76 protein-coding genes and 1 pseudogene are annotated in these 86465 nt (G+C 43.2%); 30 read left to right on the top strand and 47 right to left on the bottom strand.

Annotated features, from left to right (window positions below):
* Positions 1–18: 18 nt before the first annotated feature.
* Positions 19–294: a hypothetical protein gene (locus CXF83_RS00975; protein ID WP_101089516.1), complete on the top strand. Its 276-nt coding sequence runs from the start codon at positions 19–21 to the stop codon at positions 292–294.
* Positions 295–372: 78 nt separating this feature from the next.
* Here CXF83_RS00975 and glmS read toward each other — a convergent pair whose 3' ends face one another.
* From glmS to CXF83_RS01090, 21 genes are all read right to left on the bottom strand, one after another.
* Positions 373–2202: a glutamine--fructose-6-phosphate transaminase (isomerizing) gene (gene glmS, locus CXF83_RS00980; protein ID WP_101089517.1), complete on the bottom strand. Its 1830-nt coding sequence runs from the start codon at positions 2200–2202 to the stop codon at positions 373–375.
* An 80-nt stretch (positions 2203–2282) separates the two neighbouring features.
* Positions 2283–3053 (bottom strand): DeoR/GlpR family DNA-binding transcription regulator, encoded by a 771-nt coding sequence (locus tag CXF83_RS00985; protein ID WP_101089518.1) that lies wholly within the window; start codon positions 3051–3053, stop codon positions 2283–2285.
* Between the two features lie 150 nt (positions 3054–3203).
* On the bottom strand, positions 3204–5354 hold the full coding sequence (locus tag CXF83_RS00990; RefSeq protein ID WP_198553499.1) for a TonB-dependent siderophore receptor: 2151 nt from the start codon (positions 5352–5354) through the stop codon (positions 3204–3206).
* Positions 5355–5651: 297 nt separating this feature from the next.
* Positions 5652–7019, bottom strand: a complete 1368-nt coding sequence (gene glmU / locus CXF83_RS00995) for a bifunctional UDP-N-acetylglucosamine diphosphorylase/glucosamine-1-phosphate N-acetyltransferase GlmU (protein WP_101089520.1) — start codon at positions 7017–7019, stop codon at positions 5652–5654.
* 115 nt (positions 7020–7134) lie between these two features.
* Positions 7135–7491: a DsrE/DsrF/TusD sulfur relay family protein gene (locus CXF83_RS01000; RefSeq protein ID WP_101089521.1), complete on the bottom strand. Its 357-nt coding sequence runs from the start codon at positions 7489–7491 to the stop codon at positions 7135–7137.
* Between the two features lie 335 nt (positions 7492–7826).
* Positions 7827–8255, bottom strand: a complete 429-nt coding sequence (locus tag CXF83_RS01005; RefSeq protein WP_101089522.1) for a F0F1 ATP synthase subunit epsilon — start codon at positions 8253–8255, stop codon at positions 7827–7829.
* A 59-nt stretch (positions 8256–8314) separates the two neighbouring features.
* The gene (atpD, locus tag CXF83_RS01010) at positions 8315–9691 is read right to left on the bottom strand and encodes a F0F1 ATP synthase subunit beta (protein WP_101089523.1); all 1377 of its coding nucleotides are present in this window, start codon (positions 9689–9691) and stop codon (positions 8315–8317) included.
* Positions 9692–9726: 35 nt separating this feature from the next.
* Entirely contained in the window at positions 9727–10587 is an 861-nt protein-coding gene (gene atpG / locus CXF83_RS01015; protein ID WP_101089524.1) for a F0F1 ATP synthase subunit gamma, read from the bottom strand.
* Positions 10588–10635: 48 nt separating this feature from the next.
* Complete coding sequence (gene atpA / locus CXF83_RS01020; protein ID WP_101089525.1) at positions 10636–12177, bottom strand: F0F1 ATP synthase subunit alpha; 1542 nt, start codon at positions 12175–12177, stop codon at positions 10636–10638.
* A 14-nt stretch (positions 12178–12191) separates the two neighbouring features.
* Positions 12192–12725 (bottom strand): F0F1 ATP synthase subunit delta, encoded by a 534-nt coding sequence (gene atpH / locus CXF83_RS01025; protein ID WP_101089526.1) that lies wholly within the window; start codon positions 12723–12725, stop codon positions 12192–12194.
* 16 nt (positions 12726–12741) lie between these two features.
* The gene (gene atpF / locus CXF83_RS01030) at positions 12742–13212 is read right to left on the bottom strand and encodes a F0F1 ATP synthase subunit B (RefSeq protein WP_101089527.1); all 471 of its coding nucleotides are present in this window, start codon (positions 13210–13212) and stop codon (positions 12742–12744) included.
* 37 nt (positions 13213–13249) lie between these two features.
* Positions 13250–13501, bottom strand: coding sequence for a F0F1 ATP synthase subunit C (atpE, locus tag CXF83_RS01035; protein WP_011639455.1), 252 nt, complete (start codon positions 13499–13501; stop codon positions 13250–13252).
* A 63-nt stretch (positions 13502–13564) separates the two neighbouring features.
* A complete protein-coding gene (atpB, locus tag CXF83_RS01040) occupies positions 13565–14359 on the bottom strand; it encodes a F0F1 ATP synthase subunit A (protein WP_101089528.1) in 795 nt (264 codons plus the stop codon).
* Positions 14360–14371: 12 nt separating this feature from the next.
* The gene (locus CXF83_RS01045) at positions 14372–14755 is read right to left on the bottom strand and encodes an ATP synthase subunit I (RefSeq protein ID WP_101089529.1); all 384 of its coding nucleotides are present in this window, start codon (positions 14753–14755) and stop codon (positions 14372–14374) included.
* A 223-nt stretch (positions 14756–14978) separates the two neighbouring features.
* Positions 14979–15866 (bottom strand): ParB/RepB/Spo0J family partition protein, encoded by an 888-nt coding sequence (locus CXF83_RS01050; RefSeq protein WP_101089530.1) that lies wholly within the window; start codon positions 15864–15866, stop codon positions 14979–14981.
* 9 nt (positions 15867–15875) lie between these two features.
* A complete protein-coding gene (locus tag CXF83_RS01055) occupies positions 15876–16664 on the bottom strand; it encodes a ParA family protein (RefSeq protein WP_101089531.1) in 789 nt (262 codons plus the stop codon).
* Positions 16665–16891: 227 nt separating this feature from the next.
* Positions 16892–17515, bottom strand: coding sequence for a 16S rRNA (guanine(527)-N(7))-methyltransferase RsmG (gene rsmG, locus CXF83_RS01060; RefSeq protein ID WP_101089532.1), 624 nt, complete (start codon positions 17513–17515; stop codon positions 16892–16894).
* 109 nt (positions 17516–17624) lie between these two features.
* Positions 17625–19514, bottom strand: coding sequence for a tRNA uridine-5-carboxymethylaminomethyl(34) synthesis enzyme MnmG (gene mnmG / locus CXF83_RS01065; RefSeq protein WP_101089533.1), 1890 nt, complete (start codon positions 19512–19514; stop codon positions 17625–17627).
* A gap of 460 nt (positions 19515–19974) precedes the next feature.
* A complete protein-coding gene (mioC, locus tag CXF83_RS01070; protein WP_101089534.1) occupies positions 19975–20415 on the bottom strand; it encodes an FMN-binding protein MioC in 441 nt (146 codons plus the stop codon).
* Positions 20416–21377: 962 nt separating this feature from the next.
* Positions 21378–22781 carry a methyl-accepting chemotaxis protein gene (locus CXF83_RS01080; protein ID WP_101089535.1) on the bottom strand — a complete coding sequence of 468 codons (1404 nt, stop codon included), beginning with the start codon at positions 22779–22781 and terminating at the stop codon, positions 21378–21380.
* Between the two features lie 658 nt (positions 22782–23439).
* Complete coding sequence (locus CXF83_RS01090) at positions 23440–24084, bottom strand: LysE family translocator (RefSeq protein WP_101089537.1); 645 nt, start codon at positions 24082–24084, stop codon at positions 23440–23442.
* 296 nt (positions 24085–24380) lie between these two features.
* On the opposite strand from CXF83_RS01090, the gene CXF83_RS22925 reads away from it, so the two are divergent.
* A complete protein-coding gene (locus CXF83_RS22925) occupies positions 24381–24890 on the top strand; it encodes a type II secretion system protein (protein ID WP_269801694.1) in 510 nt (169 codons plus the stop codon).
* 316 nt (positions 24891–25206) lie between these two features.
* Positions 25207–26136 carry a DUF1186 domain-containing protein gene (locus tag CXF83_RS01100; RefSeq protein ID WP_101089539.1) on the top strand — a complete coding sequence of 310 codons (930 nt, stop codon included), beginning with the start codon at positions 25207–25209 and terminating at the stop codon, positions 26134–26136.
* A gap of 395 nt (positions 26137–26531) precedes the next feature.
* On the opposite strand, the gene CXF83_RS01105 is transcribed toward CXF83_RS01100, so the two are convergent.
* A complete protein-coding gene (locus CXF83_RS01105; protein ID WP_101089540.1) occupies positions 26532–28118 on the bottom strand; it encodes a DNA cytosine methyltransferase in 1587 nt (528 codons plus the stop codon).
* 282 nt (positions 28119–28400) lie between these two features.
* Here CXF83_RS01105 and CXF83_RS01110 point away from each other — a divergent pair, with 282 nt between their 5' ends.
* The 3 genes from CXF83_RS01110 (at position 28401) to CXF83_RS01125 (ending at position 34105) form a co-directional block, all read left to right on the top strand.
* Entirely contained in the window at positions 28401–29876 is a 1476-nt protein-coding gene (locus CXF83_RS01110) for an MvaI/BcnI family restriction endonuclease (RefSeq protein WP_101089541.1), read from the top strand.
* Positions 29877–30011: 135 nt separating this feature from the next.
* The gene (locus CXF83_RS01115) at positions 30012–30392 is read left to right on the top strand and encodes a hypothetical protein (protein WP_101089160.1); all 381 of its coding nucleotides are present in this window, start codon (positions 30012–30014) and stop codon (positions 30390–30392) included.
* A 1133-nt stretch (positions 30393–31525) separates the two neighbouring features.
* The gene (locus CXF83_RS01125) at positions 31526–34105 is read left to right on the top strand and encodes a helicase-related protein (protein WP_101089161.1); all 2580 of its coding nucleotides are present in this window, start codon (positions 31526–31528) and stop codon (positions 34103–34105) included.
* A 457-nt stretch (positions 34106–34562) separates the two neighbouring features.
* Here CXF83_RS01125 and mnmE read toward each other — a convergent pair whose 3' ends face one another.
* From mnmE to rpmH, 5 genes are all read right to left on the bottom strand, one after another.
* Entirely contained in the window at positions 34563–35924 is a 1362-nt protein-coding gene (mnmE, locus tag CXF83_RS01130; RefSeq protein ID WP_101089162.1) for a tRNA uridine-5-carboxymethylaminomethyl(34) synthesis GTPase MnmE, read from the bottom strand.
* A 115-nt stretch (positions 35925–36039) separates the two neighbouring features.
* Positions 36040–37674 (bottom strand): membrane protein insertase YidC, encoded by a 1635-nt coding sequence (gene yidC / locus CXF83_RS01135; protein WP_101089163.1) that lies wholly within the window; start codon positions 37672–37674, stop codon positions 36040–36042.
* A gap of 3 nt (positions 37675–37677) precedes the next feature.
* Positions 37678–37932, bottom strand: coding sequence for a membrane protein insertion efficiency factor YidD (gene yidD, locus CXF83_RS01140; protein WP_101089164.1), 255 nt, complete (start codon positions 37930–37932; stop codon positions 37678–37680).
* Entirely contained in the window at positions 37899–38255 is a 357-nt protein-coding gene (gene rnpA / locus CXF83_RS01145) for a ribonuclease P protein component (protein ID WP_101089174.1), read from the bottom strand. Before rnpA ends, yidD begins: the two co-directional genes overlap by 34 nt.
* A 12-nt stretch (positions 38256–38267) precedes the next feature.
* Positions 38268–38405, bottom strand: a complete 138-nt coding sequence (rpmH, locus tag CXF83_RS01150) for a 50S ribosomal protein L34 (RefSeq protein ID WP_101089165.1) — start codon at positions 38403–38405, stop codon at positions 38268–38270.
* A 445-nt stretch (positions 38406–38850) separates the two neighbouring features.
* On the opposite strand from rpmH, the gene dnaA reads away from it, so the two are divergent.
* The 5 genes from dnaA (at position 38851) to CXF83_RS01175 (ending at position 46175) form a co-directional block, all read left to right on the top strand.
* On the top strand, positions 38851–40248 hold the full coding sequence (gene dnaA, locus CXF83_RS01155) for a chromosomal replication initiator protein DnaA (RefSeq protein ID WP_101089166.1): 1398 nt from the start codon (positions 38851–38853) through the stop codon (positions 40246–40248).
* 19 nt (positions 40249–40267) lie between these two features.
* On the top strand, positions 40268–41368 hold the full coding sequence (dnaN, locus tag CXF83_RS01160; RefSeq protein WP_101089167.1) for a DNA polymerase III subunit beta: 1101 nt from the start codon (positions 40268–40270) through the stop codon (positions 41366–41368).
* 116 nt (positions 41369–41484) lie between these two features.
* Positions 41485–42567: a DNA replication/repair protein RecF gene (recF, locus tag CXF83_RS01165; protein WP_101089168.1), complete on the top strand. Its 1083-nt coding sequence runs from the start codon at positions 41485–41487 to the stop codon at positions 42565–42567.
* Positions 42568–42583: 16 nt separating this feature from the next.
* Positions 42584–45001 carry a DNA topoisomerase (ATP-hydrolyzing) subunit B gene (gene gyrB / locus CXF83_RS01170; protein ID WP_101089169.1) on the top strand — a complete coding sequence of 806 codons (2418 nt, stop codon included), beginning with the start codon at positions 42584–42586 and terminating at the stop codon, positions 44999–45001.
* Positions 45002–45134: 133 nt separating this feature from the next.
* On the top strand, positions 45135–46175 hold the full coding sequence (locus CXF83_RS01175) for an HDOD domain-containing protein (protein ID WP_101089175.1): 1041 nt from the start codon (positions 45135–45137) through the stop codon (positions 46173–46175).
* Between the two features lie 81 nt (positions 46176–46256).
* On the opposite strand, the gene glyS is transcribed toward CXF83_RS01175, so the two are convergent.
* A complete protein-coding gene (gene glyS / locus CXF83_RS01180) occupies positions 46257–48326 on the bottom strand; it encodes a glycine--tRNA ligase subunit beta (protein ID WP_101089170.1) in 2070 nt (689 codons plus the stop codon).
* Positions 48327–48337: 11 nt separating this feature from the next.
* The gene (glyQ, locus tag CXF83_RS01185; protein WP_101089171.1) at positions 48338–49243 is read right to left on the bottom strand and encodes a glycine--tRNA ligase subunit alpha; all 906 of its coding nucleotides are present in this window, start codon (positions 49241–49243) and stop codon (positions 48338–48340) included.
* Between the two features lie 117 nt (positions 49244–49360).
* On the opposite strand from glyQ, the gene CXF83_RS01190 reads away from it, so the two are divergent.
* On the top strand, positions 49361–49921 hold the full coding sequence (locus CXF83_RS01190; protein WP_101089172.1) for a DNA-3-methyladenine glycosylase I: 561 nt from the start codon (positions 49361–49363) through the stop codon (positions 49919–49921).
* A 7-nt stretch (positions 49922–49928) separates the two neighbouring features.
* Here the strand turns inward: CXF83_RS01190 and CXF83_RS01195 are convergent, their stop codons facing one another.
* The 6 genes from CXF83_RS01195 to CXF83_RS01220 form a co-directional block, all read right to left on the bottom strand.
* Positions 49929–50579: a hypothetical protein gene (locus tag CXF83_RS01195; protein ID WP_101089173.1), complete on the bottom strand. Its 651-nt coding sequence runs from the start codon at positions 50577–50579 to the stop codon at positions 49929–49931.
* Positions 50580–50805: 226 nt separating this feature from the next.
* The gene (locus CXF83_RS01200) at positions 50806–54006 is read right to left on the bottom strand and encodes an amidohydrolase family protein (RefSeq protein WP_101089006.1); all 3201 of its coding nucleotides are present in this window, start codon (positions 54004–54006) and stop codon (positions 50806–50808) included.
* Between the two features lie 280 nt (positions 54007–54286).
* Complete coding sequence (locus CXF83_RS01205; RefSeq protein WP_101089007.1) at positions 54287–54730, bottom strand: MOSC domain-containing protein; 444 nt, start codon at positions 54728–54730, stop codon at positions 54287–54289.
* Between the two features lie 36 nt (positions 54731–54766).
* Positions 54767–55012: a sulfurtransferase TusA gene (gene tusA / locus CXF83_RS01210; RefSeq protein WP_101089008.1), complete on the bottom strand. Its 246-nt coding sequence runs from the start codon at positions 55010–55012 to the stop codon at positions 54767–54769.
* Positions 55013–55163: 151 nt separating this feature from the next.
* Positions 55164–55631 (bottom strand): Cys-tRNA(Pro) deacylase, encoded by a 468-nt coding sequence (ybaK, locus tag CXF83_RS01215; RefSeq protein ID WP_101089009.1) that lies wholly within the window; start codon positions 55629–55631, stop codon positions 55164–55166.
* Positions 55632–55661: 30 nt separating this feature from the next.
* A complete protein-coding gene (locus CXF83_RS01220; protein ID WP_101089010.1) occupies positions 55662–56123 on the bottom strand; it encodes a GNAT family N-acetyltransferase in 462 nt (153 codons plus the stop codon).
* Positions 56124–56412: 289 nt separating this feature from the next.
* Here CXF83_RS01220 and CXF83_RS01225 point away from each other — a divergent pair, with 289 nt between their 5' ends.
* The 5 genes from CXF83_RS01225 to CXF83_RS01245 all read left to right on the top strand — a co-directional run bounded on the left by CXF83_RS01225 (position 56413) and on the right by CXF83_RS01245 (position 61247).
* On the top strand, positions 56413–57162 hold the full coding sequence (locus tag CXF83_RS01225; protein ID WP_101089011.1) for an ETEC_3214 domain-containing protein: 750 nt from the start codon (positions 56413–56415) through the stop codon (positions 57160–57162).
* A 15-nt stretch (positions 57163–57177) separates the two neighbouring features.
* On the top strand, positions 57178–58146 hold the full coding sequence (locus CXF83_RS01230) for an LPP20 family lipoprotein (protein ID WP_101089012.1): 969 nt from the start codon (positions 57178–57180) through the stop codon (positions 58144–58146).
* 32 nt (positions 58147–58178) lie between these two features.
* The gene (locus CXF83_RS01235; RefSeq protein WP_101089013.1) at positions 58179–59219 is read left to right on the top strand and encodes a hypothetical protein; all 1041 of its coding nucleotides are present in this window, start codon (positions 58179–58181) and stop codon (positions 59217–59219) included.
* A 9-nt stretch (positions 59220–59228) separates the two neighbouring features.
* On the top strand, positions 59229–59825 hold the full coding sequence (locus CXF83_RS01240; protein ID WP_101089014.1) for an LPP20 family lipoprotein: 597 nt from the start codon (positions 59229–59231) through the stop codon (positions 59823–59825).
* Between the two features lie 90 nt (positions 59826–59915).
* Entirely contained in the window at positions 59916–61247 is a 1332-nt protein-coding gene (locus tag CXF83_RS01245) for a transglycosylase SLT domain-containing protein (protein ID WP_101089015.1), read from the top strand.
* 73 nt (positions 61248–61320) lie between these two features.
* Here CXF83_RS01245 and fadA read toward each other — a convergent pair whose 3' ends face one another.
* Positions 61321–62484 (bottom strand): acetyl-CoA C-acyltransferase FadA, encoded by a 1164-nt coding sequence (fadA, locus tag CXF83_RS01250; RefSeq protein ID WP_101089016.1) that lies wholly within the window; start codon positions 62482–62484, stop codon positions 61321–61323.
* Between the two features lie 18 nt (positions 62485–62502).
* Positions 62503–64656 (bottom strand): fatty acid oxidation complex subunit alpha FadB, encoded by a 2154-nt coding sequence (gene fadB, locus CXF83_RS01255; RefSeq protein ID WP_101089017.1) that lies wholly within the window; start codon positions 64654–64656, stop codon positions 62503–62505.
* An 895-nt stretch (positions 64657–65551) separates the two neighbouring features.
* Here fadB and pepQ point away from each other — a divergent pair.
* The 4 genes from pepQ (at position 65552) to hemG (CXF83_RS01275) (ending at position 69739) form a co-directional block, all read left to right on the top strand.
* Positions 65552–66874: a Xaa-Pro dipeptidase gene (gene pepQ, locus CXF83_RS01260; protein ID WP_101089018.1), complete on the top strand. Its 1323-nt coding sequence runs from the start codon at positions 65552–65554 to the stop codon at positions 66872–66874.
* 57 nt (positions 66875–66931) lie between these two features.
* A complete protein-coding gene (locus tag CXF83_RS01265) occupies positions 66932–67552 on the top strand; it encodes a YigZ family protein (protein ID WP_101089019.1) in 621 nt (206 codons plus the stop codon).
* A gap of 92 nt (positions 67553–67644) precedes the next feature.
* Positions 67645–69102: a TrkH family potassium uptake protein gene (locus CXF83_RS01270; protein ID WP_101089020.1), complete on the top strand. Its 1458-nt coding sequence runs from the start codon at positions 67645–67647 to the stop codon at positions 69100–69102.
* 109 nt (positions 69103–69211) lie between these two features.
* Entirely contained in the window at positions 69212–69739 is a 528-nt protein-coding gene (hemG, locus tag CXF83_RS01275; RefSeq protein WP_101089021.1) for a menaquinone-dependent protoporphyrinogen IX dehydrogenase, read from the top strand.
* A gap of 76 nt (positions 69740–69815) precedes the next feature.
* On the opposite strand, the gene CXF83_RS01280 is transcribed toward hemG (CXF83_RS01275), so the two are convergent.
* Entirely contained in the window at positions 69816–70121 is a 306-nt protein-coding gene (locus CXF83_RS01280) for an ArsR/SmtB family transcription factor (protein WP_101089022.1), read from the bottom strand.
* A 199-nt stretch (positions 70122–70320) separates the two neighbouring features.
* On the opposite strand from CXF83_RS01280, the gene hemG (CXF83_RS01285) reads away from it, so the two are divergent.
* A complete protein-coding gene (hemG, locus tag CXF83_RS01285; protein WP_101089023.1) occupies positions 70321–70863 on the top strand; it encodes a menaquinone-dependent protoporphyrinogen IX dehydrogenase in 543 nt (180 codons plus the stop codon).
* Between the two features lie 85 nt (positions 70864–70948).
* Here hemG (CXF83_RS01285) and CXF83_RS01290 read toward each other — a convergent pair whose 3' ends face one another.
* The 5 genes from CXF83_RS01290 to def are packed head-to-tail and all read right to left on the bottom strand — an operon-like array spanning position 70949 to position 76605.
* On the bottom strand, positions 70949–72391 hold the full coding sequence (locus tag CXF83_RS01290; RefSeq protein WP_101089024.1) for a TrkH family potassium uptake protein: 1443 nt from the start codon (positions 72389–72391) through the stop codon (positions 70949–70951).
* 28 nt (positions 72392–72419) lie between these two features.
* A complete protein-coding gene (gene trkA / locus CXF83_RS01295; protein ID WP_101089025.1) occupies positions 72420–73829 on the bottom strand; it encodes a Trk system potassium transporter TrkA in 1410 nt (469 codons plus the stop codon).
* Between the two features lie 7 nt (positions 73830–73836).
* Positions 73837–75117 carry a 16S rRNA (cytosine(967)-C(5))-methyltransferase RsmB gene (gene rsmB / locus CXF83_RS01300; RefSeq protein ID WP_101089037.1) on the bottom strand — a complete coding sequence of 427 codons (1281 nt, stop codon included), beginning with the start codon at positions 75115–75117 and terminating at the stop codon, positions 73837–73839.
* A 5-nt stretch (positions 75118–75122) separates the two neighbouring features.
* A complete protein-coding gene (gene fmt / locus CXF83_RS01305; protein WP_101089038.1) occupies positions 75123–76088 on the bottom strand; it encodes a methionyl-tRNA formyltransferase in 966 nt (321 codons plus the stop codon).
* 4 nt (positions 76089–76092) lie between these two features.
* A complete protein-coding gene (gene def, locus CXF83_RS01310) occupies positions 76093–76605 on the bottom strand; it encodes a peptide deformylase (RefSeq protein ID WP_101089026.1) in 513 nt (170 codons plus the stop codon).
* A 135-nt stretch (positions 76606–76740) separates the two neighbouring features.
* On the opposite strand from def, the gene CXF83_RS01315 reads away from it, so the two are divergent.
* The 3 genes from CXF83_RS01315 to CXF83_RS01325 all read left to right on the top strand — a co-directional run bounded on the left by CXF83_RS01315 (position 76741) and on the right by CXF83_RS01325 (position 79482).
* Positions 76741–77841: a LysM peptidoglycan-binding domain-containing protein gene (locus tag CXF83_RS01315; RefSeq protein WP_101089027.1), complete on the top strand. Its 1101-nt coding sequence runs from the start codon at positions 76741–76743 to the stop codon at positions 77839–77841.
* Between the two features lie 145 nt (positions 77842–77986).
* Positions 77987–79006 carry a DNA-processing protein DprA gene (gene dprA, locus CXF83_RS01320; protein ID WP_101089028.1) on the top strand — a complete coding sequence of 340 codons (1020 nt, stop codon included), beginning with the start codon at positions 77987–77989 and terminating at the stop codon, positions 79004–79006.
* A 2-nt stretch (positions 79007–79008) separates the two neighbouring features.
* Positions 79009–79482, top strand: coding sequence for a DUF494 family protein (locus CXF83_RS01325; RefSeq protein ID WP_101089029.1), 474 nt, complete (start codon positions 79009–79011; stop codon positions 79480–79482).
* Between the two features lie 68 nt (positions 79483–79550).
* On the opposite strand, the gene CXF83_RS01330 is transcribed toward CXF83_RS01325, so the two are convergent.
* Positions 79551–81323: a collagenase gene (locus CXF83_RS01330; RefSeq protein ID WP_101089030.1), complete on the bottom strand. Its 1773-nt coding sequence runs from the start codon at positions 81321–81323 to the stop codon at positions 79551–79553.
* A 123-nt stretch (positions 81324–81446) separates the two neighbouring features.
* Between CXF83_RS01330 and CXF83_RS01335 the strand changes: the two genes are divergently transcribed.
* The 3 genes from CXF83_RS01335 to hemF all read left to right on the top strand — a co-directional run bounded on the left by CXF83_RS01335 (position 81447) and on the right by hemF (position 83593).
* Complete coding sequence (locus tag CXF83_RS01335) at positions 81447–82010, top strand: DNA topoisomerase family protein (RefSeq protein ID WP_101089031.1); 564 nt, start codon at positions 81447–81449, stop codon at positions 82008–82010.
* 92 nt (positions 82011–82102) lie between these two features.
* Entirely contained in the window at positions 82103–82666 is a 564-nt protein-coding gene (locus CXF83_RS01340; RefSeq protein ID WP_101089032.1) for an L-threonylcarbamoyladenylate synthase, read from the top strand.
* A gap of 12 nt (positions 82667–82678) precedes the next feature.
* Positions 82679–83593 (top strand): oxygen-dependent coproporphyrinogen oxidase, encoded by a 915-nt coding sequence (hemF, locus tag CXF83_RS01345; RefSeq protein WP_101089033.1) that lies wholly within the window; start codon positions 82679–82681, stop codon positions 83591–83593.
* 52 nt (positions 83594–83645) lie between these two features.
* On the opposite strand, the pseudogene CXF83_RS01350 reads toward hemF, so the two are convergent.
* A pseudogene (locus tag CXF83_RS01350) lies at positions 83646–83897 on the bottom strand (globin domain-containing protein); the annotation flags it as partial.
* Positions 83898–84109: 212 nt separating this feature from the next.
* On the bottom strand, positions 84110–84346 hold the full coding sequence (locus CXF83_RS01355; protein WP_101089034.1) for a globin domain-containing protein: 237 nt from the start codon (positions 84344–84346) through the stop codon (positions 84110–84112).
* 140 nt (positions 84347–84486) lie between these two features.
* On the opposite strand from CXF83_RS01355, the gene aroE reads away from it, so the two are divergent.
* Both aroE and CXF83_RS01365 read left to right on the top strand, forming a co-directional pair.
* A complete protein-coding gene (aroE, locus tag CXF83_RS01360) occupies positions 84487–85302 on the top strand; it encodes a shikimate dehydrogenase (RefSeq protein ID WP_101089039.1) in 816 nt (271 codons plus the stop codon).
* An 11-nt stretch (positions 85303–85313) separates the two neighbouring features.
* A complete protein-coding gene (locus CXF83_RS01365; protein WP_101089035.1) occupies positions 85314–85592 on the top strand; it encodes a DUF1488 domain-containing protein in 279 nt (92 codons plus the stop codon).
* Positions 85593–85601: 9 nt separating this feature from the next.
* On the opposite strand, the gene CXF83_RS01370 is transcribed toward CXF83_RS01365, so the two are convergent.
* Positions 85602–86159, bottom strand: coding sequence for a gamma carbonic anhydrase family protein (locus CXF83_RS01370; protein WP_101089036.1), 558 nt, complete (start codon positions 86157–86159; stop codon positions 85602–85604).
* Positions 86160–86465: the final 306 nt, after the last annotated feature.

Genomic DNA, 86465 nt, shown 5'->3' on the forward strand with positions numbered 1-86465 from the left:
ACAGGGGTTAGAACTTATATGGAAAGAATCAGAGAAGCTCAAGAACACTTAAAAAGTGAGTTCGAAATCTATAATAATGCGGCAGCTAAAAAGCTCCCTCCTCTCGATATTGATTGCCCGGAAAAACTCGAAACCATGCTTGAGTTTGTCACTCGACGAGAGTCATTAAAACAAGCTAAAAAACTCAGCTCGCCACCCGCAGGAAAACTCAAAGCAGCAATCGCTGATACCTTGTTACTGCTGGATAATTTCGATATAAAAATAGCAAAAGAGAAAGGAGCTGCTGAGAAGTAGTTCAAAGCGTTTTTATCTGCATTAAAAAAGCCTCCTAAATTTAGGAGGCTTTTTTTGTTTATGAGTATTTAATCGGGCTTACTCTACGGTGACGGACTTAGCCAAGTTACGCGGCTGGTCAACGTCAGTCCCTTTGATCAATGCCACATGATATGACAATAACTGCAAAGGAATAGTGTAGATAAGCGGTGCCATAAACTCATCACAATGAGGCACAGGGATCACCTTCATAGTATCGTCTGACTCAAACTCAGCGTCTTTATCGGCAAAGACATACATTAAACCGCCACGAGCACGGACCTCTTCAACGTTAGACTTTAGCTTTTCAAGTAGCTCGTTGTTAGGTGCAACGACGATAACGGGCATATCAGCATCAATCAGCGCAAGAGGACCATGTTTAAGTTCACCCGATGCATACGCTTCAGCGTGAATATAAGAGATCTCTTTCAGCTTTAGCGCACCTTCCATCGCAATCGGGTATTGATCGCCGCGACCTAAGAATAGTGCATGGTGCTTATCTGCAAAATCTTCAGCCAGTTCCGCAATCGCATCATCTAAACTTAATGCTTGTTCGACTTTAGCCGGCATCGATTGCAAGCTTTGCGTAATATTAGCTTCCATCTCTGCTGACATACCATTATGGCGGCCAATCACGGTGGTTAGCATTAACAATCCTGCGAGCTGCACCGTAAACGCTTTAGTGGATGCAACACCAATTTCAACGCCCGCTTTCATCATGTAAGCCATATCGGACTCACGTACTAACGATGAACCGGCTGCATTACAGATAGTCAGTGTGGCTTTGTAGCCCATCTCTTTGGCTAAACGCATTGCCGCTAATGTGTCAGCGGTTTCACCAGACTGTGAAATAGTCACTAATAAACTATTCGGGAACAAATGCGATTTACGGTAACGGAATTCAGAAGCAATTTCGACGTTACAAGAAACGCCCGCCCAATCTTCTAACCAATAACGCGCCGCCATACCCGCATGGTAGCTGGTACCACAGGCGATGATCTGTACGTGCTTAATATCTTTTAAGAATTCAGCGGCATTTTCACCAAATGCTGAATCTAGAACTTTACCACCTGCAATGCGGCCTTCAAGCGTATGGGCAATTGCTGTTGGCTGCTCATAGATCTCTTTTAGCATGTAATGACGATATTCACCTTTATCACCCGCATCATGGGTAACTTCAGACTCTTTCATTTCACGCTCAACGGCGTTGCCATCAACATCAAAGATATTAACTTCACGACGAGTCACCTCAGCAACATCACCCTCTTCAAGGAACGCAAACGAGCGAGTAACAGGCAGTAACGCTAGCTGATCAGAAGCGACAAAGTTTTCGCCTAAGCCATAACCAATAACCAATGGGCTGCCACTGCGTGCCACAACCATGCGCTGGCTGTCACGGCGGTCGATAACCACTGTACCGTAAGCGCCTTCTAACTGTTTAACTGTTACTTGAACCGCAGCAAGTAAAGTGTCATGAGTTTTAAGTTCATGATGAACCAAGTGACAAATAACTTCGGTGTCGGTGTCAGATGCAAAGGTATAACCTAAGCCTTTAAGCATGACGCGCAGTTTATTGTGATTTTCGATAATACCGTTATGGACCACGGCAATATCACCTTCTGACTCATGTGGATGCGCATTACGTTCACTCGGCTCACCATGAGTAGCCCAGCGCGTATGAGCAATACCAGTACCGCCAGTCAACGGCTGCTCTTCAAGTGCTGATGATAATTCCTGCACTTTACCTACTCGACGAGTACGGCTTAATTCACCATTATGAAGTACAGCAACACCTGCTGAGTCATAACCGCGGTATTCAAGTCGTCTTAATCCTTCAACTAGAATTTCTGCAACATCCCTTTGCGCTACTGCGCCAACTATTCCACACATTTTGATTACCTAGACTCTCTAACGAAGAGTTAATTTGAGATTAAAAACTAAAAATTGAATTTAAAAATGGATAACCTCAGTTACCCCACATACGGCGCAAGAATGACTCGCACCCCATGCTTTGAAATACTCTCAACCGCCTCAGTAGGTAGCTTGTCATCAGATACAAGCACACTAATATTGCTCCAAGGCAGTTCTAAATTTGGGATACGTCGACCCAGTTTTTCAGATTCGAGCATCACGATCACTTCGCGTGAGACTTCAGCCATCACCTTACTCAGGCCGGTTAACTCATTGAAAGTGGTTGTGCCACGTTCAAGGTCAATACCATCGGCTCCAATGAACAGTTGGTCAAAATTATAGGAGCGTAAAACCTGTTCCGCTATTTGGCCTTGAAATGATTCCGAATGCGGATCCCAAGTCCCGCCAGTCATTAATAGCGTAGGCTCATTCTCGAGATCATGTATCGCATTGGCCAGAGTGAGAGAGTTAGTCATGACTAACAATCCACGCTTAGCATTTAACTGCGCAATTAAGCCTGAAGTTGTACTGCCGCTATCGATGATAATGCGGTTATGATCTCTTATCAGTTCAGCTGCAACCCTAGCGATAGATAGCTTATTCGGTGCGATTTTGGCACTAAATTGCTGAGTCACTTCATCAGGTACGGCTACCGCGCCGCCATAACGCCGAAGCAAGAGGCCTGTCTTTTCTAACGTGCCGAGATCTTTACGAATGGTGACTTCAGAAGTTTCAAAACGTAAGGATAACTCTTCAACACTCACCTCGCCTTGCTCATTAAGCAGGCTAATAATGCTGTGACGTCGTTGTTGAGTGTTACGTTTATTCATAATTTAGTATTTAAGTTTCGTTTCGAAAGGTGGATTATAGACAAACGAAACTTAAAAGCCAGTTTTGAAACTTATAAAACCTATATAAGCTGAATTTTAGTCAAAAAAAAGCCCCTATCTTTCGATAGGAGCTTTTTGTTATAAAAGAGCTTAGAACTTAGCTTCTAATGCCAAGCTAAAGTTACGACCTTCACCCACTGTGACATCAGTGTTAGTACCACCCGCTAGATAATCAACATCGAATAGATTTTTCACGTTCATACGAACACTGACATCGCTACCCATTATATCCATGGTATATGCCGCGCCCATATCGAAACGAACATAACCGTCTTTACTGATGGTATTGCTGGTATTAGCAAAACGCTCACCCACATAGATAGCACCAAAGTTAAGTGCTAGTGCTTCTGTCATCTCATAACGCGTCCATACGTTGGCAGACCACTCTGGTGCATCAACAGGTGTCAAACCATCTAAGCTATCTCGATCATTTGCGCTAGTTATATATTCAGCATCAAGATACATCATTGAGCCGGTCATAAACCACTTCTCACTCACTTGACCTTGAGCACCCATTTCAAAACCTTTATGGCGTTGCTCACCTTGTTGAGTCGTTTTGTAGATATTGCCATCTTCATCTGGCGTTTCTAGCTCTTGCTGCACGGTAACGTTTGAAACGGTAATATCAAATATGGCACCGGTTAATAGCAAGCTGCCATCAAACAGTTCCCACTTGGTGCCGATCTCGTATTGCTCGCCATACTCTGGGTCAAGGTTCATACGATTGTTAACATCATCTTCATTGTTCACAATCCCTTGTGGAGTGAAGCTCTTAGAGTAGTTTACATAGATACTGCCATTTTCAGCGGGTGAATAGATAACACCAAACTTTGGTGAAACGGCGTAACTGTTACCACCGTCGCCATCTTTCTTTTGTTCGTCATAACGCACACCAGCAAGGGCTTGCCATTCATCGTTAATCGTCACGAGATCTTGAACATAGAAACCATAATGCTTATAGCTACTCTCGTATAACGTTTCATCGCGATTATAATCAAGATCAGGCTTAGGTAACGGCTGACCCGGCACTACAGGGATCATATTTTTATCTTTTGGATCCGCTGATACGTAGCTTTCTTTTAACTGACCATAATAGTAATCAAGCATGTTGGCACCAATAAGTAATTGATGCTCAACATCACCAGTGTATAAATTACCAGTGAAATCGATATAACCCGTTTTATGCTGCCAATCATCATAGCGATCGAATGGCTTAATATTGTATCCGTCAGTCATTGCTGTTTCAGAATACTGAGGTGAAGAATCTAAACGCTGACGATTAAACTGTTGATCGTTAAAGCCCGCTTTAACTTGCCACTCATCACTTAGATGGTAAGTTAAGTCAGCCCCCATATTAGAGATGGTATTATCGGTGAACGCCCACGGCTGATCCCAAATAATGTCACTGCCACCAATCAAATCCCCGCTGCTATCTAACCAACCACCACGGTCGATGCCAGTCTTGTCTTGAGTATGGTCATACTTAACTGACAGTAGTAAATCATCAGTGATATCAAACTCAAGGTTTAGATAGCCTAACCAACGATCACGTTCCTGATTAGTGCCATCTTGGTATTCACGCCAGTATTGCGTGTCTTGCTTAACAAGCACGGTGCGATAGCGAATCGTTTCTGATTCATTCAAGCTACCACCGGCATCAAGCTGAAAACGGGTAGAACCATGTTCATCAGTATCAAAACCAATATCTAGCATAGTGTCATATGTCGGCTTTTTGCTAACCATATTGATCAAACCACCAGGGCCAGATTGACCATAGAGCATACTTGAAGGGCCTTTCAACACTTCAACTTGTTGCAAGGTTTCAATAGGCTGTACGTAGTGAGACCATTGCTGTTGACCGTTGATCAAATAACCTGAACCTGACGACAACTCAAAACCACGGATGCTAAATACTTGGCGATTCCATTTTTCACTGCCTCCCGTCACACTAGAATCGTTAACCAGTACTTCACCTAGGTTCGTCGCTAACTGCTCATCGGTAACAAAATCTGGAATAACGGTTACCGATTGCGGAGTGTCAAGAATATCGATATCACCACGCATTGCACCTGAAGATGAGCCCACTTTATAGTCGTTAAAACTACGTCCAGTAACCGTAATACGCTCGATGTTGCTCTCTACAACAACGTTAGATTCTGCTGTAACTTCTTCAGCAAAAGTCGTTGATGATGCTAAAGCAGCAACAACGGCAAGACCGATACGAGAAAACTTAAAAGACATAGCCAACCCCAAAAATGAAACCTAAATGTAATAATTGGGCGTAATATAAATGAGAATTGTTTTTATTTAAGTTTCTTTACACTCCTTTACAAAGGTAAGTGACACTCATCAAGCAAAGGTCAAAAAACAAGCAAAGGCAAACAAAGTGCACAACATAAGTAACCAAGCGTTACAGTGGTTTAAACCAATGACTAGGTGGAGAGACCTATAGCGTTTAACGAAGTAAAGAGGATTTTAGGATGCAGATGCTAAGTAAAAAGCGACCATGAAGGTCGCTTTTTGGCAGGAGATGTTTAGTTACTTCTTCGAGCGTTTTACCGGTCGTGCCCAACCCGATATATGACGCTGCTTAACACGGGTGATAACAAGCTCATCAGCAGCAACATCTTTGGTAATGGTAGAACCAGCACCCAGTGTTGCGCCTTTACCAATCGTCACCGGTGCAATAAGTTGGGTATCGCTGCCAACAAAGACGTTATCTTCGATAACCGTTAAGAACTTATTAGCGCCATCATAATTACAAGTAATGGTACCTGCACCAATATTGACACCACTGCCTATCTGCGCATCACCGATATAAGCTAAGTGACCCGCTTTAGACCCTTTACCTAATACGGCTTTCTTGATCTCCACGAAATTACCTACATGGGCATCTTCTTTTAGTTCAGCACCTGGGCGTAAACGAGCAAAAGGCCCCGCACTAGCACTAACACCTACTTTGGCATTCTCGATAATAGAATAAGGTTTAATAACCGCATTATCACTAATTTCACAATCAATAAGAATGGCACCAGCACCAATAGTGACGTTATTCCCAATAGTCACTTTGCCTTCGATAATCACGTTGATATCAATCATCACATCCATACCAACAGTAACATCACCACGGATATCAATGCGGGCAGGATCACGCAGGTTAGCGCCTTCAAGCATGAGTTTTTCAGCAGCACGTACTTGGTAAGCACGTTCTAGTTGTGCCAACTGCACGCGGTTATTAGCACCTTCAACTTCTACCGCAGATTCAGGCTGAGCGGTCGTAATTGCCACGCCGTCTTTATGTGCCATAGCAACAATATCAGTGAGATAGTATTCACCCTGTGCATTGTCTGATGACAATTGACTCAACCAAGATTTAAGTTGCTTACCGGGAGCAGCCATAATGCCGGTATTGATCTCATTGATAGCTAACTGTTCTGTAGTAGCATCTTTCTGCTCAATAATGCCAACCACTTTATCTGCTTCGCGTACGATGCGACCATATCCCATTGGATTGGGTAGGTTAACGGTCAGAATAGCTAGACCACCGTCTTCTCGCGCTGCGAGCAAGGAATCAAGCGTAGCGGCTTGTATTAATGGCACGTCACCGTAAAGGATTAACACAGTGTCATCATCAGCTATATTGTCATTGGCCTGTGCAACAGCGTGACCAGTACCCAATTGCTCAGCTTGTAAAATCCAATTAAGTTGTTGTTCGCCAAGCTTAGCTTGTAGCTTATCCGCACCATAGCCATAAACAAGCTGAATAGCGTCACTGCCAACGTCATGAGCGGTATCAATCACATGTTGAACCATACTCTTATGAGCAATTGGGTGAAGAACTTTGGGAAGATCTGAGCGCATGCGGGTTCCCTTGCCTGCGGCCAAAATCACTACGTTCAGTGCCATGTAAAAATCCTTGAGATAATACCTAACGGTAAGAAGTAAAGAAGAGGTCTATTTTATGGGCTGATTTTAAGCTATTAGGGCATTAAAAGCGACTCTACCGTAAAGACTGCAACGATTAAAAGGTCAGCGTTTTATCAGCCATTAACACCCACTGAGCAAGATCATCCATAGTCGCCACTTCACAGCCATCAATCACCGTTAACTCAGTTAATCCACGAGCATGCATACATGAACCACAAAACTTAACTTCCGTTTTTTGTGCAATGATAATCTCAAGCATTTGCTGAATGTTATAACCTTCGGCTGGATTCTGTTTTGGCAGTACTGCTGTAATAGCATCTGATAACAAAAACAGACTCACCTTCGCAGTTGGACTCTCTTGCTCATTGAGTTGTATCGCCAAACGCAGTGCGTTAAAAAGCTTCTCTGAACCATAAGGGGCATCATTGACGATGATTAGAACGTGTTGCATAGATAGATTCTCTAGCATTAATAATAATCACCAGAGGGTAGCATTCAAACAGGAGAGAGGGTTTTACTTAGATCACGTTCTAATATTATCAGATATGAGACGGCATAAATGCCGACCTACAACGAAGGTTCTAGCCTTCGTTTCGATTTTTTATTTTTTTATATGCTCTGATCTTTTCGTTTTTTCCGAGAGTGAGCTTGCGAGCGTTCCGTTATCCGTCAGCGAAGCGTTCGCCTTTCCTAGGACCTTTATTAGCTTTTCCTAGAACCTGCTTTTAACCTTTTTTAAAAACAAAAAAGGCGCCCTTAGGCGCCTTTTTTCATCAAACAATAACCTTATCTGGCAATGTTTTTCTTGATGGTTTCAACAACGCGCAATTGAGCCATAGCCTGAGCTAGTTCAATCGCAGCGGCTGCATAGTTGAAGTCAGCGCCAGCATCTGCCATAGCAGATTCTGCACGACGCTTGGCTTCTTCAGCAGCCTTTTCGTCAATTTCATCGGCACGCAATACCACGTCAGCCAATACTGAAACAGAAAAAGGTTGAACTTCCAGGATACCACCCGAAAGATAAAACACCTCTTCTTTCCCATCTTGCTTGACGATGCGTGCCATGCCAGGTTTGATATGTGTCAGTAGTGGCGCGTGACCAGGCATAACGCCTAGATCACCTTCTGAACCAGTCACTTGTAGATGTGCTACAAGGCCAGAATAGATGCTACTTTCTGCACTTACTATATCAAGTTGTACTGTCATGGCTGCCATCAGTTCTCCTTAAACTAGTGTTCTGCACCAATGTTTTCACATCAGTACAGAATACTCAGTTATTTTTTGTTAGCTTTCTCAACGGCTTCGTCGATTGAACCAACCATGTAGAACGCTTGCTCTGGAAGGCTGTCAAACTCACCCGCTAGAATGCCCTTAAAGCCACGAATAGTGTCTTTAAGAGAAACGTACTTACCTGGAGAACCAGTGAATACTTCAGCTACGAAGAAAGGCTGAGAAAGATATTTTTCAATCTTACGAGCACGAGATACGGTTGTCTTATCTTCATCAGATAATTCATCCATACCAAGAATCGCAATAATATCTTTCAGCTCTTTATAGCGCTGAAGTACAGTCTGCACACCGTTAGCAACATCATAATGCTCTTGACCAACAACCAAAGGATCTAATTGACGTGAAGTCGAGTCCAATGGGTCAACCGCTGGGTAAATACCCATAGAAGCGATATTACGTGACAATACAACAGTCGCATCTAAGTGAGCGAAGGTTGTTGCTGGTGATGGATCCGTTAAATCATCCGCAGGTACGTAAACGGCTTGAACAGAGGTAATAGACCCTGTTTTAGTCGATGTAATACGCTCCTGAAGTACACCCATCTCTTCAGCCAATGTTGGCTGGTAACCTACTGCTGATGGCATACGGCCTAGCAGTGCAGATACTTCAGTACCTGCCAAGGTGTAACGATAGATGTTATCAACAAAGAAAAGAACATCTTTTCCTTCGTCACGGAATCTTTCGGCCATAGTCAGACCAGTAAGTGCCACACGTAGACGGTTTCCTGGAGGCTCGTTCATCTGACCATAAACCATGGCCACTTTGTCGAGAACACCAGAATCTTTCATCTCGTAGTAGAAATCGTTACCCTCACGAGTACGCTCACCTACACCAGCGAAAACTGATAAACCTGAGTGTGCTTTAGCGATGTTGTTAATAAGTTCCATCATGTTGACGGTCTTACCTACACCAGCACCACCAAACAAGCCAACTTTACCACCTTTAGCAAACGGACAAACAAGGTCAATAACCTTGATACCCGTCTCTAAAAGTTCAGTAGAGCTTGATTGATCTTCGTATGAAGGAGCTTCACGGTGGATCACATAGCGATCTTCTTCACCGATTTCACCACATTCATCAATAGGCTCGCCCAATACATTCATAATACGGCCAAGGGTTTTATCCCCAACCGGAACAGAAATTGGTGAACCAGAGTTTACGACCTCAAGACCACGACGCAGACCATCTGAAGTACCCATAGCGATGGTACGAACTACACCACCACCAAGTTGTTGCTGAACTTCCAGCACCAAGCCTTCACTTTCGATCTTTAGAGCGTCATATATCTGAGGTACGGCATCTTGTGGAAACTCAACGTCCACAACCGCGCCAATGACTTGGACAACAGTACCTGTGCTCATGATAAATCCTCTAAAACTTGTATTCGTTACCTAGCCTAAACGGCTGCAGCGCCAGCAACAATTTCCGACAGCTCTTGCGTAATCGCAGCCTGACGAGCCTTGTTGTAAACTAACTGCAAGTCACTAATAAGATCACCAGCATTGTCGGTTGCAGACTTCATAGCAACCATACGGGCTGCTTGTTCAGACGCAATATTCTCAACAACACCTTGGTAAACTTGCGACTCCACATAACGAACCAATAAAGTATCCAAAAGTTCTTTTGGATCTGGCTCGTATAGGTAGTCCCAATGATGAGAAATCTCATCCTCTTCTGACTTTGGCAAAGGTAGCAGCTGCTCGATCACCGGCGTTTGGGACATAGTATTAACGAATTTGTTAAACACTACATACAAACGGTCCAGCTTGCCTTCGTTGTATTCTTCTAGCATCACACGTACTGTTCCGATCAGGTCAGCGAGCTTTGGAGCGTCGCCTAAACCAGATGCATGAGCAGGTACTATTCCGCCAAAATTAGTGAAGAACTGTACGCTACGAGCGCCGATTGGGCAGAATTCAACTTCTACACCAGCTGCACGTTGCTTCTTCACGTCTGCGACAACCTTTTTGAAAAGGTTAACGTTCAGACCACCACAAAGACCACGGTCGGTTGACACCACAATGTAACCAACACGCTTAGCCTCTCTCACCTCTAGATAGGGGTGTTTATACTCGAGAGAACCTTGCGCTACGTGACCGATCACCTTACGCATATTTTCTGCATATGGACGGCTTGCGGCCATGCGTTCCTGCGCTCTGCGCATTTTGCTGGCGGCAACCATTTCCATAGCAGACGTGATCTTCTGAGTGTTTTGAACACTCGCGATCTTGGTTTTAATCTCTTTAGCGTTGGCCATCTTAACTCTCCAATCTGGACCTGAGGTGCCTTACGACACCTCTTTCGATTACCAGGTTTGGGTTTCGACGAACTTGTCCAAGCTAGCCTTTAACTCACCTTCAATATCGGCATTATAGTTGCCAGTATCGTTAATGGTCTTCATAAGGTCAGCATGTTCGCTGTTCATGAAAGAGAGCAAAGACGCTTCGAAATCACCAATCTTATTAAGCTCAACGCTCTTTAAGTAACCTTTTTCAGCTGCGAAAATAGACACAGACTGATCAGCGATACTCATAGGGGCATATTGCTTTTGCTTCATAAGTTCAGTAACACGCTCACCATGCTCAAGCTGAGCACGTGTTGCATCATCTAAGTCAGATGCAAACTGTGAGAACGCTGCAAGCTCTCGATACTGTGCAAGTGCGCTACGAATACCGCCTGACAGTTTCTTGATGATCTTAGTCTGAGCCGCACCACCTACACGAGAAACAGAAATACCAGGGTTAACAGCAGGACGTAGTCCAGAGTTAAATAGGTCTGTTTCAAGGAAGATCTGACCATCAGTAATCGAAATTACGTTAGTCGGTACGAATGCAGATACGTCACCCGCTTGAGTTTCGATAATCGGCAATGCTGTCAAAGAACCAGTTTGGCCTTTAACTTCGCCTTTAGTGAACTTCTCAACATACTCAGCGTTAACACGTGAAGCACGTTCTAACAGACGAGAGTGAAGATAGAATACATCACCTGGGTATGCTTCACGTCCTGGTGGACGCTTAAGTAGCAATGAGATCTGACGGTAAGCAACTGCTTGCTTAGAAAGATCATCATAGACAATAAGTGCATCTTCACCGCGGTCGCGGAAATACTCACCCATTGAACAACCAGAGTATGGAGCCAAATATTGTAGAGCAGCAGCTTCAGAAGCTGTAGCAACAACAACAATGGTGTTCGCCAAAGCGCCATGTTCTTCTAGCTTGCGTACCACGTTAGCAATTGTAGAAGCCTTTTGGCCTACAGCTACGTATACACACTTAATGCCAGTATTTTTTTGATTAATAATTGAATCGATCGCTAGAGCGGTTTTACCGATCTGACGGTCACCAATAATTAATTCACGTTGTCCACGACCGATTGGGATCATAGAGTCAACGGCTTTATAACCAGTTTGCACTGGTTGGTCTACTGACTGACGTTCAATAACACCTGGTGCGATAACTTCAACAGGAGAGAAACCATCGTTGTCGATAGGTCCTTTTCCGTCGATTGGCTCACCCAATGTGTTGACTACGCGGCCTAATAGACCACGGCCAACTGGGACTTCCAAAATGCGACCAGTTGTTTTAACTTTATCGCCTTCTGCCAAAGTGGCATAAGGACCCATTACTACGGCACCGACAGAATCGCGTTCTAAGTTCAACGCGATTGCGAAACGGTTACCAGGCAGCTCGATCATTTCACCTTGCATCACATCGGCTAGGCCGTGGATGCGGATGATGCCGTCACTTACTGCAACGATTGTACCTTCGTTGCGAGCTTCACTAACGACTTCGAACTGCTCGATCCGCTGTTTAATCAGATCGCTGATTTCAGTGGAATTCAGTTGCATGCTCAAACTCCCAATTACGACTGCAGCGTATCAGACAGACGCGAAATTTTTCCGCGGACCGAGCCATCAATGACTAAGTCTCCTGCCGTGATAATTACGCCAGCAATAAGGCTGGCATCTATGCTGCAATTCAGCTTAACTTTGCGTGCTAGACGTTTCTCTAAAGAAGCGCTCATGGCCTGTTGTTGCTCAGAGGTTAGCTCTGTAGCTGAAACGACGAACGCTTCAACTTCTTTCGCATGCTCATGTTGCATCTCAACAAATAGTTGAGCAACAGCTGGTAGCACTACTAAACGACCGTTTTCAGCCATTACCTTTAACAGATTATGAGCTTGCTCATTGACCTGCTCACCACAAACTCCAATAAAGAGTTCTGCAAGCTGGTTACTGGCTAAAGAGCCAGCCAATAGAGTCTGCATAGTTTCGTTTTCACTAACTTGTGCGGCAAAATTAAGCATTTCTGCCCAATTCTCTATTGCATCTTTTTCAAGAGCAAATTCAAAAGCTGCCTTTGCGTAAGGACGAGCGATGGTGGTTTGTTCAGCCATAACTCCAACTCCTTATTTAAAGTTCAGCAACAAGTTTATTAACTATGTCACTGTGGGCGGCTTCATCAATCGAACGTTCAAGAATTTTTTCAGCGCCGGCAATAGCCAGTACAGCGACTTGCTTACGCAGGTCTTCTTTTACGCGATTACGTTCAGCTTCAATTTCTGCATAACCTTGCGCGATAATCTTAGCGCGCTCAGTATCAGCTTCGGCTTTAGCTTCATCAACGATTTGAGCTTTACGCTTATTAGCTTGCTCAATAATTTCGTTAGCAGTCGCTTTTGCATCTTTGAGTTGATCAGTGGCTTTCGCCTGTGCCAACTCAAGGTCTTTCACGGCACGGTCAGCATCAGCTAAACCGTCGGCAATCCTTTTTTGACGTTCTTCGATGGCATTCATCAAAGGAGGCCAAACAAACTTCATGCAAAACCACACGAAGAGTAAAAAGGCAACCGTCTGACCGAGTAGGGTAGCGTTGATATTCACAACAGCCTCCTATTAAGTTTAAAGACAGAAGCGTTTATTAAAGCATTGCACCAAGAGGGTTAGTAAAGAGCATAAATAATGCAATACCAACACCGATCATAGTTACGGCGTCTAAAAGACCCGCTACGATGAACATTTTAACTTGTAGCATAGGAGCCATTTCTGGTTGACGCGCAGCGCCTTCCAAGAACTTACCACCTAGTAGGCCGAAACCGATAGCAGTACCTAATGCACCCATACCAATCAACAGAGCAACAGCAATAGCTGTCATGCCTAATACAGTTTCCATCTCTATCTCCAATATTCTAAATCGTTGTTATTAATGATTTAGTTTAAAAATTTACAGCTTTCCTTAATGATCTTCATGCGCCATGCTTAAGTAAACAACGGTCAACATCATGAAGATAAACGCCTGTAAAGTGATAACCATAATATGGAAAATTAACCAACCTAGCTGTAATGTTACACCTAGAGTAGATAATGCCCAGTTAGCACCGTACATCAACGCAATAAGGATGAAAATCAACTCACCCGCATACAAGTTACCAAACAAACGCAGTGCCAATGAAATTGGCTTAGCGATCAAAGTAACTGTTTCTAGCAGAAAGTTGACGGGTATCATTGCCCAATGGTTAAAAGGCTGCATGGTCAGTTCTTTAACAAACCCTGAAATACCCTTGACCTTAATGCTGTAATAAATAATCAGCACAAACACACCTAAAGCCATACTAAAGGTAATGTTTAAGTCAGTCGTTGGTACAACTTTCATGTAAGGGATACCAGCAGCAAGTGCTAGTGATGGGATCCAGTCAACTGGAACCATATCCATGAAGTTCATCATGAATACCCATACAAAAATCGTTAATGCCAACGGAGCAATAACAGGATTGCGGCCATGGAAGGTTTCCTTAACGCTACTGTCAACGAACTCAACTATCATCTCGACAAAACACTGAAGTTTGCCGGGAACACCGGTAGTTGCTTTCTTGCCAACGCTACGGAATAGCCACAAGAACAAAACACCAAGCCCAACCGAAAAGAACAATGAATCAATGTGCCATGTCCAGAAGCCTTCGCCAACACTTAGGTTGGTAAGGTGGTGCTGGATATAGCCCTGCGGTGTTAACGCTTCACCAGTTGCAGCCATGATTCATCCCACTTAACTTTGCTTGAAATATAAAGGAGCTGTCCAATGCATCACTAACGCCAGGGTGTAACATACAAAAAGAGGCATAAAACCAATTTCTATATTGATAAACACAAACGAAAACATTGCTATGGTTAACAGCATCTTTACCGCTTCCCCCCAGTAAAAAGTCTTAACAACTTTAGCTGCGGAGCTTGCTCCCGTATGGGAAAAAGCGAGGGTTGCGAATACAAAATTAGGGAGTACAGCAATAGCACCACCTGCTAATGCAGATATACCATACTGAGCTCCCCACATGGCGAAAAAGAAAACAGAAACACTTCCAGCCACCGCCGCCTGTATCAAAACTAATTTATAGGCTGACCAACGGCCACGACGTGCTAAAACCTTGCTCAATTTATCTTCTCCGCATTATAACTTCCTGTTTCGATGACCGGACGACATATATCCGTATAAACCCGAGGTACAAAAAGCTTGCGAAAGTATACCGTTTCAGTGTTTCAAAGCAAGTTTAACCGTTAGAAAAAGGAGACTTTTAGCGTGATCTACGCCAAAAGTCTAAAAGTGGAGGATTAACAGATGTCACAAAATTACATAATATTGTCGTAACGTCGGTTTTTTAGCGGATTTTACTGATAATACCCTCTAATTCAGCCAAATTTTGATAGTTAATTACCATTTTCCCTTTACCTTTCTTATTATGGGTAAGAGAAACCTTGGCACCTAGTCTTTCAATTAATTGGCTCTCTAGACGGACTACATCGTGATCTTTAGGTGCTTTTTCGACGATTTCAGTTTGATTTAAGGTTTGGTTAACTAATCGTTCGGTTTCGCGAACAGTCAATTCTTTAGAAACGACTAATCGAGCCAAATTTGTCTGCTCGTCACCTTCAATAGCCAACAAAGCACGACCATGGCCCATATCAATATCGCCATACTCCAACATACGCTTAACATGCTCATTGAGACCGTTTAAACGCAGTAAATTGGATACTGTGGCACGTGACTTTCCTACAGCATCAGCAATTTGTTGATGTGTAAGATTGAACTCTTCAATCAAACGATTTAATGCAATAGCTTCTTCCATCGCATTCAAATCTTCACGTTGAATATTTTCAATCAAGGCTATCGCGACTGCAGCTTCGTCAGCGACTTGTTTAACAATACAGGGTATCTTTGCCAGCCCAGCAAGCTGCGAAGCGCGCCAGCGACGTTCACCCGCTATAATTTCAAAGTTTTCAACAGAGACTTTGCGTACCACAATCGGTTGGATAATCCCTTGAGCACGAATTGACTCAGCAAGTTCTTCAAGCGCTTCGGCCGACATGTCTTTTCGAGGCTGATACTTGCCAGGTTGAAGCCTATCAATGTCTAAGGTGATCAGATCATTATTTTTAATATCTTGCTCACCTTCAAACGTTTTAGGTTCAAGTCGCTTGCTGGCGGCATGGCTAGTACTCAATAAAGCATCAAGCCCTTTGCCTAAACCTCTTTTCTTCACTGTCATTTCTCTTCCTTAATCCTGCTCAGCCAGTTCCAATTGCTCTGCTCGGCGAATAATTTCACCAGCCAATGCGAGATAGGCTTTTGCTCCTGCGCTCGATTTATCGTAATACATTGCTGGGGCACCAAAACTAGGCGCTTCAGCAAGACGCACATTTCTTGGGATCACAGTGCGATAAACTTTATCACCAAAATGCTGTTTTAGTTGATCGGATACATCGTTAGACAAACGGTTACGAGGATCGTACATGGTCCGTAAAATCCCTTCGATGTGCAATCCATTGTTTACCATAGAGCCTAACTTAGTGATGGTATCCATCAACGCGGTTAAGCCTTCTAATGCGTAATACTCACACTGCATAGGGACCAATACAGAATCAGCCGCAGACATGGCATTAACGGTCAGCATGTTGAGTGAAGGCGGGCAGTCGATAAAGATATAATCGTAATCATCTTTAATCGGCGCAATAGCATTACGCAAGCGAACTTCTCTGGCGAAAAACTCCATCAGCTTAATTTCAGCGGCAGTGACATCGCCATTGCCTGCAATAAGATCATATTTTCCGCTAGTGTTTCGGCAAACAACTTCTTCGAATGACTTCTCTTCAACCAATAATTCATAGGCGGTGTTTTCGACGGTATATTTATCGATACCACTGCCCATGGTTGCGTTACCTTGCGGATCGAGATCGATCAGCAGCACACGACGTTTAGTTGCAGCTAGAGAAGCCGCTAAATTAACACAAGTTGTTGTCTTTCCGACGCCACCTTTTTGGTTGGCTACGGCAATCACTTTACCCACAATATCACCCTGTAAGTCACTGTTATTGTATTCCGGCCCTCTCTCATTGGCTGTCTAAAAAAAATGAGGGGGAATTAATGCGCATATTTTATATAATTGCTTGAAGCGCTGAAAGATTGCAACCGTTCAGTACGTTTTATCGCTAATGGTTCAAAAAACCATCGTTAAAGATGGTCTAAACCACGACATCAAGCGAGTATATTTCCAGTTTGGAGATGTAGCTTAGATTAACTAACCTTCACTACACGCAGCAAATGACGCTGCTCATCAAGCTTAGGAACAACAAGTTCGATGGTCTCAGCAACAGCAAATCCTGCTGGCAAGTTTGCCAACTCATCCTTACTTAGCTGGCCCTTTAACGCATAAAAACAGCCGTCAGCTTTTGGCAAATGGTGGCACCATTGCAACATGTCTTGAATCGAGGCAAATGCACGGCTCAATACACCATCAAATAACTCTTCAGGTTGATACGCTTCTACCCGACTCTCAATCGATGAAATATTGTTGATCCCAAGTTCAAATTGAACCTGCTTTTGAAAACGAATGCGTTTGCCTAAACTATCAAGCAATACAAATTCTTTATCAGGATTTAAGATCGCCAACGGGATCCCCGGTAAACCCGGGCCGGTACCGACATCAATAAAACGCGATCCTTGCAGGTGTGGCGAAACCACTAAGCTGTCCATGATATGTCGAATGAGCATCTGCTCCGGATCACGTACAGAAGTTAGGTTAAATGCCTTATTCCATTTATTGAGCATGCTAACAAAGTCAACAAGTTGCTTTTTTTGCTGCTCGGTAGCCTCTAGGCCAACTTCAGCCATGTATTCGTTTAACTGGGCAAATAACACTGGTAGTGTCCTCAAAACAATTTAAATCAGATATTCATCGGTATGATGAAGCGCAAAAAAGATGAAAGGAAGCCTCAAAGCTTCCTTTCATCGTGCATAACAAGGTTATTTAGGCGCTTTTTCTCAGTAAACCGCGTTTTTTCAAATGAACTAATAATATTGAGATTGCAGCTGGCGTCATGCCAGGGATACGCGAGGCTTGACCAACCGTTTCAGGTTTGTACTCATTCATCTTTGCAATGACCTCGTTAGACAAGCCTGGGATCTCTTGATAATCAAGATCCAGCGGCAACCCAGTCGTTTCGTTACGGATCGCTTTATCAATCTCGTCTTGCTGTCGCTGAATGTAACCAGAATACTTAACTTGGATCTGTACCTGTTCAGCAGCACGTTGATCTTCAATACCTGGACCAAATCCGTCAATTGACATCAATGTTGGGTAATCTAGCTCTGGACGACGCAGTAGATCTTCAAACGTGGCTTCGCGTGCAATCGGGGTTTTTAGATGTGGATTTAACACATCAACAAGCGGTGATTTGGGGTGGATCCACTGGCCACGTAAACGCTGTAGTTCAGTTTCGATCGATTCCACTTTCTCACTAAATAGCGCCCAACGATTGTCGTCAACTAAACCAAGTTCACGACCTTTTTCGGTTAAACGAATATCAGCATTGTCTTCACGTAGCAGCAAGCGGTATTCCGCACGGCTAGTGAACATGCGATAAGGTTCTTTAGTGCCTAATGTCGACAGATCGTCAACCAACACGCCAAGGTAAGCTTGGTCGCGACGAGGGCACCAAGTGTCTTTGCCTTGAACTTGCAATGATGCGTTCATGCCCGCTAATAAGCCTTGTGCACCCGCTTCTTCATAGCCTGTGGTGCCGTTAATTTGTCCGGCAAAGAATAAACCATTGATGGTTTTGGTTTCTAATGAATTTTTAAGATCGCGTGGGTCAAAATAATCATATTCGATCGCGTAGCCAGGACGCATTATATCTGCGTTTTCCATGCCTTTTATCGAACGAACCAAGTTAAGTTGCACGTCAAAAGGTAAGCTTGTTGAAATACCATTAGGATAAATTTCCGTGGTATTTAATCCCTCTGGCTCAATAAATATTTGATGCGAATCTTTATCTGCAAAACGATTAATTTTGTCTTCGATGGAAGGGCAGTAACGTGGGCCAATGCCCTCGATAACACCCGAATACATCGGGCTACGATCCAGTCCTGCACGAATAATATCGTGGGTTCGCTCATTGGTATGAGTGATATGACATGAGACTTGTTCTGGATGCTGGCTAACGTCACCCACAAACGACATAACCGGCAAAGGATTATCACCTTTTTGCTCTGTCATTTGAGAAAAATCAATGGTGTTTGAGTCTATGCGTGGTGGTGTTCCGGTTTTTAAACGACCCACTCGAATAGGTAACTCACGCAGACGATGAGCCAGGGCAATCGCCGGAGGATCGCCAGCTCGGCCGCCGCTGTAATTTTCTAATCCTATGTGGATTTTGCCACTCAAAAAAGTACCTGTCGTTAACACGACTGCAGGGGCTTCGAACGCTAAACCCATTTGGGTAACAACACCCACCACGGTTTCATTTTCAACCACAAGATCGTCTACCGCTTGTTGAAAAATACGCAGGTTGGGTTGGTGCTGTAAAATCTCTTGGATCTTGTGTCGATAAAGGGCTCTATCCGCTTGAGCACGAGTTGCTCGTACTGCTGGGCCTTTGCTCGAATTTAATGTTCTAAATTGAATCCCCGCAAAATCCGTGGCAATTGCCATGGCTCCGCCGAGCGCATCAATTTCTTTAACCAGGTGTCCCTTTCCGATGCCGCCGATAGCTGGATTACAGGACATCTGTCCTAAGGTATCTATGTTGTGGGTTAGCAAAAGTGTTTTGGAACCCATTCTGGCAGAAGCTAACGCAGCTTCAGTTCCAGCATGACCACCACCAACAACGATTACATCAAACCGTTCATGAAAATGCATTCGACAGCCTTCGATTGTTAAAAGGATAAAATTCTGTTTCTGAGCGGATCATTTTAGCATTTGCTTTGCCTAAGGTGAACGATCAATTTTGCTTGTTTTGATCAACACCGATCTGCTTAATAGATCTTAAGATCTTTAGATAGATCTCTTATTATGTTTATTATTAAGGGCGGCTTTTTCGGTGGATAACCCGAATTCCTTATTAGAATCATGAGTTAATGAGCGATCAAACCTGTTATTAGATCGCGATCAAACTCACCTAAGCTTGGGGATAGATCGGCTAGTTATCCACAGGGTGGATCATTGACCAGATCGAGGGTGAATTAATACAGAGGTTAATCAGATCTAAATAATAGGTTATCCACATATTTGTTATTTTTTGACTTAATATGTGGATAAGTATGATCTAAACTGTGAGTGCTTTAAAAGTTAATAGGTAAAAGCGATCAAGAAAAGGATCTTAAAGTTGATCTTGCCAGCCGCTCAACCAAGCTAGGGCGGGTTCTTCTGGAATTGGATCGTATTGTACATCGATCTGGATCTTATCCACAAAAACTTGTGCACCGCATAAGGCCAGTGCTTCCACTAATTTTTCGGGGCCTTGGCAAAAAGTATCGTAACTCGAATCACCAATCGCACATAATGCAAATTGGGTGGTCAGCAGATCCGGTTTTTTAGCTAAGATCTCGTCCATAAATGGCACTATATTGTCTGGAAGATCGCCTGCTCCATGAGTTGAACAGGCGATCAACCATAGCGATTTTGGGTCCAGATCATCCAAATTAGGAGCCAAATGTACGATAGTTTCATGGCCTAGATCGTTCAATTGCGCCGACATTTCATCAGCAACATACTCTGCACTTCCTAGCGTTGTGCCTACTAATAGTTCTACTTTTGCCATATATGTTCCTGATCTCATCTTCAACTGAGCTATTTAGTACGTGTTTAATGCATAAGATCGCCACTAATCTATCTAATTTATCGTTACGATCTGCATTATGTTTGCGCTAATCATAAGGTATAAGCCGATTTTTACTAAGCAGATTACCGTTTAATATGTGTAAATGGGGACTGAGGCATTGTCAGTTAACTAAAGTGAAAACAATATAATAGGGTCTATGAAAGTGTGAACATCGACTATGTTAGGTCAGTACTGGCTTGATTTTAATGGAATTGAAGCACTCAATCGAACGATGCCAATAGGTTTATAAGAGTTGCCTAGCAAGAGTGATTACAGTGCTAATCATTGGGTTTATAGAGTGAACGTATTAGCTTTTTATCGCATATAGCAGGTAGTTTTCGTCAGCGTTATTGGTCATTTTCCACAGGGTTAAAGCTCATTCCTTCTGCTTTTACACTGCGTAAACCGTGGGGCGTGAATCTCTTTCGGTGTAACGAAAAAAACGCCAATCGCGAGTCCCTATGGGTAGGTAATGCATCAGATATTCGGCGCTGATATGCCTATCAGGTATGATTTTATTATGCGGTTAAGTGTCGGCATGATCAGCAATCTACCCGGCTTAAGTCATTGGCAGCAGGTATTAATCAATGCTTCTTGATCGTCTACATGTTCGATGACCTCAGTGTTGAGTACAACATCATACTGATTAGTCACACTTATTAGCTCTTTCTCTCCAGTAGTTAATAGTGATTCAGCTAAACGATGCCGATAGTCTACCGTCACGGAGTTACTGTGAGCATGCCAGAACCGAGGCGCAATAGAGGGCCTTGCCTCTGAAATACTACATTCTCGCTGAGCGAACAATTTTTATTCTGATTGGTATAAGATTGATTTTAATGAAAAAAAAGCTGTCGAGTCACGAATGACATCGACAGCTTACATTAATATTAGACGTTAAGATCTTAGACTTTGAGATCTTTCATCAGATTTTCTAGCACATCGGCTTGGCTGTTTAAGGTTTCTATTTCGCTGGCTGTTTGAGTCACCATTAAGGCAACACTTTCTGAACCTGTTCGCACCAGATCCACATCGGAGGCGATATTGTCTGCCACGGCGCCTTGTTCTTCGGCTGCTGCGGCAATTTCAACACTGCGATCGGCGATATATTGGTTCTGACTCGTTATTTGGCTGATGTTCTTACTCACCGACTCCATGAGGGACTCACTGGTTTCGGCTTCCGCGACCGTCTGCTTCATCACTGTAATGAGGCCCTGACTGTTACTCTGCAGTGCTTCGATCATCTTCTGAATTTCTACTGTGGCAGTTTGTGTTCGACCGGCCAGGGTGCGTACTTCATCCGCGACAACAGCAAAACCTCGTCCCTGTTCACCCGCTCGAGCGGCTTCGATAGCGGCATTGAGTGCGAGTAAGTTTGTCTGCTGAGAGATGGCATTAATAGTGGAAACTACATCATCGATCTGTGAGGCACTCGAGTCCAAATCTGCTACGGCACCGGATGCGGCATTAATTTCTGAGGTCAGCTTTTTAATTGCTCTCTGAGTCGACTCTACCTGAGATAGTCCTAATGTTGCGGTTTGGGTAGCATCACTGGTTTGAGTCGAAGAATCATGGGCATGACTCGCCACCTCACGAATAGAGGAGGCCATCTGTTCGGTTGCACTGGCCAGTGAATCGATACGTTCTTGCTGTTGACTGGTTAATGTGGCGTTTTCATTACTACGTTGACGCAACTGAGAACTGATCTGTTGAATAAGGGCGATGGCTTCCTGAGTGGTTTTTACCAATACATGTTCACGTTCCGAAACTCTATCGATCGTCTGAGCAATAATGTTGAATTCATTACGCGCCGGAGCATAAGCAATGCGGGATGCGAGATCGCCATCGGCCAGACGTTTAACAGCATCGTAGATATTAAAGAGGGCACCGCCCATAAATGATCTAATGTAATAATAGCTGATGATGATAAAGCCGATACAAAACAGGATGATGGCGTAATGGCCGAGACCTAAGGTAGAGAAAATCCCTGGTAACGGTTTGGCGCTTATAGACACGTTTGTATTGGGAACTTGAGTGGCGTATGCCCCCTGATTTCCAAGCTTGAGGTTACTGTTAGCGAGAATACCAGACAGCTCATTTTGACTTAATTCTGTTTTAGATATCAGATTAGATACCAAATGAATTTCTTGCTGTAATTGTTTATTTTTCTGATCTTGTTCGGCACTGATTAAAGTTAGGCTAACGATAAGCATTACCAGCAGCGAAGAGAAAAACAGGATTAAAAAATTCTCCTGTAATTTGATATTTACCAGAAACTTGTCTATCCAACGGAAAGCGACTTCTTTCATTATGATCATCCTAAATTTGGCGTGATAGTTGGCTGGCCATCCTGGCTCAAATTATATTGCTTTAACAGTAAGCAGCACTTTGTCTACTTGTTGCTACAGCTTGAAAATATTTTACTTCAATAGATGCTTTGTTAGAACAAGATTGAGGTAAAAGTGTTAATGAAAATTCGATCTAATATCAGGTTTTTCTTCATTTTTTCTGTCACAGAACAAAAGAAAATGGAGTGTTCATTAGCCATCTTCATGATGGTGAACATATCAACTCTTGCTTTATAAAAGTAAAATACCGAGCCTCAAATCAACAAAGTATTAACAAATAAATTATTTGAATACAGCTTATTAAAATAATTTGAAGGTATTTATCTGGCCATCTCTTTTATCACTTTCGAAAACACTATGGCTGGGGGGGAATGAGGTCATCGCTGCCCTCAGCGTATGTTCTTTATCGACCAAACTCGCCAAATATTGAGGGAGTGTTCGCTAATAAAAAAAATAGTTCTAGGTGACTCTTCTGTAAAACGGCTGGGAAAATCTTATGGTTTTGTTTTTGCGGGAGTTGTATCTGAGGATCATGACGGCAAAAAACGAGAAATGACTACGGGAGATTTATTCCCGTAGTCATCTATAACCGGCTGTGCCAGTTTATCAATTATATTACTTAGCTCATGGTTTGAACTTGGGAGGCCAACAACCAGATGGCGAGGGCAAAGAATATAAAGCCCATAAACTTATTCTGATTCGCCCTGAATTTCTCATTTTTCAATAGTGGTTTACCCAGGCTTCCAACCATAGCGACAAGCAGTAGGTTAAACAGTAATCCCATCACATTGAGCAATAAGCCCAAAGCTAGCATCTGCTCACCTGAACTTGCGCTTAGTTGAGTTGAAACAAACTGTGGTAGAAACAATACAAAGAAGATCAGTGCCTTTGGGTTTAACAAATTACTCATCACCGCTCGGCGATATAACTGTTTAGCCAGATTATGTTGTTGTTCTATCTCTGGTGTTTCAGCTGCAGAACTGCGCATGCAATCCCAACCCATCTTCAGTAGATAGGCGGCACCTAAAATGCGTAATAACTCTAGTGCCATTGGGTTCATAGCCACTAAAGCTGACACGCCCATAGCTGCAAGAAAAGTCAAAATAAGGCCCGATGTGGCATTACCTAAACTGGCATACACGCCTACTTTTTTACCATAGCTCAAGCTTGAGCTGGCGATAAGTAACATGTCAGGCCCAGGAATTAACAGCAGGGCGACTACGGTAGTTAAATAAAGAGGAAGTAAAGCCAGATCGATCATCATTAATGCACTATATAAAAGGAAAGAATCAAACAAGGCGCGGATTCTACAGTTATCCAACATGAATGAAAGTCATGTAGTGTTTAAATGAGAGCTACAGTTGGCAGGCTTTGTTTACGCGAGTACAAGCCGCTTTAGGCCTGGCGCGACTCAGGTTGATATTTTTAATAGGTTAGAGGCTGTATTTATTCCTTTTTGCATAATTTGAGTTAGTTAACCATTTGCGAATTACCTTTTTAAAATGGATAGTATTCAATATAATAGTGTTCCACTTATTGTTTAATAAAATGAACTATTCAATGCGGAAAAATGGTTTTACTCTTATAGAGTTAGTTGTGACTATTATTATTTTAGGCATACTTTCTGTGATCGCAGTCCCTCGTTTTATTGAACTACAATCAGATGCTCGAATTTCATCTTTAAAAGGCTTAAAAGCCGAGATGAATGGCGCTATGAGTGTGCTATATGCCAAGTCAGTTTTACAAGGCTTAGAGAGCAAGCCTAAACCCGCTCCAGGTGAAGATAACGTTATCATTATCGATGGTGAAGACATTGATTTAGTTTACGGTTATCCCGCTGCTGATGCCGCTAATAGCTGGAGTAAACTGATCATGGCCAAGTTTGAAGATTCGGTGTTTAACTCCGAACGACCAGCTGATTGGTATTTTAATAATAATCCAGCCAAGCCATTTATCCGTTTTATGCCACAAACTAAGAAATTCAGTGGTGATAATTGCTACCTCAAGTATACCGAGGCACAAAGCCCTACCACACCACCAGTATTTGAGATTGTCGATTCAGGTTGTTAATACGACTCACGTTAATTAGCCACTAATGTTGCAGCATCTTTCCAAAGGGAACTGGGCATAGGGTCATGCCGTTCCCAAGTTATATTCATAGCTTGCGCACCGTTGGTTCCGATTTAGTTAATCTAATTTAAGTTTATAAATCCCATGGTATTTCCATTCTCGTCTCTATTGGACTCTCGCAGCCACTGCATGAGTTGTTTAACCATTTTTTATGCTCAATATTGGCCTATCCGTTGCTATAACCATTTTACTTGGGGCTTTAGGGTCCTCTTTTGCTACTCTATGAGACAACATCACCTTTTACCTTGAATGTAATATGAAATTAGCTGAGATAATGACCACTCTAAGTCGTGGCGACTTAACAACACTCCCTATTGATGCTTTGCAGGCGGCAAGGCTGCAGTGGCCTGAGCTACTGCCGGTTATCGATGAATTGATGCAGAGGTTTATCGTTAAAGAGGAGTTGACCGATCCTGAGTCGAACCTTCTTTTCTTCGGGTTATGCCTTATTGTCGATCGTAAGCAATATAGTTGTTTTGATTCGCTGATCAATCTCACTAACAAGGACGACTGTAATAGTCCGTTAGAAGTGCTACTCGGTGACTTTATCGCTTCAGATCTTTCCACTGCTTACTACATTTTGGCCGAGGGTAAGCCTGAGCAACTTTGTTTATTAGTTAACTCTGATCAAGCGGGCGAAATCGTTAAGATGTCAGCCTTAAGTGCGCTCTTTTCTCAGCTGCATACCGACCAAATTGATAGAGAGACACTTAATCAAAGTGTTCCTGGCTTTATCGAAAATCTGCTCAAAAGTAATCACTCAATAGCACTTTTTGAATTGATTAATCTGTTAATTTCTAATGAGTTTAATCAATACCATAGCCAGTTTGTTGGTTATGTTAAAAGCAAAGTGATAGACGAAGGCCCTGCAGAGAATCAGTGCATCATCGATTGGGATAATCAGTCTATCGGTTATTCAGAGTGGGAAAGTGGTCTAATTAGCGGGGATTATGATGTTATCGACTCCCTAAGCCAGTGGGCGGGTTTCAACTCAGAATCTGATATGAATGATGATGACCTAATGGCAGTTTTTGACGACCTGATGAATACGCCAAAGGAACTTGACGATAGCTATTTTGAAAACCTTGATGCTAAGCAGCCTTTTGTTGCTGATATTCAAGCCGGTCGCAATGATCCCTGTCCCTGTGGCAGTGGCAAGAAATACAAGAAGTGTTGTTTGAATTAGACCGCTGCTAAAAAAAGAGTTAGGTGTTGGTTTAATTTATCGGGCAAGCGTTTGATAGGCTATGGAGAACCATGGCCTCATTGGTATTAATGACTTGCAGCAGTTGCTGTATATGGATATACGAATATCGTGATCACATGGATGTGAAAGAACGACCTAATGTGCAGACAGTACAGCGAGACGCTGCAAGTACTTCTGACCTACATGGATAGTAGGAAATGCCTAATAATGTCGGGAACATTATTGGCCTTGTTTTGGAAGCTCGCAGCCGTATCTACACTTATTATCTAAAAGCTGAATACTTCTATGATTAGTTAGCTTAGTTATAGACAGCTCATAGAGTTGCTATATTTTTGTAGATATAGGGAGTTAACCTTCTAGGGTCAGAATTTTTGTTATCCCTTTAAAATATCTTTTATTACGTGACCTAATGCTAAACCTAACAGTGGAGGGACAGCATTACCAACTTGGGTATACTGTGGTACTTCAAACTTCCTCATTTGACCGCCTGTAGTAACCTTGGATCGGAATACGAAATTATCAGGGAAAGATTGAATTCTAGCCATTTCTCTTACAGTTAATACTCTCAACTCATCTTCATCATAATGACAAGCGTCATCAGGTATAGATAATGCTGCAGGCGCTGGAGAGTTTGGTGCGAGCGCTTTTTGTGTTTGTTTTTTTGTAGGATGTGATAATAAGTAAGTTATAAACGATTCTTTTGTCAGAAATAATTCTAACTTTCCATTTTCCTGAAGATAGCTGAACTCTTTTACTATTGCCCAAATACTATCATCTAGTTGAGTCTCACTTCCCTTTAAAATAGCAAAAATAGCTTTAATTACGGAACGATTATCTATCTGCTGTAGTACTTGATACAGACGGAACCTACGTTTAACTATTTCACTATTGTTTCTTTGTTCGTGATTAGGAATTCCACCTTCTCTTTTCTTGAGAGAGCTTGAGAATGTTTTATTTAGACTTTTAACGAACTTTGACGGTGCTTTTGGCTTATTTTGTTTTAAATCATCCAGCGCTTCACGAACAGAAACCTCTTTTTTACTGACTAAATGGTGTAAAAAAGAATTTTTATAAAGAATTAAGTCTGTTGATTTTGTTGCGTCAAAATATGGTAATGAACCAAATTCTACGTTTTCAATATCCATCTGAACGGCTTTAAAAAAGCTTTCAGAAGACTTGAACAACTCTGATTCAGCACTATCACTTTTGAAATTGATTGCTAATAGGTCATAAATATCTTCTCGTATAGCTATCATTATGAAACGAGGGCGATTTTGGGCTACACCAGCTAATCGCGCGTTGATATGAAGACATAATGGGATATATCCTTTTGTGGCAAACACTTTTGCGACTTCAAACCAAGCATGAAAGGAATTACCATCATCATCTTTGAAAGCTCGTAGTATCCCAGTCACATTTTCTAAAACGGCAATTTTTGGTTTCACATGAGAGACAAATTTTGCAAACTCCCATGGTAATGAGTTTTTATCACAATCCCTTTTACGCAAACCCGCCATACTAAAACTTTGACAAGGTGGTCCGCCAGAAACAAGGTCTAAACCGCCATCTCCGAAACCATCTTGTAACTTTTGGACAAGCTCTGGGTTTTTTTCTAGTAATATATTTAGTTCAACAATACTTCCAATTACAAGCTTCCCTTGTAATTCATTTAAATCTTTAGGGATGTCACTAAACCCTTCGCCAGAGGAGAAAGAAGGCGAATTAAATGGGTTTTCTCTTAACCTAGGTTTTAAGTCGCTGAATTGACTATTTAGCCAATATGATTGGTTTGGTTTCCCACCATTGTTTGCGATTTCTTCTAGGTTTTCATTTAAGAAGTTATAAGCAAATGTCTCTGCAGCCATAGGTGATAATTCATTGGCCATGACTAGCTTGAAGTCGGCCTTATCTAAGCCTAATGATAAGCCACCGCAGCCCGCGAATAATTCGATATGGTTCAATATACACCTACAAGAAGAAATTTTGACTTTGGAGATTCTAATCGAAAATGGTTATAAAGTCCAGGCATTCAGATCTAGTTTTTATAATCTAATCTTGACAGTTAAAATACTTAAATATACATTATAAACAAGGCTTTGGAGAGAAGCCAACAACCCAATAAAGTAAAGACCCTATGCGTCCTCTCTGTAAAAACTAGTTTCGTTAGCACTAATTAGCTTATTTTTGGGTAGTAAGTCTGGTGTATAACTCATTGAAACTTAAGTTTTTACAGAGGTGTATGCGTGACTTCAGAACAAAACCATTCTAAAAATCCCTTCATAAATATTGAGCGGTTAAAGCAAAAAGCAAAAAAGCTCAAAAAATCACACAATTTAACTCAAGCTGAAGCTTTGTTACTTGTTGCACAACAAGCAAACTTAGGGAATTGGAAAGCTGTTCTTAAAGCTTTTGATCAACAACAAATCTTATTTAGACAACCTCCATTTTCATCAGAAAAACTTGAGGTTGAAGAACTAAATCAAATAGATATTGGAAGTGAGAGTTACTTAACTGATGGTAAAAAGCTTTTAGTCAGTAAAAATAAATCGTTATTAACAAAGTTAGGAATTGAATTTTCTATTTTTGAACCAACTACTACAGGCTTAAAAAAATCAATACTCGATGCTACTCAACCAGTTAGAACACACTTTGAACTCACAAATTTTCATGATTATGAAAATCAAGGACAAGGGCAAGAATCTAAAGTAAAGAAAAGTGCATTTTTCATCTCAGATAAAGAGTGTAATGAATCAAAAGTTAGTCTTTACAGGCCCGAAACTAAGAAAGGTGATCCTAGAATGTGGTTCACCAAGTTGGGTGATTTCGCTGATTCTGGAGATCAAATAGCCATTGTTGTCAGTGACGATTCCGCATATTTAATAAATTTGAGTACCAAGTCCTTAGAGTTAGAGGCAAGTAAACCAAATTTGATTCAAGAGATTAGTCCTAGTTATGGTAATAAAACTACGGATTTACAAAGTTTTATAAATAAGCACTTAGCTGCTAGCAATAGTATATCTTATGAGCTTTTAGCTAAATTAAAGGTGCTAGCTAAAAAGCCGCTTCGAGCCATTATGGAAGGTAATACTGCAATAGGTATGTCTATAGAGGCAGCTTTAGATATTGAGGCTAACTCTAGTAAATTACCCGACTACAAAGGGATTGAATTAAAATCTGGCCGCGGTAACAAGACTAGAACGACCTTATTTGCACAAGTTGCTGATTGGGGGCTTAGTACTTGTAAAAGCAGTGCAGCCATTTTGGACCAATATGGGTATGCACGAGAAAACGATTTTAGGCTTTACTGTACGCTCAGCACCAATAGGGCTAACAGCCAAGGGTTGAAATTTGAGTTTAACCGTGAAAAAGATGAATTGAATGAGATTCATAGTAGTGGGGCTCATGTAGCAACTTGGCCTGGTAATCTATTGCGTCAGAGATTAAAAGAAAAGCATGCTGAAACCTTCTGGATAGAGGCAAAAAGTGAATTTATTGAGGGTGTTGAGCATTTTAACCTATTATCAGTTGTACACACAAAGTCGCCTTTATTAGGTCAACTTATGCCTCTGGTTGAAAGTGGAGTAATAACAATGGATCATTTGATTAAGCGTACAGGAGGTGCAAAGCCCAAAGTTGCAGAGAAAGGGCCATTATTTAAGATAAATAAGCGAGATTTGAACCTATTATTTCCTGAACCAGTAAAATATTTCCTTACGTAACTGATGAAAATTAGGTATTTCTAACTTTGTTGGAACAAGTGAATATTAAAGCTACTTAAATAATATTAATTATATAAAAATCAATTGGTTTATGAACTATAATTAGGTAATGAAAACCTGCCTAGGTATTTAGATATGCTTCAATACAAACAGGAGTTTGGTGAAAATTTTGAACTGGGGTTTGAACTTAGTGATTATCCATTTCTTATCGATAAGAGCTGGCACAATGATGCGTGCCCAAGCTTTATGTTTAAGGCAAAGATAGACTCTGATAGCTCAGGTTTAGAGGACAGCAGCCAATACCTAGTCCTCTGGGGCGATTATCCAAATAAAGAGGAGCGAGAGAACACGACTACGAGTCGCTATTCTATCGTTACCGCCACTAATCTCAGCTCTGCACACGAACCTGAAATCTACCATGATGAGCATAGCTTTACCCTGTTCGAAACCGAAGAGAGCGAAGCGCTGACCCAATACCTGTCCGGTTTACACATTGAACCTTTCTATCCTGCTTAGAACATCTAAGTCATTAAATCGAACAGATAGCTCCTTTACTTTACCAACAGGTGTAGATGCAGCGTCTCGTAGAAGTATCTGCACATTTTGCGAACCGCAGGTTATAAAGCCAAATGAATCCAAAACTTAACTTCAAAGTTACTTGGTAAACTTGGTAATCGATAAGTTGATAAGTCCTCTGGGTCGATTATCCAAATAAAGAGGAGCGAGAGAACACGACTACGAGTCGCTACTCTATCGTTACCGCCACTAATCTTGGCTCACTGCATTAACCTGAAACTTCTCTAAACATTGGCATGATGAGCATAGTTTCACCCTGTTCGAAACCGAAGAGCCAGAATCGCTGGCTCTATATCTATCCAATTTATCAATCGAACCTTTTTATCCTGTTTAGAAATATCTAAGTCATTCAATCGAAGTGATAATTGAGCATGAGGCAAATAACAGGTTTAATCGCCTCATTTGTTGAGGCAAATAGCCTATTTAATTGACTCATCACTGAAAACATCTGAATCGGTCATCATAAATAAATGCTAAATCGAAGTGATACTCTGCTTATAAGCAGCCAGTGTAGATACAGCTGCGAGCTTCGATGACAGGGTGAGGTATCACGAAGTGATAGTCTTCGAACGAGAGGCAAGGATGCCGAACTGGCTTTTAAACATGGAGGTTGTTTGAAATCGCTGAGCCCACAGGGCCCATTTTGTTCCTTACAAAATTTGGCATTTCCTCCACTGACCCATAGGGATATGGGAAATGTCTTTAAAGCGTCTGGAACGCTTAAGACCCTGTAGGTCAGATGTGCTTGCGGCGTCTCGTAGAAGTATCTGCATGGAGGCGATAGATTACCTTTCTGCTAAGGCAAGCATAACTTTATCCAAGAATACAAAAGCTGATGAAACCTAAAAGTTCTTTCAATCTTGTGAACAGACAAGGTGCAGACGACAGGTGTACAATATGACAAAGCCATGAATAACATCTTCATGTGCCAGCAAACAGATTCATTCGTCCTCAAGTAGCCCAATAAGATCAGCGCCAACGTCGCCGGCCACAAGAATCGTAAATACCTCGATTATAAATTAGCCGATAAGTCTTCCAACCTCTATGTTAATAATTAGCCATATTCGACCACTATGAAAAAGCAGCCTCAAGCCGAACAGTGTCAATCACCGCAAGCTCCTCTTCCCAGCGATTCTTTCGCTATCGACTCTTTACCGATAGATGCACTCTATGATGAGTTTAAATCTGCCATTAAAGACCATCACTTGGTAGTTGAGTCTGATACGGGGTCGGGTAAATCGACGCGTCTACCGCTTTGGTGTGCTGAACCTGAGAGTGATGGCAGAAGAAGGCGAGTGTTGGTGGTGGAGCCTAGGCGGGTGGCGTGCTTGGCGTTGGCGAGTTTTGTCGGCGAGTTAGCTAAAGGCTCTTTATCAAAAGGTGCTAGGCCGTTAAACGTAGGCCATGCCATTCGTTTTGATTCAACTGTTGATGAAAATACCGATATTGCCTTTGTGACGCCGGGTATCGCGTTGCGTTGGCTGTCTATGGAGGGGTCGTCACTGCAACACAATGGTATAGATGAAAAAGCGGGCTTGGCTTGTTTTGATACGGTGATTATTGATGAGTTTCATGAGCGCCGTTGGGATACCGATTTACTGTTAGCATTACTTAAAAAGCGTGCTCAAAACCGTTTAATTCTTACGTCTGCGACGATTGACGGTGCAAGGTTGAATGACTACTTGTCTGATTCTATTGGAGTTAAGTCCAAGAGGTTGTTGGCAAAAGGTAGAATGTTTCACGTGGAACTAACGTACCAGTCAACGGACAGTCAGCAGTTACCGGATATATCTAGTTTAGAGCAAAAGGTCAAAACCGCACTGACATCACTTCTGAGTAAAACGACTGGCGATGTTCTGGTGTTTTTACCCGGTAAACGCGAAATCCAATCTTGTTTACAGGCGTGTCAGTCTTTATCTCTATCAACGGGTAGCACACCCCATATTGATCTGGTTGCGCTACATGGCGGAATATCTGCCACTGAGCAACAGTCGCTGTTAGCCAATGCGGATACACAGCGGGTTATTTTTGCGACCAATATTGCTGAAACCTCTTTGACTATTCCTGGCGTGACGGCCGTGATTGATTCAGGGCTTGAGCGGCGCACACATCAACGTAATGGTCGAACGGTGTTGTCGTTGGCCCGAATATCAAGAGCCAGTACTGATCAACGAAAAGGGCGCGCGGGCCGAACTCAAGCGGGCTTATGTGTGCGTTTATGGGGTGAGCACGCGCCATTAGAGGCGATGACACCACCAGAACTACAGCGCGAAGAGTTAGTTGAACCTATGTTGGCAGCGGCATGCAGTGGTGTGCGCTTAGCGGAATTAACCTTTGTTGATGCGATTAACAGTAAACCGCTAGCAATAGCAGAAAGCCGCTTACTTGCTATGGGGGCCATTGATAATCAGGGCAAAGTCACAGCTCATGGCAGAAAGTTATTCCCGTTGCCGATAGATACGCAGTTTGCGCATTTAATTAGTGCTATGCCAGATGATGAATGCACTGAGTTAATGGTGGATTTAGCTGCGGCGATTAGTGTGCCACAGCGTTTGTATCAGCAACCAACGGCAGAATACGATGTTAAGTCGCTGCATGAATGGGAACAGCTGGGATGTGACGCATTTACTCTGGTTAAATTGATTCGAGAGCCGGCTGTCGATTTTGTCAATATTGACCATCACGGCATTAAAGAAGCCCGCAGGCTAGCGAACCAAATTAGACAAGGTTTAGGTCTGCCTAAACTGAATAAGGCCGCGGTGTTAGATCGTAAATCAGAGGCTTTGCGAACTCGTTGGTTGTTGGCGGTGATTAAGGCGCTACCAGAGCTGGCGTTTGTTCGGCGTATTAAACGGGTACAAGCGTTAGGTAATGGCTTTAGTGAAGTGCAGATAGGCCGTGATAGCCGCTTTAGTGCTGAACTTAAAGATTATGCCGGTAAAGAGGCGGCAATTGCTGCGGTGGTATTTGACCAACACTCTATTGCGGGTAAAGGGGTGAAGCAAACATTGAACTTGGCTTCAATAATGGCGCCCATTTCAACTCAGCTAATTTGCCAAGCGGGATTAGGTGAAGACAGGTTAGCTGAAAATAAAGAGCGCTCATCGACGCGTAAAGTGCTTATCGAGCGGCTATATGCTGGCAGAGTGATAGATTCTCGTTTTGAGCGGGCATCGGGTGAGCAGGCGACAGAGGCTATTGCCCGTAGCATTATACAAGGACGAGAATTGTCAGGTGTTGCTAAGCGCTTAACGGCTGATATTGCGGCATGGAATATATGGTTTGCACTGGGAAAAACAGCAGAGTTTGAAAATGAGATTAAACAGCCTTTAGTGCTCGATACTTATCTTAAAGACAAGCTGGTGCAATTAGGGGTTGAGAGCTTTGAGGATTTAAGCTTGCTTGAGGGTGATGATTTACTGTTTGACGGTATCCCTGATTGGCAGCGCGAAGAGTTTGATCAGCTCTATCCTGCGGTACTGCAATTGCCTGAGCTTAAGTTGACGGTTGCGTATGAACCAAAACGAAAGCTGGTTATTTTAGATTACGTTAAAGGTGGCCGTAAGCAGGGGCCTACACGTTGGGAATTACCGCGCTGGATAGGTTGGAAGATCCAATACCGCAAAGCGAGTCGTGTTATTGATATCAAGTAATATTGGCGTAGATCTTCGAGTAAAGATCAATACGACTAATTGATGATCTTAACTACTGCTGATCCACTTTTACACAGGCTGAAATATTTAAAGTTTTTTTTCTGAGTATAACTTATCAAGAAAGATCTATTTTCTGCATTTTTTTTGAGGATCGTTATTAATGCCCTGTCCTATTTAATTATTAAATAACAGTGGCTTATGTCATTTTAGTGCAAAGAGGGAGATCTGTTCACCGATCGTGTTTGCTTGTTGATATCTCTGTTGATACTTGTATTTAACGATCTTACTTTTAGTGGTCTATAAAGGGAGGTTTACAGTTGGCGATCAATTGCGATCGCGGTGTAAATATAGGCTTACATTGGGGGCTTGAATGTCAGTCTAGATCCTGACATCAAGATCTAGACTAAGGGATGTTTTACTGCTGTAGCGGAGTTACAGAACAATATTTTGCAGGGCGTTATTTACCAATACAAAAAGAGCTAAAAATCTTTCCTAATAGGTCATCTGAAGTAAATTTGCCAGTGATCTCCGATAATGCCATTTGAGTCATGCGTAGTTCTTCGGCCAACAATTCGCCTGCTTGATAGACTTCGAGTTGTTCTTTACCTAATTGCAGATGGCTGCTAGCAAGGTCAAGTGCTTCTAAATGGCGACGACGCGCGATAAAACCACCTTCTAGATTACTTTGATAACCCATTAAGGATTTTAGGTGTTGTTGCAGCGTTGCTACACCTAGGCCCGTTTTAGCCGATATTCGGTGAACGGGGTGTCCTGCTTCTTCGGTAACATCCAATGTTTCGCCAGTGAGATCGGCTTTATTGCGGACGACTGTTATACCTAAGTTTTTTGGTAGGCGATCGATAAAGTCTGGCCAAATTTCGTGAGGATCAACGGCGGTCGTCGTGGTGCCATCAACCATAAACAATACTTGATCGGCGGTTGTTATCTCGTCCCATGCGCGTTCAATACCTATCTTTTCAACGGTATCGACAGTATCACGCAAGCCCGCGGTATCGATGATGTGCAGTGGCATGCCGTCTAGGTGAATATGTTCGCGCAATACATCGCGAGTGGTGCCTGCTATTTCGGTGACAATAGCGGACTCTTTACCGGCGAGAGCATTGAGTAAGCTTGATTTACCTGCATTAGGACGGCCTGCAATAACCACTTTCATGCCTTCACGGATGATAGAACCCTGTTTTGCACTTGCTTGCACTGAATCGAGCTGAGTGATGATCCGGTACAGCGATGCCGCGACTTTGCCGTCAGATAAAAAATCGACTTCTTCATCTGGGAAATCAATGGCAGCCTCAACGTATAAGCGTAGGTTGGTGGTCTGTTCGACAAGTTCGTGTACTTGGGTTGAAAATTCGCCCTGTAGCGAGTTTAAAGCACTTTTAGCTGCTTGTTCGCTAGTGGCATCAATTAGGTCTGCAATCGCTTCTGCTTGCGTTAGGTCAAGCTTGTCGTTCATAAAAGCTTGCTCGCTGAACTCACCGGGTTTGGCGATACGCAAACCCGTGGTTTCCATCACACGCTTAATGAGCATATCAAGCACGATTTGGCCACCGTGACCTTGAAGTTCTAGTACGTCTTCACCGGTAAATGAGTTAGGGCCTTTAAAATATAAAGCGATACCTTGGTCGATAACCTCGCCTTGGTCATTTTTAAAGTCACAGTAGTCGGCATAACGGGTTTTAGGTATGCGCCCAATTACCGCCATAGCCACATTGCTAGCTAAGTCGCCAGACACTCGAATAATACCGACACCGCCACGACCTGGAGCGGTCGCTTGTGCCACGATAGTATCTGTTGTCATTACTGTGTTTCCTAGTTCAAATATGAAAGGTGATTAACAAAAAGTGTTTCTCATTAAATGAGAAAAGCGGCTGATACCGAAGTATCTAGCCGCTTTGCTTAGTTGGAACTAAGAGTTATTTTAACCCTTTCTTCGCCAAGCCAGCATAGATAATCTTCTGCTGTGTAATCGCGACTAAGTTACCTACCAACCAGTATAGAACCAGACCCGCTGGGAACCATAAGAAGAATACAGTAAAGATAACCGGCATCCACTGCATCATCTTAACTTGCATTGGATCCATAGTCGGTGCCATTGGCTGCATTCTTTGCATCACAAACATTGAGATACCCATTAGAATAGGCATCACATAGTATGGATCTTGTACTGATAAATCAGTAATCCATAACATGAATGGTGCATGACGTAGCTCGTAACTTTCTAACAATACCCAGTATAGAGCGATGAAAATTGGCATTTGTAGCAAGATTGGTAGACAGCCACCCATAGGGTTAACTTTCTCTTTCTTGTACAGTTCCATCATCGCTTGACCCATCTTCTGACGGTCATCACCCATGCGTTCTTTCATTTCCGCAAGTTTAGGCTGTAGATTACGCATCTTCGCCATAGAGGTGTATTGCGCTTTCGTTAGTGGATATAACATGCCACGAACGGTAAGCGTAATAAGGATAATTGCCACACCCCAGTTGCCCACAAATGATTGATAGAACATCAATAACCAGTGAATTGGAATGGCTAGCCACCAAAGGAAACCGTAGTCAACAACCAGATTTAATGATTCAGAGATAGCAGATAGCGCTTCTTGATCTTTAGGGCCGACATAGAACTGGGCTTTAATGGTCTGTTCGCTACCAGGTGCGATATCATATAGCGCGCCACGGAAACCGATGTTAGCTAATCCGCCCGCGCTTACGCTTGAGAAGATAACGTTTTTATCAGTTGCTGGTGGTACCCAAGCAGAAACGAAATAGTGTTGTAGCATTGCTGCCCAACCACCAAGAGTCGATTTGTCTAGGTTCTTATCAGCCATATCGTCGAAGCTGTATTTCTCATAGCGTGTATCTGCTGTTGAGAATGCGCCACCACGATAAGTCGGCATCATCATGCTGCTTTCGCTTTTCTTGATGCTGTGCTTGATTTGGCCATACATCTGAACTTGAAGCTGTGCACTAGAGCTGTTGTTGATTTGGTAAGCAACATCAACATTATGTTTACCGCGGTAGAAGGTAAACATTTTAGTGTAGGTCACACCGTTAGGTGCTAAGTAGGTTAATGGCACATTTAATGTGTCTTGGCCTGCTGCTAAGTCAAAATCACGGGCTGTGCTATCGAAATGTGCACGACCTGTAGTACTGCTGTCGATACCATCACGACCAATTAGACCACTTTGAGCGACATAATAGATGTCATTAGTTTGCTCTAGCAGAACAAATGGGTCTTCAGCTTCTTCTTTCAGTTTATGAGACAGCAAAGCTGAATAAACGATGTCACCGCCAATTGGATCAATTCTGATTTCAAGTTGGTCAGTGGTCACAGTGATGAGTTCTTTAGAAGCAGTAATCACTTCTGGTAATGCTGAATCAGCATTTGGAACATCTGAACTATGAGCATCGGCGACAGTAGACGCCGCTACTGAAGATTGAGTTTGCGCTACAACCGGTTGAGGAGCTTGATCCGTTTGCCATTGTTGCCAAAGTAAAAAGCTGACAAAAAGCAGACCGATAAGCAATATATTGCGTTGAGATTCCATAGCCTATTTATCGCACCTATTTTTTTTGTGAGGGACGGGGTCTTCACCACCCGGATGTAAAGGGTGACATTTTAATATGCGTTTCGCTGCAAACCAACATCCTGTCACAAATCCATGCAAACGAATTGCTTCTATTGCATAGTGTGAACATGTTGGATTGAACCTGCAACGAGGTCCCAGCATGGGACTTATGAGTACTTGGTAGCCACGAATAATCGTAGTTGCTAGCCATTGTAACGGCGAGAGAGTTTTCGCCATAGCTTTTCTACCAATTTTTTGAGTTCTGCACTTTCCATATCAAGTACGCCATTTCTGACGAGCACAACGATATCTACAGCGGGGAGATCATGCTGATGTAAACGAAAATTATCTCTAATTACACGTTTAATACGGTTTCGTTGATGAGCTTTCTTTACATAACGCTTAGCAATCGTTAGTCCTAAACGTGGATGTTGTTCAGAATTAGGAATAGCAAGTAAGGTTATTTCAGCGGAAGACGCTTTGATAGGTTTGGTAAAGACAGATTTAAATTGCGCGGGAGTTAACAAACGTAACTCCCGCGTAAAGGTATAGCTGGTCACTTGCATCTCTACTTAAGCAGAAAGACGAGTGCGACCTTTAGCACGGCGACGTGCGATAACCTTGCGGCCACCTACAGTAGCCATACGAGCGCGGAAGCCGTGAGAACGCTTGCGCTTCAGGTTGCTAGGTTGAAAAGTACGTTTACTCATTATGGCAATCCGTCTTTGTTAGGTTAATAAACCTTAGTCTCTAGAAATTAGAGGTAAGGGCAAAAAAGAGGCCGAATTGTAATCACTTTAATTGAGCACGTCAATACGCAATCGACTTAAGTGATTAAATAATGCCATCTCCGTTTTTTCTTCGAACATTAAAAACTACTATAAAATGTGGATAACTCTGTGAGTTACCACTATATCTAGTGGTTCCACTGATCTAAAAGCAGATCGAAGTTAATCTATTATAGATCGTTCTGGATCGCTTTATAAAGCTGGATTTGAGGGTTTTTGCACTATTTTTGATCGCAGCAGATCCCTTAAGATCGAGATCTTATCGATTGCCTTATCTATCTGGGGATAAATATATTTAAAGGATAGCGATCAGCGTGATCTCACTATAGAATACACCTCTTTTGTAAGATGTTTTGGGGATAAGTACGTGGCGGTTTCACTTTGGCAACAATGTATCGCAAGGCTGCAAGATGAGCTTTCTGCTCAGCAATTCAGTATGTGGATAAGACCGTTACAGGCAGAGATGGAAGGCGATACGCTTGTCATATATGCACCTAACCGTTTCGTTTTAGATTGGGTTAGAGACAAATACCTTAATATCATCAATCAATTCTTTATTGAACAAATGGGTGCTGATGCACCTAACTTGCGCTTTGATATAGGCAGTCGTCCATCGGCTAAGCCAATTGTGCAGGCTACCGCTTCGATCAGAAGTCGACCTGCGGTTAGACAAGCGGTTAGACAAGCGGTAGAGAAACCTATTTTTAATACTCCGCATTCTGCTCCAGCGCCCTCGGCTAATCATCGTAGCAACATTAATCCGACCTACCAGTTTGATAACTTCGTTGAAGGTAAATCAAACCAATTAGGTAAAGCGGCTGCAATGCAGGTTGCTGAGAATCCGGGCGGTGCTTATAACCCACTGTTTCTTTATGGCGGTACTGGTTTGGGTAAAACCCACCTTTTGCACGCCGTGGGTAATGGCATTATTAAGAACAAGCCTGATGCTAAAGTGGTTTACATGCATTCAGAGCGTTTTGTACAGGATATGGTTAAAGCCCTACAAAACAACGCAATTGAAGAATTTAAGCGTTACTACCGCAGTGTTGATGCACTCTTTATTGATGACATTCAATTCTTTGCCAACAAAGATCGTTCACAAGAAGAATTTTTCCATACCTTTAACGCACTATTAGAAGGTAATCATCAGATCATTCTGACGTCAGATAAGTATCCAAAAGAGATCGACGGTGTTGAAGATCGTCTTAAATCTCGTTTCGGTTGGGGCTTAACGGTTGCTATTGAACCACCTGAACTAGAAACTCGTGTGGCGATCTTGATGCGTAAAGCACAAGAGAGTGGCATTAACTTACCTGATGAAGTGGCATTCTTTATTGCTAAGCGTTTGCGTTCTAATGTTCGTGAGCTTGAAGGCGCGTTAAACCGTGTTATCGCTAATGCGAACTTTACCGGTCGTCCAATTACTATCGATTTCGTCCGCGAAGCATTACGTGACTTACTTGCACTGCAAGAAAAGCTGGTCACTATCGATAATATTCAAAAGACCGTGGCTGAGTACTATAAAATTAAAATGGCTGATATGTTGTCGAAGCGTCGTTCACGCAGTGTGGCACGTCCAAGACAAATGGCGATGGCATTATCAAAAGAACTTACCAACCAAAGCTTGCCTGAGATTGGTGATGCATTTGGTGGCCGTGACCATACAACCGTTTTACATGCATGTCGTAAAATTGCGCAGTTGCGTGAAGAAAGTCATGACATTAAAGAAGATTATGCTAACTTGATAAGAACCTTATCTTCTTAATATCAGGGAGTTGAAACGAATGAAATTTTCTATTGATAGGGATGCCCTATTAAAGCCACTTCAGTTAGTTAGTGGAGCGGTGGAGAGACGTCACAACTTGCCTATTCTGGCGAACCTTTTAGTAGAAGTAAGTGCTCACTCACTTAAGTTGACTGGCACCGATTTAGAAGTTGAATTGGTGGGTGAAGTTCAACTTGAGGGTGACGTCATTGAAGGGCGAACCACGGTTCCAGCGAAAAAATTTCTAGATATTGTTAAGTCTTTACCTGATCTGGTCGAGCTTAAGATTGAACAGCAAGAAAACCGTTTATTGTTACGTTCTGGTCGCAGCCGTTTTACGTTGGCAACCTTGCCTGCTGAAGAGTACCCGAATGTAGAAGCGTTTACAGCTGATATTGAATTTACCCTCAAGCAAGGCACGATGAAGTCCTTGATTGATGCGACTCAGTTCTCAATGGCTAATCAAGATGTACGTTACTACCTCAATGGCTTGTTATTAGAGACCGAAGGTAATGTTTTGCGTGCTATCGCAACCGATGGTCACCGTCTTGCTTTGAGTCATCGTATTATTGACGCCACTTTGCCTGAAAAGCAGGTAATTGTGCCGCGTAAAGGCGTGTTAGAGCTGATGCGCTCGTTCGAAGGTGATGATTTAGATGTCACCATCGCTATTGGTGACAACGCCATTAGAGCGACGACAGCGACTGCTGTGTTTACCAGTAAGCTGGTCGACGGACGTTTCCCTGATTATCGCCGAGTGTTGCCAAAAGGCGGCGATAAGATTGTTATTGCCAACCGTCTGCAGCTTAAACAGGCGTTGCTACGTGCTTCTATTTTATCGAATGAAAAGTTTCGTGGTGTGCGAGTACAGTTAGAAAACAACCTGATTAAGATCACTGCCAATAACCCTGAACAGGAAGAAGCGGAAGAGATCTTAGATGTTGAATACGAAAACACTCCGTTAGAGATTGGTTTTAACGTCAGTTATCTACTGGATGTATTAAACAACTTACCTTCTGATGACGTGCGTATTACGCTTATTGATGGTAATTCAAGCGCACTTATCGATAATCACATAGAGCAGAACTCTATGTATGTTGTTATGCCAATGCGCTTATAACAGACTGTTTTATTCTGCTTTAGAGACCAGATAAAGTACTTCGACACACCGTCGGCTTTATCTGGTATAAATGACCACTTCAGAAAAATCCTCCCCGTTGCATTTAAAGGGTATTAATGAGCCTTAACCGTCTTCATATTGAAGCTTTCCGTAATATTGTCTCTGCGCAGTTGCAGCCAGGTGAAGGGCTCAATTTAATTTATGGCAAAAATGGCAGTGGCAAGACCAGCATTTTAGAAGCCATCTATTTTTTGGGAATGGGGCGCTCTTTTCGCAGTCATCTGTCGCAGCGAGTTATTCAACATGACCAAGATGCGCTGACGTTATTTGCCAATATGCAAACCGGTGAAGAGGACAGTAAGATAGGCCTCAGACGTTTTAGAAGCGGCGAGATTGAAGTTAAAATTAATGGCGATAAAGTTAAACGTTTATCGACGTTAGCGGAAACATTACCGATTCAGGTGATCACTCCCGAAAGCTTTTCATTGCTTTTTGAGGGGCCAAAAGCCAGACGGCAGTTTATTGATTGGGGTGCGTTCCATTCTGACCCTCGTTTTTATGCGGCATGGGTAAATGTACGACGAATTATAAAGCAACGAAATCAGTTGCTCAGGGATGAATCGCCCTATAGTTCGATACAATTTTGGGATAAAGAATTTATTCGTTATGCTGAACTGGTTACCGATATACGAAAGCAATATGTAGACTCGTTAAATGAGCTACTTAAGGGTATAATCGAAGAGTTTTTACCTCAGGTTGATGTGAAGGTTTCTTTTACCCGAGGATGGGATAGTAAAACAGAGTATGCACAGCTGCTCGAGACGCAGTATCCCAGAGATTTAGCCACAGGCTTTACCGTCAGCGGACCTCATAAAGCGGACTTAAGGTTGCGGGTAGGAACACTACCTGCACAAGATGCTTTGTCCCGCGGACAGTTGAAATTGTTAGTCTGTGCATTGCGTATTGCACAAGGAAAGTTGCTCAAACAACAAATAGATAAAAAAAGTATTTATCTGGTGGATGATCTTCCATCGGAATTGGATGCACAGCATAGAAAACTATTGCTACAGCAGTTAGCAGATACCGGGGCACAAGTTTTTGTCACGGCAATCGAACCAGCAGCAATAGTCGATTCGTTAATCACGCCGCCAAGTAAGGTGTTCCATGTGGAACATGGGTGTGTAACGGTAATTGAATAACCGACGAGAGTATAATATGTCAGAGAATAGTTATGATTCTTCGAGTATTAAGGTATTAAAAGGCCTTGATGCGGTACGTAAAAGACCAGGAATGTACATTGGTGATACCGATGATGGCACCGGTCTACATCACATGGTATTCGAAGTGGTCGATAACTCTATCGATGAAGCATTAGCCGGCCACTGTAACGACGTCATTATTACTATTCATGCCGATGGTTCCGTTTCGGTTAAAGATGATGGACGTGGTATCCCAGTTGCGATTCACCCAGAAGAGGGTATTTCTGCGGCTGAAGTGATCATGACGGTACTGCATGCTGGCGGTAAGTTCGATGATAACTCGTATAAAGTTTCTGGTGGTCTTCACGGTGTAGGTGTTTCAGTGGTAAACGCACTCTCTAGTAAGGTGCAGTTGACCATTCGTCGTGACGGTAAGCTTTATGAGCAATTTTACACCCACGGTGTACCTGATGCGCCTGTTAAAGAGATTGGTGATTCGACTAATACCGGTACTGAGCTAAGATTCTGGCCAAGTACCGATACGTTCACCAATGTTCTGTTTCATTTTGAGATTCTTGCCAAGCGTGTCCGTGAACTGTCTTTCCTAAACTCAGGTGTAGGTATTCGCTTAATTGATGAGCGTGATGATAAAGATGAGTTCTTCAAGTACGAAGGCGGTATTAGTGCGTTTGTTGACTACTTAAACGTTAACAAGACACCGGTAAACAAAGAAGTTTTCCATTTTATTCATGAGCGTGACGACGGTATTACCGTTGAAGTGGCTATGCAGTGGAATGACGGTTTCCAAGAGAACATCTTCTGTTTTACTAACAACATTCCTCAGCGCGATGGTGGTACTCACTTAGCGGGTTTCCGTGGTGCGTTGACGCGTAACCTGAACAACTACATGGAAAAAGAGGGTTATAACAAGAAGGGCAAGACTAACGCGACTGGCGATGATGCTCGTGAAGGTTTGACCGCTGTTATCTCTGTTAAGGTTCCAGATCCTAAATTTAGCTCACAGACCAAAGACAAATTGGTGTCGAGTGAAGTTAAAACGGCTGTTGAGCAGACAATGGGTGAGCAGTTAGCTGATTACCTAGTTGAACATCCAAATGAAGCTAAGTTGATTGTTGGTAAGATCATCGATGCATCTCGTGCTCGTGAAGCGGCGCGTAAAGCCCGTGAATTGACACGTCGTAAAGGCGCATTAGATTTAGGTGGTTTGCCAGGTAAGTTGGCCGATTGCCAAGAGAAGGACCCAGGTCTTTCTGAAATATACATAGTGGAAGGTGACTCTGCTGGCGGATCAGCCAAGCAGGGACGTAACCGTAAGAACCAAGCGATTCTTCCGCTTAAAGGTAAGATCTTAAACGTTGAAAAAGCACGTTTTGATAAAATGTTGTCTTCGCAAGAAGTGGTCACGCTGATTACTGCACTCGGTTGTGGTATTGGCCGTGATGAATATGATCCTGATAAGACCCGTTATCACAACATTGTTATCATGACCGATGCCGACGTCGATGGCTCGCACATTCGTACCTTGCTATTGACCTTCTTCTTCCGTCAAATGCCTGAGCTTATCGAACGTGGTTATATCTATATTGCACAGCCACCTTTGTACAAAGTGAAAAAGGGTAAGCAAGAGCAGTATCTAAAAGATGATCCTGCACTAACTGAGTACCTAACGACTCAAGCATTGGATAACGCTAATGTTTATCCTTCGCAAGGTGCACCAGGTATGTCTGGCCAGCCGCTAGAGACATTGGTTAAGCAGTACCGCGAAGTAGAAGCGGTTATTAAGCGTCTTGAAAAGCGTTACCCAACTAACATTGTTGACTTGATGTTGTACCACCCAACATTAACTAACGAGATGTTGAGTGATGAAGCACAAGTTAAAGTTTGGTCTGATGCCTTTATTGCTGACTTAATTGAAAAAGAGTCTGGCGGTATCTTGTATAGTGCAGAGCCTATTCTTGATCCAGAGCGTCAGGTTTATCTACCAAAAATTACTATTCGTAAGCATGGTATTGATACTAACTATCTGTTCACATATGACTTTTTCCAGTCTACCGATTATCAGCGCATTGTTAAGTTAGGTGCTGAGATTGATGGTCTAGTTGAAGCTGGCGGTTATGTTCAGCGTGGCGAACGGACTAAAGATGTCACTAGCTTTATTGAAGCACTTGATTGGTTAATGAGTGAAGCTAAACGTGGTCAATATATCCAACGTTATAAGGGATTGGGTGAGATGAACCCTGAGCAGTTGTGGGAAACTACAATGGATCCAGAGTCTCGTCGTATGCTGCAAGTGACCATTGAAGATGCGATTGGTGCTGACCAGTTATTCACTTGTTTGATGGGTGATCACGTTGAGCCTCGTCGTGAGTTTATTGAGTCTAACGCGCTTAACGTGGCTAACTTAGACGTATAGTCTTATTGCGAAAGTATTTACTTTGCAAATAGTGAAATCGGCGCATACAGCGCCGATTTTTTTTGTTGTATTGCATATTAATCTTTACCACAGCCTTAACAGTGGTGGATATTATTACTCCCGGTCATCGAAATTGTTCAAAAAAGCGTTTAAAAAGCTGTTTAATATCAGAGATAAAGTGATCATTGAGAAACCTAAAAGTTTCAGCGGTCAGGCAGAATACTCTCAAGCTATCTCATCAGTACCTCCAATAAACAATACTCCTTCAGCCATACCGCCTGTAGCGCCCATCGATATATCAGCACTGTTTTATAGTTTGTTATTTCCTAGCACCTTACAAAATGGTGTGGCTAACGAGTTAGAAAAGAGCGTATTTAGACGGGTAGAGGCAGCACTGTCTTCTCCTAAAGCCATTGCGGAAAGAGTGTTGAAACTCCCGACACAAGTGGCGGCGCTAGATAAACAGTTAGCAGATGAATCTAGCAACACTAAGGTTTTACTGGCGCTCATAGAAAAAGACCCTGTGCTGAGTGTTGAAGTGCTAAAGCTATGTAATACTCCTTTGTTTAGGCGCAGTGAAAAAGAGATCACCAGTTTACAACTGGCTATTGTGCAACTTGGCCGAGAGCAGATAAGGCGCTTTATTACTACGGCGTTATTGCGGGACTGTATCGAGATCAAAGCCATCTATTTTCGCCGTTTTGGCTCACAGATCTGGCGTCACTCAATGCAAGTCGCTTACCTTGCAAGCGAGTTAACTGATGAAGATGCTGACAGTGCATTTCTATTAGGGCTTATTCATGATGTTGGTAAAATCGCTATCTTCAAGTTGCTATTAGAAGCTTTTAAGCAGGCCGATCCGGGTGAGCAACCTTGCTCAAGCTTATTTCGACAGGTTATGACAGCGAAATCGTTAAGTTTAAGCGCCTTACTTGCCCAGCACTGGCAGTTACCAGCAGTATTTGAGGCTGAGCTTGGTCGTTTGGCTGTTGTGGATTCTAAGCCTGTTGGTGGCTTAGCTGAAGTTGTTTGGCGGGCTAACTTAATCAGTGAATGCTCTATGTTGTTTGAAGCCGATAAGCTCAATGAGCAGCAACTTAATCGGTTGTTGCTAGAAGCTGGTCTTGATAGAGGCGGTTTTGATGAGCTACATCAAAAGCTTATTATGTTTTAATTTGCGGTTATCACCTAGGGGCAGATACAAAAAAGCCCCTAATTAAGGGGCTTTTTATTGGGTTACAGTAACAAAATTACATTACTGCAGCAGTGAGATATCAGCAGCATGTAAGAACTGTTCACGTAGGCTAGTAAGTAGCGCTAGGCGGTTGTTCTTAAGGGCTTCATCGTCATCCATCACCATCACATCTTCAAAGAAGGTATCCACGCTTTCACGTAGGTTTGCCAGTAATGCTAGCGCTTCTTGATAGTTAGCCGCAGCAAACAGCGGTGCTAATTGTGGTTGCAGTTCATTTAGCTTAGTGGCGAGGGCTTTTTCTGCTGGTTCAACGAGCAGTGCACCGTCGATAGTCGCAGGAAGTTCACCTTCTACTTTAGCCAAGATGTTTGATACACGCTTGTTAGCGGCAGCCAGTGCTGATGCTTGCTCTAACGTTCTAAAGTGAGCAACAGCTTTAATGCGGCTTTCAAAATCTGCAGGTGCGGTAGGGCGACGAGCCAATACGGCTAGAATAACGTCTACACTCACTCCTTGATCTTGGTACCAAGCACGGAAGCGACCCATAAAGAACTCAAGTACTTGCTCTGCAACCTTGTCGTTCGTTAACGTTTCACCATGTAACTCTTGTGCTTTAGCAATCAAATCAACAAGATCGAGTGGTAAGTTGTTTTCTAAACAGATACGTAGAATACCAATGGCTGCACGACGTAGTGCAAATGGATCCGCTGCGCCTTTCGGTGCTTGGCCAATACCAAAAATACCCACTAAGGTGTCTAGCTTTTCAGCTAAGGCAACACTAATTGAGATAGGGGCGGTTGGCACTGTATCGCCTGAGAACTTAGGCTTGTATTGCTCTGATAATGCCACGGCTACCGCTTCAGTCTCACCATTAAGACGTGCGTAATGCATACCCATGGTGCCTTGAAGATCGGTGAATTCCATGACCATGTTAGTCATCAAGTCAGACTTAGATAAAAGCCCTGCACGCGCAGCTTCTTCGCTATTAGCACCAATGCTGGTGGCGATATAACCGGCCATTGCTGATATGCGTTCTACGCGCTGCTTGATGGTGCCAAGCTGCTTTTGGAATACCACAGTTTCTAAACTTGTAAGACGAGACTCTAGTGAGTTTTTCTTATCGGTTTCGAAGAAGAATTCTGCATCGGCAAGACGTGGGCGAACCACTTTCTCGTTACCGGCAATAATCTGCTGCGGATCTTTAGATTCGATATTGGTGACAAAGATAAAGTTAGGCATTAGCTGGCCCGCTTTATCAAATACTGGGAAGTACTTTTGGTCGCCTTTCATGGTGTAAACCAAGGCTTCAGCCGGCACGTCTAAGAACTTCTCTTCGAAGCTCGCCGTTAGCACTACTGGCCATTCAACCAGTGATGTAACCTCTTCCAGTAAGTCGTCTTCTAGATCGGCTACGCCACCTAGTTTAGTCGCTGCTGCTTCTGCATCGGCTTTAATCAGTGCTTTACGCACCTCATAGTTGGCCTCTACTTTACCTTGTTCTTTTAGTGCTGATAGATAGTTGTCGGCATGATCAAGCTCGAAGCTTGGTGTGCCCATAAAGCGGTGACCACGAATAACGCGAGCCGACTTTATACCTAACAACTCACCTTCAACAACATCACTGCCAAGGAGCATCGTCACTGTGTGAACTGGGCGAATAAATTGAGTGGTGTTGTTACCCCAGCGCATAGGCTTAGGGATAGGCAGCTTGTCTAAAGAGCGTTGTGCCATCGCGGCAATAAGGCTTTTTGTTTCAACACCAACCACTTTAGCTTGATGTAGTAACCATTCACCTTTATCAGTTTTAAGACGATCAGCTTGCTCTACAGTAATACCATTACCACGGGCCCAGCCCATAGCGGCTTTAGTGGGGTTACCGTCTGCATCGAATGCTTGTGCTACTGCTGGTCCACGTTTTTCGACCACTTTGTCAGCCTGAGCTAAAGCAAGTTGGTTAATGCAGATAGCTAAACGGCGAGGGGCTGCATGCCATACCGCAGTTTCAAAGCTAAGCTCAGCTTTTTTTAGTTCATCTGTAAAGTTGCTAAGAAAAGACTCAGCTAGCTTACGCAAAGATTTTGGAGGTAGTTCTTCAGTGCCTACTTCAATCAGTAAGTTTTCAAAATTCATAAGTTATTCCTCTACTTACCGATTGGGAAGCCAAGAGCTTCACGTGCTTGATAGTAAGCTTCAGCAACACCCTTAGCCATGGTACGAACGCGTAAGATATAGCGCTGGCGTTCAGTAACCGAAATAGCGTGGCGTGCATCAAGCAAATTAAATGCGTGAGAGGCTTTCATGACTTGCTCGTAAGCAGGTAATGGTAGCGGCTTTTCAAGTGTTAGCAGATGTTGGCAGGCTTTCTCGCAGTCATCAAAATTTCTGAATAACACTTCAACATTAGCATGTTCAAAGTTATAAGCTGATTGCTCAACTTCGTTCTGGTGGAAAATATCACCATACATCACTTTGCCCAATGGGCCGTCTGTCCATACGAGGTCGTACACGTTGTCGACTTCTTGAATGTACATTGCAAGACGTTCAAGGCCGTAAGTGATCTCACCTGTTACAGGCTTACACTCCAATCCACCTACTTGCTGGAAGTAAGTAAATTGCGACACTTCCATGCCGTTTAACCAAACTTCCCAGCCTAGACCCCAGGCACCTAGAGTAGGTGATTCCCAGTTGTCTTCAACAAAGCGCACGTCATGAATGTTCATGTCGACACCTGCGGCAGCCAAAGAACCCAGATAAAGCTCTTGAATATTATCTGGAGATGGCTTTAACACGACTTGGAATTGATAGAAGTGTTGTAGGCGATTCGGGTTGTCGCCATAACGGCCATCAGTAGGGCGGCGACTAGGTTGAACATAGGCACAGCTCATTGGCTCTGGGCCTAAGGCTCGTAAGAAGGTCATAGGGTGGAATGTTCCAGCACCTACTTCCATGTCCAATGGTTGTACGATTGCGCAACCTTGCTGCGCCCAGTATTCCTGAAGGGTCATTATGAAACCTTGGAATGTTTTTACGTCGTGTTTGGTCGTCATATCCGCTTGTCTACTGCCTGGAAGCTTAAATAGAAAATGGTGTCGATTATACCTTGTAGGATTAAGCTTATATAGGTTATTTTTTATCTCATAGATTAAAAATATAGGATTATGACAATGGAAGTGACACGTTGCGGTTGGGTCGGAAAAGATCCTATCTATCAAGAGTATCACGATAAAGTGTGGGGTCGACCTGTATACGACAGCCATGAACTGTTTGCCAAACTCTGCCTTGATGGACAGCAAGCAGGGTTGTCGTGGTTAACTATTTTGAAGAAACAACAGAATTACGAAGCTGCTTTTGCCCATTTTGACCCGGCAATTATTGCTACTTTTGATGATGATAAAATAGAAGAACTGTTGCTTAACCCTGGGATTGTTCGCAATCGTTTAAAGGTGAATTCGATTATTAAAAACGCCAAGGGCTACATGGCTTATGTAGAGCATGGTAATGATTTTTCAGAGTTTTTATGGAGCTTTGTTGGTGGTGAACCCATAGTGAATCATTTTACTTCAAGTAAAGATTTCCCTACACAAACTAGTGAATCAGAAGCAATGTCAAAAGCGCTAAAAAAAATGGGATTTAACTTTGTCGGTCCGACAATTTGCTATGCGTTCATGCAAGCCGTTGGTATGTTCGATGACCACACAATAGATTGTTTTTGTTACAAAAAATAGTTTTTAACTAAGGTTGTGTCATTACTAAATTCGATGGGTCGTCAGTGTGTAAGTAGATAGCCTTAAATTCCACTTCACCAAACTCATTTGTATTCAAACTTACAAAGCTGATGTTGGAGTCAAACCTAGCTAAGTGAGCTTTATTTTCTGCTGATATCTCATCTGCTATTAGCGAGATGGCACATATTCGACCTGCGCATGCTAGGTGTTGGTCAAATATATTCGCCTCTTTAAGTTCTAATAGCTGTTGCTTGAGCTGGCTGTCTCTTTTGATGGCGAGCTCACTGTCTAAAGGTAGATTAGATATGTGCTGAATAAATTTATTCATATTCTTCGCTACCTTTGTTATTGCTCCGCTATTTACAGTACCTTGGCTATTAATAAAGAAGGCATCTGTTGATTGATGATCAGTGATCTCAGAGTATATGCTTGTGTTTGCAATCGGTTGAATTTCTACCTTTTGGTTTTCTTCTGGGCTTTGTTGATTAGATGAGACGAGAGTTGCTGTTATTTTTTGATTGATCACATCTGTAGAATCAAGTGGGGCTATAGACGTTAACTCTGGAGTGGTTGTTGGTTCTTTTATAAAGTAGTTAGTAAAGATGACCGATACGATTATGGTGGCGAATATTAGCGCTATGACATTAACTATTTTCATTTATTATTCCGTTAATTTTTGACAAAGAAGTCCTTTCTCTGTTTTGCAGCATAGAGCAATTAGTCCGTTAGCGGAAGTTTTTGGCATTAAATAAAAAAGGATGTTCCACGTGGAACATCCTTTTTGGTTACTGGCTTAAAATATTCATTTTTGTGTCAAAAATAAATTTTCATGAAACTAAAAATCCAGAGCTAAGTTAGCCAGATTGTAAAATTTAAAATAGAATTTATTTTTCAAAAAAGAATGGTTTTCTCTCTTTCCCATTATTTTTTGAACCGCCATTTAACTGGTCCATCGTTTCCGCATTGTAGAGCTTACCGTTAACCATGGTATAAGTGACGCGATCTGTTACACGGATATCTTCAAGCGGATTGCCGTCGATAACAATCAAGTCGGCCAACTTACCTTGCTTGATTGAACCAATTTGATGATCCATTGCAAAGTGCTTAGCCGGATTAATGGTTGCTGTTTTTAGCACTTCAAGATTACTCATTCCACCTTGAGCGAACATCCACATTTCCCAATGGGCTGCTAAACCTTCTCGCTGACCATGAGCACCAATGTTTGACTTAACACCGATTTCGTTCAGTTCATTGGCTACACGTGCAACATTGAAATGATTGTAATGTTCATCGGGTGCAGTAGGGCGACGCATTGAACGCGCATTCAAAATGTCTGATGGGACATACATTGAAAGACGTGGGTGAGCCCAAACATCTGTTTTGTCGTACCAGTAGTTTTCACCTGAGATGCCACCATAAGCCACAACGAGTGTCGGTGTATAACCCACATCGGTTTGACTCCAGAACTGTTTTATATCGCTATAGATATTAGCCGCTGGTAAAGAGTGCTCAATACCTGTGTGACCATCTGCAATCATGGTGAGGTTATGTTGCAGCAAACTACCACCTTCAGGAACGACCATCATCTCAAGTTCGCGGGCTGCGGCGATAACTTGTTGACGTTGGTTACGACGCGGTTGGTTATAACTCTTCACGCTAAAGGCGCCGACTTTCTTTAGGCGTTCTAAGTGGAATTTCGCATCATCTAGTGAGTCAATATGCGATGTATAACCAGGCGCATTAGCACCATACAAGATGGTTCCGGTTGAGAAAATACGTGGGCCAGCGATGTTACCTGCTTTTTGCTGCTCCGATGCGGCAAAAATTTCGGTAGTATCGTTTGATGGATCATGAATCGCGGTCACACCAAGAGATAAGTTCGAGTAAAGTTCCCAGTTCTGCTGTGGGATAATTTCACTTTCACCTTGAGCTCCGTGTGCATGGGCGTCAAACAAACCAGGCATTAGTGTCTTGCCTTTAATGTCGATGACCTTGGCATCACTTGGAATATCGATTATAGATGCAGGACCGACACTGACAATATGGTTATCTTTGACGATAACAGTGCCATTTTCGATGACTTCATCATTCTCCATAGTGATAATGTTGCCGCCAACAAAAGCAATTGTTCCACGTGGAACATCAGCTTTTTTAGTAAAGCCTAGATCGGTAATCTTTGGCTCGACCTTATTGGTATCATCAGTCGCAGTTTCTTTATATTGAATATCGACTTTAACTTGGTAAAGTTCAGGGCCAAGCGTCCAATAAATCTGGTCGTTAGTGTTGTTCCAGCTAATGCTTTCGCCTGCGCGAACACTGAGTTGAGTGACGGGTAAATTACTCGCCTTGGGTCCAATTTCAACCGTTTCGCCATGCTTAGCAAAAGGGGTAACATAAACCCTAAAGCGCTCGGCAAAAGCGAGTTGCTTGCCGTCTGGTGAAACTCTAAATTCAGTTGCATGCTTACTGGTGTAATGGACTCGCTTTTCAAATCCGTTTAAGCCAATTGATGCTAACTGCGGTGTTTCGTCACTTTCCATAAAGTAGACGCGTTGGTTATCTGCGCCGAATTGAGGTTGGTAACCCGAAGCTGTGATCTTAGTATTTTTATCGCCATCTACATCAACTTGGTAAAGGCCTGTTTCCTGCGACCAAGTTTTTGGGGTGATATAGCCACCTTTAGCTTTGCGATAAACGACGGTTTCGCCATCGGGTGAAAAGGTAGGTTCTACATACTTACCTGGCTCTTTAGTCAGCACTTTTACGCGCTTATTGCGCACTGTTGCTAGACTCACCGTTCCTTGTTCTTGGTCATCCCAAGTGGTGAATACAATACGCTTGCCATCCCGAGACCATTGTGGGAATAGTTCGCGAAGTTCACTGTCTAGCTTGGTTAAGCGTTCCATTTTTCCATCTGGTAGGCTTTTAACCCAAATCTTACCCAGTGCTTCAAAAGCGACCTTTTTACCGTCTGGTGAGACTTGCGCCATTCTCAACATCTTCACATCGAAGACATCTTTATCAAGATCTTGTTTAAAGCGAACGGCAGGCTGTACTGTGCGCTCTGACTTTACACTGAAAGGGATCTGCTTAACTGTCTTAGACTCGACTTCGAGTTTATTAATTTTACCGTTAGCCCAGAATACAATCTCTTCGTTGTCGGCGGTCCAACTCATCGTAGGATATACACCATGAATAGCCCAGGTTTCTTGCATATCACGATCTAGCTCGCCATAAAGTTTTTCTGTTTTCCCTGACTTCAAGTCGAGTAGATACAGAGATGACTGGAAGCCATCGCGTTTGATATAAGCCAGCTTTTCACCATCAGGACTTGGAGTTGGACGGATTGCGCCGCCAGTGCCTTGGATAATAACTTCGATATCGCCCGTTTGGGTATCGTAACGTTTGATTTTGTAGATGCCTTTCACTGAATCTTTAGAATAGTGAAAGGTCTTCCCTGGAGTAGCGTCTTGGCTAAAGTAGATGTAACGGCCATCAGGCGAGTATGCAGGTTCGCCCAAGTCTTTTTGTTCATTCGGTCTTTCAGTTAATTTTACGCCTTCACCACCCGCAACGTGGTACATCCAGACTTCGCCAGCGCCTAAACTGCGGCTACCAGTATAATGTTTACGTGCAACTAGGTATTGTCCGTCAGGACTCCATGCAGGGCTGTTAAGCAGACGGAATGTTTCTTCGGTGACAGCGCGAGGGTTACTACCGTCGGCTTCCATAACCCAAATATTGTCGCCGCCATCTTCATCAGAGGTAAACGCAATATACTTTCCATCTGGGCTATAGACTGGTTGCATCTGCCAAGCAATACCCTTGGCTAATGGTATTGCGTCGCCACCGTCGACAGGTATCTGGTAGATATCTCCGAGCAGATCAAACACGATGTGTTGACCGTCAGGGCTGACACTGACATTCATCCAAGTGCCTTCATTAACCTCAATCTTAACTTGCTGAAGTGGTGCATTTGCCGGTGCATTCACTTGCCATGTTTTTTTGTCTTCTTCGGCGACAATAGGGGTACTGAAGCTAAGTGCAATTGCTGCATATAGAGGGGTAAGCTTATTTTTTAACATGCTTGTCCTATTTTTTGTTGTAATTGTTCAGGAGTTGGCAGTATTGGTAACAAGTAGAGTCTACTGCGATAACTGTTATCGCATAAATTCGTTAACAGTAAAACAGAAATACTGTTTCAATTAGTTAAGATCTGCTGAACGGTGCAGCGCAGTAAATTAGAATATGGGCCAGTAGGATTTTATTGTGTAGAAGAGGTTGAGTTGAATGATCTGGTGGGGTGTTCAAGGGGACGGCAACCGCTTTGTTTTTACTTAAAGCGGTTATCTACAATATGAGTTGTTATGCTAATTTGAGTGAAACCGTGTCGTTAATAGCAATACAGGCGTTAGTTATTACACGGCAAGTAACTCCGCCGCGCCAATCTGGCTGCAGTGCTTTTTCTAAACCGGGATAGGCGATTTCCATTTTTTTACACGGATCTGTTTCACCTGTTATCTCTAGGGTGAGTTCACCGATGACAAGTTGCTTGCCTTTATCTTCTGCAGAAAACGCAATGCCTTCGACTAGAATATTGGCTCTGCGGGTAAACCAAGGAAGACGTTTATCAACCTCATTACAGGCCAGTTGCCACTGCTCGATAGACATTACGGTCACTTGACGCTTACCTGGGCGGCCAAAGATGTCATTTTCAACACCCTTGGCTTGAGTCACGGCTGCATGTTCTACCGTTATCATCTCGCCACGTTTTTCTGTTTTATATGCAATACCAATTAGCTTTGCCATCGGAAAAGTCCTTATGTCCGTTTCAGGTAATTAAGGCTATAAGCCTTTCTTTATCAAATATTGATAAGGGGTTGCTTCTGTTTGACTAGCAATAAGAGTGTGGTCCATGAATTCACAAAAGCTAGGGATGTCACGAGTCGTCGCTGGATCATCAGCAATGATCAATAAAGTTTCACCATTGTTCATGCGTCTAACTGACTTACGCACCATCATCACGGGTTCAGGGCATCTTAGCCCTAAAGCATCGAGTTGGTGTTGTGCAGTATTAAATTGGTCGCTCATATTACCTCAGCAGAACGATTAAACAGAAGAGGCTAATATTACTCCAGCGGATGGGTATATCCAAGCTTGTCGCCAGATTTTGTGAACTTGGATTTATTTGCTGAAAACGCTAGGTTCCACGTGGAACATCTTTAAGGATTAAAATCCTATTTTAGGCCGTTATTGAGGTGATATCGGCATTGAGTAATTGCTGTAAGTCGGTCGGTGCTATCTCGATATCTAACCCGCGACGTCCGCCACTAACGTACATTTGAACCAATTGTGCACAGCTATTATCAATGATGGTGAGTAGCTGCCGTTTTTGGGCTAAAGGGCTAACGCCGCCTAATACATAGCCAGAGCTACGCTGAACTTCGATAGCCTCAGCCATAACAGCTTTTTTAGCTTTGCATGCCTTGGCGATAGCTTTTAAGCTGAGCTTATCCGCGACTGGGATAATCGCCACTGCAAGTTGCTTGCCGTCTAGCTTTACCACTAAGGTTTTAAAGACCAAACCTATTTCGACTCCGATTTTTTCAGCTGCTTCTAACCCATATGCTTGGCATGCAGGGTCATGTTTATACTCATGAACTTGATGTGTAATATTGTGCTTAACGAGCAAGTCTATGGCTGGCGTCATTTTATAACCTAGTGTGGACTGTAGTTAACTTTAAAGTGATTTTTCCATAACTAATACATCAATACCGTGATAAGTCACTTGTTCTACTGTTTGCCAACCTAAGCTGCGATAAAGGCCACCAGAGATATCTTCTGTTTGTAGGTTAATACTTGTTACGCCTAACGCTTTAGCTTTCTCTATAATGGCTTCAACGAGCGCTTTACCTACACCTATACCGCGAGATGATGGTGCAACGTAAACGCCGCCAAGCCAATGTTCACGCTGTGGATAGATGTCCATTTCATGACAACGCAGTTGCGCCGCCCCGAAGAATGTACCTTTATCAAATGCCACCATGATAAGCGGTAGCTTATCGTGATTAAGATACTCTTTAAGTTTTAGTTCAAGCTCACCAACGCTACGACCTTCACCAATATACCCCCACTCATTGCTATACCATGTCGCTATCTGGTGTATTGCTTGTGGCTTTTCTGCGAGTAAATACAGCTGCATCTACGCTGAACCCCTTTAGTGATTAACGCTACTTTAATTTAACAATTACTTATATAGTATCGAGTAAAACAGATCGAGAGTATGGTTTTTTATATCGAAAAAAGGTCAATATACCCGATCGAAGGATGAATAAAACTCAATTTTGGGAGCTATCACCTGTTTTATTATAAGTTATAACTTTTACATGCCTTTTACTTAACTTACTCTAAGTTGTTGTGATATCGTATGTTTATTGTAATTGGCTAGTGTGTTCAGCCATCATTGTTATTTCAAGGAAGATTACACCTACATGGACAGTTGTGAACAACCAATCAAGGTTAGTTTCTGGAGCAAGCTACAAAGTGTCGCCCTGACAGTTGTTGCTATTATGTTGTCTCTGGGCCAGTGGAATGACACTAAAGATGCACTTAGTGCAGTTTATGAATCATTTGTCGCCAACTGGACTAACGATATTGAATATAAGCAAATATCGACTCTACACGTTGGCCAAACTCAGGCTTACATAACCAGTGTTTTCGGCAATCCTCACGTATCCAAAAAATCTAAGTCTGATACCGGTATCGTTTATTTTTATTACGGTAATAAAAAATACCAACTAACACTGGCCATCAAAGATCAACGTTTATCTGGCTATGCTGTTGTTGGTTTAAAAGCAGATTTCCAAGTCTCCGTTCCCTACACTGAGCAGGCGTTACTATCGAGTCCGTTAGACAGCTATTTTACTCAAACAGATAGCTACTTTTCTGACGCAAATAACATTGAGTATTACGCTGAATCACATGATTTAGGCAAGAAAGTGATGTTTTATAACTTAATCATTGGCTCGGTGAATTATGGCAACTTTAGCCATGACGACAGTTCAGCTGTAAAAAAATTGAATGCAGATTTGGACCGTGGCATTGAAGATGTCAGCAGTGCTTTAGAGGCCAGCAGAAATTTAAAGCCTAATTATTTTGCCGTTACGGAGCTCGCCCCTAAAGTGATGATTGAAGGGCTATTAACGCATTTTGAATATAAAACACTTTTAAAAATAGATTAATATCAAGGACGAAACATGAATCTAAAACTTAGCGCTATTTTCCTGGGGCTAACACTGGTTGTTGCTTGTCAGTCGACAAGTAAGACGCCTGATTGGTACTTAGAGCCTATCGTGACAAATGCTGCGGAGTTAGTTGCTGTTGGTCAAGGCACATCTCTTGATAAAGCCAAGCAGAAGGCAATGAGTGCGCTGAATCAACAATTGTGGACTGAAGTTAAATCGAGTGGGCAGAGTCGCAATATAGCCAATGATATCAATGGTAAAGAGCATTATCAGCAACTTAATGATTTTAGTGTTAACACCAAAACATCGGCCGTTATCCTAAACGGCGTGACCTTTTCTAAAGCTCAGCAAGCGGGTGATACGTTTTACGTTGAAGCTAAAGTGGCTAAGGATAATGTTAAAGCTCAGCTAATGGCGGACGTTAAAAACTACAACGGACTAGCTCAATTTGAATTGGACACCTTAGCGCAAACTGACCCATTAGTTTGGTGGTTAAGAAATGTCGATGTGAGTGACCTTGAGAGCAACATGGCCAGCAGGTTATCAATGCTATCGGCTCTGTCATCAACAGAAAAAACACCTAACAATCTCATTCCTAAATTGAAAGCTAAAGTGGCTGAAGTGCACTCCGGCATTAAGGTCGTGATAGCTGCAAATCCACAAGATCGGTGGATGAAAAAGTCGATAACGGCTTATTTAACTAAGTATAAAATTCAGGTCGTTGACAGTGCTAAAAGTCATTTTAGCCACCAGCTTATTCTTGATACTGATTGGCGTAAGAGTCATATCTCCGATATGTACATCTCTACAGTGCAAGTGAATCTTGTACTTAAAGATAGTCATAATTTAGTTGTTGCGAGTAACGAAATCATCGCCAACGCCAATTCAGTGACCAGTTTTGAGCGCGCCAATGAAGGTGCCTCACGCCATTTCTCTGCCAAATTAAAAGAGCAGAACTTTTGGAAAGCTTTAGGGCTTTAGTAAGATTTTTATAAATAAATATGGATATTGATATGTTAAAAAAAGCTTTTGTTGCCGTTGCCGTGTTAACTGCTATTACAGGGTGTAAGTCAACGGGTCCTAATGTTTGTTCTGCTTCAACACGAGTAGAGCTACCTGTCAGCAGTCATGTGGTTAAGGGAACTGCAAACACTAAGGTCATCATTTTTGAACCTGATCTTAAAGTTGACACCCGCACCGCTAAGAGTATTACAGCCTCTTTTCATCAGTCACTAAGCAAACAAGTCGATATGACGGGGTCAACAATTGTTGATCGAAGCTTAGCTACAAAATTGAAGTCAGAGTTACAGATTGCAGAAGCTAGCGGTCGATACAGCTCAGAAGGCGTGCCTATTGCTGATTTTGCTATTTTTACGGATATTGGTGTCGCAAATTTTTCTCGAGAATTTAGTGCTGCTCATGAGTCTTACGATCCGATAAAAGATAAGCGCGTGATGGTTGCAGCGGCGTGTAACTTTGAGGCTAAAATCGAAGCTAGTACACGCGCTGTATCATTACCTGACATGATAACGCTGGACCAAATTCAATTTGCAGGCGACAGCACCTACTCTTTTGATACCAATAACTCACGTTGTCCTATCTCTCAAGAGCAAATTAATAGCATGATTGCCGAAGCGGCTAAATATGCGGTGACACGTAACGATGATCTTAAGAACTTATTGGCGCCACGTGCCAGTGTTGTTGAAATGCGTCAATGTGATGCTGGCACTATGGTGCGTATCGATATGGGAAGTCGCAGCGGTGTAGAACCTGAGTGGGAAGTTGATTTTATTACCCATGAGAAAGTGACTAACTATGCTGGTGAAATTGAAATTGAGACCAGCGGATACGGTGAAGGTGAGGTTATTAATAATGCCGAACATGGCATTAAACCAGATTATGCATGGGTTATGATCGATAAGGACATGGCGGGTAAAGTAAAGCGTGGCGATACCGTGAAAGTAAAGTTTGAAGATGACTGTAATGAAATGGGTTTTCTTTCTAGCTTGTGCCATAAAACATCAGAATCAATGTCAAAAACATTTAGTTTTTAAGGGAATAGAATGAAAAAATTATTAATTACAACTGCTGTACTCGGATTGTTGGGTGGTTGTTCAAGTAACGATACAGTTCAAAATGTTCAACAAATAGACTGTTTTTATCCTGATGCACCAACGGTAAGTGCACCTCGTTGGGTGTGCGATGTAATGCCTGAAGGCATAGAGATGGGAGCTGTCGGTTATGCTAAGAAGAGCGTAGCGGGTTTAAGCATAATGCGTGATGTTGCCACTAACGATGCACGTGCAAGACTTGCTCAGCAGTTCGAGTCCAATGTAAATACACTGTTTAAGCAAGCGACGACAGCAAACATAGTGTCTACGACTGAAAGCGTGTCTGAAGAGGTAAATGAGTACTTTGAATCTGTCACTAAAAACGTCACTAGCCGAACCTTGTCTAATAGCCGAGTGATTGTTACTCAGCGCAGCCCAGGTGGCGGACTTTATACGTTAGTGGGTATGGATAAAGCAACTTATGATGAAAACATCGCAAAAGTTGTGACTGCAGCAAGTAAGAAAGATCCTGAATTATGGAACAAGTTTAATAATAAGAAAGCGGCTGAAGAGTTAGATGCAGTGCTTTCAACGTTACAAAAACTTTAGTATTTAGCAGGGAAAGAAGGAAGCGATTCGCTTCCTTCTTGCTTAAGGTTAAGTATTTTACTTTTCAGGTAGTGACGAAAGGATTCAACAATGAAAACTCGTTTAACAGGTTTGATGGCCTGCTTAATGTTGAGCGTGCCGTCAGTTTTTGCGGCTGATCGCTTTGCAGAGATAGATGCTGAAATCGATAAATCGAATTTTACTCAAGAGCAAAAGGATAAGGAATATCAAGATTTTGTTTTTGCGTATATGGCCGAATATGAAAATTGGCGAGTCGAGTACTTAAAAGAGTTTGATGAATATCGAGCCGAAATCATCAAGAAATGGGGTGTTGGTGATGTATCCGAACGCCACAAAAATGTTGAGTATTCAGCGGATCAAACCGTAAAATCAATCATTGATTATGACAAAAATGAGGTATCGATCTCGATACTTGTTGATAGTAATACCTCTGATGAAGATGCTAAAGCGGAGTTACAAAAGCAGATTGAGCTGCTTGTCGCTGTGCCAACGTCTAATGCGTCGAAAGTGATTATGTCAGTGGAGCCAAAAGCGATAGCCGCGGTTAATATCACGCCGGTGGCATTCTCAGCAGAGAATGAAAAAGAAGCTAAACAGGTCATTATTGAACAAACAAAAGCGCAATTAAGAGAGATAGATAAAGAGTCTGATAAGGCGCAGCTGACTAAAGCTGACAATTTATCTATTGATATGATTGAGCAAGTTTCTATTCAGAAAAAGAAAAAGCTAATTATTGTGGCCAAGGAGAGGCTCGTCGCAGTGGCAGATGATTACGATAAGCAAAGAGCGCAAAAGACGGCGACATTGACTGAAAAGAAGATCGTTGAGTACAAGGTTAAATTGCCTAAGAATGGCCTTAGCTCACGAGCCAGTGCTGTGGTTGATTTTGCTCAAACGGAGGGTGAAAAATGGCATATTTCTTCAGCGCTGATCATGGCGGTTATTCACTCAGAATCGAGTTTCGACCCTAAAGCCACATCACCGATACCCGCTTATGGGCTAATGCAGATTGTCCCTACAACAGCAGGTTATGATGTAAATCAGATCGTTAGGAAAATTAGCGAACCTATGTCTTCGGGGGATCTCTATGTTCCCGGCATCAATGTTGAAACAGGCGCTGCTTATCTTAATATTTTGGATAAACGTTATCTTAAGTCTATTGAAAATGACGAGAGTCGACTGTATTGCATGATCGCAGCGTACAACACTGGCGCGGGTAATGTGGCGAAAGCTTTTAATGCTGATGGTGCTAGAAATATCAGAAGGGCTGCTAAAGTGATTAATAAGATGGCGCCAGATGAGGTTTATCAGCACTTGTTACATAATCTACCTTATGATGAGACTAAGCATTATCTTAAGAAGGTCAGTAGCCGAATTGAGCTTTATCAAAATAAGATCTAACCTGAATTAAGGCTGATAATTGAAACAATAAAAAAGCCAGCGAATGCTGGCTTTTTTGATCCGCGAAGAAAGCTTACGGACGTTCAAATATGGTTGCGATACCTTGGCCTAAACCAATACACATAGTTGCAAGACCATATTTTGCATCTTTTGCTTCCATTAGATTGATAAGGGTCGTCGAGATACGCGTGCCTGAACAACCTAGCGGGTGACCCAATGCAATTGCGCCGCCGTTAAGGTTAATCTTCTCGTCGACAACATCCATCAAACCTAGCTCTTTAACGCAAGGGAGCGACTGTGCAGCAAAGGCTTCGTTGAGCTCAATAACGTCTAAGTCGTCAACCGTCAACCCAGCGCGAGCCAGAGCTTTCTTAGTTGCAGGTACTGGGCCGTAACCCATAATAGCGGCATCACAACCGGCAATCGCCATCGAACGAATACGCGCTCGAATAGGCAAACCGAGTGCTTTGGCTTTTTCTTCTTCCATCACCAACATGGCAGATGCGCCATCAGACAATGCAGATGAAGTACCTGCGGTAACTGTGCCGTTGACAGGATCAAAAGCGGGGCGTAGTCCAGAGAGTGATTCCATTGATGTTTCAGGGCGGATCACTTCATCATGCTCAACTTTAATCAGTGCGCCGTCTGCGTCGTGGCCTTCAATGGCAACGATTTCATTGGCGAAGCGACCTTCAACCGTTGCAGCTTGTGCACGTTGATGTGAGCGTACTGCAAATGCATCTTGCTGTTCACGGGTAATGCCATGCATTTTACCGAGCATCTCAGCGGTAAGGCCCATCATACCCGACGCTTTAGCGACGTTATTAGCAAGACCTGGGTGGAAGTCCACTCCATGGCTCATTGGTACGTGGCCCATGTGCTCAACACCACCGACGATAAACGTATCGCCTTGGCCTGTCATAATTGCACGGGCAGCTTGGTGAAGTGCATCCATTGATGAACCACACAGGCGGTTAATAGTAACAGCACCGACTTGCTTAGGAATACCTGCAAGTAGCGCAGCGTTACGTGCGATGTTGAAGCCTTGCTCAAGAGTTTGTTGTACACAACCCCATAGCACATCTTCAATGGTGTTCGGGTCAAGCTGAGGGTTACGCTCAAGCAGTGACTTCATGAGTTCAGCAGAAAGAGTTTCTGCACGTACATTTCTAAATACACCAGCCTTTGAGCGGCCCATTGGAGTACGAATGCAATCTACGATTACGGCATTTTTCATTGTTCTAATCCTTGCTGCTTAAGCCTGCTGGTAGTAGCTGCCATTGTTGGCGGCGAGTTCACGCATAGTGTCGGTTACTTGATATAGGCCACCTAGGTGAGCATATTTGTCAGCGAGAGCGACAAAGTTAGCGACACCCATAGTATCTAGGTAACGGAATACACCGCCTCTAAATGGTGGGAAACCAAGGCCATAAACTAAGCCCATATCCGCTTCAGCAGGCGAAGCGATAATACCTTCTTCAAGACAGCGTACTGTCTCGATAATCATTGGGATCATTGTACGAGCGATGATCTCATCTGACTCAAATGCTTTCTTCTCACCAAACTCAGCTTGCAGTAACGCATAGCTCGTTGGGTCTAAATCTTTCTTTGGCTTACCGCGACGGTCAACTGAATATTGGTAGAAGCCTTTGTTGTTCTTCTGACCAAAACGCTGGGCTTCAAACATAACGTCAATGGCATCTTTACCTGTTTTACCCATACGCTCTGGGAAACCTTCCGCCATAACGGCTTGAGCATGGTGACCCGTATCAAGGCCTACAACATCAAGTAAGTATGCAGGACCCATAGGCCAGCCAAACTGCTTCTCCATCACTTTATCGATAGCCGCAAAGTCAGCGCCATCAGCGAGTAGGCCACTGAAGCCTGCAAAATATGGAAACAATACACGGTTAACGAAGAAACCAGGGCAGTCGTTAACAACGATAGGGGTTTTACCCATCTTGCTGGCGTAAGCAACAACGGAAGCAATCGTTTCTTCAGAGCTGTTTTCGCCGCGAATAATTTCTACTAAAGGCATTTTGTGCACTGGGTTAAAGAAGTGCATCCCACAAAAGCGCTCAGGCTTTTTAAGGCTCTTAGCAAGTAGGTTGATTGAGATAGTCGAAGTATTTGAAGTGATGATCGTATCTTCACTAACATGCTGCTCAACTTCTGCTAGCACCATCGATTTAACTTTTGGATGCTCAACAACGGCTTCAACAATAATATCAACCGCTTTAACGGGAGCGTAATCCAGCGTTGGGGTGATGTTATTGAGTACCACTGCCATTTTAGCAGGGGTAGAACGACCACGTTTAACTTGTGCGGTTAGCAGTTTAGATGCTTCGTTAAGGCCTAAATCTAGCGCAGGTTGCGCAATATCTTTCATCACAATTGGGGTGCCTTTACTTGCACTCTGGTAAGCAATACCCCCGCCCATGATCCCAGCCCCTAATACTGCGGCTGAATTAACTTTCTTAGCAAGTTTGCCTGCTTTCTTGGCTTTACCTTTAACCAACTGGTCGTTTAGGAAAATACCAATCAGTGCTTGAGCTACTTCGGTTTTAGCCAGTTTCACAAAGGCTTGATGTTCAATTTTTAGTGCCGCAGCGCGATCGCATTGTGCCGCTTGCTCGATAACACTGACGACAGCCATTGGTGCCGGGTAGTGTTTTCCTGCAACTTTAAAGACCATGCCTTTAGCGGTTGCAAATGACATCATCGCTTCAAGTTTTGGCAGTGTTAGTGGCGCTAGCTTTCTAGCTCGGCGCGTCTGCCAATCGAGCTTTTCTGCTATGGCATCTTTCAACATTCTAAGTGCTGCACTTTGCAGCTTTTCTGGTGCGACAAGCGCATCGATAGCACCAATTTTTAATGCGGCGTCTGGTCGCTGATCTTTGCCTGACGTGATCCACTCAAGGGCATTGTCTGCGCCGACTACGCGAGGTAAGCGAACAGTGCCGCCAAAACCTGGAATGATGCCTAGCTTAGTTTCTGGTAGACCAATGCGAGCGGTGGTGTCTGCAACTCGGAAATCGGTGGCTAGAATGGTTTCACATCCAGCGCCGAGTGCAAATCCATTAATGGCTGAAATCGTCGGGAAAGGCAGATCTTCCAATTTGTTGAAAACAACATTAGCTTCTTCCAACCAAGACAGTAGTACTGAATCTTCTTCAGCAAAAAGCCCCAAGAATTCAGTAATGTCAGCACCAACAATAAATGCAGATTTTGCTGACGTTAGCATTAAACCTTTGATATTGTTATTTTGCTTAATGCTGTCGAGTGCAGCATTTAAAGAGTCGATGGTTTCTCTATCGAACTTATTGACCGAACCTTGTGCGTTAAAACACAAATGAGCGATATTGTCCTCAAGTAACTCAACCTCAATTGTAGGGCTTTGGTAGATCATTGCTTGCTTCCTTATAGCTTAAGTTAAATATCCACTCTTACTTTTGTGAGTAAATATAACTCTCTTCTTCACAGCAGCTTCGGCCATCATTTGACCAGTTGTTGCTCAGTGTGCGACTAATCACATTAAATTACAACACCCAATTTAAACGACCGTTTTGTTTTTGCTTGTGCGTTACCATTAATGGTTTTATATCAGTGGTTTAATGTGATTGTTTTGTGTGTGCCTCTTGTTTTAACCTAAAACTATAGTGTTAAAATAGGTATTAAATGTTTGAAGTGCTAAATTTTTATATTAAATAAACCAGGGTGTACGCTTTCTCATTTGTAAATCACTCTGGTTAGAGCTGCTGTGATTAAAGCGCGACTTTTTTGTTATCAGCGCAACAACTTTACGTGGTTTTTGGTGGAGGCATCCGCTGATAGTTAAGCCAAAAAATAAGATTTAGAGGGGATTGCTGAATATGTATTTAATGCTCAGGGCGATAGTGCTAAATCCAAGCGCAGAATGACCTGTTTATAGGCAATAGACTTCATTGAAAACGCAGCTCAGGTAAGAGTGCTATACCGCTATGATTTGGAATATGCCAGTCAATACGCTGAACTGCCAATATCGATTGAGTGATTTGCGGATTAAAGTCAAATGATGGGCGTGCTGCCTGTAAATCTGGATGTTTGACGCTTATATGCATTAAAAGTGAGGAGTTTGCTAAGTTTAGCCTTCACTACGCCTTTTAATGCCGGATGAATATTATCCCTTTACCTATGCCTTTATACATCTCTGTAAACATGCTTTTTTAGGGGCAGTCCTACTGCGACAAATCTAGAGTTTTACCGACCTTGTGATAGACTGAGCCAACGTCGATACCAGACTATATAACAATAAGGTAACCCTCATGGAACAGTTAGCGCATCTTTATCGTGACCATATTAGCGAGTTAAGTCGCCGCGTGGCTGATATCACTTCACGTGAAAACTTGTCAGGTCTAGTGATCCACTCTGGCCAACTACATCGACAGTTTTTAGATGACATGGACTATCCGTTTAAGGTTAATCCTCATTTTAAAGCTTGGTTACCGGTGACGGATAATCCCAACTCTTGGTTAGTGGTTAATGGTCGAGATAAGCCTACTCTCATTTTTTATCGTCCTGTTGATTTCTGGCATAAGGTTGCAGATAAACCAACGGACTTTTGGGCTGAGCATGTCGATATTAAATACCTTACCAAAGCCGATAAAGTCGCAGAGTTGTTGCCAAAAGATATCAATGATTGGGCCTATATTGGTGAGCATTTAGATGTTGCTGATGTACTTGGGTTTACAAGACGCAATCCAGATTCAGTCTTAAGTTATCTTAACTACCATAGAGCCAATAAAACGGCCTATGAGTTAGCTTGTATGAGAAAGGCTAACGACATCGCAGTCACCGGGCATCAAGCTGCAAAGACGGCTTTTTACAATGGCGGCAGCGAATTTGAAATCCTGCAAGTCTACCTCAGCGCTATCGCGCAAGGTGAAAACCAAGTGCCATACGGTAGTATTGTGGCATTAAATGAAAATGCGGCGATATTGCATTACACCGCACTTGAACAAACAACACCGGCACATAGGCACTCATTTTTGATTGATGCAGGGGCTAATTTTCATGGTTATGCGTCAGATATCACTCGAACTTACGCATTTGAAAAAAATATTTTCGATGATCTGATCACCGCGATAGACACCATGCAGCAGCAGATCATTACCATGATGAAACCCGGGGTTAATTACGCCGATTTACACGTTGCGACGCATTATAAACTCGCGCAAATACTGATTGATTTTGATATCGTTTCAGGTGATATAAATGGTTTGGTTGAGCAAGGGATCACCAGTGTCTTTTTCCCTCATGGGCTAGGGCATATGCTTGGTTTACAGGTTCATGATATGGGGGGATTCCTTGCGGATGAGAAAGGCACCCATATTGCTTCGCCTGATGCGCACCCATTTTTGCGTTGTACCCGCACTTTAGCTGAAAACCAAGTGTTAACGATTGAGCCCGGTGTTTATATTATCGACTCTTTGTTGAATGAGTTGAAGCAAGATAAGCGTCAGCAACAGATAAACTGGGACACGGTTGATATATTGCGTCCTTTTGGCGGGATACGTATTGAAGATAACGTGATCGTACATAGCGACCGTACTGAAAATATGACACGAAACTTTGGGCTTAATCGGTAACGTTATGCGTTGTCCTAGTCCAATATTAATCCTAAGAACTTCAATGAGTCGTTTATTTTGAGTGAGAGTTATCTTATCCCTGCTGCCGAATTATTGATTGAAGAAGAGATAAAACATAGCCGATTTATCTCCTGCGTATTTCATTGCGGTTCAGCTGTAGAGTTTAAACGTGAACTCTCTCAATTAAAAATTAAGTATCCAGGGGCAAACCATTATTGTTATGCGTTTGTGGCAGGAGCACCGTCTGACAGCATCAATATTGGTTCTAGCGATGACGGTGAGCCGTCAGGGAGTGCGGGGCGTCCTATGCTGGCTTCGCTACAAGGTGCCAATATTGGTGAGATCGGTGCTGTTGTTATCCGTTATTTTGGCGGTACTAAACTCGGTGTCGGTGGACTTGTGCGCGCGTATAGCTTGGGGCTTAAAAAAGGGCTACCTTTACTAGATACTCAGCTAAAACAGATCCGTTACCCAGGTCAGCTGGTGTGTGGATACCATCAGTTGAAAGATGTTGAACATCTTTTTTCACAGCTTGATGTCGTTATTGAAGATAAAGTCTTTAGTGACACCATCAGTATTCAATTTGCGATCCCCAAGTGCTTTAAAAAGGACTTGAACCAAGAATTGGCAACCATGAGTCAAGGGCAGTTGATTGCGGTATTTAAGTCAACTGAATAGGATGACTGTTACTGGAAGTGAATCGGTTGTGAACAAAACCACTAAGTATGCGAAAATGCGTTTGAGCAAAAATGCGCTAGTAATGGAATCGAATGCAATATAGAACAATAATAAGAATAACAGGCCTATTAATGGGATTGTTTTCCTTGTCTTTACTTCCGCCAGCCCTTGTTGCTGTTATCTATAAAGATGGTGGCGGCATGGCGTTTATTCAGGCATTTGTTTTGTGTCTCATACTCGGGTTTACATTTTGGTATCCTAACCGCCATCATCGTAAAGATCTGCGTACCCGAGAGGGGTTTCTGTTAGTGGTGCTCTTCTGGGTGGTACTGGGCTCTATTGGTGCGGTGCCGTTTATTTTCTCAGGTCAACCCTCCCTTAGCCTTACCGATAGTTTTTTCGAATCCTTCTCAGCGTTAACCACAACGGGGGCTACCGTTATCGTCGGGTTAGACGCCCTCCCCAAAGCCATCCTTTTCTATCGACACTTACTGCAGTGGCTTGGTGGAATGGGGATTATTGTACTCGCCGTAGCCATTTTGCCTGTACTGGGTGTGGGGGGGATGCAGTTATATCGTGCCGAAACACCAGGGCCTGTTAAAGACAGTAAGATGACACCGAGAATTGCTGAAACAGCCAAGGCGCTTTGGTATATTTATTTTGCATTAACGGTAGCATGTGCAGTGGCCTATTGGGCTGCAGGTATGGATGTATTTGATGCAATATGTCACTCGTTTTCAACCATTGCGATAGGCGGTTTCTCAACCCATGACGCCAGCATAGGCTATTTTGATAGTCCCGCGATAAATATGGTCTGTGTCGTTTTTCTGTTAATCGCCGCCCTAAATTTTAGCCTGCATTTTGCTGCTTTTTCACGTCGAGGGATCAACCTCAAAGTCTATTTCAAAGATGCTGAATTTAAAGCGTTGATTGCCATTCAGTTGGCATTAACAACAGTCTGTTTCTTGACTCTGTATCATTCTGGCATTTATGACTCAGCTGAGGAAACACTTGATTACGCACTTTTTCAAGCGGTATCAGTGTCTACTACGGCAGGTTTTGGGACTGAAAGTTTTCATACTTGGCCGCTATTTTTACCGATTCTGTTGATTTTTTCGAGTTTCATTGGTGGCAGTGGCGGATCAACGGCAGGCGGTATTAAGGTGATGAGAATGATTTTATTGCTGCTGCAGGGGTCTCGTGAGCTTAAGCGATTAGTACATCCACGTGGCATGTTTTCCATTCGAATTGGTGGTAAAGCATTACCCGATCGGGTCATCGATGCAGTGTGGGGTTTTTTCTCTGCCTACGCCTTAGTCTTTGTGGTGTGCATGCTCATTTTAATGGCGATGGAAATGGATGCCATTACCGCATTTAGTGCGACAGCGGCATGCTTAAATAACTTGGGTCCAGGCTTAGGTGAGGTTGCCAGTAACTATGCCAGCATTGGTGATGGCGCAAAATGGGTACTGCTGTTTGCCATGTTATTTGGTCGCTTAGAGGTCTTTACGTTATTGATCTTGTTTACACCGACATTTTGGAAAAACTAAAAGAAGTACAGCACGACGTTCGCGACTAAGCTAGCTTTAATCATTGAGTTTTATATTAATCAGTCGTGGCCCTTTGCCATAATTTGAATCAGAAAATAGCAGGACGTTAATGAGTAATACACTAGTTATCTATTCGACCGTTGATGGTCAAACCAAAGCAATTTGTGAGCAGGTTAGGAAAATAAATCAAGAACTTGGCGCGACGGTAACGCTGGCATCATTAGATGAAGCGGAAAGCTTAGGTTTGGCTCAATTTGACAAAATATTAGTTGCCGCGAGTATTCGGTATGGCAAACATCGACCAGAGTTGTACCAATTTATAAATCGCCACCATGCGGTATTAGATGCGAAGAAAAATGCCTTTTTTACGGTTAATGTGGTGGCGAGAAAACCTGAAAAAAATACCCCTGAAACTAATCCTTACGTGAAAAAGTTTTTAGCGCTTTCATTGTGGCAACCGCAGCAACTAGCCGTGTTTGCTGGTAAAATTGACTACCCTAAATATCGACTCTTCGATAAAACCATGATCCGTTTTATTATGTGGATGACAAAAGGGCCGACGGATACCAGTGGTACGTTCGAATTTACTGATTGGAATAAAGTAGACGAGTTTGCCCGTGCTTTTGCTGAGCGCTAATTTTTACAGTGGTTTCAATTCTATAAGACATAAAAATGCCTGCTCACTCGCAGGCTTTTTTATGTCTAAAATAAGCTTAAGCACAATATTTACGATACAAAATTGAGATAACTTCGGTCACTTCTTTGTTCTTTAAGGTGTAAAAAACCACTTGAGAACTCTTGCGTGTAGCGACCAAGTCTTCAGAGCGTAATACAGCTAAGTGCTGTGATAATGCTGACTGGCTCAGTGGCACCGTTGCATTTAACTCGGTTACGCTTAACTCTTTGTCTAGCAGTAAGCACAAAATCATTAACCGGTATGGGTTGGCAATTGCTTTTAGCCATTTTGCAGCGCTTTCGGCATTAGTCACCATTGCACTTACATCAATTTCTTTTTGCATACGGTTACTCTCTTTTATCGCCTTTAATTAGTTAATTCTAATTGAGTTGTGATTATAAAACAATATACCTCTGCAACACAGGGATCTCAATTTTTGATGCTGATAATATGAGCTATACCTAATTTGTGATCTATTATCCTGTTAAATCGCTAATTTACTGTAACAATGAATTCAATATGGAATCTTCCGAGTTTGAATAATGAATAAATCAGTATTGGTCCTGTACTACTCTCGTGGCGGTCATACCGCTAGGATTAGCCGCGCGATTGCCGACCGTATCGTTAGTGAAGGGCATCAGTGCGATATGATGCACATTAATGAAGCTAAGGCTGAAGGGCTGGACTGGTCAAAGTATGACGTTGTTGCCCTTGGCGCGTGTGTGCTTTATGGCTCATATCATAAGTCGGTGTTTGAATTTGTCACTGAGCATCAGGCGCAGTTCACGGCAAAATCAGCCAGTTTCTTCAGTGTTAACGTGGTTGCGCGTAATCCTGAAAAACGTATTCCAGAAAACAATAAGTACCTACAAAAATTTATTGAGCTTTCACCTTGGAAGCCACTAGACGTTAAAGTGATTGCGGGTAAAGTCGATTACCCATCATGGCGCTGGTATGATCGTTGGATGATCCAATTTATTATGAAGATGACTAACGGTCCAACCGATCCAACATCGGTCATTGATTACACCGATTGGGAAGACGTTAATGTTTACGCCGACCATCTCATTAAGTTAGCCAAATAATCGAGTTTGAGTTTAATCGCTTGAGTGAAATGAAAGCCGCATTTGATGCGGCTTTTTAGTCTCTGAGTTTAATAGACTCAGAGTTTTAGTACTTCCAAAAGCTGGGGTGAAACAGCACTGCAACGGTTAAGATCTCCAACCGCCCGAGTAGCATCCCGATTGACAGTGCCCATTTGGCGGTATCGGGCAGCGTAGAGAAATTACCTGCGGGGCCAATTGTCGCTCCAAGTCCTGGCCCAACGTTTGTGACGGCAGTAATCGCACCGGTAAAACTGGTGACTGGATCTAATCCCGTTAGCACTAATACGATAGATAAACCCACAATGACCATGGTAAAGAGCAGCATAAAGGTGACCAGCGAGCGCACAATATCATCTCTGATTATGCGGTTGTTATAGCGCTCTTTAAACACCCCATTCGGATGGAATTGTTGTTTGAGCTGCTCACGCATAATAACGCCAGCAATTTGGAAACGGAAAATCTTAATCCCACCGGATGTCGAGCCCGAACAACTGCCAACAAACATTAAGAACAGAAATACAATATTGGCCACGGCGCCCCAAGCGGAGTAATCCGTTAAGCCATATCCTGTGGTGGTCACTACGGAGACAACGTTAAAACTGGCTAGACGAAGGGCATCAATAGGATCGATTTCTCGGCTGCTCCATAACCAAAGCGCCAGTAATGAAGATACTAAAAATATAAACTTTAAAAAGCCTTTTACCTGCGCATCATTCCATACTTTTAGCGACTTCTGCTGCACCATATAGACAAACATTAGCAAAGGTAGACCACCAGCAAGCATAAAGGTAATGCCGACCCAGTGTGCTTGATTAGAGAACGCCGCCATTGAATTGTCAGATGTGGAATAGCCGCCAGTTGAAAGGGTTGTCATGGCGTGGTTGATGGCCTCAAACCAACTCATACCGCTGTTGTGATAAGCCAGAAAACACAGAAAAGTGAGTAGGGTGTAAACAATAAACAGGCTCATTGCCATATGTTGGGTGCGAGGAGTCGCTTTGTCGCCCCAATCGGAGGATTCTGTTCTAAATAGCCGCATACCGCCGACGTTGAGAAATGGCAGTACCGCGACGGCCATGACGATAAAGCCGATACCACCAAGCCATTGCAATAAGGAACGCCAAATCAGGATGCTATGATCCATGCTATCGAGCCCCGAAAGCACTGTTGAGCCAGTTGTGGTGATCCCTGACATGGTTTCAAAAAAGGCATCGGTGTAATTTATGCCGTGATATAGGGTAAAAGGTAGCGCGGCAAATAAGCTGACAATAAACCAGGTCAGGCTGGTGAGTAGAAACATATCTCTGATGTTGAGGTGCAGTGTTTGGGATTGACCTTGGCGCATGCAAAAGCTGGCCGCAGTACCTGCAACCAGAGATGAGATCATAAATGCACCGACGGTTTCTTCACCGTAATAAAGTGCAAACGCACCGGGGATTAACATAAACGCGGTTAGCGTTGATAGAAAAATCCCCAATATAAACAGCAGAGGCCTAAAGTTCAGCATAGTGTTGAATTAAGTTCCCTGAACAGCTTTAAAAGAAGAAGGCGCTAGGTTGGAATAGCTTTTCTACTTCACCAATAAACTTCTTGTTTACTAAGAATAGGATGACATGGTCACCTTGCTCAATAACTGTTTTGTCGTGTGCCATTAACACTTCATCATCTCTGACAATTGCGCCAATAGTCGTACCTGGTGGTAGCTTTATATCGCTGATTTTCTTACCGACAACTTTGGACGTATTTTTATCGCCATGGGCAATGGCTTCAATGGCTTCTGCAGCCCCACGTCGCAGTGAGTAAACATTACAAATATCACCTTGGCGGATATGGGTTAATAATGCAGAGATAGTGGCTTGCTGCGGGGAGATGGCGATATCAATATTGGCCTCTTGCACAATATCAACATAAGCTTCTCGCTGAATCAGCACCATGACTTTTTTAGCCCCCATGCGCTTAGCGAGCAATGCGGCCATAATATTGGCTTCATCATCGTTAGTGACCGCAATGAATACGTCAGTTTGGTCTATGTGCTCTTCAAGTAGCAATTCTTGATCTGAGGCATCGCCACAAAATACCGTGGTATTTTCTAACTTTTCTGATAGCTCTTCAGCGCGTTCTTGCTTATGTTCAATCAGTTTCACCGAGTGGTTGCGTTGCAGTTGTTTCGCTAACCCAAGGCCAATATTACCGCCGCCGGCAATCATAATATTGCGATAAGAGTTATCGAGCTTTTGCATTTCACTCATAACTGCACGGATATGACGACTATCGGCCACAAAGAAGACTTCGTCATCAGCTTCAATAATCGTGGTGCCACGCGGCATGATGGGTCGACCTTGCCTAAAAATAGCGGCAACCCGGGTATCAATATTAGGCATGTGCTCTCGTAGCGCAGCTAAAGCATTACCGACAAGTGGGCCACCATAATAGGCACGAACGGCAACAAGACTTAATTTACCTTCAGCAAACTCAAGTACCTGCAGTGCGCCAGGATATTCAACTAAACGGCCAATATAAGCCGTGACCAGTTGTTCTGGGGCAATGAGCTCATCAATAATAAAACCGCCTCGTGGGCGATTTTCTGAGTGCTTAGTTTCGCTATCGATAAACAATTTATCGCGAAGGTTTAAATACTGCTCTGAACGGATCCGCGCAATTTTGGTTGGAGTACCAAACAGTGAATAAGCAATTTGGCACGCTGCCATATTACACTCATCACTGTTGGTGACCGCAATCAGCATGTCGGCGTCTTCGGCTCCAGCTTCTTTTAATACATCTGGGTGAGCACCATGGCCAACAATCACGCGTAAATCGTACTTATCTTGTAAGGTACGTAAGCGCTTTTTATCGGTGTCTACGATGGTGATATCGTTATTTTCACCGACTAAGTTTTCGGCCAATGTACCGCCAACTTGTCCTGCACCCAAAATGATAATTTTCATTGCCGTACTAATCCTTCACTAGGCGAGCGTAATAAAAGCCATCCATGTTTTCTTGTCCAGGAACAATTTGCCAACCCACATCACTCGGGTTTGGTTGTTGTTCGATTGGAACTAAAGTCGCGTCAGGTGTTCTTTGTAAGAAGGCACTGATCTGATCTTTGTTTTCCTGAGGCAAAATAGAACAGGTCGCATATAAGAGCGTGCCACCAGGTTTTAGCCACTTCCAGCAATGATCAACTATTTGTGATTGCAATGCTGCCAGCTCTTCGATGTCGTCGTTTTTTCTGAGCCATTTGATATCTGGATGACGTCGAATAACGCCCGTTGCAGAGCAAGGTGCATCTAATAATATGCGATCAAACTTATCACCTTGCCACCAGGAATCAATATCTGCAGCATCACCATGTATCAATTCTGCTTTCAATGATAGTCGGTCTAAGTTTTGTTGTACTCGTTCAAGTCTTTTGGCGTCATTATCAACCGCAACCAATTGAATGTTAGGAGCAAGCTCTAATAGATGACAGGTTTTACCGCCCGGTGCTGCGCAGGCATCGAGAACGAGCTCGTTACCCTGTGGTGCCAGTATCGTTGCCGCCCATTGTGCTGCCCCATCTTGTACCGAAGCCGAGCCTGTCTCAAAGCCAGGGAGCTGCATTACATCGCGTGGGCTTGCCAATAAAATCGCGTCACTGCTGCTGCCTGCTGAAGCTTCGACTTCAATATCGGCCAATGCACTTAAATAGGCATCACGCGTTTGTGATTGCTGATTGTTACGCAACCACATTGGCGGGCGCTGATGGCTTTGCTCAATAATCTCTTGCCAGTTTTCTGGATAAGCATCTTTAAGCCGCTTAATGATCCATGCGGGAGTATTATGCGCTAGCGTATCGTTATCGGTGGATAGTGGTTTTTCTTGGCGCTGGATGGTGCGCAATACCCCATTGACGACCTTAACCATACCCTCGAATTTTAACTGACGACATGCTTCTGCTGTTTCTGATATAGCGGCATGACTAGGTATGCGGGTGAAGTAAAGCTGATAACAGCCAACTAATAACAGTTGATGCACAATGCGTTGTTTGCCCTTAAGGGGCTTGCTCATGCAATCACTCACTTGCTTATCAATTTGTGGCAAGTGGCGCATTACGCCGTAGCAAAGTTCGGCCAACAGGGCCTTGTCTTTACCACTTTCAATATGTCGCTGTTGATCGGGTAGGGCGACTGAGAGTGATATCCCTTTTTCAAGGACCTGAAATACCACTTTTGCGGCAAGCGCTCTTAAATTCATTGCCATTAGGCTTGGTCGTCCATTTTATGAGTGAGTTGGGTGCCTGGTATAAACCAGTCTGCTCGAGAGTTAAGGATGTCGGCCACACTGAGTGGTTTTTTACCTGGAAGTTGCATACTGGTAATGGTTAATACGCCATCACCAGTAGCGATACTGATACCGGTTTTATCTGCTGAAATAATCGTGCCTGGCGCTGCAGTGGTGCTGCTGGCACTGACATGACTTTGCCACACTTTAATGGTGTTAGCTTCATGCTGATAGTGACTCACTGGCCACGGATTAAAGGCTCTGATTTCACGCCACAGTGCCAGTGCTGATTTTGACCAATCTAAGCGCGCTTCCTCTTTTGAAAGCTTGGCGGCATAATTTGCTAAGCTTTCATCTTGCTTTTCAGCGGGTAAGTTGTCTTCCGCTAGCGCGGCAAGTGCTCCAATAAGCGCGTCAGGACCTTGCAATGCTAATTTTTCATATAGAGTCGCAGAGGTATCTTCATCTTCAATGGTGAGCTTAGTTTTGAGTAGCATATCACCGGTATCTAAACCAACATCCATCTGCATAATCGTGATGCCAGTTTCGTTGTCTCCCGCCCACAAAGCGCGTTGAATTGGCGCAGCGCCTCGCCAGCGAGGCAATATCGAACCATGCACGTTAATACAACCTAGGTGTGGAGTATCGAGTACCACTTTAGGTAAAATCAAACCGTAGGCAACAACGACCATGATATCTGCATTGAGGGCGGTAAGCTCTTGTTGCGCTGCTTCATCACGTAAAGATTTGGGTTGTAGCACTGGAATGTCATTTTCGAGTGCCAACGCCTTTACTGGACTCGATTGCAGTTTCTTACCTCGGCCGGCAGGGCGGTCGGGTTGAGTATATACAGCGACAACATTATGCTGCGATTCGATTAGTGCTTGAAGGTGACGAGCGGCAAAGTCAGGCGTGCCCGCAAAAATGACATTTAATGGTTTCAAAAATTTATCCTTGTTTTGCATCTAATCGAGCTGCTTTTTCTAGCTTTTGCTTAATACGTTGACGTTTTAATGGTGATAAGTAGTCAACAAACAGCTTTCCTGCCAAATGGTCGAGTTCATGTTGCAAGCAAATCGCAAACAAGCCTTCTGCTTCTAACGTAAACTCATTACCGTCACGGTCAAGCGCTTTGATGGTGACAAACTCTGCCCGATCCACTTCGGCATATATCCCTGGAACAGACAGACAGCCTTCTTCATTACGAAAATCACCACTTTTGGCGGTAATCTCTAAATTAATGAACACTTTTGGCCGCTCGACCTCATCTTGTAAGTCTAATACGATGAGTTGCTGATGAAAATCAACTTGGGTGGCTGCTAGGCCAATGCCCTTTTCTTCGTACATGGTTTCAAGCATATCGTCGATTTGCGTCTGCAGTGCAGCGCTAAACTCAGTGATTGGCTGGGCAATCGTGCGTAATCTTTCATCTGGAAAACGTAACACTTTTAGTAAACTCATACCTAAACTCTTAACAGGTCTGTCAAATCTAAGTCAGTTGGTTATACTGGCTTTGGCTAATGACTCAATTTTAGTCTTTAGCGGCATTCAATAACAGCAAAAGCTCTACTTATAATCTAATAAAGAGCAAATAGCATGGATACCCTGATGAAACGGTTACTATTACTTGCCTCACTTATGCTTGGTTGTACGTTCGTATTCGCTGATACCTTGACACTTAAATCTGGACACCCTGAGTCCTATGTTGTCAAAAAAGGCGACACCCTTTGGGACATATCAACTTTTTTCCTAAAGGATCCTTGGCGATGGCCAACATTGTGGGGAGCGAACCCGCAAGTGGCGAACCCGCACTTAATTTATCCCGGTGATAAACTGACGTTGGTGTTTATTGATGGTGTGCCACGTTTGGTGGTTAAACCTCATTTAAGCAAGAGCCCTGCTGGGCGTATCTCGGCAAAGAACGGTGCCATCCCCGCGGTCGATTTGTCACTTATTCAACCTTATTTACTGCAAAACAGAGTTGTCGATGCAGAGTGGTTTGAAGCGCAGCCTATGATTATGGGCGGTGAAAGTCCGTCTAAATATCATGTGGTGTCAGATATTGTCTATGTTCAAGGTGAGCTGACCGTCGGTGATAAATTTGGCGTTTATGCGCAGGGCCGTGAGTTCTCTAATGCTGAGGGCGAGTCTCTTGGGTTAGAAGTGGTGTTGGCGGCCAGTGGTCGAGTGGTTGAATCCGGCGCTGTTTCTAAGGTTGAATTACTCAGTAGCTTACGCGAAACAAGAGCTGGCAACCGTATCTTACCGATTGAAGATGACTCGTTGATGTCAGCCTACTTTATGCCGAGAGCTGCGGAGTTAACCGCTGTTACGACCGTTTTGGCATCGGGTAAAGACATTCGAGCAATGGGTAAGCTAGATGTCGCCTACCTTGACCGAGGTTATATTGACGGTGTTGAAACTGGGCATGTGTTCTCTATTTTCAAAGAGGGTGATGTCGTCGTTATCGATGGTGATGGTATACCTGTACAGCCTAACGATCGTAATCGTTACGAGAAGATGTTAGCCAATGTCTCGGCGGATAATGCAGTACAAATGCCGGATCTATATCGTGGTAAGTTAATGGTCTTCAAAGTTTTCGAAAAGGTCAGCTTAGGAATTATCCTCAAAAATGAAAGGCCTGTCCGTATTGCGGATAAACTCACTATTCCCGATTCGCTGATAGCGGGCGAATAGTCTAGAGTTAGAGCTTATACCAGTGCAGCGATAGTGCTGCACTGACATTAGAGGCTAAGTTATTAATGACAAGCTGGTCGATTGGCTAGTTGTTTCTGCTGTATCCGGGTTAGGACCTGCTCGGATTAAACAATTAATAAACTACATGGATGTGGAAGAGCTAAGGCAAAGGTTAACCCATGAACCCGATGCATTACCTCTACCAGAGTCATTACTCAATGCTAATTTAACCCCCGATTACGCCTTAGTTGATACTGCACTTGAATGGCAACAACAAAGTGAGTTCAACCACTTATTGTGTTTGGCTGATCCTCTCTATCCGCCTTTGCTTAAACAGATTAGTGACCCGCCAACCGTCCTGTTCATCAAAGGTAATATCACCAGTTTAATACGCCCGGGTATTGCGATAGTTGGTAGTCGTAATGCCACGCCGGGGGGATTGAAAATGGCTTACTCGTTGTCTTCGCAGCTGGTGGATCAGCAGCTTTGCATTGTCAGTGGTATGGCGTTAGGGATCGATGGGGCTGCGCATCAGGCAGCTATTGATAACAGAGGCGTCAGCATTGCGGTTCTGGGCACAGGGGCTGAAGTTATTTATCCCAAAAGGCATCGGAGTATTTATCATGATATTCAGAATGATGGCTGCGTTATGACCGAATTTTGGCCGCAGGTGAAACCCTATTCTGGTAATTTCCCGAAACGAAACCGGATCATTAGCGGTCTAACTCTAGGAACCCTTGTTGTAGAAGCTAGCTTAAAAAGTGGTTCTTTAATTAGTGCTAGGTTAGCGAATGAGCAAGGGCGAGAAGTGTTTGCGATGCCGGGAAGTGTATTGAGTGGTCAGAGTGAAGGCTGTCATCAACTTCTTCGTGATGGGGCCAAATTGGTGGAGTCTGCTGGCGACATTTTAGAAGAAATCGCGGTTTTATCTGGCTACCACCTTGAAGAAGTGAAGGCCTGCCACCATATAGGGGGTGAGATAGTCTCTGATTTGCCATTTGCTTCGCTGTTAGCTAGTGTAGGTTATGAAACCACAACGATCGATAACGTGGTTGAGCATAGTGGAAAAGCCATAGAGCTAGTATTGGAGCAGTTGCTTGAGCTTGAATTACAAGGTTGGGTTACTGCTGTACCCGGTGGTTATGTAAGACTTAAGAGGAGCTAGCCATGTTTGATATCCTCATGTATCTATTTGAAAACTATGTGCATAGTGAAGCTGAGTTTTTAGTCGATGAAGACGAACTCACAAAAGAATTAACGCGTGCTGGCTTTCACCAGTCGGAGATAATTAAGGCTTTGACTTGGTTGGAAGGCCTAGCCGAGTTGCAAGAGGCGGGAACACCTTACCTTTGCAATCATGATCAACAATCTTTCCGTATTTATACCAAAGATGAGATAAATAAAATTGATGTGGAGAGCCGCGGCTTTCTGCTGTTTCTAGAGCAAATTAAAGTGCTCAGTGTCGAAACGCGTGAAATGGTTATCGATCGGGTGATGGAGCTCGACGAAACGACGTTAAATTTAGATGATCTAAAATGGGTTATCTTAATGGTGTTATTTAATGCGCCAGGCCATGAGTTGGCCTATGAACAGATGGAAGATCTCATCTTTGAGCAACCTGATGGTCGTCTACATTCATAAGTAAGCATTTGTTTGAGCATATAAAAAGGAGGCTAACGCCTCCTTTTTAGTATCATTATTAGCTAGCACTAAAAATGTAAGTGTTTGCTGTCTTGAGTTAAGTGCTCTGGCTGCAAGTAGTCACGATAAGCATAGCGGTTCTGTTTATGCAGTCTAGGCTTAGCTTTTTCTTCACTGTCATCGAATTGTTCGACTTGGGCTGCAAGCCAACCTGCAAACTCCTGCTGATGTTGAGTCAACTCGGCGAGTAGTGACTCATAACCTTCAAAGTAATCTGTTTTCAAGAACTGGCTCAGCTTCACGTAATCACTATGGTGATGCTCGGCAAGAAAACGCACCGCCATGTAACTCCATTTGTAGGTCATATCTACGCCATCTTTGTACTCAGTCGCGAATATATCTTCTAATGACGGGGCCTCTTCGATGTCGCGCTTGATGATTTTAAGCGTGGTTGGGTTTTGATCTCCCCGCGCAATGTATTCAGCTAAGCCTTCTGACCACCACACCATTTTGCTAGGGAAGTGTCCGAAACCGCCATACTTTACAAAGTGGCCATCTAAATAATGAACATATTCATGATTTAAGTTCCAAATCGCAAACTCAGGCTCTATCCACCATTGGCGATAGGCAAAGAAAGTCGCTTGGTTGCCCGGTTTGGACGGTTTTCCTTCGATATACATGCCGCCGTTATCGGTTTGAATGTCGAAGACTAACTGGCCATAGTAGTGATATTGGCTCCAGTTTTTGAATGCCACGACTCTTAATGCATCATTGTTATCGTTGGCTGTGGGCTGCTGCTGTGTTTCAAGCAGTTGATGAAAATGCGACTCTTGAGATGTGAGCTTAGTACAGCTGTCAGTTAGCTCTTGTTGGTTAAGATCTTGCGCTAAAATAAATAACGAGTCAGAGCAACGGTGCTCTATCGGCAGCGCTTCTTTAAGTTCTGGGATACGGCATATTTCGCTATTTTCTTGGCAACGCTCTTGGGCTGCAAAGGTATTAACATGATAGCCCTTGCTGTATGCATCTTTGGCGCTCTCTCCGCGTTTAGCGACATCTTGCTTAGCAATATTTGCAACGGCCTCATCGACGGCTTTTTCAAGTGCAGTTGTTTCGCCATCCTCTGATGATGGTAATGATAGTCTATAGAGTGCTAACGCCCAATATGCATTGGTTCGCGGCCAGTCTTTATCTGCGCGAATACTTGCATCGCTGGCTGCAAATGAAACTAAAGGTTCATTGAGCTGTGCTGAGAGTAACGTGGCATTGAGTTCGCCATCAATCTCCTTGCGACTGACGTTAAACAAAAAACCATAGGCTTTTAATGTTTCAAGCAAAGCGTAGTCGTTTGACTGTAGGCTGGCAGTGCTTGCCAGTTGGGCTAGTTGAGTGTTTAGCTGCGGTAGTAATGGTGCGAGTTGCACTGCACGTTCATTGCTTGAGAAATAGCGATAAACCGTTACCGCATACTGCTCCTGCAAGCGAGCTTGGTTATTTAATTGACCTGAGCTTGCAAGTTGTTCAAGCGCAACAGATAACCCAGCATAGTCGGTCGCTTCTAGCTGTTCTATGGGACCATAATAACTAAATGCACGGAAGTAATAGAGTAGCTTATCAAGGCTATTAAATTCAGTTGTGGTTGCTAAAGCCGCGCTTGCTTGTTGGAAATGAGCAACGGTTAACAGTGGGCTTGAAGCATCAAAGAGTGTACTTTCTGAAGTTGTAGATATTTGTTGTACTAGTTCTGGCTGAAGTGGGGGATTGTTTGTGCTTGAACAGCCAGATATTGAGCCAGATAGCGCCGCTATGATAGTTAAAGCAATTTTATTTTTTGTATTCATCAATTAACCCTTTATTTTTTTGGATACAATATACCACCACTTTTTATCAAAACCTATTAGATGAATACAAAAGTTACGCTAATACTTGGTAGAATAGCGCTATATTGAAGAACTGAGATAATCATGGCTAAAATCGATAAGCAACTGTTTACAACACATGAACACGCATTAGAAAAAGAGTATGAACTCTGTCCTAAGTGTGGCAGTGAACTGTCAGTAAGACACAGTAAGCATGGTGGGTTTATCGGCTGTAATAACTATCCTAGTTGTGATTACACTCGGCCATTAGTGCAGCATGAGTCTATAGAAACTCAAGTGATTGAAGGCTCAAGCTGCCCCGAGTGCGGTAATGAGCTTGCCGTTAAGTCTGGTCGATTTGGTATTTTTATTGGTTGTACCAATTACCCTCAATGCAGTCACATCGAAAAACACGATCAAGCCGACGCAGAAGATGAAATTGATTGTCCAAAGTGTAAGTCGGGTCATGTTGAGCATAGAACCAGTCGATTTGGTAAATCATTCTATGCTTGCAGTGCTTATCCTAAATGTAAGTTTTTGGTGAACTATCCACCTAGAGCTGAAGCGTGTCCTGATTGTGGTTTTGGGATTTTAGTTGAGCGTAAAGGGGCGGCAGGAATGCGCTTAGAATGTCCCGAGAAAACGTGCAAATATAAACGGCCTGTCTAAATAATCATATTACCTTCCACTAATGTCGCTTTTGAGTAATCATAGTGACATTAAACAGTGCAGCTTATATTGAGTAAGGAACAGTGAGATAAATGTTAGAAGTATTGCCTGCTGAAGTGGCTGAGCTTATTGAACAAGGAGGCATCATCGCCTACCCAACGGAGGCCGTTTATGGTTTAGGTTGCGATCCCGACAATGATGAAGCTATTCATCAGTTGCTGCAAATAAAGCAGCGTCCTTGGCACAAAGGCTTGATACTCGTTGCGGGTGACTATCAACAACTCCTTCCCTATATTGATGAATCTCAGCTTAGTGTTGAGCAGCTAGCATTTGTTCACAGTAAATGGCCCGGCCCTTTTACCTTTATCATGCCAATCAAATCTGGGCTGTCTAAATTATTAAGCGGTACCTTTAATTCCATAGCCGTACGAGTTACCTCGCATATCGGTGTGAAAGGGCTATGCGCTGCAATCAATAAACCCATTGTTTCAACCAGTGCCAATTTATCAGGTCAAGAGCCCGCGTTATCACCTATAGCCGTTCGACAGCAGTTTGAGGGCATTATTGCTGGGTTAGTGGTTGGAGAGCTAGGAAGTCAGACTGCTCCTTCAACGATTATCGATGCCAAGAGCGGCAACATTATAAGAAAAGGTTAATCAAGGAAAAGTATGAGCACACCAGATTCTGCAATAGTAAAAGCTTTCTTACTCGATCTTCAAACTCGAATTTGTAATGGACTCCAAGCACTAGATGGTTCTGCACAATTTGTGGAGGACTCTTGGAAACGTGAAGAGGGCGGTGGCGGACAAAGTCGCGTATTGACCAATGGTGCGGTATTCGAGCAAGCGGGGGTTAACTTTTCTCATGTGACAGGTGCATCTATGCCTGCATCGGCAACCGCTCACCGTCCTGAACTCGCTGGGCGTAGCTTCGAGGCGATGGGGGTTTCGTTAGTTATTCATCCAAAGAACCCACATATACCAACAACTCATGCCAATGTACGCTTTTTTATCGCGCATAAAGAGGGCACGGATCCGGTATGGTGGTTTGGTGGTGGTTTTGACTTGACCCCTTATTACCCTTACCTAGAAGATGTTGTGGAGTGGCACCAAAATGCCAAGTCTTTGTGTGAACCCTTCGGCAATGAGGCATATCCAAAATATAAGCAATGGTGTGATGAATACTTTTGGTTACCACATCGCAATGAAACCCGTGGTGTTGGCGGGTTATTCTTTGATGATCTCAATAAAGAGGGCTTTGATAAGAGTTTTGCCTTTATGCAAGCGGTAGGTAATGGCTTTATAACAGCTTACGCACCCATTGTTGAACGCCGTAAGGATACTGAGTATGGCGAACATGAACGCCAATTCCAACTGTATCGCCGTGGTCGTTATGTTGAGTTTAATTTGGTTTATGATCGTGGCACCTTGTTTGGATTACAGACCGGAGGCCGTACCGAGTCAATTTTGATGTCTATGCCACCACTGGTACGTTGGGAATATGCCTACACTCCAGAAGCCGGCAGCCCAGAAGCCGCGTTATACAGTGACTTCCTTAAGCCAAGAGAGTGGTTAAGTGCATAAACTGCAATGATTATATAGAAGGTGAAATCAGTCACGCATCGATAAAAGGGCGTTACTGGTTTCGCATATGATCCGCAAGTGTCGATATCGCAGCGTAAATGGCTTGTTGGTGTTGCTTATCTTCTATCTCTATTTCAATAGCCGTTTTCATACAAGCTAACCATTGCTCGCGCATGTTCTCGTCAATGTTGAACGGCATATGTCTTGCTTTTAAAGCGGGGTGGCCATGTTTCTGCTGATATAGCTGCGGTCCGCCTAACCAACCGCTTAGAAATTCAAATAACTTTTGTTCTGATTCATTAATACCAATTACCTTTAGTATTTAGTCAATTCAGAATCGCTCACGCTTTTCAATTCAAAGCGCATTGACGACAGAATGGTATTCCCTTGTGAGTCAATGCAAAGCAGAAGTGGAATGCATGGGCGCTTCCCGTAGGGTGGGTTTCAAAGCGCTGCATGCTGCGACGAAAACTCTCGATATAGAATCACTATTAGCTTCACGTCTCCGACTTGCCTTCAGCACTTTGAATTCCCACTGAATGAACAGATACTGAATGCAATTGGTATCATTGGCGCTCTGTGAATATTCAGCAACTCTTTACTGGCTTGTTTAGACTGCATCTGCAAATAAAACTGATGAGCAACTGCGCGAATGGTTTTCTCGCCACCAATACGATCATAAGCATTCGATTGCTGCGGATCTCGCTCTTCTGTGGTCTCTTTTTTACTTACCAGGCGTTTTAACCAATTCATCTTTCATCTTCTATTACTCGTCATGCCGCCATTATAGCAATTATGCACAGTGAAAATAACGGCGACAGAATAGATTGCTAGTCGCTAAATCCGCGGTAAACTAACCCCCACTAAGTTTAGCTAGCAACAGAGTGTTGATGATGACGGATAGATACGCAGTATTTGGTAACCCTATTGGGCACAGTAAGTCACCGAAAATCCACGCCGTGTTTGCTGCTGAAACAAATCAGTCATTACGATATGAAGCCATTTTGGCTCCAGTGGATGCATTTGAAGTTAGTTTTCGTACTTTTGTTGCCAACCAAGGATTGGGGGCAAATGTTACCGTGCCTTTCAAAGAACAAGCATTTGCACTGTGCGATGAATTAAGTGACCAAGCGCAGCTTGCTGGGGCAGTAAACACGCTATCAGTATTAAGCAATGGCACAATTCGTGGGGATAATACCGACGGGCTGGGCCTGGTTACCGATCTACAGCGACAATTCGGTAGCCTAAAAGGCTTAAATATTTTGCTGGTGGGTGCGGGGGGAGCGGCTAGAGGCTGTATATTACCATTATTGCAGGCTGGTATCGCTAAGTTGACGATCGTTAATCGCACTCAATCTAAAGCTAAAGCATTGGTCGACATATTTGCTGAGTACGGTGATGTCGTCACATTACCTATCGGGCATACAGGGCAAAGCTACGATATTATTATCAATTCGACCTCATCTAGCTTAAGCGGTGATGTACCCAAGATCAGTCATCAAACAATAGCTGGTGACACTGTTTGCTACGATATGATGTATGGCAAAGAACAAACCGCCTTTAACGCTTGGGCACTAGCGCAAGGCGCCAAGCAAGCAGTTGATGGTTTAGGGATGCTGGTGGGACAAGCTGCGCAGAGTTTTTTGATTTGGCGTAAGGTTAAACCTGGCGTTGAAGCAGTTTTAACGCAGTTGAGAGCAGAGCTTTAATAGAGAGCAAAATGAATCAAAGTATATTGTTTCCTGACTTACAAGATTGGGAACCACAAGCCCTGAGTGTTGTTTTCACCGTTCAGGTGGAAGGCGTCAATATAGAGTGTCGAATAGGCTTAGCAAAGTTAGCTGAATTGTCTGCGACAGTACTGAGTGCCGATCAACATGATATCGCTAGCAAGGCATTGGCTATTTTTGACGAGTACCGATTTGATATTGAAGATGAGATTGAGCAACTCATCGAACAAGAGGCATTCGATGAGTTAGATGGGGTCAAACTTATATAGCTAGGTTCTTTATTCGCCTTCTTGCAAATATTCATTTTTAAGTCTGACATAGTTGTCAGCAGATTGAGGTAAGAAGGCAAGCTCAGCTTCGGTCAGTGCGCGGATCTGCTTAGCCGGGCTACCGACATAAAGATAACCACTTTTTAATACTTTATTGGGCGGCACTAAAGAACCCGCACCCAAAATCACATCATCTTCTAATATCGCACCATCAAGGATGATCGCCCCCATACCGACTAAAATACGATTACCCACTTTACAGCCATGCAGCATCGCTTTATGCCCAATCGTGACATCGTCACCAATAATTAACGGCTGACCCTCAGGTAATGAAGGAGACTTGCGAGTGACATGTAGTACAGTGCCATCCTGAATGTTTGTACGTTTGCCAATGCTAATATGGTTAACGTCACCTCTGGCAGCAACTAAAGGCCAAATACTCGAATCATCATCTAAGGTGATATCACCTACCAAAACACATGCTTCATCGACATAAACATCATTTTTAAGCTGTGGCACCGTTCCTTTGTATGAGCGTAGTGACTTGTTATTTTGCGAGCTAGTCATCTTAAAATCCTTAAAGTGGCTGTTTTAGGCATTATAAAGCCTAAAAAGTAGCTAGTCAGGGTGTTTTATCATCAAACAGCAACAATAGAACCTTTTTATTCAGAAAGCCTCTTGTGCTCCATCAGTATTCCCCTATAATGCGCATCCACTGACACGGCACAGCAGGCCAACTACTTAGGTAGTACGGGACTTGCAGCAGTGTTAGAGAGTTAAAAATCTTCGGAGATTTGATTCAGGTGACAAGCGCTTTAAGGGCTTCGGTTTTGATTTCTGATTAAGAAAGCATCACTCGAAAAACTTCTTAAA

The sequence above is a fragment of the Shewanella sp. Choline-02u-19 genome (assembly GCF_002836205.1).
GTDB lineage: Bacteria > Pseudomonadota > Gammaproteobacteria > Enterobacterales > Shewanellaceae > Shewanella.

Excerpts from the sequence above, each read along its gene's own strand:
- CXF83_RS01325 (WP_101089029.1), top strand. The coding sequence starts at position 79,009 with ATGTTTGATATCCTCATGTATCTATTTGAAAACTATGTGCATAGTGAA.
- mioC (WP_101089534.1), bottom strand. The coding sequence starts at position 20,415 with ATGGCAAAAGTAGAACTATTAGTAGGCACAACGCTAGGAAGTGCAGAG.
- CXF83_RS22925 (WP_269801694.1), top strand. The coding sequence starts at position 24,381 with ATGCGGAAAAATGGTTTTACTCTTATAGAGTTAGTTGTGACTATTATT.
- atpA (WP_101089525.1), bottom strand. The coding sequence starts at position 12,177 with ATGCAACTGAATTCCACTGAAATCAGCGATCTGATTAAACAGCGGATC.
- CXF83_RS01220 (WP_101089010.1), bottom strand. The coding sequence starts at position 56,123 with ATGCAGCTGTATTTACTCGCAGAAAAGCCACAAGCAATACACCAGATA.
- CXF83_RS01355 (WP_101089034.1), bottom strand. The coding sequence starts at position 84,346 with ATGAATTGGTTAAAACGCCTGGTAAGTAAAAAAGAGACCACAGAAGAG.
- CXF83_RS00990 (WP_198553499.1), bottom strand. The coding sequence starts at position 5,354 with ATGTCTTTTAAGTTTTCTCGTATCGGTCTTGCCGTTGTTGCTGCTTTA.
- yidC (WP_101089163.1), bottom strand. The coding sequence starts at position 37,674 with ATGGAATCTCAACGCAATATATTGCTTATCGGTCTGCTTTTTGTCAGC.
- glmS (WP_101089517.1), bottom strand. The coding sequence starts at position 2,202 with ATGTGTGGAATAGTTGGCGCAGTAGCGCAAAGGGATGTTGCAGAAATT.
- CXF83_RS01230 (WP_101089012.1), top strand. The coding sequence starts at position 57,178 with ATGAATCTAAAACTTAGCGCTATTTTCCTGGGGCTAACACTGGTTGTT.
- dnaN (WP_101089167.1), top strand. The coding sequence starts at position 40,268 with ATGAAATTTTCTATTGATAGGGATGCCCTATTAAAGCCACTTCAGTTA.
- CXF83_RS01280 (WP_101089022.1), bottom strand. The coding sequence starts at position 70,121 with ATGCAAAAAGAAATTGATGTAAGTGCAATGGTGACTAATGCCGAAAGC.
- glyS (WP_101089170.1), bottom strand. The coding sequence starts at position 48,326 with ATGAATTTTGAAAACTTACTGATTGAAGTAGGCACTGAAGAACTACCT.
- mnmE (WP_101089162.1), bottom strand. The coding sequence starts at position 35,924 with ATGACAACAGATACTATCGTGGCACAAGCGACCGCTCCAGGTCGTGGC.
- CXF83_RS00985 (WP_101089518.1), bottom strand. The coding sequence starts at position 3,053 with ATGAATAAACGTAACACTCAACAACGACGTCACAGCATTATTAGCCTG.
- fadA (WP_101089016.1), bottom strand. The coding sequence starts at position 62,484 with ATGAAAAATGCCGTAATCGTAGATTGCATTCGTACTCCAATGGGCCGC.
- gyrB (WP_101089169.1), top strand. The coding sequence starts at position 42,584 with ATGTCAGAGAATAGTTATGATTCTTCGAGTATTAAGGTATTAAAAGGC.
- atpE (WP_011639455.1), bottom strand. The coding sequence starts at position 13,501 with ATGGAAACTGTATTAGGCATGACAGCTATTGCTGTTGCTCTGTTGATT.
- tusA (WP_101089008.1), bottom strand. The coding sequence starts at position 55,012 with ATGAGCGACCAATTTAATACTGCACAACACCAACTCGATGCTTTAGGG.
- CXF83_RS01200 (WP_101089006.1), bottom strand. The coding sequence starts at position 54,006 with ATGTTAAAAAATAAGCTTACCCCTCTATATGCAGCAATTGCACTTAGC.
- CXF83_RS01050 (WP_101089530.1), bottom strand. The coding sequence starts at position 15,866 with ATGACAGTGAAGAAAAGAGGTTTAGGCAAAGGGCTTGATGCTTTATTG.
- CXF83_RS01100 (WP_101089539.1), top strand. The coding sequence starts at position 25,207 with ATGAAATTAGCTGAGATAATGACCACTCTAAGTCGTGGCGACTTAACA.
- CXF83_RS01090 (WP_101089537.1), bottom strand. The coding sequence starts at position 24,084 with ATGATGATCGATCTGGCTTTACTTCCTCTTTATTTAACTACCGTAGTC.
- rpmH (WP_101089165.1), bottom strand. The coding sequence starts at position 38,405 with ATGAGTAAACGTACTTTTCAACCTAGCAACCTGAAGCGCAAGCGTTCT.
- CXF83_RS01080 (WP_101089535.1), bottom strand. The coding sequence starts at position 22,781 with ATGAAAGAAGTCGCTTTCCGTTGGATAGACAAGTTTCTGGTAAATATC.
- hemG (WP_101089023.1), top strand. The coding sequence starts at position 70,321 with ATGAATAAATCAGTATTGGTCCTGTACTACTCTCGTGGCGGTCATACC.
- CXF83_RS01235 (WP_101089013.1), top strand. The coding sequence starts at position 58,179 with ATGTTAAAAAAAGCTTTTGTTGCCGTTGCCGTGTTAACTGCTATTACA.
- CXF83_RS01005 (WP_101089522.1), bottom strand. The coding sequence starts at position 8,255 with ATGGCAGCCATGACAGTACAACTTGATATAGTAAGTGCAGAAAGTAGC.
- CXF83_RS01290 (WP_101089024.1), bottom strand. The coding sequence starts at position 72,391 with ATGCTGAACTTTAGGCCTCTGCTGTTTATATTGGGGATTTTTCTATCA.
- CXF83_RS01190 (WP_101089172.1), top strand. The coding sequence starts at position 49,361 with ATGGAAGTGACACGTTGCGGTTGGGTCGGAAAAGATCCTATCTATCAA.
- glmU (WP_101089520.1), bottom strand. The coding sequence starts at position 7,019 with ATGGCACTGAACGTAGTGATTTTGGCCGCAGGCAAGGGAACCCGCATG.
- CXF83_RS01000 (WP_101089521.1), bottom strand. The coding sequence starts at position 7,491 with ATGCAACACGTTCTAATCATCGTCAATGATGCCCCTTATGGTTCAGAG.
- CXF83_RS01225 (WP_101089011.1), top strand. The coding sequence starts at position 56,413 with ATGGACAGTTGTGAACAACCAATCAAGGTTAGTTTCTGGAGCAAGCTA.
- glyQ (WP_101089171.1), bottom strand. The coding sequence starts at position 49,243 with ATGACGACCAAACACGACGTAAAAACATTCCAAGGTTTCATAATGACC.
- CXF83_RS01240 (WP_101089014.1), top strand. The coding sequence starts at position 59,229 with ATGAAAAAATTATTAATTACAACTGCTGTACTCGGATTGTTGGGTGGT.
- CXF83_RS01245 (WP_101089015.1), top strand. The coding sequence starts at position 59,916 with ATGAAAACTCGTTTAACAGGTTTGATGGCCTGCTTAATGTTGAGCGTG.
- CXF83_RS01125 (WP_101089161.1), top strand. The coding sequence starts at position 31,526 with ATGAAAAAGCAGCCTCAAGCCGAACAGTGTCAATCACCGCAAGCTCCT.
- CXF83_RS00975 (WP_101089516.1), top strand. The coding sequence starts at position 19 with ATGGAAAGAATCAGAGAAGCTCAAGAACACTTAAAAAGTGAGTTCGAA.
- CXF83_RS01315 (WP_101089027.1), top strand. The coding sequence starts at position 76,741 with ATGGATACCCTGATGAAACGGTTACTATTACTTGCCTCACTTATGCTT.
- CXF83_RS01205 (WP_101089007.1), bottom strand. The coding sequence starts at position 54,730 with ATGGCAAAGCTAATTGGTATTGCATATAAAACAGAAAAACGTGGCGAG.
- hemG (WP_101089021.1), top strand. The coding sequence starts at position 69,212 with ATGAGTAATACACTAGTTATCTATTCGACCGTTGATGGTCAAACCAAA.
- CXF83_RS01335 (WP_101089031.1), top strand. The coding sequence starts at position 81,447 with ATGGCTAAAATCGATAAGCAACTGTTTACAACACATGAACACGCATTA.
- CXF83_RS01370 (WP_101089036.1), bottom strand. The coding sequence starts at position 86,159 with ATGACTAGCTCGCAAAATAACAAGTCACTACGCTCATACAAAGGAACG.
- CXF83_RS01365 (WP_101089035.1), top strand. The coding sequence starts at position 85,314 with ATGAATCAAAGTATATTGTTTCCTGACTTACAAGATTGGGAACCACAA.
- dprA (WP_101089028.1), top strand. The coding sequence starts at position 77,987 with ATGGATGTGGAAGAGCTAAGGCAAAGGTTAACCCATGAACCCGATGCA.
- hemF (WP_101089033.1), top strand. The coding sequence starts at position 82,679 with ATGAGCACACCAGATTCTGCAATAGTAAAAGCTTTCTTACTCGATCTT.
- CXF83_RS01270 (WP_101089020.1), top strand. The coding sequence starts at position 67,645 with ATGCAATATAGAACAATAATAAGAATAACAGGCCTATTAATGGGATTG.
- CXF83_RS01115 (WP_101089160.1), top strand. The coding sequence starts at position 30,012 with ATGCTTCAATACAAACAGGAGTTTGGTGAAAATTTTGAACTGGGGTTT.
- ybaK (WP_101089009.1), bottom strand. The coding sequence starts at position 55,631 with ATGACGCCAGCCATAGACTTGCTCGTTAAGCACAATATTACACATCAA.
- CXF83_RS01330 (WP_101089030.1), bottom strand. The coding sequence starts at position 81,323 with ATGAATACAAAAAATAAAATTGCTTTAACTATCATAGCGGCGCTATCT.
- atpH (WP_101089526.1), bottom strand. The coding sequence starts at position 12,725 with ATGGCTGAACAAACCACCATCGCTCGTCCTTACGCAAAGGCAGCTTTT.
- atpD (WP_101089523.1), bottom strand. The coding sequence starts at position 9,691 with ATGAGCACAGGTACTGTTGTCCAAGTCATTGGCGCGGTTGTGGACGTT.
- fadB (WP_101089017.1), bottom strand. The coding sequence starts at position 64,656 with ATGATCTACCAAAGCCCTACAATTGAGGTTGAGTTACTTGAGGACAAT.
- CXF83_RS01195 (WP_101089173.1), bottom strand. The coding sequence starts at position 50,579 with ATGAAAATAGTTAATGTCATAGCGCTAATATTCGCCACCATAATCGTA.
- def (WP_101089026.1), bottom strand. The coding sequence starts at position 76,605 with ATGAGTTTACTAAAAGTGTTACGTTTTCCAGATGAAAGATTACGCACG.
- trkA (WP_101089025.1), bottom strand. The coding sequence starts at position 73,829 with ATGAAAATTATCATTTTGGGTGCAGGACAAGTTGGCGGTACATTGGCC.
- atpG (WP_101089524.1), bottom strand. The coding sequence starts at position 10,587 with ATGGCCAACGCTAAAGAGATTAAAACCAAGATCGCGAGTGTTCAAAAC.
- aroE (WP_101089039.1), top strand. The coding sequence starts at position 84,487 with ATGACGGATAGATACGCAGTATTTGGTAACCCTATTGGGCACAGTAAG.
- recF (WP_101089168.1), top strand. The coding sequence starts at position 41,485 with ATGAGCCTTAACCGTCTTCATATTGAAGCTTTCCGTAATATTGTCTCT.
- rsmB (WP_101089037.1), bottom strand. The coding sequence starts at position 75,117 with ATGAATTTAAGAGCGCTTGCCGCAAAAGTGGTATTTCAGGTCCTTGAA.
- pepQ (WP_101089018.1), top strand. The coding sequence starts at position 65,552 with ATGGAACAGTTAGCGCATCTTTATCGTGACCATATTAGCGAGTTAAGT.
- yidD (WP_101089164.1), bottom strand. The coding sequence starts at position 37,932 with ATGGCGAAAACTCTCTCGCCGTTACAATGGCTAGCAACTACGATTATT.
- mnmG (WP_101089533.1), bottom strand. The coding sequence starts at position 19,514 with ATGCATTTTCATGAACGGTTTGATGTAATCGTTGTTGGTGGTGGTCAT.
- atpB (WP_101089528.1), bottom strand. The coding sequence starts at position 14,359 with ATGGCTGCAACTGGTGAAGCGTTAACACCGCAGGGCTATATCCAGCAC.
- CXF83_RS01340 (WP_101089032.1), top strand. The coding sequence starts at position 82,103 with ATGTTAGAAGTATTGCCTGCTGAAGTGGCTGAGCTTATTGAACAAGGA.